The sequence below is a fragment of the Providencia sp. PROV267 genome (genome assembly GCF_028477825.1).
Lineage (GTDB): Bacteria > Pseudomonadota > Gammaproteobacteria > Enterobacterales > Enterobacteriaceae > Providencia > Providencia stuartii.
In genome coordinates, this window is the sequence record NZ_JAMPLX010000005.1 from 230687 (window position 1) to 337624 (window position 106938).

Below are 106938 nucleotides of genomic sequence, written 5' to 3' on the forward strand. Positions count from 1 at the left end.
ATTCCCATTTGAGTTGACCGATACCCAAGCGGTTGGCCAATGGCGCATAGATATTGGAACACTCTTTAGCGGCTAATACGCGCTCATCTTCTGTCGCATCTTTCACTTCGCGTAGATGCGCAATGCGTTCGGCTAGCTTGATAACAACACAGCGGAAATCTTCAACCATCGACAGTAACATACGACGAATATTATCCACTTGAACGGAGCTAGTTTCCCCCGACTGTGTCGCCTTTAATTGGCGGATGGCATCCATTTCAAGGACACCTTTTACCAGCTCATAAATTGATTGACCGAAATCATCAATTACCGCTTGTTCATCGAGCTGTTTCTCTTCAACTAACGGAAATAGCAGTGCGGCTTGTAAGCTACCGATATCCATGCTCAGCGTCGAGAGTATTTCGGTCATCTCGATCCCACGCCATAGCAGTAGGGGTGCCGTTTCTTGCCCTGCTAATTTTTCATGACAATACTGCCAGGTATGGATAAGTTTTTGTTCTGATTGTGGATTATTTAGGCCCAGCCCGCTTACCCATTTTTCTGGGGCAAACTCACCTGCTGGGGTAAGATGTGCACTTCTTACAGCAACCATATATTCTCCCTACCTGTTAACCCTCTGGGCTATTGATAAATAGCACCATTGATTCCAGATGACTGGTATGCGGAAACATATCCAACATCCGCAGTTGTACTAACTGATATCCCGCTTGAAGCAAAATTTTGCTATCCCGTGCCAAAGTGGTCGGGTTACAAGAAACATAGACAATTTTTTCGGGCATCAGTTTAACTAAATGTTCCATTACGCCAGCGGCGCCCGCTCGAGCAGGGTCTAACAATACCTTATTAAACCCTTCAGCTGCCCATGGCTGAGTATGGATTTGCGCCTCTAAGTTTTCATTATAGAAGGTCGCGTTACCAATTGAATTGCGCTGCGCGTTATTTCTCGCTTGTTTGACTAAATTTTCGACACCTTCAACACCAACCACGGCTTTGACTCGCCTCGCGATAGGCAATGTAAAATTCCCCATGCCACAAAACAAATCTAAAACTCGATCATGTGGGTGCAGATCCAACCATTCAAGTGCTTGAGCAACCATTTTCTGATTGATGTCACTATTGACTTGAATAAAGTTTAATGGGCTGAACTGTAACATTTCCCCAGCAACCTGATATTCGGGTATCACGGTAGAAGCGCTTAACGGATGTAAGCTATGTTCATCCCCTGCTAACCAAACACAGACCTCATGTTGCTGTTCAAAGCTTTTAAGCAGCTGCTGATCGGAGGGAGCCAATGGTACAAGGTGGCGCAGTAAGACAATGAGGCTATTATCTGCTCGGATCAACTCCACATGGCCGAGTTTTGGTGCAGCTTTTAGCTGATTTAAGCAGTCAGATAGTGGTTGGATCAATCGTTCAAGGTCGTGATGCAGTACAGGGCACTGCTTGATATCGACCAAGGTATTCGATTGAGTTTGGCGAAACCCCATTAACAGGTGTTTGCTTTTATTTTGATACTGTAATCCAAGACGCGCTCTACGGCGGTAACCATAAGCTTCACCAAAAATAATGGGCTTGGCTTCTTTTTGAACCCCAGTTTCTCGGGCGATTAGATGCTGTAATGCATTGGCTTTACTTTCTCTTTGTAGAGAAATATCAATGTGCTGCTGCTGGCAGCCACCACACTGATTAAAATAACGGCACTGTGGCTTAACCCGTTGTGGGCTGGTACTTAAACGTTTAACCACTTTTGCTTTCGCAAAGCGGCTTTTCTCTTCAACCAATTCAATTAGCGCTTGTTCACCGGGTAGAAGCCCTTCTACGAAAATCGCTTTACCATTAGAGCGTGCAACTCCTTGACCTGCTGCATCTAGACTATCGATTGTCACCGTTATTTGACGGCGTTGGGTGGTACGGCGGTTTGGCGAGTAAAATTGGGCCATAATTTGTCACTACGAGGTGTTAAGTTTCAGAAAATAATTTTATATTCTCTTTGGTTAAAGAGATGCTCTCTCACTGGCATAAGATACGCGACAACACACTGACTTTAAGCTCTACCTACGCGTAACTATAGCGTCTACTAGTGCATATCACCTAGTCAGCAGAATATATGCTCAGTAAAAGCGCGCCTATAATAGCAGTTTTTTTGCCAAGATGAGTTATCACTTTTTCACTTAACGTATATTTTTTTATTATTTTTGTTTGTTTGAACGGCTCTTATTCAAAATAATTGACGCCTTCATCACCTTACTGCCGAATAAACAATCAGTTTGACACCATACATTTACGATATTCTTCATAGGCATAATGATCCGTCATGCCGCTGATATAATCCTGAATCAATCGTGCCCGATAATAAAACTCAAGAATAGATTTCTCTATTTCATTTGTTGCACATATGCCTTCAATTGCTTCACTGTATGACAAACGGTGCTTATTAGAGAGTTTATGGAATAACCGTGTTTCGATAAAAAATTGTTTGTGATAGTTATTTTCAACTAGCGAAATAAAGTCTTCCCTTTCTAACATCAATAATGGGCGATAAAAATCTAACAGCCCCCCAATGATGCGATAACCTTGCAACTCCAGCTCTTCTACTTCGTGATGGCTAAAGACATGCTTAAATGCAACCGTTTTCAAAACTTTAAGTAAGCGATGCTCAGGGCTTTTATCTTCCAACAATGCGCTATTGAAGCGCCCTGCATAGATTTCGGGGAGATTCTGAATAAAACGCTGAGCACTGTAACGAGCCAATTTACTGGTAATATTCACTCGTAAATACATAAAAAACTGGTCTTGTTGAATTCGTCTTGTATGGTTATCACTGATATTATTAAAAGCGCTCATAATGGTTTCATCAAATAAGTCGCCTTTTTCGACTCCCCCCCATTCGTTCCGCAAATAGTTGATCAATTGTTCAACGGTAAAAATTCCTTTCTCAGCGGCATCATCTAAATCAGCAATACAATAAGAGATATCATCAGCCGCCTCCATAATATAAGAAAGTGGGAAGCGACAATGTTCACCCATCTCTAATTTTTTACATAGTTCATTCACGAAACCGAGTTCAGACCAATAGTAGCCCGGCTTTTTCATCAAATAATCAAATTCTTCAGGAATAGGCTCAAGATCATATGCTCCGCGCGTATATTTCAAGATAGAGCCGACTTGTGCATAAGTGAGGTTTAGCTTCAATAGGCGATGTACCATGCGTATCCCTTGCGCATTACCTTCAAAAGAGCATAAATCCTGTTTAAGTTGACGACGGAAGAGATCAAGACGTTCATCCCCAGTTAAACGCATGGCGGCGATTTTACAAGGATCCGGATAATCGGGTGTGTATTGGTATTGAGGGGCTAGCAGTTGGCGAAACCAACTCTGAATTGCGGCTTCACCAAAATGCCCAAAAGGAGGGTTACCGATGTCGTGCATCAAACAAGACATTTCGACTAGGCTTTCAAACGCATCACAACGCTCATGTAGCCCATATTTTTCCAGTAACTTTTTCTTTTTTAATTCGTGAAGAACCGTTTTGCTAATGTAACGCCCGACTTGTTGTACTTCTAAGGAATGGGTCAATCGGCTGCGCACTGCGGCATTTTGTTCTAATGGAAATACTTGTGTTTTTTGCTGCAACCGACGGATTGCCGCTGAATTGATAATTCGGCCTCTATCACTTTCAAATTGGCGATTAACAGCATCTTCATTGTGAGCAGAGACTCGAGGACTTTTCGCGCTATTATAGTTTCGTTGATAATTTAATTTTGTTAGAAAATTAATTTCGCTCACACCAACTCCTCATCCTTTATACACGAGACAAAAATAAAAGGCAGAGAAATAATACCTTTCAATGTTACACTTTAGTCATCTCTACCTTAAGTGTCTAATTAATCAACAGTGAGTATGACATAATGAAAGTCGGTATCATAGGTGCAATGGAGCAGGAAGTTGCCATCCTGCGTGAACAAATTGAAGGCTGCCAAACTCTCAGCCGTGCTGGCTGTGAAATTTACACAGGGAAAATTAATGGCGTCGACGTTGCGCTGCTAAAATCAGGTATTGGTAAAGTGGCGGCGGCAATCGGCACCACGTTGCTACTTGAACATTGCCAACCCGATATAGTAATTAATACTGGCTCAGCGGGTGGTTTAGATCCTAACTTAAATGTTGGCGATATCGTTGTTTCAACTGAGGTACGTTATCACGATGCGGACGTAACTGCTTTTGGTTATGAACCAGGCCAAATGGCGCAATGCCCTCCCGCATTTATGGCTGACCCTAAATTGATCGCGCTCGCCGAAAAATGTATTCAACAGTTGGATATGAATGCGGTTCGTGGCCTTGTGTGCAGTGGTGATGCTTTCATCAATGGCGCAGAGCCTTTGGCTCGAATTAAAAAAACCTTCCCTCAAGTCGCTGCTGTTGAGATGGAAGCCACCGCCATCGGCCAAGTTTGCCATCAATTCGCTGTACCTTTTGTTGTCGTACGCGCTATTTCCGATGTAGCAGATAAAGAATCACACACCAGTTTTGATGAGTTTTTACCTGTTGCAGCGCGCCAATCATCACTGATGATAGCAGCAATTTTAGCTGAACTCGCATAACTTTCGTTTAAAATAAAAAGCATAGTCAATAAAACGCTATGCTTTTTATTTATTCTTTTAGTTAGAGGCAATGACTGCATGAAATGGCACCCAAGCACACTTCAAACCACACTCGCCTTACTACTATTGCTATTTTTTAACACATCGGTTGTTGCAGACACGAAACACCGCGTGATCAGCCTTTCTCCAGCGAATACTGAGTTGGCTTATGCGGCTGGATTAGGCGAAAGCCTGATTGCTGTCAGTGCATACTCCGATTATCCTGCCGAAGCGAAACAATTAGAGCAGGTTTCCGATTGGCAAGGCCTTAATGTCGAACGGATTGTGGCACTAAAACCCGATCTTATTTTAGCTTGGCGAGGTGGTAACCCTCAGCGCCCACTCGACCAACTTGCTGCTTTGGGGATCCCTATTATCTATTTCGATCCACAAAGCGTTGAAGGGGTTATTTCTGCTATCGAACAACTGGCTAAATACAGCCCGCAGCCCCAAATTGCCCAGCAGTCCGTTTTATCGATGCGTGAGCAACTTAACCAGCTAAAACAACGTTACGCTCAGCAAGAGCGCCCCAAAAAACGGGTATTTATTCAACTAGGCACTCAACCCCTATTTAGTACAGGCAGTAACACTATTCAAAATGACATTGTTTCAATGTGTGGTGGGGAAAATATTTTCGCAAACAGTGCTGTGCCTTGGCCTCAAGTCAGCCGTGAACAGGTTATTGCTAGGCAGCCCGAGATGATTGTAATGACAGGAACCGAGACTCAAGAAACTGCCGTTCGCCAATTTTGGCAAACGCAACTTTCTATCCCGATTATTCGTTTAAATGAAGATTGGTTTCATCGTGCTGGCCCTCGCGTAGTGCTGGCGGCCCAGTCATTGTGTGAACAATTACACTCAGAATAGCGATGAATGAGAGGGGGAACGCCCCTCTCAACGATAAGACTTAAATGCTAAATGAAGAACCACAACCACAGGTGGATTTCGCATTTGGATTGGTCACAATAAAACGTGAACCTTCTAACCCTTCAGTATAATCAACACTTCCGCCAACCAAATATTGTAGGCTCATTGGGTCAACCACCAAGGCAACGCCTTGTTTTTCAATGGTCATGTCGCCATCATTAATTTGGTCATCAAAGGTAAAGCCATACTGAAAGCCGCTACAACCACCACCGGTAATGTAAACACGTAGACGCAGGTTTGGGTTGTCTTCTTCAGAAACTAAGTCTTTTACTTTAATTGCTGCCGCATCAGTAAACTGCAATGGCAGAGCTGCATCATCACTCATTTTTTACTCCAAGCCGGTCAACCGGTAATTCAGCGTAAGCAGATAGCTTACTCAGATCAATTTACTAATTATCCGCCAGCTTAGTCATTGATTCAAGTCCTGTGTCGTAATTCAACACATTGTGCATACCAATCAATGCATTTGGTTTAATTGGTTCCGTGCTTTAGAATAGGCCTATTAAATAATTCAAGTTGCATGTAGATGACCAACCAGAAGTGGCCTCACTCAGCGCTACCTTATGGCTTGAGCCACCCTATCTAAGTAACTTGAAGTATGATAAGTCTCGTTTCAACGGTATTTAGTCGATTTATTTGTCCCTATTCAGGAGCCTTGCATGAGCCAATCTTTAAACTTATATAATGAAGCGCAACAGCTAATCCCCGGAGGCGTCAACTCACCAGTACGAGCATTTAATGGTGTTGGTGGTACGCCTTTATTTATTGAACGTGCTGATGGCGCTTATATTTTTGACGTTGATGGTAAAGCTTATGTTGACTATGTAGGCTCTTGGGGACCAATGGTGCTTGGTCATAACCACCCCGCCGTCCGTGATGCCGTAATCAAAGCTGTCAATAAAGGCTTAAGTTTCGGTGCGCCAACTGCCGCAGAAGTGGAAATGGCAAAACTGGTTTGTGAATTAGTGCCTTCTATCGATATGATCCGTATGGTGAACTCAGGTACTGAGGCAACCATGAGTGCGATCCGCTTAGCACGTGGTTACACAGGTCGCGACAAAATTATTAAATTTGAAGGTTGCTACCACGGCCATGCTGACTGTTTATTAGTCAAAGCAGGCTCAGGGGCATTGACAATGGGAGAGCCTAACTCTCCGGGTGTACCTGAAGATTTCGTTAAACATACACTCACCTGCACTTATAACGATCTAGCATCGGTTCGTCAGGCTTTTGAAAATTATCCACAAGATATTGCGTGCGTCATTGTTGAGCCTGTTGCGGGTAACATGAACTGTGTTCCACCAACCGATGAGTTTTTACCCGGCCTACGTGCACTGTGTGATGAATTTAATGCCCTATTGATCATTGATGAAGTCATGACGGGTTTCCGTGTGGCACTCGGCGGCGCGCAAGATTACTATGGTGTACAACCTGATTTAACCTGCCTAGGTAAAATCATTGGTGGTGGTATGCCGGTTGGCGCATTTGGCGGTCGTTTCGAAGTCATGGAAAAACTTGCGCCGATTGGGCCTGTATACCAAGCAGGAACGCTATCCGGTAACCCAGTTGCAATGGCAGCAGGCCTTGCTTGTCTTAATGAGGTTGCACAGCCAGGTGTTCACGCGAGACTGACCGAGCTAACTGAAAAATTAGCCCGCGGTTTAAAACGCGTATCACAAGAGCAAGGCATTCCAATGGTGATCAACCATGTCGGCGGCATGTTTGGTATTTTCTTCACTGACGCAAAAAGTGTGACTTGCTACCAAGACGTCATGAAGTGTGATGTTGAGCGTTTTAAAACCTTCTTCCACCTTATGTTAGAGCAAGGTATTTATTTAGCGCCTTCCGCATTCGAAGCGGGTTTTATGTCTATTGCTCACAGCGATGAAGATATTGAGAAAACCATCGAAGCAGCAGAAGTTGCATTTGCAAAAATGAAAACTGCTTAACCTTTCTTTCACTCGGAGGCGATATCTTCGCCTCCTTATTTACGCCTTTACTCCCTCATTTTGTCGCGACTAGCGTTTCCTCATTAATGTTAAAGCGATTAGAGCACAACTTACAATTTCACAAGTTGAGCCCGTCAAAGCATTGGGAACAAGTGCTGAAACAATAAAAAGTGGGGAATTAAAACGGCATATCCCACTTGGATAAGTGGTGAAAATATTTATAGCGATGCAAACAGTCTGTTGTTATTTCAAGTGTTGATCGTATAAGCTCCGCCTATAAAAAATGCCCCGCGAGTTGATACTCACGGGGCATTTTCATTTTACGGTACTAATTAATTATTACCGAACATTTCCTTCACCCAATCTGGTGCGTCTTCTTGGGCCGGTTGAGCGTTGTTATTTAAATCCCAAACTGGCTCTTGCTGTGCGGATGATTGGCATAATGCGTCTGGCGCCTCAGTCCAAATCGGCAATACGCGTCCGCCACCAAAGTCTGAACAGTTAAATTGACCATCAGGCATCACTTTCATATCCACAATCCCTTCAGGCTGACGATTAATCAACACCAATGGTGTTTGATTATCCAAATAACGCTGATACACACGCAATGCACCGGTAGAGCCCGTTAACTGTGTTGGCCCATTATTATCACGACCAATCCAGACAATGGCGATTTCTTTACCATCAATACCTGCATACCAGCTATCACGCAAGTCATTGGTTGTTCCCGTTTTACCCGCTAAATTATATTTGCCATATTTCTTCAGCAGTACTCGCCCAGTACCTTGTTGCACCACTTGCTGCATACCATAGAGCGTTAAATAAGCCGCTTGTGACGGTATTGCACGCTCAGCGGATGGATAGCTTTGATAAATTTCAGTGCCATCGCCATCAATAACAGAGCGTAATGCAGAAAGTTTAGCGCGGTTACCATTACCACCAATGGTTTGGTAGATTTGCGCCACTTCAGCCGGTGTTAAGTTAACCGCACCAAGTAGCATTGCGGGAACTTTTTCCATCGCACTCGCTGGCGCACCTAGGCGCACAAAGATATTAACTATCTGATCCAGCCCAACTTCTAGCCCTAAGTTTACCGTTGGGATATTCTGTGATTTCGCTAATGCATCAACCAACATCATTCCCCCTGTAAAATTGCGGCTATAGTTTCTTGGCCTCCAGACTTGATTCCCCACCTTAACGGATAATGGTTCATCTTTTAGCCATGTATTCAGGCGGAAACGATCAGGCTCATTCAATGCCGCTAAATAAACCGGTGGCTTCGCCAATGAACCAATATTACGACGCGCATTGAGCGCACGGTTGAAACCGGAATATTGTGGCTGTGAGCCACCCACCATCGCTCTAACTTCACCGTTAATGCGGTCAACCACGACCATCGCCCCTTCAATATCATTCAGTTTGCGATCTGCTCGTAGCTGAGCCACACCTGATTCCACCGCATTTTCAGCCGCAGTTTGTGCTACGGGGTCAAGAGTCGTAAAGATTTTTGCGCCAGAAAGCTCTTTAACTTTATCGCCCAGTTTTTCATTTAATTCCTGACGAACCATCTGCATAAAAGCAGGCTGAGAGGCGACAAGCCCTTCTCTTGGTTTTACTCCTAAAGGACGCGCGCTAAGCACTTGATACATTTCATTATCGATAACATTGCGTGTTTCTAGTATTTTCAACACGATATTACGACGTTTAATCGCATTTTCTGGCTGCGTCCACGGGTTATTCTTTGTGGCACCTTGAACCATTCCAACTAATAACGCTTGTTGGTCTAGGCTTAATTCATTAATAGGGCGACCAAAATAATAGAGGCTCGCTAATGGGAAGCCACGAATTTCATCGTTCCCGTTTTGCCCTAAGAACACTTCATTGAGGTACAATTCAAGGATACGGTCTTTGCTATAGTTGTAATCTAGCAAGAGCGCCATAATGGCTTCATTCGCTTTGCGCCTGAATGTCTTCTCATTCGTTAAAAATAAGTTTTTAACTAACTGTTGCGTCAGGGTACTTCCCCCTTGCACAGATTTGCCCGCCGATAAGTTAGCGACAACCGCTCGACCAATAGAGTAAAGACTCACCCCATCATGTTCATAGAAGTTACGGTCTTCGGTCTCTATCAAAATTTTCACTAGCGATTCAGGGAAGTCTGACAACGGTAAAACTAAGCGCTGTTCATTATTCGCCGACTGCATCATGGTGATCAGTTTAGGATCTAACCGGAAGAAGCCAAATGAACGACCATTTTCCATGTTTTCAATTTTAGTTAAGATCCCTTGGTCAAACACCATGCGCGCCAATATTTTCCCTTCTTTCTGATCAGGGAAATTAAATGGACGCCGTAATATTTCAATCGTGTTGCCTTTAACGGAAAACTCACCTGAGCTAGTAATTTTCGTCACTTTACGGTATTGCATACCTTCCAGTAAGCGGATCATTTCAGCTTGGCTATAATCCATTCCCGGTTCAAGGTTAACCATCCGGCCATACACTGCCGCAGGTAAATCCCAAACCTTGCCATCAAGGCGTTCTTTGATTTGCTGGTTTAAATAAAAAGCATAGGCTCCAAGCAATACAGCAAAGACAATAAAAATTTTGACCAATAACCAAAACCAGCGCCATCGGCTTTTTGGCTTACGATTTTTGTTACCTTTGTTATTTTTGTTCTTCGCCATTAGCTCGTCCTCTTCATCATCGAGGTCTTGCTCATCAATATCATCGTCATCAAATAATTTTTCATCATAATCATAGTCATCACGACGGCGGCGTGAATGAGACTGCTTTTTTTTCGTCGACGTATTTTTACGTCTACCAATAGGTTCAAAATCTTTACCGGACATGGTCGCTCCATATCACCTACATTCTTAACGTACTATCCTTGATTCTGACTTAAAATGTCAAAGCGTTCACAGAAGAAAGCTCTTAATTACATTTCATTACCTTACGCAGCAAATAATATCACTCCATCACCACGGACATCTATTAGAGCATAAAATAGCCTTGTTACGCACTTATCTTTGTCTGCACATCATTTGCATCGCTAAATTTTATCTCAAAAACTGCCAATGACATACCAACACGGCAAAAAAACAAAATAAACCCTATAAGCAATTAATAAAATTGAATATTTTTATCCGTGATACTTTACTTTCCAACTAAAAACACGCATACACGTAACACTCAATTAACCAATTAATATTTAAAGTAATTTTTACAGTTTACTCTATTATTCCATATCAAATAAAGCGTGTAGGATCCATATCAATTTTGTCGCGCAATGAGTGGATAAAAAATGCCTGAAGCTAGCTATAACTTTTTTCTGTTACGTTATGCAGATATTTACATCGATTTACTGACAGACAGTGAAACTCATGCCATGTCTGAGACATAGCATAACAACGCAAGATAAAAACGCTCTCAGTTAGACCTTCTATCACGACCCATATCTGGATTGAGTTGCTAGCGCACTTATCCATACCAACAAAAAATTAGAAGGCTCAAATTGACTGATGATGCTTTTTCACGGCGTGTTTCGTGTATATCTCGCCTGTTTTTTCATTCGCTTCTATTTAACGCCCCTCGGTATTCATCGCTTTTTTAGTTTTATTGGTAGGTTGCGTATTAGCAGGATCATCTGGCCATAAATGTTTTGGGTAGCGACCTTTCATCTCTTTTTGTATTTCTCGATAGCTGCCCTGCCAAAAAGCCCCTAAGTCTTGGGTGATCTGTAATGGGCGCATCGCAGGTGATAACAAAGCAACCGCCACAACGACTTTGCCATGAGCAACCGTTGGGTTCGATGTCTGCCCATACATCTCCTGCATGCGGATCTCTATCATCGGGGGCTTATCTAAAGAGTAGTGAATGCTTACACGACTCCCCGAACCCGCTAAATAGTCCGTCGGTAAAGCCTCTTTTAACCATTTTTGTTGCTCCCAATCTAAACGATGCATCAGCAGCTCCCCGACATTGATTTCTTGAAGTTGCTTACGGTGAGTTATTCCATCTAAGTAAGGCGCAAGCCAAGCTTCTAAGGAAGCCAACAAAGCCTCATCAGCCACATCTGGTAAAGTGGTATCAGCAAACCAACGTTGAGCCAATTGGCAACGGATCCGAAACTGCTGTGCAAACGGGCTCCAATTTAAACTTTCTAATCCATTTTGCCTTAGCCAATGTAACAATGCCTGTTTAATTTGTTGTCTATCAGGATGGGTTAATCTTTCAGAGCGAACAACCAATTGCCCACATTGCAACCGTCGCCAAGCAATTAAAGTGCCTTTTTGTTCATCCCACTCGACGGTTTCCTGCTGATAAAACAAATCAGGACAAGCCGCCTGCAAGCTAGCGATCTCAATAGGGGTTGCTAGACTTATTTTGGCATCTGCTGAGGTTTCAGGTTGCCAAAGTGTTGGAGCGATTAGCCACTCATTTCCTAACAACGCGTCATTTTCATCTAACGATGCCCCTAATCCACTTGCTAACTGATAGCGGCTTTGATGATCTCGACTTTTCGCGATACGGTCTGGAAAACCGCTCGCTAATAAAGTAGGTAACCACTCACTTATTAGCGAGACGTTTCTGCCAACTGCTGCTGTGACCGGATAACCACATAATAAAGTGGCACGTTTGCACCAACTCTCTGTAGGCTTATCCAAATAATAATAAATATCACTGTGAGCTTGGCGTGGAGGCTCTTCTAATATTGCCACTAATAACGCCGCTAATTTAATCACTTCATTATTTTGACTTTGCAAGGCCTTGTACAACACGGCGGCAGTGCGCACTGAACTTCCGAGTTCTGCGACTCCTCTTCCAAGCGGAGTTAGCTTACCGTGTTGATCAATCGCCCCAAGTCGACTCAGCAACTCTTTCGCTGCGGCTATTGCGGGTTGTGGTGGCAGGTTTAACCATTGAAGCTGCTCCACCGCTTGGCATCCCCACTGCAACAGGGATAACCATAACGAACTTAAATCACTGTGTAATATTTCAGCTTCACTAAATTGTGCAGCTCTTTCCGCTTGCTCTTGACTGAATAAATGCCAACAAATACCGGCTTCTAACCGTCCTGCTCGCCCAGCCCGCTGCTGCATGGACGCTTGGCTAATACGCTGTTTAACCAGTTTTGTTAGTCCAGTGCGAGGATTAAATAAGCCTACTCGTTCAAAACCGCTGTCAACAACTAAGCGAATGCCTTCAATCGTTAAGCTAGTTTCTGCAATATTGGTCGCTAAAACGACTTTACGTTTGCCTTCAGGGGCAGGCTGAATGGCTTGCTGCTGCTCTTTTATTGATAGTGCCCCATACATTGGGCATAAAAGTATGTCCTCACTAACCATAGAAGCTAGCTCTGAGCGAGTTCGCTCGATTTCCCCCGCACCGGGTAGAAAAAGCAATAGCGAGCCACTTTCTTGTTGAAGTAATCGCCAAACCGCATTTGCCACCTCTTTGTGGAATAATTTATTCGCATTGATGGGGTAAAAATGCCTTTCGACAGGATAGGCACGCCCTTCGGATACGATCACGGGGGCATCAGGGAATAGAGCCACCAGCCCTTGATCATCCAATGTGGCCGACATCAACAAGATTTTTAAATCATCACGCAGTGCCTGCTGAGTATCAAGCAGTAGCGCCAAGCCTAAATCCGCTTGTAAACTGCGTTCATGAAACTCATCAAGAATGACTAAACCGACCCCTTCTAACATCGGATCATCTTGCAACATGCGAGTCAAAACCCCTTCAGTCACCACTTCGATACGTGTGTTTACACTAACTCGGCTTTCAGAGCGCATGCGCAACCCTACCGTGTTACCGATATCTTCGCCTAACTGCTCGGCTAACCGTTTAGCGACGCTACGAGCCGCAATTCGTCTCGGCTCCAACATGATAATACGTCCGTCAATCACCCCACTTTCTAATATTAGCCGAGGTAAAACGGTTGATTTACCCGCCCCTGTAGGGGCATGTAATAACACTTGCGGAGATTGCTGTAAGGCCGTAAGTAAGGAATCACTAACGTCATAAATCGGTAACACGCGGCTGATAACTCCAATGATATTTAACATTTTCAGGCAAAGATTGTAGCATTGCTGCTTATTTCCTGAATACTGATTGCGGAGACAATATGGAGTTTATTCCCCCGTTACAACCAGCCACACTGATCAAACGCTACAAGCGCTTTTTAGCGGATGTCGTTACACCTGACGGTGAAGTCATGACTATCCACTGTGCCAATACGGGGGCGATGACTGGCTGTGCAACGCCCGGAGATAAAATTTGGTATTCAACATCGAATAACTCAAAACGCAAGTACCCACACAGTTGGGAAGTGACACAAACGTCACAAAATCATCTAATTTGTATCAATACATTACGAGCTAATCAGATCATTGCCGAGGCGTTGGCGCAAAAAACCATTCCAGAATTATCCGAATATAGTGTAATAAAGCCTGAGATGAAATACGGTTCTGAAAATAGCCGGATTGATTTCTTTTTATCTGGAGATGGGCTACCCGATTGTTTTATCGAAGTAAAATCTGTCACGTTATTGGAAAATAACCATGGCTATTTTCCCGATGCTGTGACTGAACGCGGACAAAAGCATTTACGAGAGCTAACAACAATTGCTAAAGAAGGAAAAAAAGCCATACTGTTGTTTGCAGTTTTGCATACGGGGATCTACGAGGTCTCGGCAGCAGCCCATATTGATAAGCAATATGCCACACTTTTGAAAGAAGCTATCGAAAATGGTGTTGAAGTACTGTGTTATCAAGTAGATATCAATACGCAAAAAATGCTATTGGGTAAAAAAATTAAGTTTACACCTATCAAATAATGATAGTTTATTCGCTGCTCAAAGCGAAGACGCATGGGTTCTGGAGGCTTAAAAAGGAATAAACACGCGCGCCTTCACAGCATTACAAAACTCATTGCATGAACGATTGCCAAGAGGGCACTCTTCTGCTATTTATAGCGACCTTAATTTTTCCCCCCTTTGGGGTTTTGTGAAATTTGCGTGTGTAGGAGAAGCATTATGCAAGAAGGGCAAAAACGTAAGACATCGTCCTTAAGCATTCTCGCCATTGCTGGGGTTGAACCCTATCATGAAAAAGCTGGCGAAGAGTACATGAACGAAGCCCAGTTGGCGCATTTTAAGCTCATTCTCGAAGCATGGCGCAATCAACTCAGGGATGAAGTAGACCGGACAGTTACTCATATGCAAGATGAGGCAGCTAACTTTCCAGATCCTGTTGATCGGGCAGCCCAGGAAGAGGAATTCAGCCTTGAATTACGCAACCGGGACCGTGAACGTAAGTTGATTAAGAAAATCGAGAAAACACTGAAGAAAGTCGAAGAAGACGATTTTGGCTTCTGCGAATCTTGTGGTGTGGAAATCGGCATCCGTCGTTTGGAAGCCCGCCCTACCGCTGATTTGTGTATCGACTGTAAAACATTAGCAGAAATTCGCGAAAAGCAAATGGCTGGCTAATCACTGATTATGGAGTCCTTAACGGCGCACTAACCTTGCGCCGTTATAAGGAAATCTAGTAATGAGCACCTCCACTTCACCCTATATTGGTCGCTTTGCACCATCTCCATCAGGTAACCTTCACTTTGGTTCACTCGTCACCGCCCTAGGTAGCTATTTGCAAGCACGCTCGCAAAAAGGTAAATGGCTGGTGCGTATTGATGATATTGATCCCCCAAGGGAAGTTCCCGGCGCGGCTGATAATATTCTAAAAACGTTAGCGCATTACGGCTTATATTGGGATGATCAGGTACTGTACCAATCAAAACGTCATGATGCCTACCGTGCTGCATTAGATGACCTTCGCCAACAAGGCAAAAGTTACTACTGCACTTGCTCACGGCAACGTATCAAAGCGTTGCAAGGGCATTACGATGGTCATTGTCGCAACCTCCATCTTCCAGACCATCAAGCGGCTATTCGATTAAAACAAACTCACCCCGTTTATCAATTTACAGATAGGCTCAGAGGCGAAATTGTGACACCAGCCAATGTCGCTGAAGAAGATATTATTATTCATCGTAAAGATGGTTTGTTTGCTTATAATTTAGTCGCTGTTGTTGATGATCATTATCAAAATGTCACTGAAGTGATGAGAGGCGCAGACCTAATCCCTACCACCTCACAGCAAATTTCGTTATATCACCACCTTTCATTGCCTGTTCCTGATTATGCCCATTTACCGCTGATCCTAAATCATGATAATAATAAGCTATCAAAGCAAAATCATGCCACAGCACTGCCGATGACGGATCCTCGCCCAGTAATATGCCATGCACTAACATTACTGAATCAACCGCCAATCCAGCACTGGCGTGATTTGAGTACCGATGAGATTTTAAAAACCGCAACGGATAAATGGCAGCTAGCGGCGATCCCATCTCATGATATTATTGACAATGCTTATGACTGAATATGACTTTTATGCGTTTAAGCATTCTCAAAGAAAGGCCAGTAAGCTATGATTAGCCGCTTATTTTGTTTAATGAATATTCGTAATGATATCGAGGTGTACTATTTTTAACCGAGTAGCAAATTTCTGCCGTAATATTTTATCGCGAAATGACAAGGACACGCGTGACGCACAGGCAGCCGGTGAAAGGCCAGTCACTTATTCTGACACTGCGACAGCTCAGTCCGTAGAACAGAACGCTAAACAAACAAAAACCACGGTTCGTCAGTCCAAACGTGCCGGTATTCAGGCAGAGAAATCAGAGACAATGACGACTGAAACAGATGAAAATATCACTGTAATTCCTCGTTCAGAGCATACTATTTCACGTAGTGATATTAGTGATAATGCACTGAAGGTACTTTATCGCTTAAATAAAAATGGCTATGAGGCCTACCTCGTTGGCGGTGGTGTACGTGACTTACTCCTTGGTAAAAAACCCAAAGATTTTGATATTACAACTAATGCAACGCCTGAGCAGATCCGCAAACTATTTCGTAACTGCCGGCTAGTCGGTCGTCGATTCCGTCTCGCCCACATTATGTTCGGGCCAGAGGTCATTGAAGTTGCCACTTTCCGCGGTCACCATGACCAAATTGAGTCGGAAGATAAAAACCGCTCCCAGCAAGCCAAAAATGGCATGTTGCTACGGGATAATATTTTCGGCTCTATCGAAGAAGACGCAATCCGCCGTGACTTTACCGTCAATAGCCTTTACTACAACATTGATGACTTCTCTGTTCGTGACTATGTGGGCGGCTTAAACGATCTTAAAGCGGGCATTATTCGCCTTATTGGTGACCCAGAGACTCGTTATCGCGAAGATCCTGTTCGCATGCTACGTGCGGTGCGTTTCGCCTGTAAATTGGATATGCGTATTGAGCCAAATACGGCGCAACCAATCCAACGTCTGGCACCGCTATTGCGCGAAATTCCTTCAGCAAGGCTATTTGAAGAGTCACTGAAACTGCTACAAGCGGGTCAAGGTTATGCAACCTATAACATGCTAAAAGAGTACCACTTATTTGAGCAACTGTTTCCGGTTATCAGTAGTCGCTTTACCAATAACAATGATTCGCCAATGGAAAAAATCATTGATCAGGTACTCAAAAATACTGACTTTAGGCTCAAAAATGATAAACGGGTTAATCCTGCATTTTTATTTGCAGTCATGTTATGGTATCCCGTTACGGAACATGCAGAAAAGCTGTCTCAAGAAGGTGGGCTTGCCTACTATGATGCTTTCGCACTGGCGATGAATGACATACTTGATGAGCAGTGCCGTTCGATTGCGATACCTAAACGTATCACCACCACCATGCGTGATATTTGGCAATTGCAATTACGCCTTCCTCGCCGCCAAGGGCGTCGCGCGAATAAATTAATGGAGCATCCAAAGTTCCGTGCTGCATTTGATTTATTAGAATTAAGGGCCAATGTTGAACGGAGAAATGAGCTTCAAGAGCTTGCTGTCTGGTGGGATGAGTATCAGCGTTCCAATAATACTAAGCAGCGTGAGATGATAGCTGAGCTAGGTAGTGCGCCAGTGCGTAAACGCCATCGCCCACGCAAGTCATCATCAAGCGCCCATAAACCAAATAAAAATCAGGGGTCATAGAATGGAGTTGGTCTATATTGTTATTGGCAGTAACCTTGGCGAGCCATTGAAACAGGCTCAACAGGCTATTGATGCGTTAAATGCGCTCCCAAACAGCCGTATAGTCAACACCTCTTCGATCTATCGTAGTAAACCGCTGGGGCCACAAGATCAAAACGATTTTCTTAATATGGCGGTTGCACTTGAAACTGAGCTTGAGCCAGAAGCGTTGCTTGATCATACACAACGCATTGAGCTGGAGCTTGGTCGAGTTCGCAAAGCTGAGCGTTGGGGCCCTAGAACGCTCGATCTCGACATTATGCTTTTCGGCAATCATATTATTAATACCCCACGATTGACCGTACCTCATTATGGGCTAAAAGAGCGGGAATTTATGTTATATCCGCTCAATGACATTGCCCCTGATCTGATTTTTCCTGATGGCGAACCGCTATCAGAAAGGCTCACACTCGTCCCACGTAATGGCCTCACCCTTTGGGATATTACAACCTAAACAGTGAACCTCCTAAACAGGAGGGGTCGTCAGTGGGATCTTTTCCGGAGGTTATTATAATGAAACCAATTTCTCTGGCTACTCTGGGTCAGTTTAAAAAAGACAAACACAAATTTGCTACCATGACGGCTTACGATGCCAGCTTCGCTCAGCTATTTGCAGAGCAAGGTATCCAAGTCATGCTCGTCGGTGACTCCCTTGGTATGACCATACAAGGCGAATCTAGCACCCTCCCTGTTACCGTAGAGCAAATCGCTTATCACACTCGCTGTGTACGCAAAGGTGCACCAGACGCATTTATTATCGCTGATATGCCTTTTATGAGTTATGCCACCCCTGAACAAGCTTGTGCTAATGCCGCTATTCTGATGCAGGCTGGTGCAAACATGGTAAAACTTGAAGGGGGTTGCTGGCTATGCGATACCGTCAAAATGCTGTGTGAACGTTCCGTTCCCGTATGTGGGCATTTAGGGCTAACGCCACAAGCCGTCAACGTTCTTGGTGGCTATAAAGTACAAGGTCGCGATGAGGTTACCGCCAACCAACTCATGAAAGATGCCATTGCGCTAGAAAATGCGGGAATACAGCTTTTGGTTCTTGAGTGTGTTCCTACCTCACTAGCCAATAATATTACAGAAGAACTACTCCTTCCGGTTATTGGTATCGGTGCAGGCAATGGTACTGATGGGCAAATTCTCGTCATGCATGATGCATTAGGCATTACGGCCCGCCCTCCTAAGTTTGCCAAGAACTTCCTTGCACAAGCAGGCAATATTCAAGATGCAGTTAAACTGTATATTCAAGAAGTTGAAGCAGGGATCTACCCTAGTGAAGATCATTCTTTTGAATAATTTTATTACGGCTCAATAATAAGGAATTCACCTATGCTTATCGTCGAAACATCTCCCATTCTTCGCCGTGAGATCCGCCGCTGGAAGCTAGAAGGTAAACGTATCGCTCTTGTACCAACCATGGGCAACCTGCATGATGGACATTTAGCTTTAATTGATGAAGCGAAACAACAAGCTGATATTGTAATTGTCAGCATTTTCGTTAACCCTATGCAGTTTGATCGCCAATCCGATTTAGCCAATTACCCTCGAACCTTGCAAGAGGATTGTGAAAAGCTGAAACGTCGCGATATCAATCTCGTTTTTGCCCCTTCTGTGAAAGATGTTTACCCTGAAGGAATGGCGCAACAAACTTTTGTTGAAGTGCCTGAATTATCATCAATACTTGAAGGTGCGAGTCGCCCTGGGCATTTTCGCGGTGTATCAACAGTCGTTACCAAACTGTTTAATTTAGTCCAACCTGATTTAGCGTTTTTTGGTGAAAAAGATTTCCAGCAATTACAGCTAATTCGCAAAATGGTGAGTGACCTTTCTTTTGATATACAAATTGTCTCTGTGCCTACCGTCAGAGCGAAAAATGGGCTTGCATTGAGTTCAAGAAATAACAATCTATCAGCAAGTGAACTCAAAATAGCACCACAACTATATAGCATTATGCAACAGGCGGCAGAGAAGCTAATTGCAGCCCCTGACAACGTTGAAGCAATTATCCAAGAAATCGATGATTCGCTTCGCCAAGCAGGTTTTACCCCTGATGAGCTATTTATTCGTGATGCCGAAACCCTTGCTCCATTGAGCAATATAAGTCAAAAAGCGGTCATCTTAATGGCAGCTTGGTTAGGGCAAACCCGTTTGATTGATAATTTACAGGTTGACCTACCCACAGTTTCAGCTTAAAAAAAACAAGCAAACACAGCATGACGATTAAAAATGGTAGACAATAATTATGTTTAGAAAAATGTTACAAGGTAAATTACATCGGGTTAAGGTCACACAAGCCGACCTTCATTACGAAGGCTCTTGTGCTATTGATCAGGATTTTATGGATGCCGCTGGGATCCTCGAATACGAAGCCATTGATATTTACAACGTCGATAATGGAGAACGTTTTTCTACTTATGCAATTGCAGGTGAAAGAGGTTCTAAAATTATTTCAGTCAATGGTGCCGCTGCACGTCGTGCTGCTGTTGGCGATAGATTGATTATCTGCTCATACGTTGATATCAAAGATGAAGATGCTCGTCACCATAAACCCAAAGTCGCTTACTTTGACGGTGACAATATTATGAGCCGTGTTGCCAAAGCAGTTCCTGTACAAGTCGCTTAACGCTATATCCCCCAACGGCAGTTAGCTTGTTGGGGGTTACTTAGCTTCCTTTTTTAGCCAAGCAAGAAAATACAGCTTTCATTTCGTTATTTGATCTTTTTCTATAACATTAAAAATTATTATATTAATCTCAGTAATACCTCTAGAAAATATCATTTAAATCACCATAGCTAATAAAAAAGATAATTATTTAACATCCCAATTTATATTAGATTGAAAAAAACATCACATAAAGGGGATGCTATGAATGATAATAGAAACAAGAAGACGTTTGGACTGTTATATACTCTAAAGATCCAATTTCAAAATATGCCTTCGTTTTCCAGTGGCTTTATTTATGCAAATAAAAAAAATCAAATCGAAATATTGATTACTGTTGATGCTATTAGTGAAGATGGAGAGCCTTATTTTAATAATGAACGAGAAGTGCAAGATGCCACTTATCTGTGTTCATTTTTTGATGGTAAACCCTTAAATCAAAATTGGCAAATTTCGAATGAAAAAGGGCCATTTTGTAAAGCAGTTAAGTATGACACAACTCTATCAAGGCGGGAGCCACCAACCCTACGAACGATAACCCGCTCGACATTTCAAATATCCAAGTTTATTTCATCCGACATTGTTAACCCCGCCTTAGAAATCGCAGTAGGAATTAATATTCCTGGAATAGGCAATTTTGACACCTCAATGAATGGAACACCTACTTTAAATTCAGGCTCTGTCTTTAAATCACCTAGCCGAATTTCAGTAAGCAGGATATCCCCTATCGATTATACAGATAATAGAAATGTTATGGTGATTGATAAAGGTTGGAAATATATCATGACCGATGCATTATTCCGCAATGGTAGCAATCGGCACTCCAGCTCTTATCGGAATTATGCAGCCATTATTCGCTATAAAAAAATATCTATTATTACAGCCAACAAATATAACATTATCGAAAAAAGGGTCTCGCCTACATTGCCTTATAGTGCTCCTTATAAAGATTGGTTTTATGGTACGACCATGCCCCATGCAATGAATTATGCCACCGATGATCAGGCGCTCGGTGCATACTTAACGAGTTGGTTTATTGAGACTCGAGATAGAGTCGGCTATTTTCACGCAATTAACGAAGGTTGGACAGAGCTAACCCACAAGAAAAAGCCGCCACTCTATTTTACAAGCATGAGAAATGGTGAATTTAATAAAAAAAATACGTTTTCTGTGTGGCCACAATTTAGCAACGATATGCCTAAACTTGCCCGCTTTTCAAATAATAATCAAAATAGTATCACCCTTGTTTGCCATCAAATCAATTTAGTGGATCACATTCCTCTCTATCTCGGTGCTGAATGCCGTGCTCAATCAAACACATCCTTAGCAAGCCATGTTGAAATTGTTGATGAGTTTGGCAATGAAGGCATCATGACTATTGAGTATCGCCATAATATTGATGGGGAAATTACTGTTTAAATCCGTTTTGTTAAAAGTGGCACTATTGATCTTTTAGCTTAAAATATTTGGAGCCAAAATGCTTAACTCACCCCCAGCTAAAAAATTCAAACAAATCAACCATCTTAGCATTCATTTTAAAGATAATCCGACTAATATTCATTCGGTTATTTATGCAAATGGATATAATCAAGTTGAGGTTATTGTTACTGCTGAAATCTTAGATGAAAATAATGACGCTTTTTTTGAAAATGAAAAAGAATTTAGAGACTGTATCTATTTTTGTTCCTTTTCAGATCAACAACTACTCGGTGATGAATGGATAATCTCTGAACATCGGGGAGACTATTGTAAAGCCGTACAGAATGAGATTACTCACATAAAAAATGCATCTATAGAGGCCATAAAAAGCACAAAAAGGATCAGTGCCTCATATTACTTCTCACTGAAAGAGATCAATCCCGGACATGAAATTGCAGTCGGGGTGAGAATCGATGGTGAAGGTTTATTCAATACCTCACAAAATGGCACTTTAAATCATAAAGGAGAAATTATTTTTATTGCGCCTAAGCGGGTTATCATTCAAGGAATTAAAAAAATTGATTATGATAATAATGAAAACATCACTATAACAGATAACGATTGGCAGGAAATCTCAAAAAATATTTCATTTCATATCAGTAAAGGGGCGATACTGGGGAATTATGAGCATAATTACGGGGTCATAAGACGTAAAACATTTAAAATTACAACGCATAATAAATATAAATTAAAGTATAAATCTCCTGTATATAGTTTACAACATATCCCTAAAATTAAAGATTGGTACCATAATCACGTGATGCCCCATGCAATAAAGATCGTTGGAGGGCCTTATTATAGCGGAATTTATGTTAATAGCTGGTTTATAGAGCCTAATAATATAGAGATTGGCTATTCCAATATATTAAATAAAGGGCTAAATAGGATTATAAAAGATATCCGCCAATCTCTTTATTGTACTGAGGAAAAAGATGGACGATTTGTAGGCGATACAACTTATGCGATTTGGCCTCGGCTGGAAGGAAATCTCGGTCCTCTTTGGTCAAAAACCACCTTAGATAAACACGCCATCACTATCGTCTGTCATCAAATGTATCTTAGAGATAAGAAACTCTATTATTGGGGATATTATTGCCCTGCCCCCTATCATGTGGCCGACCCTCTGCAAATTTTTATTATCGATGAGTATGGTAATAGGGGGAATATTAATATTGTATTTGAAGAGGATATGTATGGTACTGTCAGCGTTTAAATAACCACTTTAAGAAAAACGAGTCTTTATTATTTTCGTGCAACCGATTTTTATCATGACATTATAGCCAATAGATAGGCGGGGTATTTTGTTCATTCATCATTGTAGGGGATGATCTGCTCATCCCCTTTTGCTATCGTTTAGTTAAATTGCAAAACAAATTGTGCCGTCGCTTCTGCTTTCCCTGCTTTGACAGAATTACCATAACGGTAATATTCCGCTTTCAGGGGGACACGCGTTTCACCTTTTTCTAAATCAGCTAATTTAACAAACTCCTGATTAACTAATACGTTATCATTATTTAATGGTGATTTTACAACAAACCCAATACCACTGGCATTATTACCTTGCCCTTCATTATCGATTTTAATCACTGCATCTTTGCCATTATAACTCGCTGTATTGTTTGCAATGAGCTTGATCTTCGCTGAAACATTCCCCGTACAGACGATATTAATATGTTCCTCAACAGATGACGGCGTTGTCGGGAACCCTACGGATGGGAATGCCGTGGTCGGTACCCGAGGTAACGTAAATGACAAATCGGTATTTTTAGCTTCACAAGATGTCGGCGCGCTTGTCACTTTTCCTTTTAGTCGATAAGTATAACCAACTTTTGTCGAGCCACCACCTGGGTCAAACCGTTTAATAAGTATCGCCCCAATCACCGAATTATCAAAGGATGTTGCCGTCGGGTTATCTTTACCGGCATAAAAAATAACCGTTGCATCTATAGGCATAAGTGCACCTTCAGGAACAGGCAACACTTGTCCTGGACGATTTGTAAAAGGCAATCCTGATTTACTTTCAATTAAGACATAGACGATATTTACGGGGCCACCAGCATGCACATGGTAAGCGGGCTTCCCATCAATTTCGCCATAATATCTCGCTATAATGCCGCTGCCTTCACCGTATGTTGCATAAGCATAGACTTGTGAGTCAGGCCCACACTGCGCGACACCACCTCGTCCACTCTCTCGCACAAATGTATAACGAGCAATCTCGTCGTTCTTTTTGATCGCACCACTTAATTTAATGTCCACCATTGCGCGCATTGCAGAGTGATTTTGACCATCCCCTCCTTCAACACAATTCTGAGCCGCAATACTGCTATTTATCCCAGAGAACATTAACACCACGCTGAACGCTGCTGCATAGCCCCAATTAATCTGTTTTCTCATTATTCTTACTCCTTTCAGCGGCATTCTGAATTCAGGATATAAAGCCCATTTGTTGGCATGGTATTTTCGATGTTGTAATCCACATCACAGGATTCATTAGCACCCTCATTTTTCCAATTAACTTTAATGCGTCCTTTAGGCTTATCTGCAACTAAATACAAGGTATTAAAGTTAGAAACGAGATGAGTCGCTTCATCTTCTGTAACAGCTTTTGCACCTACCGGTAATTCTTTATTCGTTGGATGCTGTAACTTAAATAATAACTTGTAGCCTTTTTTAGCGTCGAAATCAGCCAGTATCAAAGCGCCCTTTGTTGGGATAACATTATTAATAATGTTATTTTCAATTTCGGTATCTTGTGGGATAGTTTTTGTATCAATCGCCAGTGTATTTTTACGATATGGCGCCATCCCCGGAACAATCGCTAAACCGTAAGCGTTAGTTTCAACTGACTGCCCATTAATAATACCGACACCTTGTGTCCCTTTGGTAAGAATCAATGCGCTTGTATCTTGCATTGAAGGTGCTAATACCACACCGTATTGAGTGCCAACAAATGCACCACTAATACCGTAATTAAAGTTTTTATGGCTATCGTTATAAGCGTACCCTGCATTAACGACTGCATAAGGGGAGCGATAAGAGCTACTTAACCCCCCTGAATAGCCCATACCTTTATTACCGTAGCCTTGATAAATATCCCACGTTCCACGATATAATTCGCCATAGCTGCCACTTAAACGTGCTGTTTGTGAAGTACGATGCTGGTCATCCGTTGATATGCCATAATTCACACTCATTGTGTTATTTAACACATCGAACGGAATACTGACATTTAAACTCAAATTGTATGAACGGCTGTTATCATTTTCAAATTGTCTACCTTTTGAATAGGTGTAATAGACACTGTAATGAACCTTATCGATATTACTGTTAAAACCAACATTATAAGATTGTTGTTTATGACCACTTGAATACTCATAAACAACACTATTTAAGTTAATCGAGCTTGAGCTATCGAGTATTGGTTGAGAAAGAGATACGGTGTATTCATTTTTTAGTTTTTCATAGCTGCCACGGTATTTTTCCTCATAAGAGAATGCGTCATCTATATTCATAAAATCAGCATCAAAATGACGGAAACCCGCTAAAGCTAAGCTCGTATTCGTTGTCTCAATATGTTTTGAGTAATTGACTCTAAATGCATTACCACTCAACGTAGATTGATTATCAACATCAGTACGAGAGTGCACAACATCCGTTGTAATTGCGCCAACCTCACCTAAGTTAAACCCTGTACCGATTGCATAGGATTGGTATTTTTTAGCGTAGAGTGCACCACCAAAAACGGTCACAAAGTCTGTTAATCCATAATAGATTTCAGCTTCATTCACATAACGGCCATCACCGTTATTATTCCCATCATATTCACCACTAGAGAAACTGTATTTAATACTGCCTTTTCGCTCTAAAAAAGCAATTGATGAGAAAGGAACAATAAAGTTAACTTCATTACCATTTGCTTCTTCTACTGTGACATATAGATTGCCACCATTACTCATTGGATAGTAATCTGTAATTTCAAATGGCCCAGCAGGCACACTTTTCTTATAGATAACTTGATCATTTTGTACAATAGTCACGATAGATTCAGAATTAGCGATACCATTTACGCTTGGCGCATAACTCGTTAAGTTATAAGGTTCCATTTGCCTATCTGATGCTAATTTAACCCCTTTAAATTTAAAAGAATCAAATAATTGCGAGCTTGTATATAATTCCCCTAGTGTTAGCTCACTTTTTATTATATTAATGTTTCTTGATAAGGTGTTGCTAATATTATTCCATTTATTCTTATCGTGCCGATTGTTGGCCCATGTGGAATAATTACGATAACGCCATGAGCCTATGTTAATTTTCGTCTGAATATTACCATAATAGTTATCATCGACTTTACCGCCTTCATAGGTGTTAAAAGCTGAAAAAGAGTAATTTAAAAATACAGCAGGAATGCCATCATCCCACTGTGCTTCTTCAGCTTTTCTTATGCGCTGCTGATTAATCATTGATTGCGGAACAGTCATTGAATACACTTTAGTATTTAAATCAAGTGACTGTGTCATATACTCAATATCATTAATATTGAAGCATTCTTGATCACCTTTTAAGGTCTTATGAAAATCTATACCAAAACTTTCCCAATCCGCAAAACTAAAACAAGGTGTAAGTTGTTCTCCACCATCTGCCCGAGGCATCATCACAAAGCTAATTTCTTTATTAAGAATTAAATTATTATTAATGAAAAACCTGACATGATATTTCCCTGGTGCTATATCATTTTCCCTAAACACATCCAGATCTTCATTAGTCAATTGCGTATCTGTACCTGCAATATTTAACAAGCTAGGTGGATAATAATCAGCAGCCCGCATTTCAAATGACAATGAAGCGAATACAATAGCCATAAACAGAGGTGAATATGGATACTTTTTATGATAAAGACGATTCATAGGCCTTTACTCTACTTTATTAGATTATTATTTTATAAGATATTGACTATCTAACCCTTTACCATAATCATTGATATAGTTTAGAGAAACCTTATTGGAACTAGCCCCTAAATTAGAAACATTAATTACTGTTTCAGAGCGTGGTTCTAAATAGCTTGGTGCTTCGACTTCTCTGTTATTAATTTTTATTTTTGCAATGTTAATATAAAATGGTGTTGGGTTAACAACCTTGACTCCAGCGGTAGAGCGAGACCAAGTTAACTCATTGACAACATCTTCAAGCTTTTTATCGGATAATGCTGTAGGTCGATAAATTAGCTTTATTTTGTTTGTCATTGAATAACGTAAAACGTTTTCTAAATCCTCACTACTCGGTGCCACAAATTTTACATTTAGCCAATATAATGCTTCTTGGTCACTCGGTAATGATGCTATTTTAGTCAGTTGAATCGTGTTTTTTTGCTCAGATTTTAGCTTAATTAATGGAGGTGTTACTGCAAAATCTTGTGTTATTTTTCCATTTTTATCTTCCACCCAAGATTGAAGTAAATAATTCCTATTTTTATCTGTATTAAATGCAACAACACCTTCGCTATTCTCTTTTTCGTGATAAATAACACGCGTTGTTTCTAAACCAAAGCCAGCATAGCTGGTTGAACTAGCAAGAAAACACAATAACAGTGTAGGAACTATTTTTTTCATAAACATAGGATGTCCTCCAAGAAAAAAAGTAACGCAGATTAATAATTGATAATCTGCGTTATCAAATTATTTATAAGTAATTTTATAATTTAATGTTGCGTCTGCTTGGCCTGCTTCTACGTCATCGTCTGTACTTACATACTTAGCAATAAAAGTTCCAGTCCATTGAGCACTGTTACCATTTACTTTTATTTCTTCACTTTTACTACCATTAATTTTTAATGGCTTGGATAGGTCATCTTCATTGTAAATACGGATACCCACATTTTTTGCAACGCCAGCACTACCTTTATTGTCCAGTTCTAAAATAGTTTTATCAAAACGGTTTTCATGACCCGTTAAATTGATAGAGATAGTACCTTGATCAGGACAGTCAATTAATTTAATTTTTAATTTACCATCACCACCAGTACCACCAACCTCATCACCTTCCTCAGTAAACTCACTAGTAGCAAAACGTCCCATTTTTACATCAGCATTTGGTGAGTTAGTATCATTCAGGCTAATAGTGCATGTAGCATTATAAATAAGTCCTTTAAACTTAATCGTTCCACTTTGCTCTTCTGCTGTTGCTGAAAAAGCAAATGCTGAAGCAATAACAGCCATAAAAATATTTCGAGTTGATAATTTTTTCATTGATATACCTTTACACTCTACATAGTAATTAATAGTAATGTTAATTATTCAGCGCGTAATTAATAAAATAGTATAGATATAGGTAAATATCGCTATTCTAAAAATTAATGCGAGAACATATTAAAGACTTATATACACAAATAAGAAATAGTTAAAAATTCATGTTACCCGACTGGTGAGTAACATGTAAAAAGAGTATATAACATTAAAGTAGTATTTGATTTGTGTAAGTTTTTCAAAACGTAAATTTTAGAGGTGACAAAAAAACAACTCACACATCACAACTCATTGTTATATAGGAATATTATTTTTTGATCTGCATCAAAAAATGAATAATTAAAATTATATACCTAAAATTACTTTATTATCATACGGTTATGTATAACTGTTTTTACTTACCTATATTGAACATCTTTATCTGCTCTGTAGTACTTTTTTACATTTATTGCGGGTAAAAATATAGTTTCCTTGTTGATTATTTTAACTTTTATAATAATTTGGTTTTCTAAATAAAAAATAAGGCTAAGATAAATCTCACTCATTTATCTTGGCTTTATTCAATAATTTTTTTCTTATCTTTATTGGTAAACAATATCGATAGTCATGGAGGCATTTGCAAAACCAGGTGTTACTTTTTCATTTATTTGTTTATAGTAACCCCGCATAAAAATATGAATGTCACCCTCACTCTTTACACTATTAATAATTTCATTTCGTACATTGAGCGTTAATGCTTTCCAATTATTTTTATCCATTGAATATTCTGTTTCTATCCCAACCCCCGTTGCAACGCCATCGACCGCATCAAGCGCTAAGACACTAGATTGACCAGAATAACTGTTACCTTTAGGTATAAATATCACTGGAATATTACTTGGACATTTCAAGCTAATTGACCAATCCGCCTTTGGGCTAGTCGAACCAACGCTGCCTCCCAAACCTGTAGAGCTTAAATAAATATCCCCTAAATTAATATTTTTAGTTTGGTTAGAACTTAAATCACAAGTTGAAGCTTTTACAGCACCTGTGATGTTGACTAACACATCGTAACTGTAAGCATGGTTTATAGTTAACCCGAAATAACTCAGCAATACTATCCGCAGTATTTTTTTAGTGGTCATATTAATTAGCCTGTACGACAAAGGTAACCGAAGCGTTTGCTTTACCTTGTGTAATTTTACTATTGGTTTGAACATAACGAGCACGCACTTTTAATTCAGTATTTCCCTTATTAATAGCTTCATTCTGCATAAAGTTATATAGCGTATTAATATCTCGGTTGACCCAATTGTGGAGACTATTTTCATAGCTTTGTAATTCAATTGCAGCTCCCGTTGAATATCCATCACCTTTATCAAGCGATAAATAACGGCCATTAGATTCTGAAACACCTTGAAATTGGCCATTTAATACACTCATTTTATCTGGGCAATCAAACTCAAGTGTAAATTCAATCCATTCAGACTGGGAATTTATTGCACTGCCAAAACCTCTAGGACTATTAGTTAGCCAAGTTCCTAAATCAACACTGATATTCCGTGTTTTGATACCACAAGTCGAATGTTTAATGCTTCCTGTATAATTGACCATTACTGTTGCAGAGGCCGAATTAATCAGAATAGGGATAAGGAATACGAGAAAAAAATAACGTATTAGATTGTAACCTTGTCTCATGGTATCAATCCTTTAGTCATAAGCAAACGTTAGTGTTAATGCTGCATTCCCTGAACTCGCTTTAACCTTTTTGGCCGTTTTAACATATTCAAAACGCAATGGAACGGTATAATTCTTTTTGCCTGCTTCCGTACGAAATAGAAGCTGATGATTATCGGTAACAACGTTTTTATCACCACCAACTTTTAATGCCGGAGAGCCATTATGAAAAACCTGCACGCCATAGCCAGGTGAGTCCGAGTTATCTGTTAACTCGATGAAATCACTGCCTATTTTAGAGGCTCTTCCATATTCACCTAATGTCATATAAACACGCATCTCAGCATTACAACTCATCTCAATACTTTCTTCTGCTAAACCAAACCTATAGCCAACATCAAACCTATTTACCCTATTTAGATCATGCTCCCCTAAATCGATATTTAATCTTTTTGTATTGATATTACAAGTAGAGGCTGTCGACTTTAAATGAGTATAGCTACTATCTATAAATCCATCATAAGTATATTGGGGATCATCGTCCTTATAACAGGTAAAAAATGCCCGAGCATCGCGAGAGATCTTTGTATCACCTTTTGGCGGGATACCATCAACTCTGACTCTTGCAAAGGCAATTTCAATCCTGACCTCAGTATCAGGTTTTTCTAAACTAAAAGGGCCACTTCCATACCTATCTTTTATTGGATACCACTCAGGATCACCATCCTCTCTAATTCCCCAAGCATAACCAACGCCTTTAACATTTCCAGCATAAACAGGGAACGCTTTTCCTCCAAAATTAACTGTTAGGCCTGTTGCGTACCTAGCATCATAAAATATCATTTCGGTAAACTTCCCTTGCTCTTTCGGGTTATTAAGGTTGCTTTGACAAACTGTTCCTGAATATATTTGCCATCCCTCCCCGATAATCGTTCCCGATGCGACCTCTCCCGCAGCATCATCAAACACTAATTCTGAATCAGGAAAAATGATCCTTGCAGAAATATCTGAACTTATAGCTATATTTGGGTAACCACATAGCAATCCGAGAAAAAATGCAATTGATGATAAATTTAATACTGTATTTTTCATTTTATCTCCGTTCTTTATTCACATATTGCTTGCAGAGATGCTACTGGCATTTGCTTTTCTTGTTCATTAAGTTGGTAATTGGCCATACACTGTTCATCTGTTTGATTTCCCCATTTAATATGGATCTTTCCTTGCTCTGGCATACCACTAAAATAAATATCACCATTATCCCCAACAATACCACCACTGCTTAATCCATCTTGTTCGGAAACTAATTGTCCTATTGAACCAAAAGGAACGGCTTTCCCATTGTGCGTCACTGTCAATAAAACACGATATCCTGTATATGTCTTAAACTCCGCTAACATTGCCGCACCTCTTGTCGGAACTAGGGTCAGTGCGCTTTTTTGCAAATCAACATTTTCTGGTAATGACGTGGTATCTAATAACACTTCATTCTGTGTATAGGCGCTGAGATAAGGAACTATCGCATAACCTCGCCAATCAGTTCTTATTCCTGTTTTATTTTTAACTTTAACCCCTTTTGCTCCCGGCGCCTTCACAATAGCAAAAGAGTCATAGATTGGCTGAGATAATGTCACACCATCAGAGTGCACAACAATGGCACCATTTAAGCCATAATTGGCGCGTTGTGAAAATTGGTCATAGCTATAGCCAGCATTTGCGATGGTATACGTACTTTTATAAGATAATGAAGCATTACCTTGTGCTTTTTGATTTCGATTGCCGTATGACTGCTGTACTGAATAATTTAAGTTATGATCATCCAACAGGGATCCACTCAATCCAGCCATATAATTACTATCCCCTCTGTTATTACTACTCATAGAGAGATTTAGCATACTATTATTAATCGATAGGCCACCAAGAGGTATGCTAAAAGAGAGAACAAATTGGTGATCAGCCTTATCGTAGCCTGAAAAATCAGAATAGCTATAATTCAAGGTATATTGGTAACCTTTATAGTTATTATTGTAACCCGCATTTAATGTCCGCTCATGACCACTTTGATTCCAAAAATCTTGCTGATAAGCGGAAACATAAAGGTTGCCATAAGCCTCTAAATCCTAATTAACCGTCGCTTGATAACGATTTTTTTTGCTATAAAAACTGTCTCGAAAATAATTAGCGTTAGCTTCTGGGAAAGAATAAAAGCCCTCTGTTGAATAACGATAACCTGCAAAGGTGACTGTGGTACCTGTAGTTAACAGATTTTTAGTATATTGAACACGGTACGATTGACCTGTTTTTTGTCGGTTATCAAATTGAGTAAATTTTGTTTTTGCTTGGGTCACATCTGAAGACAAAGCACCAACATAACCTAGGTTTAATCCAATACCCGCAGCATAAGATTGGTAATCTTTGGAAAATAGACCACCGCCATACGCCGTTATTCCTTTAGGTAAACCATAAATGACCGTTGCTTGCGCAAAATTAGGCTCTTTGCCACTGTTATTATTTTTAAATTTCCCGCCAGTCACTGCGTATTTCAATTGACCTTCACGCTGCATAATGGCTAATGAAGAAAAAGGAACGATAAATGAGCGTTCACTCCCATCGGCCTCTTTTACCGTCACCGTTAAATCTCCGCTCGTTCCCGTCGAATAGAGGTCGTTTATTTCAAAGGGGCCGGGTGAAACATAAGATTGATAAATAATATAGTCATTTTGTTTTATCGTTATTTCGGCATTACTTTGCGCAATTCCTCGGATGATCGGTGCAAAACCACGTAGAGAGCTGGGGATCATCGATTCATCTGAAGCGAGTTTAGCACCACGGAATTGAAAACCATCAAAGACTTCACTCGGCGTTGAAGTATCACCAATTGTTAATTGAGATTTAAGAGGATTAATGCCTCGTTCAAGGTAGGTTTCAATATTTTGCCAACGGCTTTGATTATTTTGATAAGAATACGTTGAATAATTTTTTAAACGCCAAGGGCCAACATTTAACCCACTGCGTAAGTTAACATAGTGGGATGACGTATCTGCATGAGAAGATTTATACCAAGTGTTAGATCCCCGATAAAAATAACTTAATACCAGAGCGGGTACACCATCATCCCATAAACTAGGATCAACTGTTCCAGACGCTGTTTTATTCATCGCTATCTGAGGAATAGAAATAATCAGCTTCTGGTTAGTCAATTCAAGCCGTGTATACGCATCTGGAATATACTTTGAAATATCTTCAATTGGCTGTGTTTCAGTTAAATTGGCAAAAGTAGGAAGGGTTTTAACATTAACCCCCCAATTTTCAAGTTCCTCTTTAGTGAGTACTGGTATTAATTTTTGATCCTCTTTGCTCTTAACAAAAACCAAAGATTTAGAACCTACTCCTCGCCCATTTAAGACGATATCTACATGATATTCGCCCTCCTGCTGTCCTCCAGGCGTTGAAAATTGCTCTAAACTTTGCAGTTCGGCTATATTTTGTCCATTAACTGGCGTTAACGAGTGAGGACTAAAATAGTCACCAGCAAACGCCATTGGAAGGCAAGCAACTGACAGAGTTAAACCTGCAATGGCTTTGCTGAGCGAATGAGGAGCAATCTTGCTGAGTTCAAATATGGATACTAAATTTTCTTGTATGTACTCTTCTTTATTAAAAATTAGCATAATAGTAAAATTCCATACCTGACTTTAATTTTTTATTATTTTAATTCTTGCTCTTGACTATCTGTTATCCCACCAACATCAGTCACGGCTTTCCACATCACTTTATTAACTTGAATACCTGAAATATTCCACGAATGCTCTCCCATAGGAGGAAGCATAACAGGCTCGTCGATAGATTTATTCCCTACTTTTAATTCACTAAAAGAGACATAATAAGGTGTTGGATTTTTACCCACTAACAGGTTGCCTTTTCTTTCAAATGTCACTTTTTTATAAGCAGCCCCTGCGTCTGCGCTCGATAATGATTTAGGGCGATAAATCAGTTTGATTCGATTATTAATCGAAATAGTCAGGTTATTTTTAGCATTAGGATCAGTCGGTGGAATCGACTTTACATTCAACCAAAAAACGCTTTCCTTATCGTCAGGTAGATCTTTACCTGTATAAACAATCCTCAATGAATTGCTGGATTCAGGTTCAATTCTAAATAAGGGAGGGGTGATAACAAAAGGTAACTTAGTTTGATTATTACTATCGAAATGATCAATCCAAGATTGAATTAAATATGGTGTCTTATCATTATTACGAACTGTAATGGAAGCTTCTTTGCTGTTTGCATCATAAATAACCCGTGTTCCACCAAGTACAACACTTGCATTCGCTTGGGTTACGATTAAAAAGAAGAAAAAAAGAGTAGATATTAATGTTTTAACCATAATGCTATCCCTAAATATGGGGAACATACCTTCTGATAATCACGTGTAGAATGATATGTTCCCATTAATGCTAAAACTTTGTTAAATTAAATCGAGAATTTTTCTCACTTTAATTATTATTGTTTATTTACTTGGCATTATTGGTTATAAGAAATTGTTACTGTCACATCCGCGTTAGCCACACCCGCTTTTACAGGGCCAGTTGTCACATAACGGGCATAGTATTCCTTCTCACCGCTATTATTAGCTCCTTTAAGTTCAATTTCACCCGCTGGTGCTCCAGGGGTAATATAAGCTGTATCGCTTTCAGCATGAGTAATACCAATACCAGCACCAACTTCTGTGGATGTTTTATATAAGCTGCTATTTGTACTATCCGCAGTTCCAGTGAAAGTGATCTTTGCTTTTTTAATAACATCAGGGCATTCGTTAAGTGCAATCACAAACTTTGTTGGTTTTGTTGTTTCATCGGATTTTTGAAAATGGCTCACCAACCAAGTGCCTAACTGTACTGTTCCTTCACTTGAGTTCTCATTATTTGTTTCGATAGTACAAGTTGATTCAACAAATTGCCCTTTAAAATGGATAGTTCCCGTTTCTTTACCATCAATGACATCTGCATTTGCAACGCCAGTGAATAAAGACATAGTGATAGCTGAAGTAACTAATAAGGCTTTATTTAGTTTCATCTTGATGACTCCTAAAATATATAATTTGTTATCTAATTCTTTTATTGGTATTTCACTATGAAATTACATAGTTTAATAAGGTTATTTCTTATCTCGACCATCCTGCATAGGAGTATATGCAATTTATGTGTAAAATCCAGTTTACGCGTGAAAACCGTTAATTTACATTAAAAACAAACAAATCACTAAACAAAACGCTATAAAAAAGAAAATCACAGAACAAAAAACCAAAAATAAAACACAAGGAAGCTATTAAATCCAATTTGAGGGATGAGAGAGTATTCAATATTCTAATACATAAATGTAAGGCAATATTTCACCCTACTGTGCTGATATCTCTACTATTTTGCGTTTGCTATTTTTTTTCGATATCAGAAAACACAATAAAATCATTATGTTAAGAACATCTATTTTTCCTACCCAACGAAAAATAAAAAAAATTTAAGATTGAAATTATTTTAATACTTTTTTGTTAGTTACATTTGAACATATATCGCAAAAAGACAGTTTAGTTATATTTATCTCATAAATTATAGTGATTATTTTTTATTAATATTATTTACGCAAGAAACCAAACTAAGTATATTTTCGTAACTGTATTCCATGTTAATTTCATGATTGATAAAAATCTGAATTGAATATAGGGATCTAACTAATCGTCGATAGATATTAAGGTATAAAAAAACCCCCAATAGTTAGCTAGCTATTAGGGGTTAAATTAAATCACTTTGAGATAAGAAAATAAGTTATATCGTTAACTTCTTAGCCCTCTCCCTTGCTCAATTAAATACCATGTTAATCCATAAAAAATCACAAAGAAGATCATCAATACACCTAATGTCACGGCAATTGATACATCAGCAATACCTAAAAAGCCATACCTAAAGCCACTGATCATATACACAATCGGGTTGAGTTTTGATACCGCTTGCCAAAAGGGAGGTAATAATGAGAGTGAATAGAATACGCCACCTAAATAGGTCAATGGTGTCAATACGAAAGTAGGAACTATGCTGATATCATCGAATGTTTTGGCAAAAATTGCATTTAATAACCCTGCCAGTGAAAAAACGATTGAAGTTAATAACAATGTAATTATCACCATACTCCAAGAGTGTACTTGGAGTGGAATAAAGAACAGTGACACGATGGTGACAAGTAGCCCAACCAAAATACCGCGAGCAACACCACCACCAACAAAACCAGCAATGATGACATGTGTCGGTACTGGCGCAACGAGCAATTCTTCAATGTTCTTTTGGAACTTAGAGCCAAAGAATGAGGAGCAGACGTTAGAATAGGAGTTCGTTATCACAGCCATCATAATCAAGCCAGGAACAATAAACTGCATATAATCTACCCCACCCATATCGCCAATTCGGGAACCAATCAGGTTACCAAAAATGACAAAATAGAGAGACATTGTAATCACTGGCGGTAATAACGTTTGTACCCATATACGACCAAAACGTGTGACTTCTTTAATCCAAATAGTCTTTAATGCGACCCAATATAGAGAAATCATTGTGCTTCCTCCAAACGAGCGGCATGACTTTCTTTTTTCACTAAGTTCACAAACAGTTCTTCCAACCGGTTAGCTTTATTGCGCATACTTAAAATTTCGATGCCTTGCTCATTAAGTTGGCTAAATACCCCATTTAATCCTTGCTCTCTTTTCACATCAACTTCTAAGGTCGACGTATCAATTAAACGAGTTTCATACCCTTTAAGCTCTGGAATAGGGCTTCTTGTGCCAAGGTCAAAAATAAAGGTTTCAGATTCCAGCTGACTTAATAATTGTTTCATACTCGTATTTTCAACTAACTCGCCATGCTGAATAATACCAATATTGCGACAAAGCATTTCTGCCTCTTCAAGGTAGTGTGTGGTCAAAATAATCGTCGTTCCTTGTGCATTGAGCTTTTTCAAAAAGCTCCACATAGAACGGCGTAATTCAATATCGACCCCCGCGGTCGGCTCATCCAAAATCAGTAGTTTTGGCTGATGCATTAGCGCTCGTGCAATCATTAAGCGACGCTTCATCCCACCGGATAGGTTACGCGCGCGCTCATTGCGCTTTTCCCATAAATCCAATTGAGAAAGATAGGTTTCTGCCCGTTGATGGGCTACAGAACGAGAAACCCCGTAATAGCCCGCTTGGTTAAGTACTATCTGTAACACGGTTTCAAATGGGTTAAAATTAAACTCTTGAGGAACTAACCCTAATTGTTGTTTAGCTTGTACGACTTGCTTGTCTAAATCATAACCAAACACTTTAACAGACCCACTCGTTTTATTGACCAATGAGCTAATTATTCCTATTGTGGTCGACTTACCAGCGCCATTAGGTCCAAGTAATGCATAAAAGTCACCATCTTCTACGCTTAGATCAATTCCTCGCAAGGCTTTCACGCCACCTGGATAGGTTTTGGTGAGCTGCGATAACTCAAGTGCGTAAGTCATATGTAAAAAACACCTTTATTCTTGGATAGGTTTGGGAGCAATATAATACTATGATGCCATTTTTTTCTGATCACTGTTATGCAGAAAAGAGAAAATAGGTATATGCTAACCAATTCATGTGGTTAGCCATATCAATATTGTCTAATCAGAATGAAATGCACATCATAAGGATGTAAAGATTAATACAACTGAATATTAATTAATAAATAAATGCTGTATAAGATTTTAACGTAAAGTAACACAACTAGGCTATACGTCATGATGAGAAAAATTGAAGAGCTGTTTGCTAACAACGAAGCATGGTCAGCTTCCGTAAAAGAAAAAGATCCTGAATTTTTTAAAGAACTATCCAAAGCTCAGAAACCGAGGTTCTTATGGATAGGTTGTTCAGACAGCCGAGTACCTGCCGAAAAATTAATCAATGCTGCACCAGGCGATCTCTTCGTTCACCGTAATGTTGCAAACTTAGTTATCCATACCGACCTAAACTGTTTGTCGGTTATCCAATATGCTGTTGATGTCCTTCAGGTTGAGCATATTATCATCTGCGGCCACTATGGATGTGGTGGTATTGAGGCTGCGGTTGACAATACTGAACTTGGCTTAATCAATAACTGGTTACTGCATATTCGTGATATTTGGTACAGACACAGCTCAATGTTAGGTGAATTAAAACCTTGCGAACGCTTAAATCGCTTATGTGAATTAAATGTCGTTGAGCAAGTTTACAACCTAGGTCACTCAACCATTATGCAATCAGCGTGGAAACGTGGGCAAAAAGTGATGATCCATGGTTGGGTTTACGGTATCAACAATGGTCGTCTACATGACTTGCATATTACCGCAGATAGCCGTGAAAGATTAGAGCTTTGCTACCGTGAAGCAATTGCTAAATTGACCAATAAAAAATAATTTTTATTTATCGCGATAAACGAATAAAAGGCCGTTCCATGGAACGGCCCTTCTTTTAACTAACGCATCGAATATTATTCACTTACTCTTCAATCAGCGTGACATGACCAATATAAGGTAAATGACGATATTGTTGTGCATAATCGATACCATACCCAACAACAAATTTGTCTTCGATTGAATATCCAATCCACTCGACAGGTACTTCAACCTCACGGCGTGATGGCTTATCAAGCAGAGTACAGATTGCCACGGATTTAGGACCGCGCAATTCAAAGATCTCACGAACCTTATTTAAGGTATTCCCTGAATCAATGATATCTTCAACAATCAACACATGCTTATCGCGAATGTCTTCATCTAAGTCTTTGACTATTTTAACATCGCGACTTGAGTTCATTGCGTTACCGTAACTTGAAACGGTCATAAAATCGACTTCGTGTGGGACTTCAATCTTACGGCATAAGTCAGCCATAAAAATAAATGAACCTTTTAATAAACCTACTAAGACCAGCTCGCCATCAATATTTTTATAATGTGCGCTAATTTTTTCAGCTAGTTCACTGACTCGCTGGCTGAGCTCTTCTTCAGAGATCATCACTTCTAGTGTATGTTTCAATTTCCCACTACCTATTTGTTTTGAATACTAAAATTCACATTTCTATGATAAGACGCAAAACGCTTTTAAGCCGCGACCAACAGCAACATTAGAAATATGAGAACAAAATTTGGAAGGAGTATAACAGAACTCACCATTTGTCGTAAAAGAGGATCCGATAACTTGTTATAAATTTTATAACTCATCTTTCACAATTTCAGGCAATATGGCCTTTTTATGATGAGAAAACGAATAAAATCAATAGCAATAGATATGAATAAAAGATGTCATCCTTGACTTTTTCACTTCAGTATTAGGGCGTAATGAGGGCATAGCAACATGGCTCATTAACGACCTAATACACAAGGCTAAGTGATATCACCTCAACTCACTGTGAAGCCCATCATCATGCCAGTATCTTCGTGCTCTAAGAGATGGCAATGCGCCATATAAGGATGCGCCTTGGTGGCAGGATGTTTAAATTCCACCAGCACCTCACTGACTTGGCCTTCAACTTTAACAATATCTTTCCAACCTTGTCGATGAGGCTCCACAACCTTGCCATTCTCTTTTAGTATGCGAAAGCGCGTTCCATGAACATGGAATGGGTGAAGCATCATATCGCCACGACCGGAAATAACCCATATTTCTTGGCGATTCATAGGGGCATCAAAGGCGGCTTCCGTCATCGAAAATGCCCGACCATTAATTGTATTGGCATTATGGATATCAAGTTCACCAGAGCCGGTTCCGCAGTGGCCTCCGCCATTACGCATACCGCCCATATTACCATGCCCCATCATGCCCATACCGCCATTTTCACCATTCGACATCATATGGCCTTGCATCATGCCACCATGTCCGCCCATATGACCCATCGCTTGCTCACCATAGCGCTCACGTAACATCATCATCCCTTGCATATCCAAGCGCATATCCATCATTAAATGAAAACGACGACGCGTTAATCCAGCCAATGAAGGGAGGGCGGGCAACGTCGCGAGCTGTTCAGACAATTTCCCCGCACCAGTACCCATTGTGGTTTCAATATGTAACACAGGTAAGGGTTGATTAAATGGCGCGATTGTCATGCCCATTTGATTAACAGGCAGTGTCAGCAAGTCAAAAGAGCGGCCATCCCTCGCATCAATCAGCACTTCAAACCTTTCCCCCATCAGGATAGGTAATTCGGTCACAGCAATAGGCTCAGCGAGCAATCCGCCATCACTTGCTACAACATACATTTTACGTCCATCACTGGTTGAGATGTTCAAGCTACGTGCATTACAACCATTAAGTAGCCTTAAACGCAACCAGCCTTTTGGTGCCACATGTTTCGGAAATACCGCACCATTGGTTAACATCAAATCCCCAAACCAACCCACGGCCGCACTCATCACATCCAATTGGTAGTCGATTTGCCCATCATCTTTAAGTCGCTTATCCTGTAAAATCACAGGGATATCATCAACACCCCATTGGCTTGGTAACCCATGTTTGTCGCTTTGTTCATCTTTAATAATCACAAGGCCCGCAAGCCCCATTGCGACTTGATAACCTGTTTTGCCATGAGTATGAGGATGGAACCAGCAGGTCGCCTCTGGTTGGTCGATGGTGAAATTGACTTGGCGACTAGCGCCCGGTTTGATGATCGCTTGTGGCCCACCATCCTGCTCCCCTGAAATTTCAAGGCCATGCCAGTGAACGGTTGTCTCTTCTGGTAATTGGTTAGCAATATGAATATTTACGCTCTGACCTTTTTTCAGGCTCAAAGCTGGGCCGAGTAAGTCTCCGTTATATCCCCACGTTGTCGTTTTTTTACCGGGAACAAATTGGGAAGCACCTTGTTTGATTGCTAATTGGATATTACCTTGGGCATCAGGCTCTAGCAGTGGAGGGATTGCCAGTGTTGGGTAATTTTCGGCTGCCACAGCGATACGGCTCCAAATCGGTAGTGCACTAGCCGCATAAGTGATAGCGCTCAACTTAATGAAATCGCGACGTAACATTGATAACCTTCCTTTTATTTATCAAATTAATAAACGAATTCAAACTATCTGGCTCCGTGGGTGATTACCGTTTAGGGCCAAAATATGGTTTAATGTCCAAAAATGATAAAGCTTCCCCTTACAGGAAGGTCAAGGAAACCATGTACTTATTAAGGGTATATTACACAGTTTTAAGAAAAATATACTTGACTAACAATTCTATTGTTATGTTAACGTTACTTGACATAAAAAACAGATAGAATACTGAATGCGCAAATTTACTGTAATTTTTTACATCATAACTCTGTTAGGAATAACCCATTCTGCCAGAGCATTGACCCCCAACGAAGCTGAAGATCTTGCTGATCTCACAGCGGTCTTTATCTACTTAAAATATGATTGTGGCTACACCCAAATCCCTGATAGAGAAATTGAACGAGCTATCGTTTACTTTGCTCGCAGCAATAAGTGGGATTTAGGGGATTACGATTCACACCAAATGACTGTTTTGAACAAAGAGAGCTACAATGACCTAAAAGGGATCCCGCTCCCGCAAGAATTTAAATGCCAATCTCTTGCGCGTGATTCATTAGGCTTATTTGCTTATGTAAAATAAACATCTCCCCTTATCGAGGGGAGTCAACGCTCACTGATCAGCCAACATCGCTATTACGCTTTTTTTTCGCCCGCTTTTCTTGCCAAAACATAGCAATGGAAGGAATACTTTGGATAATCACCATCCTAATGATGTGATTTGACATAACAAATCCAGCATCCAGCTTCATTGTGATTGCAGCAAACGTCATCGCTTCCATGCTTCCCGGTGCCCAAGCCAGCAACAATACCGAAATCGGATAGCCAGTCACCCATGCAGCAAACAGTGTGATCAATAAGGTTAGGAAAATATTAATAATGACCACTTGAGCCGATGAATAGATATTTTTGATCAATGACGACAGTGGAAAAACAATAAAGTGGTTACCAATATTCATCCCGATCAAAACCATACTGAGTTCAGTGATCATCACCGGAAAATGGATTTGCACATCTAGCCAGCCTTGGATCAGCGTCGCAGCACCTAATGATGTCAGCATAAATGGAGCAGGAACATGCATCCGCTGCAATACCAAGCCTAATCCTAACCCCGTTAATACAATGAGCGTTAACCAGAAGGTTGCTTCTAACGTCAAAGATGGCAGTACAATTAACGGCTGGGGATCCCCATTGCTACCTACCACGATCCCAGCTAACAAAATTAAAATGATGAGGCGGATCGTATGAGAAATGACAATTTTTTGTGGCGGGGTATGGGTATGATCTGTTAATGCTAATATGGCCGCCATGGCTCCCGGAACAGAGCCCAGCATCGCTTCTTGTTTTGTCCACCCGACTTTGCGATGAAACCAAAAGTAACTGAATGAAAATTGGACGGCTAAACAGACCACCAACATCAAAAGGAGTAGAAATAGATTTTCCACTTGCCCCAATGAGACTTGATTAAACATCAGCCCCACAGACGTTCCTAATGATATTTGGACAAATGTGAGCGTATATTTTGGAATGGCAAATTGAATTTTGAAGCGATTAAACACAATGACAGCAATGATTGGACCAAACATTAATGCGAGAGGTACGCCAAGATAAGTGAGGGTTCCACCAATTAAGGCACAAATAGCAATGCCTAAGCCCATCTTCAATAATCTTATCATCGCAAAATCCTATCACTGCGAGAGCAGTTAGCGTGCCTATATTATCTGTAATAGTCTTAATAGTATCCTCTTAATACTTTAAATTCATTAAATTATTAGATAGTAAATAACCGTATAAATCATCATTACCTTGAGAGATAAGCAAAATTATGACAATACGTATCACAACATCCCCGTCTGAATCTGAAGTTGCTCGTATTCATCAATCATTAATTAACTATAATTTGCAATTTTTCAGTGAAGATATTCATTCCCCATTAGCCGTATTTTATGAACAAGAAGGGGAAATATTAGGCGGAATAACAGGCTCAACACTCGGAAATTGGCTACGAATTAACTACTTTTGGCTCGAAGAGTCACTGAGAAAGCAAGGCATTGGATCACAATTAATACAAGCCATGGAGAACAAAGCGAAAGAGTTGGGGGCCAAATATGCACAAGTCGATACATTCAGTTTCCAAGCAAAACCTTTTTATGAAAAACAAGGTTATCAGGTGATCTCAACACTGATTGAGTACCCGATTAAGCATGAAAGGTATTATTTTATGAAAGCGTTATAAATCTATATATCAGGAACGATAGGTACTCCCCCTACCGTTCTTTTAGTGCGATATATCAGCACCCTTGGGCATTTTTATCCGCAGTGGCTTGGTTAATAATTGCTTTTGCCATCCACTGTGCGATTTCAATGACCTCAGCATCATCTTGTTTCCAAATATCTTTGAGTACTAAAAAGATTTCAGAACCATAAATGACTGAAAATGCTTTGATCACCTTATCAATAATTTCTTGAGGGTACTCATCTTTCATGGGAGCGGTCACCATCGTTAAAATGTCTTTACGGTTCCCCCTTTCAAGACGCTTTTCTTTAGGGTCTTGCGCCAGTGATCGCCCCTGTGCCCATTGTTGCAATGAAACTTGCAATGCCGCCCTCAATGCGCCTTCATGCTCAAACATCCGAGGTAAGGCAAATGATAATAACTCATCAATACGCTCTTCAGTTTTTTGGCTACGTGGTTGCCATGTTAAAATTGGCCCCAAGCTCGCATTAACGGTGGCAGCGATCAGATCACTTTGCGTCGGAAAGTAGCGATACGCGGTAGCCCTTGACACTCCCGCTTCAGCGGCAAGCTCAGAGACTGACGGCATGCTCCCTTTTTCAAAAAGCGCTAATGCTGTATTAACGAGTAAAATGTAAGTCCGTTTTCTTGTGCCTTTATATTCATGATTAGAATGTGTTAATGACATCGTCTCCCTCCCCTTAAAAACATTTCGCTACGATAAAATAGTGAATGGTTACTCATCATGACACTTTGCCATAATGACAGCTACCGATTCTTAAAGCACCTTGTATTTTTATCGTTCGCCTTAAAAAAAATTAAAACACAAAAAATTCAAATATGCCTTATTTATCAAGCCATAAAAGAAACCAATATCTAAAAATTATTGAACAACCCCAAAATGAGACTACAGTCTCATTTTACATTCAGCCAAAATGATACTATAGTCTCATTCAGATGAGAAATTAAACATCTTCCTAACCTGTAAGGATTTTCCTATGAAACAACATCAGGGATACATCTACATAGCAACAACATTAGATACTAAAAGCGATGAATTGTTCTATGTCTGCGATTTGATCAAAGAGACGGGTTTATCTGTACGCACTGTAGATTTGACTACGCAACCAACACAATTAAAAAGAGATGCAGATGTTAGTGCACAGACGGTTGCCAGTTTCCACCCAGCAGGTGTTGAAGCCGTTTTTTGTGGTGACAGAGGAAGAGCGATTGAGGCAATGTCATTGGCTTTTAGCCTTTACCTCAATGCACAAACCGATGTAGCGGCTATTTTAGGCTTAGGTGGCTCCGGCGGTACCGCGTTAATTACCCCCGCGATGCAGGCACTTCCCGTTGGTATTCCAAAGCTCATGGTTTCCACCATGGCATCAGGAGATACTTCTGGATATGTCGGTGCAAGTGATATTTCGATGATGTACTCCGTCACCGATGTCTCGGGCCTAAATGTGATTTCTCGTAAAGTGCTAAAAAATGCCGCTAACCAAATTGCTGGTTCAATCTATTTTAACCGTGAAGATAAAGTAGACGATGTATCAAAACCAGCCATTGCATTAACGATGTTTGGGGTAACCACCCCCTGTGTTCAACAGCTCACTGAGCAACTTGAATCACAGTATGACTGCTTGGTTTTTCACGCAACAGGCAGTGGCGGTAAAGCGATGGAAAAATTAATCGATAGCCATTTACTGCACTCTGTATTGGATATCACCACCACAGAAGTGTGTGACCACCTCTTTGGCGGCGTCTTAGCTTGTGACGACGATCGATTTGGTGCGATAGCACGAACACAGACCCCTTGTGTTCTGTCTTGTGGGGCATTGGATATGGTTAATTTTGGACGCCCATCAACGGTGCCCGACCATTATCGCCATCGATTATTTTACAACCATAACGCGCAAGTAACATTGATGCGCACAACGAAAGAAGAAAACCAGCAGATGGGCCGCTGGATAGCAAACAAACTGAACCGCTGCGAAGGTGAAGTGCGTTTTATTATCCCAACGGCAGGCTTCTCAGCATTGGATATTGAAGGCGCTCAATTTTGGGATCCAGAAGCCGATCAAGCCTTCATTGATGCATTAACTGAAAATCTTATAACAACAGAAAAACGCAAACTTATTTTGAGTCCATATCACATCAACTCACTGGAGTTTTGTGAACAAGTGATTCAATTACACCAGGACATTTTGAACAACAAATAGAGGTTCATCAATGAAACATAATCGCGAAAGCTTGCTGAAAAAATTCAAAGAGATGATCGCGCGAGGCGAGCCAATTATTGGCGGTGGTGCCGGTACAGGCCTTTCTGCGAAATGTGAAGAAGCAGGCGGCATTGACTTAATTGTCATTTATAACTCTGGCCGCTACCGGATGGCGGGTCGTGGTTCACTCGCGGGCCTACTTGCTTATGGTAATGCTAATGAAATCGTTATGGATATGGCTAAAGAGGTTTTACCAGTTGTAAAACATACGCCTGTACTTGCCGGTGTTAATGGCACAGATCCATTCTGCCAATTTGATCATTTTCTTGATGAAATAAAAGCCAAAGGTTTTGCGGGTGTGCAAAACTTCCCGACCGTAGGTTTAATCGATGGTAACTTCAGAGCCAACCTCGAAGAGACTGGGATGGGCTATGGTTTAGAAGTGGATATGATCCGCCTAGCCCATGAGAAAGGCTTATTAACTACCCCTTATGTTTTCAGCCGTGAAGATGCTATTGCAATGACCGAAGCGGGTGCAGATATTATCGTGCCTCATATGGGGTTAACCACGGGGGGCAATATTGGTGCAGAGACAGCATTAACACTTAAAGATTGTGTGCCATTAATCAATGACTGGGCTAAAGCCGCAAAATCAGTACGCGATGATGTTATCGTTCTGTGCCATGGTGGCCCAATTGCGACCCCAGAAGATGCGGAATATATTTTAGCGAACTGCCCAGACTGCCACGGTTTCTATGGTGCAAGCTCCATGGAGCGCCTACCAACGGAGGTCGCTCTCACTGCAACAACCGAAAAATTTAAATCAATTAAACGTTAGTACTTTAATACTCAATGAAAGTTGTCCATGGTAATCATAAACCGCTAATAATAATGCAACTTTAATATCACGAGTATCTATGGCTTTGCCAACACCAGGGCACCTACTTCACCGTAGGTGCTTTTCTTTTTACAGCCTGCCAGAATTGATTCTCTTACTTATCCGTTTGTCTTTGTTGCGTTCAAGGAAAAACAAAGCGTTCGCTGCGCCATCATAAAAATAGCCCGATCACCTAAAATAAAACTCAGATTATCACTCTGCGCGACATGGCGATATTGCGGGGGAAATAAGCGGTAAACCAACGTTAATGGTTTATCTAAAAAGACTAAATAGGTCAAACGGAATTGGCATGAGTGTAGCAAAAACAATCATGCCATCCAGTGATTACACTAACTTAGCAATCAAGCTATCGAGATCACCTTGCAAGAAATGCACTGGTGGGATTTCAATCACGGTATATGCTCCGGCAGATTGTTTCATCGTCGCTCTTGCCGCAGAAACCATAAATTGCGATGTCAGTGCAGGGTTGTTAATTCGCATTGAGTACTCAAATAATTGATTATGCGTTGCTCCAGAAACCCCTTTATGCGTCATATGGACACCATGGCCAACATCTTTCAGCGCGTCCACACTATCAACTTGGCGAATATGGGTCTCATCGGATGAGAAATAGCTATCGGCTTTAATCGCGTTAGCAACGTCTGCAAAGTTTGCGCCCGCATCAAGCTCAATATAGACCATACGGCGGTGAACGCCAGTACCCAACGGAATCGTTACCGATAGTGCGTCTTTAACGCCATCAATAGCTTTAGCTGCAACACTGTGCCCCATACTCATTCCTGGGCCAAAGTTAGTGTAGGTGACCCCTTTTGGCGCCATTGCCAACATGAGTGTACGCATAATTGAATCAGAGCCCGGATCCCAACCCGCGGAAACAACGGCAACGCTTTTATGCTCTTTCGCAACGTTATCTAACCGTTTTTTTAGTGCCACAATATCGGAGTGCACATCGAAACTATCGACGGTATTGATCCCCTGACTTAAAACTTTCTCAGCTAAATCACCAATCGCCCGTGTGGGTGAGCATAAAAGCGCCACATCAACTTTGCCTAATTTTTCAATATCATCGACAACGGTGTACCCCGCTAATTCTGCTGGGATATTTTGTACATTACGGCGTACCACACCGACAAGTTCAAAATCATCCGCTGCCAATACCGCTTCGAGTGCATAACGGCCAATATTTCCGTACCCCACTATTGCGGCTTTAATTTTTGTCATTGTGACTCCTTTACTGTTCTGATGTTGTCTTTTTATATTGATATCATAACTATCAATCAGGAATAAATTAGCAGAATCATCATTATTAAACAAAAGATTAACTTTTCCTTAAATAAGCACCTATAGACTCTATTAACTCAACATAAATACGGGTAAAATCTGCCTGCTTTTCCTTTATCCATATGAATTTTATTTTAATTATTTTGAAGGTTCTCAATGCATCAATCCGATGTCACTGAGAGATCACTCTTTTCTCTCAGTTGGCCAATATTTATTGATATTTTTCTTCATTTGGCCACATTACTTATCAATACCTATATGGTGAGCCATGTTTCAACCGCCTACCTTGCGGCAATGGGCGTGGGGAATCAGGTATTTGATCTTTTTATTACCATATTTAACTTTATTAGTGTGGGATGTAGCGTTGTCATCGCCCAATATTTAGGGGCTGGACGCCGTGAAAAGGCCAGCCAAGCTATTCATATTTCTATCGCTTTTAACTTTCTACTCGGTTTTTCCAGTGCTCTTATCGCGCTGTTTTTTGGATATAAAATCCTCAGTATCATGAATACGCCATCCCATCTAATGGAAGATGGTTATGCTTACTTGCATATTCTTGGTATTTGTCTAATCCCCGAAGCCATCTCCATCATTCTTGCTGCTTGCTTGCGTGTGTACGGCAAAGCTCAACCCGCTATGTGGGTAACGCTCATTGCTAACGTGATCACTGTTGTTGGTAATATGATTGTGCTATATGGCTTTTTTGGTCTGCCGCAATATGGCCTTGAAGGGGTAGCATGGTCGACGGTAGTGGGCCGTATTGTCGCCGTTATCTTGCTGTTCTGTCTGTTATTCTATGGATTAAGGATCAAGTTTACGCCACAGCTGCTGGTTCGCTGGTCACGTACAATGCTAGGTAAAATACTGCATATAGGCTTGCCATCTGCGGGTGAAAATTTAGTGTGGATCCTCCATTTTATGACCGCATCTGCGTTTATCGGTTTAATGGGAGAAACCTCTCTTGCCGCGCAAACACTCTATTTCCAACTCTCACTCTTTATCATGCTGTTTGGTATCTCTATCAGTATTGGTAATGAAATTATGGTGGGACACCTTGTTGGCGCTAAGCGTTTTGAAGAGGCTTACCGTCGTGGAATAAAAAGCTTAAAAATGGGCTTTTATGTCACGATTGGCGTGGTATTTTTCTTTTGGTTATTCCGTTCCCCTATCCTTAACAATTTAACGGATGACCAAAATATTATTCATGTGTTATTACCGCTGTTTCTACTCTCTGTTTTTTTAGAGCCGGGGCGTACTATCAATATCGTCATGGTTAACGCTCTTAGGGCTTCAGGAGATGCTCGCTTCCCACTTTGCACCGCCATTATTTTTATGTGGGGAGTCGCCATTCCACTCGGTTATTTCTTAGGAATAAAAATGGAAATGGGCTTATTAGGCATTTGGATTGGCTTTTTTGCCGATGAATGGTTACGTGGTTTAACTAACGCATGGCGTTGGCGTTCTCGTCGATGGCAAAGTAAGAGACTTGATCTCGAAAGTGAGTCTTAAAACCAATATTATCCTGCCTATCGCTTAGGCAGGATTTTTTGTGATTAAGCTCAAACTTGAAATTTATTTTTTACTATTCGCATCTTTATAGAAAAAATTTCTCTCAAACAATTTTATCTTCTCTAACATAGTGAAAATTTTCTCCCAATAATTCTTTAAAATATCCTTATTAAACAGGTGTTCTTTAGGGGGAATTCATTATGCAAGTTCAAGCTCAGCCACTTCTTTGGCAGTATTTTATCCATGCAGTAAAACAAGAAGTCAAACCTGCTTTAGGTTGTACTGAGCCAATCTCTTTAGCCTTAGCAGCAGCAAAAGCCGCTGCTTGCGTTGGTGGTACGGTCACTCGTGTCACCGCATTCGTTTCCCCTAACTTAATGAAAAATGGCATGGGAGTGACCGTACCGGGAACGGGCATGGTGGGTCTCCCAATTGCAGCGGCATTAGGTGCTGTTGGAGGGGATGCCGACGCTGGGCTAGAGGTATTAAAGTCAGCCTCAACGAGTGCCATTGAACGCAGTAAAAATATGTTGGCGCAGGGCCTTATTACTGTCGATATTAAGCATCCCTGTGATGATGTGATCTATTCAGAGGCAACGGTATTTACAGATAAAGGCTCAGCAACTGTCGTTATCGCGGGTACTCATACGCATGTCGTAAAAATGATCCATAACGACACTGTTATTTTTGATAGCACCCAACAAATGCAACAAAATGAATCCCCTGTGGATTGTGCTGCCGACGTGACACTTCCCCCTGTCACGGCCAAAGCTGTTTATCAATTTGCAACACAAGCGCCATTTGAAGATATCCGCTTTATTTTAGAAGCCGCACATTTAAATGATGCCCTGTCTCAGGAAGGGCTACGCCATGTTTATGGTCTGCATATTGGTAAAACGTTGCAATCTCAGCGAGATAGAGGCTTGCTGTCGAAAGATCTCATGTCAGAAATTATGATCAGAACATCGGCAGCTTCAGATGCACGTATGGGTGGAGCCGTATTACCCGCAATGAGTAATTCCGGCTCAGGTAACCAAGGTATAGCGGCGACAATGCCTGTTGTTGTCACTGCTGACTACTTACAATCAACAGAAGAGCAGTTAGCTCGCGCCTTAATGTTGTCACACTTAATGGCAATCTATATCCATAATCAACTGCCCGCCTTATCTGCGCTGTGTGCTGCAACAACAGCCGCAATGGGAGCTGCGGCGGGGATCGCTTGGTTGCTAGAATCACGTTATGAGGTTGTCGCAATGGCAATTAGCAGTATGATTGGCGATGTCAGTGGTATGATATGCGATGGTGCATCAAACAGTTGTGCGATGAAGGTTTCAACCAGCGCTAGCGCCGCCTATAAAGCCGTGTTAATGGCTCTCGACAACAGTTGTGTAAGAGGCTCTGATGGCATCGTGTCCGACGATGTAGACCAATCCATAGCTAACTTATGCGCTTTAGCTACCGGCTCTATGAGGCACACCGATGTTCAAATTATTGAAATAATGGCTGCAAAAGCGCGCTAACATAATCAAAATTCAAGAAAAACAGGCCACTAATTATTCGTGGCCTGTTTTTTTTATGGCATCTAAAAATATTAAAAAAACAGATAAAAACAGTAGAAAATAACTAAGATAATTCTTACAATAATACTTAAATATGGGTTTGTAGATAATTTAGCTCAATAGAGGTCGAGCATAGTGCTGTTGCTCAATAAAATGTAGATGTTAACCAAATAATCGGTAATTTTTATTTAAACTTGGCATGTATGCAGTGGAGCGTTATTTAATATATTACAATCATTATTATTTCTTATTTATATAGCAAAAAACCAGAAACCTATAACTTATTGATAGTAATAATTTTTGATTTATTCATATTCATATTTTTTTATACTTTATTAATACTTTCTAACAATTCCCCGTTAAACATTTCTTTTTGTAACATGTTTATATAACAACTATTAATTGTTAATAATCTTAGTTGTTTATCTCGAATTGACACATAAAAACCAGGGTTATAAGCATATAATACTCAGTTATTGGTGCTCAAAAAGTATCAATAACCATTTATCGCATTGATTTTATTAGATTTATATTAATAGAACCATTACTCCATTTATGGGTTTTACTCGTATAATAAATAAATTCAGACTATCGGATATTTGATCTAAAAAAAAATAAGATTTATATTTGTTTTAGAAATAAGAATAAGCTCACATAAAAACATAACTTAAATAAGCAATACGTTTTAGCATATTGCTTGTTGGCTATAATTTATTAACTTTATCTACACAGAGGTTTTTAATGGAAAGTGAAGAATTGAGTATCGATAGTTTTTTTTCATCTATTTCATTAGCTATTGGTCGAACGTTGAAACGACTTAGGCAAAATCAAGGTTTAACTGGTGCCGATTTTGGTCGTTTAGTCAATCTTAGCCAACAGCAAATATCACGCTATGAGTGTGGCATTAATCATATTAATGTCAGCATGCTATTACTATTATTAGAAAAACTCGATATTACCGTTGGGGAATTTAATACTTTACTTATCGAAGAAATTAATTTAACCCCGATCAAAAATCACGTTGATTTAGATAGGATATTAAATGTTTGCAAAAATAATGGTGAGAAAACTGATCATTATGTAACTTCAAAATCTTCATTATTATTTGGCTAAATCGCATTTAATAAACTTTCAATCTCCTTTTTTCTCAGTCCCTTGCAGTCAAGGTGCCGCTGTTAGGATAGACACGTAAGTTAGCCCTGTTTGGCACCCTAGTGTATTTGCTAGTAAAAGTGGGTTAAAAAATCTTGTTATTATTGGTTATATCAGTGGAGTAAGTCGTGTTTATTTCAACAGAACCAAGGCCGAACTAATAAAATGGCCAATAAAAACAACGATACTAAATTTAGTATCATTGATGGTGAACGTTATATCGCGATAGTATCACTAAAAGTATAATAGCAAATTAACTTATCACGCTGGTTTTTCGTTTTTCTATCAACACAAGCCAATGGATCATTTAATTACTGATTCTTTATACTAATTCATAATAGAATAAAAATGAGTAAGGTCGATAATTTATAACCATTATTTTCTATTAGAGCACACTTTTACCCTTCCAAACCTAAAATTCCCCTTAAAATAAAGAATAAGTTTCCTTTTGAAATTATTAAAATTTAGTTTTGATATTTTTGTACCGTTCCTATGAGACAAGAAATTTAACCCATTTAATTTTGGTTAAGTTAATATCGGAACCAATGAAAAGCTATGATGTTAAGTTAAGATTCGTATGTTTATTATCGCCCCTTCCCTTAGCAGTCAGGAAAGGGGTTATCGATATGTTTATAGCTCTTCATTATTCGTCTGGAGTTGTGCGAATTTTTGGCGTATTTCATTTTCTGGTAAATTAATCCCAATAAACACCAAAACACTGTGACGCGGCTCATTCTCTGCCCAATCGCTATCCCAATCAGCACTATATAAGCGTTGAACCCCTTGGAATAGTAGCCTTTTCGGCTCGTTTTTGATTGATAAAATCCCTTTATAACGCAATAAATTATCCGCAAATCCTAGCAGTAGAGACTCCATAACATCAGAGACCGCCATTAACTCAACAGGGTAATCAAATTCAACAACGATAGAATTCACTTCATTGTGCTGTTTAGGGGTAAAGCGGAAAGTGGGTTGATTCACTTTCAGTTGTGAATCGAGTAAAAAACCTTGAATATTAAACAGTAAATCGAGGTCAATCTCACCATGGGTCACGGGATAGATGGGTGCCCGTGCATTGATGCGCTGTAAGCGTTCAATTAAGCTTTCATGCTCAGGCTGAACATCCGTTTTCGTTAATAAGATCCGATCAGCATAGCCAATTTGTGCCTGCGCTATCGCAAAATCATCAAGTTGCTTATTTGCATGAACCGCATCCACCAATGTAATAATGCCATCCAATAAATAACGTTCACAAAGCACTTCATGAGAAAAAAAAGTTTGAGTGATAGGACCGGGATCTGCCATTCCTGTGCACTCAATCACTAAGCGATCAAAGTCGAGTTTCCCACTATCTAACCCATCAAGTAAATCGAGCAAAGCATTTTCCAACTCATTAGAGCGGCTACAACAAATACAGCCATTACTCAATGTCGTTATTTGTGTCGCACGATCACCAATTAAGGCATTATCAATTGGCACTTCACCAAATTCATTTTCGATGACTGCGATTTTATGCCCATGATCTGCTTGAAGAATATGGCGTAGTAAGGTGGTTTTGCCCGCACCGAGAAAACCGGTCAAAATCGTGACAGAGATTGGTTTCATTGTATTCCTCATGACGTCATTAATTAACAGCAGCGAAATCCACCTTTACCGCTTCCACCATAGCGCGCATCTTGGCGCTCACGAAAAAACTCTTTATAAGTCATAATCGGTTTGTCTGGATGATTATCTTTCATGTGCTGTACATAGGTATCATAGTCAGGAATGCCTATCAACATACGTGCAGCCTGCCCTAAGTACTTACCTGTTTTGCCTAAATTTCCAAACATATGCTCTCCAATACAGATGCCCTACATCATGTTTACTCACAATGCAGGGCACCATTTTATACACTAAAGATTAGTGTGAAGATGAGGTTTTCACGCCCTCTTTAGGCACCGGTACATAAGGTGTTTCAGCATCGGTACGCTCTGGGTTTTTATACGCCTTCATCGCTGTTCTGATACCATAGAAAATAATACCGTAGACAACAACTAGGAATAGGATACTTAACCCTGCGTTTGTGTAGTTATTGATAATAATGTGATTCATGTCAGTGATTTGCTGAGCCGTTAAGTCAGCACCACCCGCCGCAATTTTCTCTTTATAAGACTTAGCTAAATAGAGGAAACCTTCGAGTTGAGGGTTATCACTAAACAGTTTCAAACCTAATGCCCAAGTTGTACAAATCAATAACCAAACCGCTGGTAACACAGTGACATAGATATATTTACTGCGTTTCATCTTAATTAAGACTACGGTGCTGAGCACCAAGGCAACTGCCGCCAGCATCTGGTTCGAAATACCAAACAGAGGCCATAGGCTCTTCACGCCGCCCAGTGGGTCAACCACGCCTTGGTACAATAAATATCCCCATAAACCAACGCATCCGGCTGTACCAATAATCCCAGCCAACAGTGAATCGGTTTTTTTCAGCACAGGTACAAAGTTACCCAATAAGTCTTGTAACATAAAACGACCTGAGCGCGTTCCTGCATCCAATGCAGTTAAGATAAACAGTGCTTCGAATAGGATACCAAAGTGATACCAGAAGCCCATATCAGCAGCAGGTATGATTTCATGGAATACATACGCGATACCTACCGCTAACGTCGGTGCTCCCCCTGCACGGTTCAATACGGAAGGCTCTCCGATATCTTTTGCCGTTTGCATAATTTGCTCAGGTGAAATCACAAAGCCCCATGAACTGACGGTTGCCGCAGCATGTGCCGTAACATCTTTCAGTTGTGCTAGGATTGCCGCACCGTCAGCACCACCAAGCTCATGCAGATTCGGCATAGTGATACCTAAAGCGGCTGGTGGAGTATTCATCGCAAAATAGAGGCCAGGTTCAATAATTGAAGCTGCAACTAGCGCCATGATCGCGACAAACGATTCCATTAACATCGCACCATAGCCGATATAGCGAGCATCTTTTTCGTTAGCCAACAACTTAGGCGTTGTCCCTGACGAAATTAAGGCATGGAAACCCGATACGGCACCACAAGCAATCGTAATAAATAAGAATGGGAACAGCGTGCCTTTCCAAACTGGGCCACTGCCATCAACGAACTGAGTGACCGCTGGCATTTTTAGCTCAGGATTTAAAATCACAATCCCAATCGCTAAACCGACAATCACACCGATTTTTAAGAAGGTAGCGAGATAGTCGCGAGGCGCCAGAATCAGCCAAACAGGTAATAATGCAGAGATAAACGCATAACCAACTAAAACATAAGTAATTGTAGTGTCTTTAAAGGTCAGTGCAGGACCCCAATATGGGTCATGAGCGATAACACCACCGAACCAAATCGACAAGATCAGTAACACAATACCAATGACCGAAACTTCCCCCACTCGTCCGGGTCGGATATAGCGCATATAGATTCCCATAAACAGCGCAATCGGTACTGTTGAACATACCGTAAACACGCCCCATGGACTTTCTGCTAGTGCCTTAACTACGATCAACGCTAATACTGCAAGGATAATGATCATGATGAGGAAACAGCCGAAAAGCGCAATGGTTCCCGGAATAGGGCCAAGCTCTTCTTTAACGATTTCCCCTAATGATGCACCATTACGGCGAGAAGAGATAAATAGCACCATAAAGTCCTGTACTGCACCAGCCAGTACCACCCCAGCCAATAACCATAAGGTGCCTGGTAAGTAACCGACTTGTGCTGCTAAGACAGGCCCTACAAGTGGCCCTGCACCTGCGATTGCAGCAAAGTGGTGACCGAATAGAACGTTTCTATTTGTAGGAACATAGTTCAAGCCATCATTATTAATGACCGCGGGTGTCGCTCGCGTTTCATCGAGCTTCATCACTTTTTTCGCGATATACAAACTGTAATAACGATAAGCAATGAGATAAACCGCCACAGAAGCCACAACAATCCACAGCGCACTGATGTGTTCTCCGCGTCTAAGTGCAACCACACCTAGACAAATCGCACCGATAATCCCAAGGATCATCCAAGGAATGTGCTTTAAAATACCATTTTTGTTCATAAAACACCCTTCTGAGGTAAAACGAACTTCTCTTATGTTTTATTGACTTATCAATAACAAATCGATTCAAAGAACCGTTCTTTATCATTACTAAGTCTCTTTTTGGCAGTCGTTATCACCGTGCAATAAGAAAAAATTTGAGCTCTGCCATGGTCTCTATGGTAGAAAATATCTATTGGCGAATGTCTAAAGTCAGTGCGAGCGGTTGCATACAAAATTAAGCGGTCAGTTTTTCACTGCGAATGGTTTTATCGAAATGGCAAAGACGAAAAAAGTGTGATTAACTTAACAATAACAGTTGATTATCAATAAGTTAATCATATTAATGGAAATGGTATAAATGAAATGGTTTGTTAAATAAAACTCGAATAGTCGTAAATCTCACGATGCAGGATGAGCGGTTATCCTATTTCCTTGCAGATCAATCCATACCCAATGGCCACCAACCCACCAGCTATGCTCACCATCCGTTTCCCGTTGGCAACCTATTCCTACATGGGCTTTCCCATTCTCAAAAGGGTAGGCGCAATCATAGTTTGCTTCAATCACGACCTTGCCTGTTTTTGCCTCAGCAAAACCAATTTTGTCACCTTGGCGGATACGATAAAGCCCATTTTTAGGCTCATCAGGCCAATTATCAAAATAATAAGGTCGATAGGCTTCATTGCCCTGTTGGTCGACCACAACTATTCCTTGATTAGGGAGATTTTTTAAACAAAAGCGATATGCAGAGTCGGCTTCAAAGCAATTTAATGTTTTTTCTGGTGCTTCTATCAATTGTGCAAATTGCTCATGTAGTGAATCAGCAAATAACATGCTCGGTAATACGCATAACAGCCCAATCAAACCTTGCTTCATTTTCGACTTCCTCACCCCAATCAGTTGTATTAATGCAATATAGCGGATGCCACTAATATTCAAACTAAGAATACAGCGAAAATCAGCAAATACTCTAATAAAAAACAATCAGTTAATTAGCTCATTTACTTATTAATAATAAGAAAACCCCAAAAAACCTTAATAAATTAGATTTTTTTATCCTTTAAAAACAATAAAATACTAAAACACCGAGAAAAAAACACACAACTTTCATTTTGATACTCTTCACATAAACAACACATTATTCACACCTTAATAAGATAAAGAGTTATTGTTAATAACATGAAAATAAATTGTTATAGCAACGCTACTTTGATCAGGGGAATAACTGTATGAATAATGAAAACTATGATTACATCATTGTAGGAGCAGGTTCGGCTGGCTGCGTGCTTGCCGCACGGCTTATTAAAGAAACCCAGTCACGCGTTCTTTTGATTGAAGCCGGAGGAAGTGATAATCATCTGTATATTCGTATGCCAGCTGGGGTAGCTAAAATTATTGCCCAAAAAAGCTGGCCCTACGAAACGGAACCTGAACCACATGCAAATAATCGCAAGATGCAGATAGCACAAGGTAAAGTTCTCGGAGGCAGCAGTTCTGTGAATGGCATGATTTATATTCGAGGCCAAAAACAGGATTACGATAATTGGGCGCAAATCTATGGCTGTGATGGCTGGAGCTACCAAGATGTCCTACCTTGGTTTAAGAAAGCCGAACAAAATGAAAGTTTATCTGATAGCTATCATGGTACCGCAGGGCTGCTTCCTGTCAGTGAAAACCGTTATCGGCACCCTCTTTCTATGGCTTTTATCCGAGCCGCACAAGAGCAAGGGCTTCCTTATGTTAATGACCTTAATGGTGAAAGCCAACAAGGAGTCAGTTTTTATCAAACAACAACGAAAAATGGCGAAAGAGCAAGCACTTCAAAAACTTATCTTAAGAGTGTCGCACAAAGCGATAAACTTACAGTAAAGCTTAATAAACAAGTTAACCGTATTATTATCCGTGATGGTGTCGCTGTTGGGGTAAGCTATCAGGATAAAAATGGTGGTGAAGCCGATGTTTTCGCCCAAAAAGAGGTGATCATTTGTGCCGGCGCGATGGGCTCCGCGAAATTACTCATGCTCTCAGGTATCGGTCCTAAAGATCACCTCTCATCATTAGGGATTGAAACGGTCGCTGACCTTCCTGTCGGTAAAAACTTCCATGATCATCTTCATATGTCCATTAATGTCACAACCAAAGATCCTATTAGCCTCTTTGGCGCTGACAAAGGTATCCATGCTATAAAACATGGCTTTCAGTGGTTAGCTTTTCGTAGTGGATTATTAGCATCAAACGTACTTGAAGGTGCTGCATTTATTGATAGCTGTGGTCAAGGTCGCCCCGACGTACAAATTCACTTTTTACCCATACTTGATAGCTGGGATGATGTTCCCGGCGAGCCACTGCCCGCGACACATGGTTTCACATTAAAAGTGGGCTATTTACAACCTAAGTCGCGCGGTGAATTACTCTTGCGTAGCAAAGATCCACAAGCGCCACTAAAAATTCATGCCAACTATTTAGCCGCACCGGAAGATATGGAAGGCTGCAAACGTGCTGTCAAATTTGGGTTAAAAGTACTTGGGTCGGAGGCACTACAAGCGGTTAGTAAAGAGACATTAATGCCGCCAGCACAGGTTCAACATGATGAGGCAGCATTAGAGGAGTTTGTACGTAACTTTTGTAAAACCGTCTACCACCCTGTCGGCAGTTGTCGTATGGGAAAAGACACAGCAACTTCCGTGACCGATTTACGCTTACGTGTGCATGGCATTAAGCAACTTCGTGTCATTGATTGCTCTGTGATGCCAGAAATCCCAAGTGGTAACACCAACGCTCCAACAATCATGATTGCCGAGCGTGGCGCGGCAATGGTGATACAGGATAACCATTAACGCCAATGATCGCCCACTCACCCTAAGTGGGCGATAATAATGCCATTACCCATTCACGGTTATGGTTGCCGCTGCCTTCTTCGCCTTATTTAACGCATGATCGATAGAATCCGCAATCGCCAAGGCAACACCTAAGCGGCGGGTTCCGGCAATTTCAGGTTTACCAAATAAGCGTAATTGAATATCCGAATCTAACGCTTGCCCTAACCCCGAAAAAACAACATCACGACTAGACAATTCAGGAAGGATCACCGCCGATGCACTTGGCCCATATTGACGGATTGCCCCGATAGGTAGCCCCAAGAAAGCACGCACATGAAGGGCAAATTCAGATAAGTTTTGTGAAATTAAGGTCACCATACCTGTATCATGAGGCCGAGGCGAAACTTCATTAAAAATGATCTCATCACCACATACAAATAGTTCCACACCAAATAAGCCATACCCACCTAATGCAGTCACAATTTTGGCAGCGGCCGCTTGTGCATTTTCCAATGCCTTTTCACTCATTTGTTGTGGTTGCCATGATTCTCGATAATCCCCTTTTTCTTGGCGGTGCCCAATAGGCGCACAAAAATGAATACCATCAACGGCATTAATGGTGAGCATCGTGATTTCAAAATCAAAATGGATCATTTTTTCAACGATCACACGCCCCTGACCAGTACGTCCACCTTCTTGCGAATAGTGCCATGCTGCTTTGAGATCCTGTTCGCCGCGCATAACACTTTGGCCTTTACCCGAAGAGCTCATTACTGGTTTGACTATACAAGGGAAGCCAATCTCTTTAGCTGCGGTCACAAAATCCGCTTCAGTCTCAACAAAACGATAATCTGAGGTCGGTAAGCCTAATTCTTCTGCCGCAAGCCGGCGGATCCCTTCACGATTCATGGTTAAATAAACCGCATTAGCAGAAGGCACCACTTTTTGCCCTTGTTGCTCCAATTCCACTAAGGTCTTGGTCGCAATCGCTTCAATTTCCGGCACGATAAAATCAGGTTTTTCTTTCTCAACAAGTTGGCGAATTGCCTCTCCATCTAGCATGTTAACGGTATAACTACGGTGAGCAACATGCATGGCGGGCGCATGGTCATAACGATCAACCGCAATAACTTCAATGCCCAAACGCTGGCACTCAATCGCCACTTCTTTCCCGAGCTCTCCTGAACCGAGCAGCATCACTTTTGTTGCAGAAGGACAAAGCGCTGTACCTAATTTATTCATGATGGATAACCTTGTATAAAAAAGCTGATTTCATGGACAAGATTATATACGCAATCGTTTGCTTAAACCATAAGAGATCGTATTTCACTTCATTTATCGCAATATTCGCTTAGCATTACTAACGCTTATCACGACCTGTTACATAAGGGACACGTTTGTGATATTCGTTGTAGCGCTTATGCAGCAAGGCAATAATACAGCACAGTAATCCTAACCAAATCAATGAGAAACTAACCCCTTTCACCCAATCAAATAGTTCATTAAATAAGAATACAGCTAATAAGAATTGGATCGTTGGTTCAATATATTGGGCAAGTCCTATTACGGTTAATGTTGTGCGTTTTATCGCCGCAGTGAAAAACAGTAATGGAATAATTGTCACCGGAGCCGCAAGCATATACAGCAGCTTGATTTGCCAATCCCCCGCCTCGACAGCACTCGTGCCATTAGCGGATAGCCACCATGTGATCCCAATGGCGACAGGCAATAGCCACATCGCCTCAACAAAAAGGGAAGTGATAACATCAAAACGAATAAATTTGCGGATCAAACCATAGACGGCAAAAGCACTTCCCATCACAAGGGCAAGTAGAGGCAATTCACCATACTGCCAGATTTGGAAACAGACACCGGAAAAAATCAGCAATACCGCCATTTTCTCGGCTAAAACTAGCCGTTCATGTAAAAATACGACCCCAAGTAAAATAGAAAACAGTGGATTAATAAAATAACCTAGGCTGGCAGCAAGTACTTGCCCATGGGTTAATGCATAAGTGAATGCCCCCCATGATATCGCCATAATAGATGAACTAAACAAACATAAAATAATTGAGCGTTTATCTGCCCATACTTGTTGCCAAAGCGTTTTATTTTTAATCAGTAAGCGAATGGCTAATAAAAAGGGGATCGACCAAATTACACGTTGGGCGAGTAGCTCTAAAGGTTCAGCGCCGGGCAACAAACGGTAAAAAAGCGGTGTGATCCCCCATAAAATATAAGAAAAGATAGCCAATGCTACCCCTGATCTCAGTAACATAATTAACCCAAAATTGATGTTTTCTTAAATAAAATTTCACTATAAATATCATACACTTTTATTTATCAATTTGAATTAATTAACATCACTATTCACATCCGTAAAGCCCTTCTCAACGTTCGCGAATATGTAATGGTGGTTGCTGGTGAATAAATGCCGTTAGCTCTTGCTGGGATGGCGCTGCACTGATTGCCCCTTTACGTGTTGTCGCTAATGCACCACAAGCTGTTGCTTGTGTAATGACTTTCATTAAATCGTCATCATTATCACTCACTCCAAATTGGGCGATGGCCGCAAGCAATCCAGCCATAAAAGCATCACCAGCCCCCGTCGTATCAACACTTTCGACACGATATGCGCTAATGCCGATTTGATGAGTATGGGTTAATACCAAGCAGCCCTTCGCTCCCTGAGTGACAACTTTCAAACGGGCAGGATAATTCTTGAGTTTCTCTATTGCCCTATCCAATGTCACCTCCTCAACAAGCCACAATAACTCATCTTCCGAGAGTTTCAGTATGTCTGCCTGATAAGCAAATTCATCGACCTTGGTATGCATTTCAATAGGATCCGACCACATTTGAGGTCGAATATTAATATCAAAACTGAGTAATCCCCCCGCTTGCTGAATTTTATCAATTGCTTCATTTAATGATGCGCGGCAAACTGGATGAACAAGCGCTAACGAACAAAAATGCAGTATATCTTTTTCAAAACGCGGTAAATTTTTGTTACTGAGAAATTGATCTGCCGAAGGTGAAACTAAAAAGGAAAACTCACGTTCACCGTTTTCATGTAAAGACACTAACACCGTACTCGTGCGATACCGCTCATCAAATTCCATCGTGCTAGTATCAACACCGATATCAAATAACGTCTTTTGCATAAAATGACCAAAAGCATCTTCGCCTACGCGCCCAATAAAACCACTTGGTATCCCTAATTTTGCAACACCAGCAGCGACATTCACAGGAGCCCCACCAGCACAGGCTTCATATTGCATACTGTGCAGAGGAATTAAATCAACGACCGCATCACCTAAAGACCAAACTTTCATATTCACCCCATTCGAAGATTGAATGACTCGACATACAATTATTACATTAACACAAATTAGTACTGGAAAACCCAGATTGTTAACGTTAACATTTAAAGCTTAGAGTATAAATAAAAGACAATATTAACGCACGTGTTATATCGCCTCATCCTATTTATGGATCAATGTGCATTACCTAATCTTTTTAACAATAAGCACTGATAAACAATCGGTACACGTAAAGGAGCTATGATGAAACAACGTATTGAACAAGCATCGATAGCGCTTGAAACAGCGAGACAATCTCTAAACAAGCAATTTTATCCTGAATATCATCTTGCCTCTTATGCGGGTTGGTTAAATGATCCAAATGGGCTTGTTTATCATAATGGTCTATACCATGCTTTTTACCAACATCATCCCTACAGTTCAGATTGGGGACCAATGCATTGGGGGCATGCTACGAGTCAAGATATGCTCCACTGGTCACATCAACCTATCGCCCTCGCACCGGGTAATGACTATGATCGCGACGGTTGTTTTTCAGGCTCTGCGGTCAGTCATCATGGAAAACTATACTTATTTTACACCGGTCATATTTGGTTATCCGATGAAGGGGATGACAGCGAGATCTATCAAGCGCAGTGCCTTGCAGTGAGTGAAGATGGCATACATTTTGAGAAAAAAGGTGTCCTTATCCCTCCACCTGAAGGTTATATGCACTTCCGTGACCCAAAAGTTTGGTATCAAGATTCCCGTTGGTGGATGGTCGTTGGTGCAAGAGACCATTTAAATCAGGGGCAAATTCTCCTCTTTAGCACAGAGGATCTACTTAATTGGCCTAGTGAATACCAAGTTTTGGCTAAAACAGAAGATAAAAATGTTTATATGTGGGAATGCCCTGATTTTTTCCCTTTAGGCGAACAGTTTGTCACATTATTTTCCCCTCAAGGCAAAAAACCATCGGGTCATCAGTATCGAAACCGTTTCCAAAATGGCTATCTTGTGGGTCATTGGTCACCGCAACAGCCTTATGAAATAACTCACCATTTTACCGAAATCGATTTTGGTCATGACTTTTATGCGCCGCAAACTTTCTTATCTAAAGATGGACGGCGTATAGCGATTGCTTGGATGGATATGTGGGAAAGCCATATGCCATCAAAACCTCACGGTTGGTCAGGCTGCTTTACCATCCCAAGAGAGCTAACCTTGAACAACCAAGGTAAAATACAGGTAACCCCAATTAAAGAACTGGCATCGTTACGGCAAGAAGCTATTGAGATCACACCTTGTGTGTTAGAAAAAAATAGTGTGATTAAAATGTATGATGATGCCAAAGCCTGTGAAATTGAATTAATTTGGGATTTACAGAATAGCCCGGCTGAAAAATTCGGTTTTTGGATTGGCAATGGTGCTCAATTCTTCATTGATGGGCAGACACAAACCTTAATGCTCACCCGCCACTATCCAGAATATGTTATTAGTGATTACCGCTGTGCGCCGTTACCACAAACCCAGTATCTCAAAATGCGTGCTTTTATTGATAAATCTAGCATTGAAGTTTTTATCAATGAGGGGGAAATGTGTTTTACCAGCCGAATTTATCCGCAAGAAGGGGAGCGAGCTTTAACTTTATTTGCCATAAACCAGAAAGCCAAATTAATAAAGGCGACATTATGGCCACTGCATAAAGCGGTCGAATAACCACTTTTTAAGGATCGCGAATAAACCGTGATCCTTTCATTAAATTGATGAGCGCTCCAGAAGGTCACAAGAAACATACTGTGTACCTTCAATTTTTCGTTGTTCAATAATATGTAATGCTGCCTCCTGCCCTAACTGATAGTGAGGCAGCACAACCGTACTCAATGGTGGATAAAACAGCTCCCCAACCGCAATCATATTGTCATACCCCAATACGGCAACATCTTTAGGTATACGCAGCCCTTTGCTCAGCAAAACCTGATACGCTAAAAAAGCGATACGATCATTACCACATACCACAACATCAAAATCAGGTTTACCACTTTCACAATGCCTATTAATAAGGTCGATCACATCCAGATAATGTTCATCACCAAGCGCTAAGTGATATTGTTTTAATGCCTCTTGTGGTAATCCAGCCGACTTCCATGAAGATTCAACCGCTTCTCTACGGGTCTGTCCTGCTAATGTTTCTTTTGGAATATACAAACACAAAGGGCGTCGATAACCTTTTTCAATCAGTTTGCACATTGCATGATACTGCCCGTGGTAATCATCAGGGATATAGGCAGGAAAATTCTGCTGTGGGTCAATACAGTTTGCCAATACAAGAGGATAAGTATGTAGCCCTTCTGGTATAGATACTTCTCTTAGCCCCATTGTTGTATAAATGATACCATCCGGCCGCTGCGACAATAATTGTCGTACAGCACGCTCATTATCATCATTTGATGTGATATTGACCACAAAACTACTCCAACCAAACTGCCTTGCGGTCTGTTCTATTGAAAGAATAATTTCAACTGAGTAAGGTGTTGTAGCCGTATCAAGCGCAAGTACACCAACCGTGGATATTTTCGACCCCTTCCCACGAATTTTTCGAGCGGAAAAATCAGGAACATAGTTAAGTGTTTGAATGGCTTGCTGCACCTGTTTTAGGGTATCAGGTTTCAGAAGCTCAGGGTTATTGATGGCTCTTGAGACTGTCATCAATGAAACATTAGCAAGTCGAGCCACATCTTTTAAAGAAGCCATTACGTGTTTTCACTCAGCCATATAATAACGAATGAAAATTCTAACATGATAAGGATAAAAATCACCTACAGGAGTGATTAAATATATTTGTGATTATTACAAATGAAACTATACTAAATCTAGTATTAGAGCTTTTTATGACTACTATTTTACGATATTATCATTCCATTACATAAAAAAATTTTATAATATATCTAAAATATATAGTGAGATAAACAAAGTATACGTGTTTCTACTTACCATATAGTAAGATATTTATTATTTTTTACTTAATGACACAAACGTTAACCATTAACCCTACTTTTATATTAAATTTACCTAGTCGCGAAATATAATATAAATTAAGGTCGTTAAAGGTCCGTAAATACATTAATAATAAATCTAAAAAATTAGCAAGAAAATATTACCATTAGCTTACGTAGCAATCTGGCTCAACGTATTTTTCAAATTTTATATGAATATCAAATCAGTGTAACAGGAGTATGGTGATGAATAACACCATTCACGTAATCATAGAAAATGATAATGTCATTAAGAATAAACTGAAACTAATGATGGAATCTTTTGGTTTCAATTTTAAGTTCTATAATGATGAAGATTTATTTACAAGTAATTATACGTACCCTCAAGAAGAAGGAGCAAAAGAGTGTGTATTAATATTCCTAAACAGTGAAAATAATCATATTGGCAGATTGAATAATATCAATGGTTCATTAGGTATCATCCCTTTTATTATCCTATCAGAAAAGCCATCTGTAGAGCTTTGCCGTGAAAGTTTCAAATCCGGCGCATTTGATTTCTTTTCATTTCCATTTAAAGATTCGGATATCGCGCATGCTGTCAGCCATGCTATGGAATTGTTTGCTAATGAGCATTCTGAGCTCAAGAAATACAATAAATTAGCAGATAAATTTGATCGTCTTTCCAATCGAGAAAAAGAGATCATGGATATGATCCTAGAAGGTAACACGAGTAAGGAAACTGCTGAAAAATTAGCACTTTCACCAAGAACGGTTGAAGTTCATCGCTCAAATATTTATACAAAACTCGGCATAAAATCGTTACCGCAATTAATACAAGAGTATGAATATATAAATACTTACTCTAGAAATTTATGACATCATTGATTATCAATGCACATTGTCGATAATATTAATTTAGCTATTTAGCTTTAATTAATTAAAAAATTTAACCATTAATATATTTTTATTTTGAATATTAAGGTTTTTACAGTTTTAATTGCTATAGGCCATTTTCATGGCTAGATTAGTTAATGTTCTGGGCTGCCACATGTAAACTTGCAGTGTGTCAGCCTCCTTCGCCGATATCGTTAATGTTACTTAAGTGAATTATTATTTTCACCGTGAAATAATTTCGCATATTAGTTTTAAGTTATTTCACTTATCTCCCTCTTTCATATAAATAACCGCCTAGGTGCACTCAACTTTTCTTTTAAATTTAAGTTACTCCCCGTTAAATCCTATTCTCTAAAAATGCTCTTAATCTAAAAAAAACGGTTCAAAACTGACATCCAAGTATCAATGATTAGTCAATAATAATGCCGTTACTTCATTTTTCTTTAATTTTTGTATCAGTAAGCTGACACCATGAAAATTTCAGGAAAAGGGAGCAAACGTTTTTAAGTCTCGATCCTTGCCACACAGCAAACATCCATGAGCATTGGCTGGTTTATTTGCGCTTCCGCTAATATTTTGCACTTTTATTGCTCAATAACAGCCGAGGCGCTCTCTTTTTGCCGTAAAATTCCCTATTATCAAACGATACGATTGAACGCCACACTTTGGTAAAGGAGAAGGATATGATTGGTCTCATTATTGTTTCTCATAGTAAATTGCTCGCTGATGGGTTGCATCAACTTGCAGCGCAAATGCAAAACAAACAAAAGTGTCACATCATCACCGCGGCAGGTGTTGATGATGAAACTCACCCTATCGGCACAGATGCGGTAAAAGTGATGGAGGCAATCGAAAGTTTATCCGATGCCGAGCATATCATTTTATTAATGGACTTAGGCAGTGCACTACTCAGTGCAGAAACGGCACTTGATCTCATCGATCCAGATTTGGCAGAAAAGGTTCATTTATGTAGCGCCCCTTTAGTGGAAGGCGCCATAGCGATTACGGCCGCCGCATCGGGTGGAGCTTCAATTGATGAAATATTAAATGAAGCTCAACAAGCTTTACAGGCAAAACAGCAACAGCTAAATGACACCGTCACTACCACTGAGAATGAAAAAGACAAACATACTCATTTTTCAGAGCAGGCATTAACAACCCAATGGGTGGTCAAAAATCCTTCGGGCCTACATATCCGCCCAGCGGCAAAATTAGCAACGTTGCTTTCTGGTTTTACAGCCACACTAGAATTACGTCATGGTGAAAAACGCGCGGATGCGAAAAGCATGAACCAAATTGCGTTATTACAAGTGCGTCAAGGTGACAAAATTACTTTGGTTGCAGAAGGAGTAGATAGCCAAAATGCCATCGATGCTTTTAATCAGCTTGCCCAACACAATTTTGGAGATAACATCGCAACAACGGACAGCAAAACCTTTGTAGGGAAAACGGTCTATGTACCAACCGTAGCAGGGTTAGCTCATCACCACACTCCAAACACTGAACCTTGCATTTCGTCTTATCAAACAAGTGAAAACGAAACCCGTAGGGCCACCAAAGCAATTGAACAGTTAAAAACGCACTTAGATTCTCTCGCTAATACACTGAGCGAACAATATGGTGAAGAGATTGCCAATATTTTTCGAGGACATCGCTTATTATTAGAAGATGATGAACTTGTAGAATCAATCACACAAAGCATCGAAAATGAACGCAATACTGCCTATGACGCGATTTCCAACATATTCAACAATATGTCAAAACAGTATCAGCAACTAGACGATGAGTATTTACAAGCTCGATTTATTGATATTGAAGACTTAAAAAATCAGTTACTTATGTCAATATCATCTGTCGCACAGCCATCATGTGCTTTCACCGAGCCTACGATTATTTTAAGCGGTAACTTAGGCCCCTCTGAACTACTTCGCTACAGAAACACAAACGTAGTGGGTGTTGCTCTGGCAAATGGTTCCCCTTATTCCCATACCTGTATTATTGCGGCAAAAATGGGGCTACCGATATTAACGGATCTTGGCGACAACATTCACCAAATAGCTGAACAAACAAAATTACAATTATCTATTGAGACTCGCTCATTAATAGTGGCGTCATAAATAGTGAAACGGTGAGCTTCAACTACCACCACTGACAATTTCTGATAGATTCAACATAGGCCGCCGTAAAAATATACGGCGGTTTGTGTAACGACTCGAAAGGCTTTTATATCTCTTGATGATAACCATCAATTACAACCATTTTTTGCTCATTGTTTTTCATGCATAATGAGGCCGCTTTGAGTTAGTTACTTATATTCCTTAATATTAATGTCGTATTGCTTTAGTTTTCGCCAAAGCGTTGTTCTCCCCATATTCAAGACTTGATGCATCTCTTGGACCTTTCCACCACAAAGCCTTGCCGCTTCGATAATTGCCGCTTTTTCGACTTCCTGAATACTCAGCTCTCGGCGCTCTGTAGGTTGATGTTTTTCAAAAACCAACTCTTGCAAACATAAGTGACGCTTTATTTTCTCACTGATTTCACGACCAACAGCGTTTGCTAAGGCAAGTAGAATAGTGCTGTCAACCGTTTGAGAAGCAAACGCAACGATGGCAATTAATGCTCTATTTTCACAATAAATAGGGGCGAGATAATAAAAGGTTCCCTGTAACTTAACAGGATGAGTAAATAAGCTAAATAACGCTTCCTGAGTTGTACAATTTGATAATACGTTGGTAATAGCCAATGGTGCTGTCAGCATCTCACTTAACCACAACGTTTTTCCATTAGGCTCAATGAGTGAAGCATCGATAGTCATATCATTGATAGGAGCCAATCCGTTTTCGATAGCAAGACTGGCAAAATGAATTAACAACTCTGAAGAAATCGCCTTTGCCACTTCTTTTGATCTGGGAGAAATTACTGGAGATGATAAATCAATAGACATAGCCATCCTTATACATCCGTAAGTCATTCTCAAATTATGTCAATTTTTCATGAAATTTTAATATCACAAATCAAATAATACATGAATAGTTTTTTATCCTTTGATCTAGGACAATAACATTGATTATATCGAAATTAGATACTAATAATGCGACTAAAAAAAGCCTGCTCGTTCAATTATTGAGCAGGCTTTTGTCTATTATCTTTTCACTTGGTGGTTATTCAGAGACAATAGAACCCCAGAGATCATACTCATCAGCATGCTCAATCAGCACATTAACAATGTCACCTGGCTTCACGTCAAATTCACCATTTAAATAAACCATACCATCAATTTCTGGGGCATCCGCCATACTACGACCAATTGCACCTTCATCATCGACTTCATCAATGATAACAGACAATTTGCGCCCAATTTTTTCTTGCAACCTTTCTGTTGAAATTTGTTGTTGCAACTGCATAAAACGATGATAGCGCTCCTCTTTAACTTCTTCAGGAACCTGATCGGCTAGCTCGTTCGCTTTCGCGCCTTCAACTGGACTATATTTAAAGCAGCCAACGCGATCAAGGCGCGCTTCTTGTAAGAAGTCGAGTAACATTTGGAAATCTTCTTCCGTTTCCCCTGGGAAGCCCACAATAAAAGTAGAGCGTAAAGTTAATTCAGGGCAAATTTCACGCCAGCGTTTAATACGCTCAAGTGTTCTTTCGACCGCACCTGGGCGTTTCATGAGTTTTAGAATTTTTGGGCTAGCATGCTGCAATGGAATATCCAAATAAGGAAGAACTTTCCCTTCCGCCATCAATGGGATTACCTCATCAACATGTGGATATGGGTAGACATAATGTAAGCGAACCCACACACCAAGTGACGCTAATTGCTCACATAAGCCAACCATACTGGTTTTAACGGGTTTACCTTCCCAAAAGCCTGTACGATGTTTGACATCAACACCATAAGCGGAAGTATCTTGTGAGATCACCAGTAGCTCTTTAACACCTGATTCAACTAAGCGTTTTGCTTCATTTAGTACATCCCCAATGGCGCGACTATCTAAGTCACCACGCATGGATGGAATAATGCAGAATGTACAACGGTGATTACAACCTTCCGATATCTTCAAATAGGCATAATGTTTTGGCGTTAATTTAACACCTTGCTCAGGAACTAAGCTCAAAAAAGGATCATGTTCTGGTTTTGGCACATAATGATGAACATGATTGAGTACTTGCTCATAACTATGAGGGCCTGTAATTTCGAGTACTTTTGGGTGTACTTCGCGGATTTGGTTTTCTTTAGCCCCAAGACACCCTGTCACAATCACTTTGCCATTTTCATTTAATGCTTCACCAATCGCTTCAAGAGACTCTTGAACGGCACTATCAATAAAGCCACAAGTATTCACAATGACCAAATCAGCATCATCATAACTTGGTACAACTTGATAGCCATCTGTGCGTAGTTCAGTCAAGATACGTTCTGAATCGACAAGATTTTTTGGGCAGCCAAGTGAAACAAAACCAATTTTTGGCACCGGATTAGTATTTTGCGACATAACTCACTTCTTTTATTGTTTTAAAAAATGGGCTGGATTTTACCTGAAGTATAGTAAAAATTGTACAAATTTTTAGCTATGAACATTGATTAGATTAAGCCATTTACCTCTTAAGGATTTTACCGCTATAAAATAGACATTATTAATACATCGTTATTTATTAGCTATCAAATTTGACTTATGTTACCCTCTTCGATTCCATTAAAAAGAGTTGATGCTAAATACTGTTCGTTAAAATATGAAGAAAAATAAGAGCAAGAATAAGAAAAGCAACAGACGTAGAAATAACCATAGCTACAACAGCAATACTTTCAGTATAGATAGCATGAGTAACGACAATAGTATCAGTAACAACAATAACCCTTATGTTATCTTCGAAACGATAATTTACCCATTACCAAATGAACTAAAACGCCCTATAGAACCCGTAATTGGCCATGGTAATCAAGCAGTTATTTATTTTTTATGGCTATTTTTTGCATTGCTATATGCATTTACTTCTCTCATTTTATGGGAAGTTATCTTGGGAAAGTTACTTTTTATTACTATTGAGGCCATACTATTAGTTTCATTTTATGCTCTACTAAAACGATTAAGTAAAACTGTTGGTTATTTTTCTGTAGATAACGACGGATTTCGTATTATTAATACCCTATATCCAAACGGGAACATTGAAATACTCTGGGAAACTATTTGCTCTGAGTATATTGTGCATATTAAAACAAGCGGTAGAAATCGGCCTGACTATCTTGTTTTTCAATATAAAAATGCCTCAAATGAGCGTAAAGAATATAAATTACCCCTCGAAAACTGGCTTAACTATTCACTTTTCTCTCCAATAGAAAAAAGGAAGTGGATGCTCAAGGCGGTCCTTAAAGGACTTGCGAGAACTCCTGATATAAAAATCAATCAAAGTGTATTTACTAAACTCGATGTAAACCCAAAAACCTTTGAATTTGCACCATCAAAGAGAAGGGTAGAAAATATAGAGGCCATTATTATCTCAATCATAATTTTAGGTCTTTCCTTTATATTATGGACATTTTTGTCCATAAACCTACCATTTTCATGGGCTTTAGGTTTGTTATTAGCTTCAGTTATCCCGATATTTATTGGATTGACTTTATTTATGAGTTGGCTTTATCCAGAAACTGTAAACAATATTAGCTATACCAATACCGATACCGATACCGATACCGATAACGTTAATAAATAATCACCTTAGCTGTCGCACTTTCCTCATTTGGTCTACCTAATGAAACGAATATAAACCACAAAGCCGAAAGCTATTCCCTATCAACTCTCGGCTTAAAAAACACTAACGATTTATTGAACGAGCAATACGTGAATAAGTATGCCGAACACCTCGGATCACAATGCCATAATTTAAAATATTCTCTGGTAATGCAATACCGTTATAGCCCGAATCGCCGATATGATGCAGATCTGTTCCTGCCATTTTACACATCAGCGCAATTTGGCGAATGGTTTGTATATCCGCCCCTTCTTGCGATGTCCCAATTGCCGTCATCGTTAATACCCCTTGTGAATGACAATAAGCCACCATTTTTTGCACAAATTCGGCTGAGATCCCCGGCACCGTTCCAGGGGCTGGTAATAAAATCACATCTGCACCGCTATCAATAAAACTACGAATATCCGTCTCGGTAATTAACTGCTCAGCAGATTCATTTAACACCCCCGCAGCATGCATTTTGCCCGTGACCAAGATAATATTTTCACCCACAGCCGCTTTAAGCTCTTTTAGGCTTAAATTAATTTCATGATTGGTGACGCCATTGCCTGGATTTCCCGTTAATACAATAATATCCACTCCCATCTCTTTTAATTTGATGGCATTTTTTACCGTAGCTAATCGCCCTTCAGATATTTTCCACTGCGCATCTTGATGAGGATTATTAAAACCTGCGGGAACAGGCTCTAGATTCACGCCGATAGCTCGGCCAGTAAGGCGTTTTAACGTGCGGATGATCTCTGTTTGAGGTGTATTATCAGGAAGCCCTTGAACAACGGGATTATCCACATCAAAAATGTTTAATAGTAAAATGTCAGCACCTTGACTCGCTGCAAGTTCAGCATTTGTCACATTCATTAAAACAGGTTGAATAGTGCCAATAGTCTCAGAAACCACTAGGCGCCCTTCACTTCCTTTAATCGCTTCTAATAATGCCTTTTTATTCATATGCAGTATTTCAGAAGCCGTACAATCAAGATAACGTTTTTGCATACTTTACACCTTTATATATTCGTGGGGTGATAATAAACAAACTCTGTTCAATTCATCGTGACATAAAATCAATAAGCTGATTATATTCGATATAACAAGATATTTTTTAAAGAATAATAACTTTCTTACTGTAATTATTTTTTTAAAACTTTTCATGTATTTGGCGTTAAATGAAATTTTCAGCTTAAACTTTAACTTGAACAGCAGTAATAATAATGATTATCATTGCGCTTCCTATAATAAAATAATGGTAAGGACAAAATGATGAAACTCGCTTATCAAGCTGCTGTTTCGGGTTTAGCTCTATTCTCTGTGGCTGCTTTTGCTCAAGAATACCCTTTAGGCCAGCCCGTCATTAAAAATGGAATGGAAATCCAAGGTGTTTATCTACAGCCTATCACAATGGATACCGAAGAAGGACAACATGCAATGTCCCACCTTCCAGCCGATAAAGCAGATATCCATTTAGAAGCAGATATTCATGCGGTTGAAGATAATCCGAATGGTTTTGCTGAAGGTGATTGGATCCCATATCTCAGCATCGAATACACAGTAACTAAACTTGGTGACAAACCCCAAACCCAAACGGGTACTTTCATGCCAATGGTCGCAAGTGATGGGCCTCACTATGGCGAAAACATCAAGTTAGATGGTAATGGTAAATACAAGGTAACCTACAAAATTTATCCACCATCCTACAACAAACAAGTTGCCTTTGGTCGTCATATCGATAAAGAAACAGGCGTTGCTCCTTGGTTCAAACCTTTCGAAGTTTCATGGGAGTTTGACTATGCGGGCGTCGGCCGTAAAGGCAGCTACTAACCTACGAATCAATACTCTAAATCATTCGGGATGCAGCTAAGTGAAATGAATGTATCACAAGGATCATACAAACCTTTATGAACTGTGCGCATCAGCATCACTAATATCGCTGTTATTTAAACTTGAATATCGCGAGTGTATAGGGTTTAAGGGCTAGCCGCTGCTTAATTGCTGCGAATAGCCCTTTTACTTTTATTAAAGGTCACTTTTGTTGAGCTAAATGAAGATGAGAACACTACTAAGCCTTACTCTGCTTCTTTTTTCAGTGCTAATACCGAATACGGTTTTCGCAGCAGAAAAATTTACCGTCGAACTCGAAATGAAAAATGGTGACTTGATCCCACGAGTCCTTGAGGTTCCTGCAAAAACTATTATTCGGATCAAAATCACCAATACAGGCACTGAACCTGCAGAGTTTGAAAGCACCCAATTACGCAAAGAAAAAGTGCTCGCTCCGGGGGCTAGCTCTGTTGTCGTCATTGCACCTCTAAAACCAGGAAGTTACACCTTTTTTGATGATTTTCACCTGTCTCACCCAAAAGGTGAGATCATAGCGAAGTAGTAGGATAATTTATGGGGCAAGTTCTGTTTGTTGTATGGCGTGAAAGCTTTGAAGCGCTACTCGTTATCGGCATTATCTATGCGTGGATCAAACACCACCCAGATGCACGAAATGGAATGCGTTTTTTATGGACTGGGGTTGCCCTCGGTCTTCTCATTTCCATTTTGTTAGCATTACTCATTTATGGCGTATTTAATATTCTTGATGATACAGGGCAATCCCTGTTTATGATCTTTATGGAATTCCTTGCGTGTATATTAATCGTCCAAATGGTCTATTGGATGAATAAGCATGGTCGTTCCTTAAAATCCGAAATTGAATCCGGTATTAGCCGAAATGCAGAGCGCCATAATTGGTGGGGAGCAGCACTCATCATCGCTATTGCTATCGCTCGAGAAGGTAGTGAGATCGTTGTTTTCCTATCTAGCTTTATCATGTCATTAAATGCAGAAAATGCTTCAGGATTTGCTTTAGAAGTCGCAGGTGGCGTATTAATTGCAGGCCTAACATTATATGCCTTCTTGCTTACTAACCGTTTTATTTCATGGAAGCTGTTCTTTAAAATCACCGGCGTGGTCTTACTCTTTCTTGCTTTATCGCTACTACTCAAAGGGGTTGAAGAGAGCACAAACTTATTAATTGAATATGATTATGCTATTCCTGAGTTTTTAATTTACCCAGCATGGGATACGACAGCACTATTAGATGATTCAAATATTGTAGGTAATTTTATCTCTTCGTTCTTCGCTTACCGCTCACAGCCAATTTGGCTAAGTGTAATTACATTTGTCATTTATTGGATAGTCGTTATCGCGCTGTTTTCTCGGAGTAAAAAACATGCGTAATGCTAAAACACTAAAGTCTATGTTTCTATGCGGTATGGTTTTAGTCATAGCAATACCCACTACTGTATCAGCAAAAGCATTAAGATCCCCTGTACAAACAGGGGATGACATAATTATCGCTAAAGGTGATATTCCCACCCCTGAGAAATATCATTCCGCCATTACAAATTATTTAAGTTATACAACGGAACAATTAGGCAAAATGGTTTCTCAACTGGAAACCTTGAACAAAAGTTTAAAAAAAGGCGACCTCAAAACCGCTGAACAAGCCTATATTCAGGCACATCAATATTACGAATCTGTTCGCCCAATTATTATATTGTTTGGTAATACTGACAGAACCATTAATGCTAGGGCTGACTACTTTCTTGATAAAGAAAAAGATTACCGTTTCACTGGTTTCCATCTTATTGAATATCAATTATTTGACCGTAAAGACAGTAAAGCGGCACTCGCTGCAACCGATGAGCTACTGCTAAAAGCCCGGGATCTTCAAAAACGCGTAGCGACTGAACGTGTTGAGATACCTAAATTAGTGCAAGCGTCAGCCGATTTTATTGAGATGATCCTTGAAACTAAATTGGCTGGCAAAGAGAATATCTATAGCCAATCTGATTTGAGCGATATAGCAGCAAACCTGCAAGGCTCACAACACGTTATTAAAGTGCTGACCCCTTTTATCGCTCCCAACGTGCTCCAACGTATCCAAAATAATTATCAAAAGGCCAATGAGATCATGAAGCCTTATCAATTGCCCTCGGGGATTTACCAGCCTTATAACCAGTTGAGCAAAAAAGACATGATGGCACTTTATTCCGTATTAACGCAGCAAGCTGAAGACCTCGCACAGCTCAGATATCAGCTCAGTGTTGATGTATATTATAAATATTGAGGTAACAAGCCATGAAGGCTAAATTACAAAACGATTCTACAACTGTCAGCTTATCTCGGCGCAATGCATTAAAAACATTAGCTGTTGGTAGTTTTATTGCAGCGGCTCCTACATTTGCGGCTAACACGCGCCAAAATGCCTGTTTGTCGTCCTATGATAAGACGATCCCTTTTGAAGGCTTACACCAAGCGGGTGTTTTAACGCCTGAACAGAAAAATGCCTCATTTATTGCATTTAATGTCACCGTTGAATCACTCGATAAACTACAGAAGCTATTCGAAATACTGACAAAAAGAATTGCGTATCTAACGCAGGTACAAACAGCACCTAAAACTCCTAATGAGCGTATGCCGCCGGCTGAATCAGGGATTTTAGGAACTCACATTCAGCCAGATGCTTTAACTGTCACGGTTTCTCTGGGTCAGAGCTTATTTGATACACGATTTGGGTTAGATAAAATCAAACCTCGCTATCTTGTTGAAATGACCAGTTTTCCAAATGATAGGCTAGAGCAAAAGTGGTGTGGCGGTGATATCACATTACAAATTTGTGCGAATAGTCAAGAAAGCGTCATTTATGCGTTACGCGATATTTTAAGGCATACATCCCCTTTTATGTTCCCACTGTGGAAAATAGATGGTTTCTTACCTTCTCGTGATATTGACAGCCAATCAACGCCAATCAATTTATTTGGGTTTAAAGATGGCACAGGCAATGCCCCTGCCAATGATAACCAATTAATGAATGAACTTATTTGGGTTACCGAAGGAGGAAAAGAGCCTAGTTGGTGTACTGGCGGCACCTATCAAGCAGTACGACTCATCCGTTTTAATCTTGAATTTTGGGATAGAACCCCGCTTGAAGACCAAGAAAATGATTTCGGTCGCCATAAAGATACAGGGGCACCTATCGGTATGAAGCAAGAACATGATGACCCTCAATTTGACAAAGATCCTCATGGGGACCGCGTATTATTCGACTCCCACATGCGCCGTGCCGAACCTCGTAACCCTGAGCGTTATACCGCAAAACTAAGGCGCCGTAGCTACAGCTACTCACTTGGTTTAACCCCTAATGGGTTACTTGATATGGGGCTTATCTTCGTTTCATACCAAAAAAATCTTAAAACAGGTTTTATTGATACTCAAAAACGGCTTAATGGTGAGCCACTTGAACGCTATATTAAACCTTTTGGGGGTGGCTACTATTTTGTATTGCCAGGTGTACAAACAGCCCAAGACTACCTAGCTCAAGGTATGTTTGAAGCCGCCAAAAAAGCTTAATCGATTTAATTTTTGCGGGATCGCGCATTGCCTTCCCGCACTTGAATATTCTACTAAACATCATCACCCCCCTCTTTTCCCTTCTAATAGGCACATTTAAAAACAATCACAAAATCAATACATTAAATAAATCAACATCACTCACACTTAATTCGCAATAAAAAATAATGTGACCCGTATCATTTAATACGATAACCGTGTTGGACTTCATAGATTGATTTATGCTCAAAATGGCATTCACTATTACGAATAATAAGGGATCTCTATGATTAACAAACTTACGTCTGCTATCGTCATATCCTCACTTATTTACTCATTACCAAGCGGAGCACAATCATTATCTGAATTACCGCTCATGCCTTGGCCACAGCAAGTTGAAGTAAAAAATGCCGATGGAAAATGGGTATTAAATAATACGCTAGATATTTATGTAGAAGGCGATGATTTAGGTGATGCAACCCGTCGTTGGCGTGAAAGAATAGAGACCCAAACAGGCTGGCAATTAACACCACACCAAGCAAACAACACTCAAGCCCCGATAAAAATTTTTATCGAGAAAAAAGTACCTGAATTGCCATCTCTACAAATGGACGAAAGTTATCAAATCACAACAGATAACCATGGCGCCACGATCAAAGCGGCAACCCGATTTGGTGCAATGCGAGCGATGGAAACATTATTACAATTGATACAAACAGATGGGGAAAATACGTTTATCCCACTGCTTACAATTAAAGACAGTCCGCGTTTTGCTTGGCGCGGTGTGATGCTTGATTCTTCACGACATTTTTTACCAATCAATGATATCTTGCGCCAAATTGATGGTATGGCAGCCGCTAAGTTAAACGTTTTTCATTGGCACCTAACCGATGACCAAGGTTGGCGTTTTGAGTCACTTAGCTACCCTAAATTACAACAGCTAGCCAGTGATGGCCAATACTATACTCAAGATCAAATGCGCCAAGTTGTCGCCTATGCCAAAGAAAGAGGAATTCGGGTGGTGCCTGAAATTGATTTCCCTGGTCATGCCTCAGCTATTGCTGTTGCCTACCCTGAGCTTATGAGCGCACCTGGCCCTTACCAAATGGAACGTCACTGGGGAGTGCATCAGCCTCTACTTAATCCAACCCAAGAAAATGTGTACCAATTTACAGATAGCTTAATTAACGAGTTGACCACTATCTTCCCAGATGAATATATCCATATTGGCGGAGATGAGGTTGACCCAACCCAATGGAAAAACAATCCAGCTATTCAGGAGTTTATGCAAAAAAACAACCTGAAAGATACCCATGCACTACAGGCTTATTTCAATCAACGGCTTGAACAAATCCTCACAAAACATAACCGTAAAATGGTCGGTTGGGATGAAATTCAACACCCTTCACTATCAAAAAATATTGTTATTCAGTCGTGGCAAGGACAAGATTCTTTAGGCGATAGCGCTCAAGAAGGATTTAAAGGTTTACTTTCAACCGGTTTCTATCTCGACCAATCTCAAAGTGCGGCATACCATTATCGAAATGAGATACTACCTCAGCCACTTACTGTAGAGACAAATGTTAAACAGGGTGAACAATCGCAAAGTTGGCAATTTGAAATCGAAAGGTTAAAAGGTAGCCCCGTCAAAGGTAGTTTTACATTAATAAAGGGGTCAAATGGATGGCGTGGATTTATTGATTTTGCAGGTAAATCACGTCGAGAAATTAATAAGATTGAGTGGTTTTCGCCTAAACAAGTCAGTTTCTCAGTGGACACTTGGATGGGAGAAACTCGTCCTGTTGTTACTTTTACTGATGATAAATTAAGCGGTTATACCATAATAGGTAATGCTCGCTATCCAACGACAGGAACCCACTTAACAGCCATTCCCGAAGGAATTGCGCCAACCACGCCCGACAATAATAAAATGACCAATATTCTCGGCGGGGAAATTGCGTTATGGGCTGAAAATATTCGCGCTCCCATCATTGATACTAAGCTATGGCCACGTGCTTTTGCCGTATCCGAGCGCCTATGGTCTGCAAAAGATGTCAATAATGAGAATGACATGTATCGTCGCCTAAACGCAACAGATGCTTGGTCAACCATTTCGGTGGGTTTACAGCAGCATGCACAAACGGCCCGTGAATTTACACGTTTAGCAAATGGCGTTGAAATTGAGCCTTTGATGATCCTCTCTGAATCTGTAGAGCCTGCACATTACTATACTCGCCATCATCTTAAGTGGAGAGAAAACCAATATCATCAATATGAACCTCTTAACCGATTTGTCGATGCTTTACCGGCCGAAAGTATGCAAGCAAGAGCCTTCCGCCAGCATATTGACGCATTAATCGCTAAACCGAATGATACAGCGGCAGCACAATGGTTAGAGCAGAGATTAAAACGTTGGCAAGATAATATTCCACAAGTCCAGCGTCTTATTAAACAGAATGCTAACTTAGTTAGGTTAACGCCTGTTACCGAAAATGTGGAACAATTGACGGTGATTGGTTTAGAACTGATTAAGCATTATACGACAGGTGAGCCGTTAGCCGAGAGCCGTAAAGCAGCTATTTTGCAGCAGTTAGAAAAAAGCTCAGGTTTGCAAGATGAAGTTGTCATTGCAATTGTCGAACCACTAGAAAAACTACTCCGCCACATCCCGACAACAGGTCAATAGTTACAGTCAATCCCCCCTTTAGTTAAACTCAAGTGTTCGACTTTTGGGGGGAATATAATCGGTATAAAGAGTTTTAATAGTTGGAAAATCAGTCACTGTTTGTTTATGCTATTCTTTTACCTTAAGTCAAACTTACTTTAATGATATCGCCACTTTTTCAGGCATGTTTTTCATTCGCTATTTTCTCGATGATAAAGCCAGATAAGCAATAACACTTATTAATTCCATATTGAATTATTGCTTTTATGCTCTGAACTAAAATTCGTTAGATTTTAATATCTTTATATAACATAGCGATACCTACCTCACGTGCTGATTAGGGAATAAGGATTAGATGAAAAAAACGATTTTTCTCCTTTTTTTGGGAATGCTTCCAGTAGTCGTTAGTGCCGCAAGTTGTGAAGTACCAGATCATGATTTATGTATAAAAATCGAACAGGGAAATGCAACTGCTCAATACAGATTAGGTACTATGTATCAATATGGAGAAGGAGTTATACAGGATTATCAGAAGGCTAGACAGTGGTATGAGAAAGCAGCAAAACAGAACAATGCAGATGCTCAATATAAGCTTGGTGTGATGTTTAGTCATGGTTGGGGTGGGGAGCAAGATGATCAGCAAGCGCGGCTATGGTACCTGAAATCGGCCCAACAAGGAAATTCTAGCGCTCAAAGCAACTTGGGGGTGATGTTCTATCTTGGAGAAGGAGTTGAGCAGGATTACCAGCAAGCGTTACGGTGGTATTTGAAATCTGCCGAACAAAATAATAGTGCAGCTCAGAATAATCTTGGCGTGTTGTACCAGTATGGAAATGGTGTTGAACAGGATTACCAGCAGGCGCTACAGTGGTACCAGAAAGGTGCAGAACAAGACAATGAATTGGCTCAATTCAATCTAGCACAAATGTATGATAAAGGATTAGGAGTTAGACAGAGCAAATCAACTGCTAAAATTTGGTATAGCAAGTCGTGCGATAACGGTAATCAAGATGGGTGTAAAAGAGTTCTAGAACTAAAAGATATCAGTGAACAATAAATAGGGAGAGCCATTGCCGACACTGTAGACCCTGTAAATAATTCTGTGTATTTGCCTTTTATTAAATGTGGCCGTTTAGGCGGTCACCGAACTCAATAATAAAACGACTCATTGCCTGTTTCCAGTTTTGAATTGGCATACTCCATTTTTTAGAGGCCGATTCAATCGCTAAATAAATCACTTTCTGTGCAGAGTCTTGGTTTCCAGTCATTTGCTAATGCACTCATTTATCTACGCCTGTTGGCCATGTAACTAGGCAATTGTCACATGTTTCTTTTATTGCTTTTAGCGGGATTGTAACTTTTCCCCAAACCTCTCGTGGCCTGACCGCTTGGGTAAATCGGATATTTTCTGGCTTAACCCCTTGGCGGATCAACGAGTCTGCTGCTGATGCCTCAGCACAAACACCAACAGTATTTTTACAAAATGTTGTATATTCACCTATTTTAACACCAAGTTGTTTCTCAACATAAATTACAGTGTTCTTGCCCAGCATTTCAGCTGAAATTTTACCATCGCTGTCTCAAAAACAGGGAAGACTTCTTCATTTGGTTTGGGCGCCCTTTCGGTTTATTTTTACTTCCTATCTACCGTATTCTTTATATGATCAGCCATTGATATCAAGCTGTCAGAGCCCTCATGTAAAAATGTCCCATTTAGGATCATGTGAACCGCATGAAATTTGAATTCAGGAAAATAAACCTGTTTTCATGTTTTAACGTTTAGCCCATACACCCCGTGCTGTTGATAATTTTCAATCTATCACCAAGTCGTATCATGATTACGTTTAAATCTTTTATCGAGTATTTTAACCCCTCTCACCATTTAGGTAGGCCTGAATAATTTCAAGTTTAAACTCTAGAGTATGTTTTAACATAGAAAAGCACCCTTCAAATTAGACTAAAGGCGTCTCACTTTTGGGGTGCAGTTCAATATTGAGGGATTAGTTTATCAGTAAATCTACTCTTCCATTACACTACTTATTTGTGCGCTCCATCGCGTCAGTTTCAACCTCTTTTTTCCATTCCTCTGATATTGGTGCAGCATTTTTCTTTGACTCAACGGCATTATTAATCGCTTTATATGCTTTGTCGTAACCAGTTTTATCTTGCACATATCCAGTTGCTTTAGAGCGACTAATACCAATACTATCGGCAGCAGTGATCGCATCAATATTGGCGCCAAGGAAGATAAAGTCCCATTTATCCTCCATTTCTGCCGATTTGATCATAGATTTAATTTTCGATTGACTATATTTGTGGCTACTATTTTCTTCACCATCAGTAATGATAACGAATAAAACGTTATTATTTTTTGTTATCTTCCGGTTTTCTTGCATTTTGCTAATGGTGTCACCAACCGCATCTAATAGTGCAGTATTACTGCCAACCTGATAATCTTCTAAAGTTAAATTTGGTACTTTATCGATAGGCTCTCTATTGTGTAAGAGGGTTGTTTTATCATTGAACAGCACTGTCGTAATAAAGACCTCCCCTTTTTTATTACGATTTTCTGTTAACACACGATTAAAGCCGCCAATCGTATCAGATTCAAAACCTGACATTGAACCACTTTTATCCAGTATAAATACAAGGTCTAAGACTTCAGGCTGTGTTTTTTCTACAACGATCGATTTGCCGTTTGCTATTGAAGAAAACATCAAAAAGATAGAAGCAAACGTAATACCAAGAAATGGCTTTAATATTGCCTTCATATTATTATTCCTATGCAGATGATCTTATTTGATGATAGCTATCATCCGTTTATCACAATCATTTCACATAAGAATTCTCTGGTTAGTTTGCAGGCAGATTCTTAAAAAGAAAAGGAGACAAAATCCCCCAATAATTGATTACCCAACGATTGGGGGGATTTTATAAATACAATCTTTTTTTGATTATTTAAAATTTATTATTATTTCTCCCAAATACCATAACCTCTCAATTCACCAACCTGATGAACAAAATTATTGTATTGCTCGTTATCTGAAACTGAATTAGATGCCGAGTTATTAGCATGAGCTTTCACTAATTCGATACTGAGCTGGTGAAATTGTTGATTTAATTTTTCATGGATAGCAGTATCATTGGTTTCTTTCAGTTGTTTTAGTAAATTCACCAATTCTTCGGCTATTGACTGAACCGATTGATCCGTAAAGTCTGCTGTTGGTAGCTCATAACTAAAGGCCATATTGATGGAGTCATGCAGTGCATCTTCCGGCATATTAGGCTGTAAATCTTCACCATATTCATTGGCAATATATTCAATTAATTCAGCCTTATCAAAACACTTTGACTTAATATTTCCGTCTAATTTTTGATCATGTGTCGTGATTGATTCAGGGAAAGGCTCTCCCAATAAATAGCTACACTTAAATAAATTAGCATCAATGACAAACGCATTTGCGCTTCTTACTGCCATATTGACATCATGGCCGTTGATAGTTACGTTATAAGTGGTCGGTTTGAAACGATCAGCTTTACCTTCAACAACATAAGCCTCTGAAAGGGTATAATAAACAAGGTTATTTGGGTTAATAATCCCCCCGTTATTGTTGTCAAAAACCATAAACGAAAATAATTCACCTTGGCTGTTTTCTAACGTATGTTTACCCGATGCAAGTTGAATAATGCCTCTTTGCCCTGGTAGCACATTATAATCGTTATTATCGACCTTAAATGAAATATTATCGTTTGTTGGATTACTATAATAAAACTCACCTTTATGGCTCATTGGATCAAAATCATCACAAGCAGATACAGCAAACATCGCAATAGCTAGCAATCCACTTTTACATATTGTTTTCATTATCTATTTTTCTCACTATTGGTGTGTGTATTATCATTTTCTAATAGAAAAATATTAGCATATTAAAAATAGAAACATATTTTAAACTAAGCTAAACCGCCTACCTTCTTCATAATATTTATAGCACTTATATTCAATATTTATCTTATTTAGAATAAGTCGCCAATATGATGAATATTGTCTGATATTTACTATGGTTAATAGCGGCAATTTGTCAATGATGCTATCTTGTCGAATTATCAACGGATGAAACGATGAAAAATAACTTAAGGGAAACAAATGATAATTCGTTTATCAAAATCACTCTGTGTTTGTGCTATAGCCTTATTCATTTCATTTACTGCCTTTAATAATTTAACCGATTACAACACAAATTTTTTATTTGTACAGCATGTCCTAACAATGGATGCAATATTCCCTAATGCAAATGTGAAGTATCGGGCTATCAATTCACCTCCCTTTCACCATCTTGTCTATATCACTATTATTAGTATTGAAATTATTGCGGCTCTCATTTGTTGGTGGGGAGCTTTCATCTTATTTAAAAATATCAACAAAAATGCTGTGGCTTTTAATCAAAGCAAAAAATGGGCAATTATCGGATTAACACTGGCATTCTTATTATGGCAAGTCGCATTTATGTCTATTGGGGGTGAATGGTTTGCAATGTGGATGTCAAAACAATGGAACGGTATACCCAATGCATTCCGTTTCTTTATTACCATTTTGTTAGTACTCATGTATGTCACGGCTCGTGACAGCGATGATGAAAAACCGCATGAGTAATTAAAAAGCAGCTTATGCTTTCAGTGTCTTAAGCAGCACTGTAAATGCGGATTCTACCATTGGTGTTAAGATTTGGCTGGTTCGCATCAAAGACACCGTGCGAGTCAATGCCGGTTGCTATAACTGCAAAACCATTAAGTCAGGGTCGCGTAAATGTACGGTATAAAGGTGAGGAAGAATAGCAATCGCCAATTTAGAACGGACTAAGCCATATAGCGTTTCAATGTAATCAACTTGATAACGAATATTGGGCTTTAAGCGGTGGCTTTCCAATGTGGCTAACACTAAACGTTGGATGTTGCCTTTAGAAAACACCGCAATATCGCGATTATTAAGCATTTTCCAAGGCAAATGGAAGCCTCCCGCTAATACATCTTCTCGATGTACGACTGCGACAAAAGGGTCATCTTGTAACGTAAACAGTTGTAACTCTCTAGGAACTGAGCTGTCTAATACACCAACCCCAAAATCAATCTCATTATTCATTAATTGAGAAACTAATGAATCATTGGTTTTATCGTAAAACTCCACATTCAGCCGAGGAAAGTGCAAATTAAGTTGTGTCGGCACATCAGGAAAAAGTAGTGAACTCACGGAAGGCACCAAGCCAATACGCAACGTGCCGTCTCCGCCTTCGTCAATTATCTGTTGAATATCACTAAAAGCACGGTGTGAAACACTCAGTATACGTTCAGCATGCGGTAAAATAGCAGCACCAAGCTCTGTTAGCGTTACAGAGGAAGCGGTTCGATTAACTAGTTTTCCTCCAATCACACTTTCAATTTGACGTAATGCACTACTCAACGCAGGTTGACTAATGGCTAGTCGGCTCGCTGTATCAGTAAAATGCCTTAAATGTGCCAAAGTCACAAAATATTGTATCTGTTTTAACGTCAATGCAGGCAGGCGCTGCCATGGTTCACTCATGTTCTCTATTCACACTCTATTTTATGATAAGGCGTTGTTATAACCCTCTAATTAACCATACAAAGCCTAACCTAGCCTTAATGCTCTTATTCACCATTATAACCCTTTCTTATGATCTGATAAGTTTTATCATCTTGGCAAACGTTTGCGTAACTCATAAAGTAGCAGCAAAGGATCATTTATTGATGGTATTTTATGAGCGAAACCAACTACAGCAGACGCAGAGCAGTGCAAGCGGCAAAAGGTGAAATCCCTTTTGACCTGCTTCTCACACAAGCCAATATTGTCGACATGGTCACTGGCGAGATCCGTGCCGCCGATATTGGTATCGTCGATTCACTCATTGCGAGTGTCCACCCAACAGGAAGCCGAAGTGATGCCAAGGAAATCCATGACCTTAACGGGTATTTTATTTCACCAGGGCTGATTGACACACATGTTCACTTAGAAAGCTCCCATCTTCCTCCCGTACGTTACGCCGAAATAGTGCTAACACAAGGAACCACCGCGGTATTTTGGGATCCCCATGAATTGGCTAATGTATTAGGCTTGGAAGGTGTCCGTTATGCGATTGAAGCAAGCCGCAATTTACCGCTGCATGTCATGGTAGCTGCCCCCTCCTCTGTTCCCTCAACACCAGGCCTTGAAATGTCAGGAGCCGACTTTGCCGGAAAAGAAATGTCAACCATGTTAAGTTGGCCAGAGGTCCATGGTGTTGCAGAAGTGATGGATATGTTCGGCGTTCTTCATGGTAGTGAACGAATGGAGGAGATTTTAAACGCGGGGCTTACGTCGGGGAAACTCATTGAAGGCCATGCTAGAGGGTTAAAAGGAGCCGATTTACAAGCCTACCTCGCTGCTGGCGTGACATCTGATCATGAGCTTACCTCAGCAGAAGATGCTTTAGAGAAATTGCGAGCAGGTTTAACACTCGAAATTCGTGGCTCTCACCCTTATCTATTGCCAGACATCGTCGCTGAGTTGCAAAAGCTACCTCATCTCTCATCACAAATCACCGTATGCACCGATGATGTTCCACCTGATATTTTAATCGAAAAAGGGGGGATCATTGCCCTACTGAATCTATTAATTGAGCATGGTATGCAAGCGACAGATGTACTCCGTTTTGCAACCTTAAATGCAGCCATTCGCTTACAACGTCACGATCTGGGGTTAATTGCCGCAGGGCGTCGCGCTGATTTGGTGATCTTTGATTCACTCAAAAAATTACAAGCACACCGCGTGTATGTTGCAGGTCAGCAAATTTCCGAAGATGGAAAACTATTTAAATCACTAGCCACAGATCAAACCGTTTTACCACCTAGAGATACCATGTGTCTGTCACCTATCACAGCCGCTGATTGCACATTACAAATTGATAATATTATTAATGGCAGTGCTCGATTACGCCATATTCGAGGAGCTCGCTTCACACAATGGGGTGAAATTGATGTGCAAATTACCGATGGCAAAGTTCAAATACCGAATGGCTTTAGCTTGATCCGCGTACAACATCGCCATGGACGCCATGATGCCAAGCCACAAATTGCACTATTAGAAGGCTGGGGTGAATTACGCGGTGCTATCGCAACCAGCTACTCACATGATTCTCACAATTTAGTTGTACTGGGTCGTGATGCAGAAGATATGGCACACGCGGCTAATTTGCTTATCGAAAGTGGCGGTGGTATGGCTTTAGTTCAAAACGGTAAAGTCCTCGCTCACGTTGCGATGCCAATTGCTGGCATGCTATCCGATCTGCCTGCAAAACAGCTTGCCGAACAGTTTCGTCAATTACGAGAGCTTAGCAGTGAAATAGCCGATTGGGAGCCGCCTTATCGTGTTTTTAAAGCTATTGAAGGCACCTGTCTTGCCTGTAATGCAGGCCCTCATTTGACTGACCTAGGGTTGACTGACGGTACAACGCGACAAATTGTTGATCCCGTGATTCAAACCAGTAAACACTCGCACAATCACAATAATTAATAATAATGATAGGAGAGCCAATTTATGGCTGACAATATGATTAATGCGCCAACATCAGGGAGTTGGCTAGAAAAACGTTTTGCATTGCGCGCTCGAGGGAGCACCGTCAGAACAGAGTTCTTAGCAGGGGTAACAGGTTTTCTTGCTGCCGCTTATTTGTTAGTTGTGATCCCCGGGCTGCTCGCCGCTGGAGGAATGGATAAAGGTGCCGCAACAACAGGCACGATCATTGTTTTTGTACTGGCGAGTCTGCTAATGGCTTTCTATGCCAACCTTCCTTTCGTCGTTGGACCAGGCATTGGCGGCTCTGTACTGGTAGGTATCACACTTGCAGGTAGCGAAGGGATTAACTGGCAAATTGGTTTGGGCATAGCTTGTTGGTCAGGCATTTTATTCTTCCTGCTCACTAAATTTGGTTTACGCGAAGTTGTCACTCGCTCGGTTCCTCAATCGATCAAACTTGGGCTAACCGCCTCTATCGGTTTATTTGTTGCCGTTCTCGGTTTTCGAAATGCAGGTTTAGTACTTGCTAACCCTAAAACCAACGCCTTGATGTTAGGTGATTTTTTATCACCGGGGGCATTAGTGGCTTTGGCTGGTTTCTTTGTCGCCATCGCCTTGCAAGCACGACGTATACCCGGAGCTATTTTATGGGCAATTTTATTTGCCACCGTTATAGGTATTCCTTTTGGGGTCACAAAATTACCCGATAGCTTTATTGGTATTCCTCATTCAGTAGGCCCTGTATTCGGAGAGGTTGACTTAATTGGCGCCTTAAACATCGCCTTCTTACCCTTTTTATTTGTATTTTTTGCCGCTGAATTTTTCTCGACGATGGGCACGACACTGGCTGTCGGTGGTGAAGCGGGGTTACTTGATAAAGAAGGCAATATGCCGAACATTAACCGCCCATTTATCGTTGACTCAATTGCAGCCGCACTCGGCCCATGGGTAGGCATTCCTGCGGCAACTGCTTTAATTGAGTCTTCAGCGGCTGCGGAAGCCGGCGGTAAAACGGGACTTACGGCTCTTGCAGCGGCCTTTATGTTCCTATTAATGCTACTGTTTACACCAATTGCTTTAATGATCCCAGCGCAAGCCACCGCGCCTGCATTAATTTTGATTGGACTAAATATGTTCAGTGGACTACGTAAAGTTGACCTTGCAAACTTTACGGATGGTTTACCTGTTTTAATGATGGTGATGATCACATTGATCGCCAATAGTTTCGGTACGGGTATTGCAGGTGGCCTACTGTTCTATATTCTGATTAAAGCTGTTGCAGGGAAATGGAGAGAGATCCCTATCAGCTTATGGGTATTAGCTGTACCACTCGTCTACTATTTTTCTACGCTGGTCAAACACTGATCATATAAGCACCCAACAACTGTTGGGTGCTTTCCCATTAATCAACCTTAATTGAAAAGCAATTACAGCCACAGTGAAAACGCACAATTTGAGGTTGTTTAGGCTGTTTACCTTGACGCTTACTGATTGAATTTTCAATTTCAACCGCACGCTTAATTTCATTGATTTCGAGCCGTGACAGACGCTTATTATTCCCTGTTGCACTTCGAATACGTTCATTCCCTAATTTTTCACCGGACATTGCAATTTCCTTTTCTCAACTCGCATTGATCGCACTCTATTAGCACCACCAATAAAACCTGTAAGTTATTTTGTCTCACTGACGACCATTTGTGAAGGGGCGCCAATCGGTACATAGTCATCAACAAACACCAATTCCCCTGTATTCGGTTCAACCTTAAAACGGGTAATATTGTCACTACGTTGGTTCATAACATATAAATATTGACCGTCTGGAGACAATGTTAATGTTCTTGGGTAATCCCCTCGTGTCCATGTTTGTGATACTTTGCTGAGTGAACCCTCTTCATTAATACTAAAATGTGCAACACTATTGTGTAAACGATTTCCAACATAGAGATGTTTACCATCTTGGCTCTCTACAATACCCGAAATAAAATTTGTGCCTTTATAATTTTCAGGTAACGTCGAAACTGTCGCCTTCTCTTTTAAAGTACCTTTTTGTTTATCAAATTGATATTCAGTTAATGTTGATGCTTCTTCATTAACCAACCAAACTCTGTCTCCTAATTTAGAAAAAACAAAATGGCGAGGGCCAGCACCTTTTGATGATGCCATAATGTATGGGGGATCATTTGCAATTAATTTTCCATTCTTTCCATCAAAGCGATATTGATAGATGCGGTCAAGACCGAGATCTGTGGTAAACACATATTCCCCTGAAGGGTCGGTTGCTATCATGTGAGCATGAGGCCCGTTATGATCACTGATTGCAAAGCTCCCCTCAACTGCCGCTTCAGGATAGGCGGCTCCAGCAGGACCATCATGTTGAATAACTTCACTTGCAGGTAATAGACCGCCATCATCTCGAATAGGAAGCACCGACACAGCACCACTATGGTAATTCGCAACCAATAAGTAGCGCCCATCTGGGGTTATCGATAAATAAACAGGGCCATCCCCTCCAGATGAAACATTATTTATCGCCTGTAACTCCCCATTATCCTTAACCTGCCATGCATGAACCGTTCCCTTTTCTGTTTCACTCCCTGCATACAGCACTTTACCATTTTTTGATAAAACCAATTGTGCAGCATTTGTAAGTGGAGCGGCTAAAACTTTACGGCTTAATTGCCCCGTTTGATTATCGATATCAAAACGATATATTCCTTCACCATTAGGGCTATAAGTTCCAACCCACGCAAATTGAGGAGCGGCAACCAAAGAAGTACTCGCAAACACAAATGACGCCGCCCAGATAGATAACTTATTTGCCATGATAAATTTTCCTAGTTAAATAACAATACACGCTCATATCTTGGTATATGACCGAATATGAGTATTAAACTTAACCACTACATTGGTAGAATAGAAAAATCATCTATGACTGTGCAGCCACATTATTTCCATTTTCTCGTGGAAATAATCTACTAACTAGCGTTATCCATTTCCACTTAGCTGGTGTTACACATTAACAACTGGCTTTGTTGATAAAATTGAATTTTAAAATCAATCTGGATAGGTAATTTAACTTTAGTATGTATTTTTATTTTTGAGATAAGCGTCGCGCTATTGAACAAAAATCATCATTATTTAATCATCAATAACAGTCTGTATTTCACCTAGATTTTATTGAATTGGCGAAAACCGATAATTAATATTATCGGTTAATCTCATTTAATTAAGCACTGCATGGGCTTCAATTTCAATCAGCCACTCTGGCAATGATAACCCCGTAACGATCACCCAAGATGATGCTGGTGGCGCCGAGGTAAACTTTTCTTTTAGTGCCTGAGATATCGCATTTTGCTCTTCATCACTATCACAACCTTGCTTAATATAAATCCGCAGCATAACAACATCATTCAGCGTTCCGTGGGCTTCTTTAAGGACATACTCGATATTTTTAATTGCTTGAATGGTTTGCTCATAAATACCACCAGCCACGGTTTGTTGATTCGCATCAACACCAACTTGCCCAGAGAGAAAAAGCTGCCGAGTACCTGTAGTTTCAATAGCTTGACTAAATCCATACTGCAATGAATTAAAAACAGATGAAGGATTAATTGATTTTTTTGACATATTATCTCATTTTAAAATAATCGTATTTTGAATAAAATACCTTTTCATATTTAAACAAAGCTTGAACAAACTAGTTTTCAGTGTTAGTAAATTGGCACAAAATATTCTATTTCAATTTCTTTTATTGGTAATTCTACATTTTCTTTATTATTAATATATTTTTCAATATCCACCCCTTCACGACGAAGTAACCCTAGAGAAGGCAAAGAATAAAGATAAAGATTTAAGCTAAAATCACGGTATTCAGCCAAAGAGCCTTTAAATGAAAACTTTGCGTACTTTCCACTAGGTAAATAAATTTCTTTAAACTGGTTGTGATCAACAATTGGATCTATTGCTTTTAAGCCAATCTGGTATTTCACTTGCACCATGTGTGATCTTTTCTCTGTTTTCTGATAATTGATCAACACATAGCATTCTTTTATTTTTAAATTTGTCGCCTTAAAAAAATCATCCCAAAAACTTCCCCTAATATTTTCATGCAATAATCCAACCTCATCTAATGAAGATAGATACTGATACTCTTTAATATGCAAAGTATACTGTTCACACTCAACAATTTGAGGAATTGCTAAATAATCAATATCGAAATTGATAGGTGGCTGCATTGCCTCCAATTCCCATAATTTATTACGCCGATAATAACTTGGTGTAACCTTAAAAATGTACTTAAATCGGCGTGTAAAAGATTGTTGAGAATCAAATTGATATTTTAATGCAATCTCAAGGATAGTTTTTTTCGTCAGCCTCAACTCAACAGCCGCTTTCGTCAAACGACGAGCACGAATATAGCTAGCCAGTGTGACCCCTGTTACTTTTTTGAACAGCCGCTGAAAATACCACTTGGTATAACCCGCTTTATTCGCCACATCATCAAGCAGTAAAGACTGATCTAAATTATGTTCAATCCATAATAGAACATCTTTGATAACCGTTGTATGAAACTGCTTATCATCATATCTTAATTGGATGTTATTAGCTTTATTTTGATAGCGAGAATGCTGTTCAATATACATAAAATAACCTAAATGTTCTTAAGATTGTCACGACAACATCATCATGATACCATAAACATACTGACGGTATGTTATTTTAGATCTATCATGGAAAATAAAAATCATCAACAAGAAAATTTTAAGAGTACCTATCAATCACTGGTTAACTCAGCACGAATATTGTTTGTTGAAAAAGGCTATCAAGCTGTTTCAATAGATGAGATCTCGGGAAAAGCGTTGGTGACCAAAGGTGCCTTTTATCATCACTTTAAAAATAAAAAACAATTACTCAGCGCCTGTTATAAGCAGCAATTAATTATGATTGATGCCTACATCACAACAAAAACTGATTTAACAAATGGTTGGTCTGCCTTAGAAAGTATATTTGAACATTATCTTGATTATATTATTGATAATAATAAAAACCTTATCCCTATCCAAGAAGTGATGCCTATCATTGGTTGGAATGAACTTGAAAAAATTAGCCTTGAATACATTACTGGTAAGGTAAACGCCATTGTCAGCAAATTGATCCAAGAGAACCAACTTAAAGCTTATGATGATGATGTGCTTAAAAACTTACTCAATGGCTGGTTTATGCATATCGCAATACATGCGAAAAACCTAAAAGAGCTTGCCGATAAAAAAGGCCAATTTATTGCTATTTACCGCGGCTTTTTATTGAGCTTGAAAGATAAATAAAATAGATAGGTTTTATTTGAAGCTAAATCTTCTTTATCGTAAAAAATGCCCTCTTGGGTTATCAAGAGGGTCATTATATTTCGCGGAATAACATCATTTGGTGACGAAATAACTAAGCACTTGTCTCCTGTTTACTCCCCTGAGCTTGAGGGGTTAACATGAAGGTCATCGATAGCAGGATAATAATACAGTAAAACGCTAAACCAATAATCCAAATCCAGCCATCCCAAATTGGTAGTGAATGATTATAAATAACAGCAAACAGTAATGGGCCAATAACACCGGTTGCATTGGTAAGGCTCACCAATAATCCCTGTAAAGCACCTTGCTGATGACTCTTTGTTTGGATAGACATCACTCCCTGTAATGCAGGTAAAGCGATCCCACCACCAGCCAATAAAATTAAAACAGGGAAAACTAACCAACCTTCAGATATAAACGCTAAAAAGGCAAATGCACTACTATCTGCAATAAATCCGAGCAGTACTGCCGTTTTTTCGCCCCATTTAGTGGCTATTCTTCCTGCCACAAAGGCTTGAAATACTGAGTGTAAAAGACCAAGACCCGCTAATGAAAAGCCAACCATCATGCTATTCCATCCAAAACGATTTTCGGTAAATAGCACCCACACCGTTGCGGGAATTTGGCCTATCAATTGCGCTGAAAAATAAATAATCAACAAAATGGGCATCGTTTTAAATAAAGTGATGTATACCGAATTCGATTGCGTCTCAACCCCTACTTCGGTATCTGCATTATCACGCGTATTTTTGGTTTCACGGAACCAAAACATAACCACAAGGAAAGTGACAATATTTAGCAACGCAGCGATAAAAAAGGGACTATGCGGTGAAATCTCTCCTGCAAAACCACCAATAATAGGCCCCGCTATTAAACCAAGCCCAAAACTTGCCCCTAACCAACCGAACCACTTCACGCGTTGAGAAGCTGAGGTGGTATCGGCAATGACCGATGCCGCGACAGCCCCAGTAGCTCCTGTGATCCCTGAAAGCAAACGGCCTAAATACAGCATCCAAAGCGCACTTGAAAAAGCCAGCAATAAGTAATCCAGCGATGCGCCTATTAATGACAACAACAGCACTGGGCGCCGACCAAATCGGTCAGACATTTTTCCAAGCCAAGGAGCAAAGATAACCTGCATTAACGCATAAAGTGCAAGCAATACGCCAAAGTGGTTAGCGATATCTTCCGAAGCAATAAATTCACGTAATAACGTTGGCAAGACTGGCATGATAAGGCCAATCCCCATGGCATCGAGTAACGTAATTACCAATGCGATCTTTGTCGAACTATTCATTTCACTTTTCTCTATCACTGATAGGGAGTGGTAAAATAACTCTATCAATGATAGAGTGTCAACAAAAATTAGGAATTAATGATGTCTAGATTAGATAAAAGTAAAGTGATTAACAGCGCATTAGAGCTGCTTAATGAGGTCGGAATCGAAGGTTTAACAACCCGTAAACTCGCCCAGAAGCTAGGTGTAGAGCAGCCTACATTGTATTGGCATGTAAAAAATAAGCGGGCTTTGCTCGATGCCTTAGCCATTGAGATGTTAGATAGGCACCATACTCACTTTTGCCCTTTAGAAGGGGAAAGCTGGCAAGATTTTTTACGTAATAACGCTAAAAGTTTTAGATGTGCTTTACTAAGTCATCGCGATGGAGCAAAAGTACATTTAGGTACACGGCCTACAGAAAAACAGTATGAAACTCTCGAAAGTCAATTAGCCTTTTTATGCCAACAAGGTTTTTCACTAGAGAATGCATTATATGCACTCAGCGCTGTGGGGCATTTTACTTTAGGTTGCGTATTGGAAGATCAAGAGCATCAAGTCGCTAAAGAAGAAAGGGAAACACCTACTACTGATAGTATGCCGCCATTATTACGACAAGCTATCGAATTATTTGATCACCAAGGTGCAGAGCCAGCCTTCTTATTCGGCCTTGAATTGATCATATGCGGATTAGAAAAACAACTTAAATGTGAAAGTGGGTCTTAAAAGCAGCATAACCTTTTTCCGTGATGGTAACTTCACGGTAACCAAGATGTCGAGTTAACCACCCTTTAGATTCATAAAGCGAAAATAATGCGGCTCCAACGTACCCACCTAAATGGAAACGGCGTTCACTCCAATCTAAACACGCACAACAGATTTTACGTGAATGTTTGGAAGGAACGTCAATTCCCATTTCATGAAAATATTGAATACCACTTAATGTGATCATTGAACCATTTTCAGTGATCCATTGCTGTTGACAAAGGGAATCATAGATCTTAACGGCAACTTCACCAGCTAAATGATCATAGCAAGTACGTGCTTTTCGTAAATGCACTGGCGTGGAAACTTTGGCATGTACGCCATGGTTTAAGGAGATCCCCATCATACTTTCCATCAATTCAGCAATATCTTTTCCTGCTAGCCGAAAATAACGATGCTTGCCTTGAGCTATTACTGTGATTAGCTGGCAATCTAATAATTTAGATAAATGACTGCTCGCCGTTGAAGCTGATATATTCGCCACAGAACTTAGCTCAGTGGCCGTCCAAGCTCGCCCATCCATCAAAGCACTGAGTATTTTAACTCGTGAAATGTCAGACATAGCCGCCCCTATCGCGGCTATTGAGGACTCAAAGGTAACCTCTTTTCGTATTAAATTAGCCATCGCAAGTTCACTTTATTGCCCAAGGGAGCGTAACAGATGCAGCCATACTATCATTGTCCGTTATTAATATCAGTTGGTTAGCATGGTCACTGTATTGCACTAAAATATTAATGTTATTCTCCGCCAATACTCGTGCTATTTCGCCAAGTTCCCCCGGTTTTTCCTGTTTTAACTTACGAATTAATGGTGTCCGGATCGCAAGTACTAACAGTCCAGCTTGCTCTAGCGCTATTTTAGCTTCCTTTCCTTGTTCAACAAGAAAATGAGCATGGCATTCATCACCAACCGTAAATATCCCTCCCCCTTCCAATCCAATACCTTTATTACCTAATGTTTTTCCTAGTAATGCTAATTGTCCTATTTGATTGTCTAAAACAACGTGAACATCAAACATTATCCTTGTCCTTTTTAAATGAATATTCGCGAGTAATATGAGCAATACTAATTTTGTAAAAATCAAATATTGACTCTCGCCCTTCTTGTTGAGCTTTCGCATGTAAAACATGATTTTTCCATTGCAGAACTGCGTATTCGTTTTCCCACCAAGATAGCGATAATATTTTTCCTTCTGTAGCTAAACTTTGAAAACGTTCAATTGAAATAAAACCAGCTACATGACTTAATAGTGGTCTTAACTCCTCAGCTAAAGTCAAATAGCGAGTTTGTTGGTCGGGTTGTATTTGCACCTCAAATATTACAGCAATCATATTTTTCTCCGTTATTAATCAATAAACAGAGTAATCCACCCGAAAATTAACACTTCGATAAGCAACGAAATATAGAAAGGTCATGCTGCTGTTTTATGTTGTATATCACACTTCTTTAAATTGCTCGGCCTGCGCTTATCATGTTCTCCTTCTCTTATAATTTTGTTTATTATTTATACTTTTTTATTTTTTGCTATCACCGAAAATAGTGCGGATCCCGCATGGTATTTAGGTTTACCCATCATTAAATACCATTGTTGTTATTTTAATCTTTTTAATATTTCATGATTAAGATCACACTAAAATTATGACCCTATTAACTAAAAGTTATGGATACCCTAATAAAACTCATTGTTAAAGATTAGTTAACCAAAGTAACTTCATTTTTCACTATTGTTAAATTGTTATAGTGAAAATTCTGGTAAACTAATAGAGGTAAAAAAATGATCCTAGATGCCAGTTATACATTATTAGTCGCATGTATCGCGCTACTCATAGGAATGTTTGTCGTAAAATTTACCCCGTTCCTACAAAAAAACCACATACCAGAAGCCGTCGTTGGTGGCTTTATTGTTGCAATTGTTCTGTTAATTATTGATAAAACATCAGGTTATTCGTTTACTTTTGATGCTTCATTGCAAAGTTTATTAATGCTCACATTCTTTTCCTCTATCGGGCTAAGTTCTGACTTTTCTCGACTGATTAAAGGAGGAAAGCCGTTAGTTCTATTAACTATTGCAGTAACGATCCTAATCGCCATTCAAAATACTGTCGGCATGAGTATGGCTGTCATGATGAATGAAAGTCCATTTATTGGCTTAATTGCAGGTTCAATTACTCTAACAGGTGGTCATGGTAATGCCGGAGCATGGGGCCCTATTCTCGCTGATAAATATGGTGTAACAGGCGCCGTTGAATTAGCGATGGCTTGTGCAACACTTGGATTAGTGTTGGGTGGTTTAGTTGGCGGCCCTGTTGCCCGTCATCTTTTGAAAAAGGTCTCTATTCCTAAAACAACCGAGCAAGAGCGCGACACTATCGTTGAAGCTTTTGAGCAACCAAGCGTCAAAAGAAAAATCAATGCAAATAACGTTATTGAAACCATTTCAATGCTGATTATCTGTATTGTTGTTGGTGGCTATATCAGTGCATTGTTTAAAGATACTTTTCTGCAACTGCCTACTTTTGTCTGGTGTTTATTTGTCGGTATTATTATCCGTAATACACTGACTCATGTATTTAAACACGAAGTGTTTGAGCCGACCGTCGATGTATTAGGTAGCGTTGCTTTATCGCTTTTCTTGGCAATGGCGTTAATGTCATTAAAATTTGGTCAATTAGCAAGCATGGCAGGGCCAGTATTAATTATCATTGCTGTACAAACTGTTGTCATGGTGCTATTTGCCTGCTTTGTCACCTTCAAAATGATGGGCAAAGATTATGATGCTGTCGTGATCAGCGCGGGTCACTGTGGCTTTGGTATGGGAGCAACACCAACAGCAATTGCGAATATGCAAACAGTCACAAAAGCATTTGGACCATCACATAAAGCTTTCCTTGTCGTTCCTATGGTCGGTGCCTTTATTGTTGATATTTCAAACAGTATCTTAATTAAAATATTTATTGAAATTGGTACATACTTTACCTAATAGCTACACACTACTCGGCGTACTTCTCCTAACAATTTATTATAGGGCAGTATGCCGAGCCGCTTTCTTACCCCGTATATTCCCCTAGTCAATCTATTTAGCTTGCACGTTTACGAATTAATTCTCGTGACAACTAAACCAAAACTTGAATTATGACGAGTATATCTGATTATTTATACTTTATTCGTTAGAATAGTCCGTAGAAATAAATAATCAGTAGGCTACATGGAATGAAATTAAGACATCTCGATATCTTTTATGCTGTAATGACTTGTGGTTCCTTAACGCGTGCGGCTGAAGTTTTACATATTTCTCAACCCGCGGCGAGTAAAGCACTCAAACATGCTGAGCAACAATTAGGGTTAGTATTATTCCAACGAATTAGAGGGAAATTATTACCAACCGATGAGGCTTTACTGCTTTTTGATGAAGCAAAAGAAGTTTATCGAAATTTAGACCGCTTAAGAATATTAGCGCAAAATTTATCCAAAAACCCTCAGGGAAAATTAGCGATTGGCTGTTTACCAAGCCTAGGTTTAAACTTAGTACCTGAAGTCACCGCTCTGTTTATTAAAAAACACCCCAATATAAAATTAACGATTGGCACCCATCATACCGTCGATATCATGCAATTATTAACCCAACAAGACCTTGATATTGGTATTGGTTTCAATTTGGCTATTGAAGGCGGAATTACGGTATTACCCATCGCTGAAATCCCCCTTGTTTATGTTGATACGCAAAAACATGAAGGTCCTGTTTCATTAGCTGATATTGACCAAGATCGTTGGATACATCCAGGTTCAGACTCATTAGCGCAATTATTACAGCAATACCATGAGTTCTCGGTTTCAAATATTAGTGTGCATACCTACCACATGGCGGCTGAATTTGTTCGAGCAGGATTAGGTTGCAGTATTACTGATATTTTCTCTGCTGAGCACACATTACCAAAATCGATGATCTATCCACTCAAAGAGGATCTGCATTTAGCTGTTTCAGTTTTCCATCGTGCGGATAGACCATTGACTAAAGCGGCTCAAAACTATGTAAATACTTTGTCACTAACCCTCGAAAAAAGAAATAAAGTAGTTAACCAAAAGTTATACTCTGGCAATGAAAACTCAATTGTTTAGTTAACTTATTCGCCGTTAAATAATAACTCCTCAGTTATTATTGGTTGCGGATAATTATGAAAAAACATGTGGTGGTTATTGGTGCAGGTGTCATTGGCCTTAGTACTGCATATGCTTTAATCAAAGCGGGTCATGCCGTCACTTTATTAGAATCAGAATCTGATGTCGGCATGCAAACAAGTTTCGCCAATGGCGGACAACTTAGCTATCGCTATGTTTCGCCGTTAGCAGATGCAGGAGTACCATTACAAGGTTTAAGTTGGATGGGGAAAGATGATTCACCATTGAATTTAAAAATACAATTCTCCCTGCAACAATGGGCTTGGTTAACTCAATTCACCTTAGCTTGTAATCGCAAAACAAATAAAATTAATGGTGCTCACCAACTACGCCTCTCTTTACTCAGCCAAGAGATCATGAATATCTGGCGTAATAATGGTGATATCGGTGACTTTGCTTGGGAAAAATCGGGTAAACTAATTATTCACCGTGACCAAAAAAGCTTTAATAAAGCTTGCGAAACCATCGACAGTCAATTTCAAAAGGTTTTAAATCCGACTGAAATTACCGCCTTAGAGCCATCATTAAAGAATATTCAATCACAGTTAGTGGGCGCAATTTATGCTCCTGATGATGAAAGTGCGGACTGTTATTTATTCTGTAAAAACTTACTCCAATATTTATCAACTCAAGCAGATTTTACACTATGCTTACAACATTCTGTTGTTTCATTTATTAAAGATGATAAGCGAATTACAGGTGTTATTACTCCACAAGGAACAATTTCTGCCGATGATGTCATTGTATGTGCCGGAAATGGAAGCAGGAAACTGCTAAAAACATTAGGTATTCATGTACCAATGCTTGGCTTAAAAGGCTATAGCCTTTCTATTCCTTATCCAGAAAAAGAACATGTGGTGCCTAAAATCAATGTAACTGATTATGGAAATAAAATTGTTTATGCAAAACTTAATCAGCAACTTCGCATCGCCGCAATGGTGGATATCGGTTATGACAAATCAGGCTTGCGTGATAACCGAATTTCTGCCTTAAAAAATATTATTAAAAACACATTCCCTGATGTAACAAATATTGAAGATGCCGAAACATGGTGTGGATTACGTCCATCAACACCAAAAGGGCCACCAATATTAGGCAAAACTGGATATAACAATCTTTGGTTAAATATTGGTCATGGTAGCTTAGGGTTTACCTTAGCCGCTGGCAGCGCTCAAATTCTCAGCCAATTAGTTTCAGGGGAAACATCTCCCATCTCTTTAACTGGATTAACGAGGTAATACCACAATATGATCAAACGTAATAATCCAAAGCCACGTTTAGCTGATAGCGTTGAATATGCAGGTTTAGTTTATTTATCAGGACAAGTTCCTAATGATTTAAATGGTGATATCACAGCTCAGACACAAGATGTACTTGCAAAAATAGATACTCTATTAGCTGCAAGTAACAGTGACAAAACACGTATTCTTTCAGCCCAAGTTTGGATCAAAAATATGGAACGTGATTTTGCTGCTTTTAATGCTGTTTGGGAATCATGGATGCCAACAGAGAATAGCCCTGCACGTGCTGCCGTTGAAGCAAATATGGCTAGAGAGCAAGTGCTTGTGGAAATCATGGTAACCGCTGCGCAACGTTAGTGCCGATTTCAATAACGATACTTTGGCCTAAAAAAGCGCTTTATATTCCATGGGCGTTTGACCTTTGCATATCACTCTCAACAGGTTAATCCCTACCTAAAAAACAACTAAGTTGCATCGTTCCCTTTAATAAAGGGTGAATGATACAACTTAGTTTAATGATTATTTTTTATATAAGCTGGCCGTTACCGAAACATCGTTTCCACTTCCTTCAGACTCAACCGAAGTAATAACAAAATATTCAGCACCTTTCTCATCCGCTTTTTGAGAGATTGCCTTTACATAATCAGCAGATACACCATCATTCATAACAACATTGACCGTGCCTGCAAATTTCAAATACAGAGATTTTGTATAATTAATTTCTGTCGCCCCAAACGCTAATGGACTTAATAATGCAAAAGATAATACAAGTATTTTTAGTTTTTTCATAATAAAGCCACCTTAACAATAATTTTTTGTTTATAAACAATAAAAAACGTTAATGACTTATATTTGTTCTGTCAATGACTACACTATCTAATTCGTTTATTCCTTTCTAGATTGAAAATATTGTTAGCTCTTAATAAACAAAAGATTACCCTACATTCTCATTTTTAAGCTTTATTATATTATTTTATTTATATAACAGCGATCACATAGAGCAGTTCCATTTAAACTCATCTACAAATGATATTTCATTATTCATTACCGACTGTCTTAAAAGCATAATGGAGAAAATGATGAAAAAAACAGTGGTACAATATTTATTAACTCGATTATACGATATAGGTGTTAGCGATATTTTTGGTGTTGCTGGGGATTATTCATTTCCAATTAATGATGCCATTTGTGAAAATAATAAAATGCGTTGGGTTGGCTGCTGTAATGAATTAAATGCAGCATATGCTGCAGATGGGTATGCGCGAATAAAAGGTATAGCTGCATTATCAACAACATTCGGTGTTGGTGAACTCAGTGCTATCAATGCTATTGCGGGATCTTACGCTGAATATTTACCTATTTTTCATTTGGTAGGTATGCCATCTAGCGGTGCACAGGAAAGTAAAAAAATTCTTCATCACTCTTTAGGAGATGGGGATTTCACTCTGTTCTATAAAATGTTTCAACCTATTAGTTGTGCGCAAGCAATTCTTACCCCTGAAAATTGTATTGAAGAAGTAGAACGGCTGATCACATACGCTTTATTTAAGCGCCAACCTGTCTATATCGGTATTCCATCCGATTATGCTGAAATGCCTATTCATACAAATAAACGGTATTCAGTATGCACTGATATTCCCCAAAGTAATAATCAAAACCTAACCAAAGTTATTAATGTAATTTTAAATAAACTATTAACTAGCCAAAAAATTAGCCTACTTCCAGGAATTTTAGCTTCTCGTTTAGGATTAACCGATGAGCTTCAAACCCTAATAAATAAATCAAACTTACCTTATGCTACCATGATTATGGATAAAGGGGTACTCAATGAAACAGCATCTAATTATATGGGCATCTATTATGGACATTTAATAAATACCCCTGTTAGTGAATATATAGAAAGCAGCGATTGTATTATTAGCATCGGTGCAATGATGACGGATATGAATACGGGCTGTTTTACTGCCGCTATCCCTTCAGAATATCATATCAATATCATGCCTGATTATGTCAAAATTGGTTCTACAGTATACTCTCAGGTGTATATGAAGGATGTACTCGCTAAATTGAAAGAGCGAATTCCCTCATTTCATCAAAACCACCCTAAAGTTCAATGCTTAGATGAATCATTGTTCACCGGCTATCAATCAATATCGGCTGAATATCTATATTCTCGATTCGAAAAGATGTTTAAAGAAAATGATATTATTTTTACTGACACAGGAACCCCATTAATGGGTTTAGTCTTTGCACAACTTCCTAAAGGGGTTCAATTCTGTAACCAAACCTTGTGGGGGTCTATTGGATGGTCTACTGCCGCCGCTTTCGGAGCGGCTTTGGCAGCACCTAAGCGTAGAGTGATCTTAATTACAGGGGAAGGGGCTCATCAGTTAACAGCACAAGAAATTTGCCAGTTTGCACGTTTTCAATTAAAACCGATTATTTTCATTATCAATAATGATGGGTATCTATTTGAGCGCTTAATATGCAAAGATCCGGAAGCTTATTACAATGATATCGCTAAATGGGATTATGAAAAATTACCCGCTGCATTAGGTTGTCATGATTGGAATTGCCAAAAGGTAACACGTTGTAATGAACTTGATATCGCCATCAATCATGCAGAGTCATCCCCTTTTGCATCCTACATTGAAGTGGTCACTGATAAATACGTTGCACCTGAGCTTGCACATAAATTACGGGGAGCATTAGATTCGTTATACTCTTCTTAATATGAAATAACTATTATGATAAGAACTGGCAGTTGGTTATTAAACAATCAAAACCTTGCCAGTTTTTGCATTAGTCATTTTCTTTTTGCCTTATTTTTGTGCAATGTTCTCCTCTTAAAAAACGCCAAGCTATAAGCATGATAAAAAGCATTAATTATCAATTAGTTATTTCATTTAATTGTTATTTCAAATCGAAATTTAAAAAATTATGATTAACATTTATCTTGGAATAACTCAAATTTTCATTTAGGTATGTAGGCTTAATATGGTATAACCGATTATTAAGAGAAATTTAATGGTTATATAATTTAAAAAAGAATAATATTCATACTTAAGCGAGATACGAATGATTACTGAGTCACGTTGTGTTTTTTCTGAAGGCAGTGTTACCCTCCCCGATGGATATAAAGAACAAACCGTCAATATCCTGATTTCCCCCACAGGGAATGCGGTTAACATTTCTCGGGATGACAAACCCGCTGATGAAACCTTTGATGACTATGTCGCTCGTCAAAAGCAGCTGTTACAACGCTCCCTGAAAGATTGGCAACTCCTTGAAGAAAAGCCCTCTGTACTGGGACTCGACGGCATTCACGGCTATCTCATCAGCTCACGCTATCGTCCCAACAAGAAACAGCAAGTGTATCAAATTCAAGCCGTTTACCCTTTCAGTGATACCCAAACCCTGATTTTCACAATGTCATCCCCCAACGCCTTTAACGATGAGCAATGGGCGTGGATGAACACTCTCCTGCTTAGCTTTCAACCAAGAGGGTAACCACCATGCCAGAAGCCGCCAGAGTCGGTGATATCATCGGTCATTCAAAATCGATGTGGGGAATGCTCATCGGTACGGTATTAGGGGCGGCTATTGCCATAGGAGGCGCAGTCATCTCTGGTGCCTTGATGGGGATTGGCATTGGAACAAGTTGTGTTGGTATCGGTTTTTTTGCTATTGGAGCTTCAGTAGCAATTGGGTATGGCACAGCTAAGCTAGCGGAATGGGCACGGGATAAATGTGTTGAAACGGGATCTAAATCCTTAAGCCCCTGCGGGGAAATCAAAACCGGCTCTCACAATGTACGAATTAACGGTAAGGCCGCCGCCATTTCCACTCGCAGTGACGTCAAGTGCGATAAGGAAAATAGTCTGCGTCAAATGGCACAAGGCTCTGACTCGGTGTATATCAATGGATTCCCTGCTTCTCGGGTCGGTGATAAAACCACCTGTGATGCCACGGTGATGGAAGGCTCCCCCAATGTCCGGATTGGTGGGGGGACACAAGCCACTGAAGATATAGAGCCTGAAATTCCGTCTTGGGTCACTACGGCCTCTGATTTAACCATGTTATTTGCGGGATTTTTAAGCTTTGGTGGAGGAGTGGCGAAAGGCCCCAGCGCGGTGGCAAAGCTGTGGAGCAAATTACCAGGCAGCGCCAAAATTAGCCGTTTCTTCTGTCGTTATGGAACGGTACTTACAGCGATGAGCATGGCAATCCCCGCAATCGGCATACTCACTCGCCCTGTGGAGGTGATTGGTGGGCAGAAAGTATTAAACGGCGAGGATGAGCTGGATTTTATCTATGAGTCTGAATTACCGCTTCACTGGCAACGCAACTATTTAAGCAGTTATTGTTATGAGGGTGTATTGGGTCGAGGCTGGAGTTTCTTTTGGGAAACCCAATTGATTAAAACCGAAGACGGCTTTGTTTGGCAAAACCTGTCGGGTGACATCCTTCCGTTTCCAGACATCCCACTAGGGTATCGTAGCTTTTGTGAGGCTGCCCAAGGCTGGATGATCCACAATGACGATGACAGTTGGACGTTTCAGGATGCAGGTGAACTGCGTTATCATTATCCCCCTTTTGATACCGAAGGTCGCAGCCGCTTAAGCCACGTCATAGATAATGTCGGTAATGAGCAACGTTTCCACTACAACGAACAGCATCAACTCATTCACATTACCGGTTGCGGTGACCTGAATATCGTTTGTGAATACCAATCCTTTCCGTTTGAAGAAAAAACAGTATCACGTCTCACAGCCGTGTATCAGGTAAACGCCAATCAAGCTCGTCGCCGTCAATGTGCTTATTTTTATAACGAACACGCCCAACTGGTACGTGTCGAACAGCACACAGACCACCCTTACCGCCAATTTGGTTGGACAGATGCTGGCATCATGGCGTGGCATACGGATAAATATGGTTTACGCAGCGAGTACCGTTGGGAACTCTCCGACGATAACCTGTGGCGTGTGATTGAAAACACAACCAGCGAAGGGGAAAGCTACCGACTGGAATACGATGATATCCATCTCACACGCACCGCTTATTGGCATGATGGCTCTACCTCATTTTGGCAACTCAATGATAACTATCAAATCATTCAGTACACTGACCGAACAAGCATCAAAACCGAACTCTTGTGGGATGAGTTTGGGCTACCTTGCGGTTGTCGCAACGCCGAAGGACATACGCAAACCAGTGAATGGGATGAGTTAGGACGATTACTCAGTTTAACCGATGGTAATGGCAACCAAACCCGCTGGCAATACCAAAATGAACGTGACCGCCTTATTGCTGTCTTTTGGCCTGATGGCTCTGAATCACGTTTAGAGTATGACCGTTTTGGACGGTTAATCAAAGAAATCTCTCCACTGGAGCAAACGACCGAATACCGCTATGACTTTAAAACTACACTGCGCCCCACCGTCCGCATCGATGCCAAACAAGGACGCAGCGAGTTTCTTTGGACAAAGCGGGGGCTAATATTGCGTCACCGCGACTGCTCGGGTAAACAACATATTTGGCGTTATGATAATGAGGGTCGTGTTGTTTCTCAAACCAATGCCTTGCAGGAAGCCACTGAGTACCAGTACGATGAGGCGGGGCGAGTCACTCGCATCGTGTTGCCCGATGAATCCACCGTGCAACTGGCTTGGAATGCCGCAGGGCTCCTGACCCATCACCAACGCAATGACAATACCCCGCGTCAGTGGCAATACAACGCCTTCGGTCGCGTCACAACGGAAATCGATAAACTCGCTCGGCATATCCATTACCATTACAATGCTGAGGGGGCATTAATTTCAATTGAAAACGCCAATGGCGGACGCTACCTACTTAACCGTGATGCCGAAGGCCGGCTCGTCGAGGAAATCCGACCGGATGATACGCTGCTGCAATATCGCTATAACAGTTTCGGACGTTTAGCCGAGGAAACTCGTTTAGGCGACCGTGTGTTCCCTTCCCCCGCTCGCACGGTGTTGTTACAGTATGACCCCGCCGGTAACCTTGCTAAACGGGAAACATTAACTGATAGCTATCAGTACCAGTGGGATAGCCTAAACCGCTTATTGGTGGCGTCGAGGCAACCGAATCAACTCGGCCTTGAAATGGGCTTGCAGGCTAACCAAGTTCACTTTACCTATGATGCCCTTGGGCGTATTACCCGTGAGCAAACGGGCGATGATATCGTCGAATTTGCTTACGATGAACTCAATAATCTGAGCTGTCTGACGTTACCTCAAGGTGACAGCCTAAACTGGCTCTATTACGGTTCAGGGCATGCCACTGCCATCAATCACCTTGTCGACGGCACCCCGCACTTAATCACCGAATTTGAACGCGATGACCTGCACCGTGAAATCAGCCGTACCCAAGGTGCTCTAACCCAATATCGACAGTACGATAAGCTGGGACGGACGATAAGTACCTTCAGCTCACGCAATAAACCGCATCCACTCAACGGCATTGCCTCATCACGAAAATGGTTCTATGACGAACAAGATAACCTTGGCGCGATGGAAGACCATTATCGGGGTTGGGTGGAATACCTGTATGACTCTGAGCAGCGACTGAAAAAAGTCTCCAGTGGCGAAAACATGGATGCCATGCTGTTCTATGACCGTGCGGATAATCTGTTAGAGCGTCCTCAATCAGAAATCGAGGCGCAAACGCCATCAATGCCTGCCCTAAGCCCACAAGGGGATAGGCTACTTCAATTTCAAGGCTGGCAATATCGCCATGATGCCTATGGTAACGTGATTTCACGCGGGCACCCTAACCAAGCCAAACAAACTTATCAGTATGATGGGGATAACCGTTTAGTTATCGCCCAAACCAGCGACATGAAAGCCCAATATCACTACGATGCACTGGGTCGTCGCATTCATAAAGTGGTTGAGTCACGGGCGCATGGCAAGCCAATGCGACAGGAAACCCATTTTGTGTGGCAAGGGTTACGGTTGCTGCAAGAGCAGGATATCAATACAGGTAAACACCAAACCTATTGCTACGAAGAACACGGCAGCTATACCCCCCTCGCCGTTATCGTGAAGCAACCCGCCGGCTACCGTT

90 protein-coding genes and 5 pseudogenes (1 of these 95 running past the window's edge) are annotated in these 106938 nt (G+C 40.2%); 46 read left to right on the top strand and 49 right to left on the bottom strand.

The genetic code is table 11. The features are described from left to right. The 3 genes from relA to dgt all read right to left on the bottom strand — a co-directional run. Positions 1-592 carry the 5' portion of a GTP diphosphokinase gene (relA, locus tag PR709_RS04230; RefSeq protein ID WP_004922493.1) on the bottom strand. It extends 1646 nt beyond the left edge of the window, so the window shows 592 of its 2238 coding nt (coding positions 1-592); it begins with the start codon at positions 590-592; its stop codon lies off the left edge, out of view. 16 nt (positions 593-608) lie between these two features. Beyond that, entirely contained in the window at positions 609-1940 is a 1332-nt protein-coding gene (gene rlmD, locus PR709_RS04235) for a 23S rRNA (uracil(1939)-C(5))-methyltransferase RlmD (RefSeq protein ID WP_004922496.1), read from the bottom strand. Between the two features lie 322 nt (positions 1941-2262). Next, positions 2263-3786 (bottom strand): dGTPase, encoded by a 1524-nt coding sequence (gene dgt, locus PR709_RS04240; protein WP_004922499.1) that lies wholly within the window; start codon positions 3784-3786, stop codon positions 2263-2265. Positions 3787-3908: 122 nt separating this feature from the next. Here dgt and mtnN point away from each other — a divergent pair, with 122 nt between their 5' ends. Then, complete coding sequence (mtnN, locus tag PR709_RS04245) at positions 3909-4601, top strand: 5'-methylthioadenosine/S-adenosylhomocysteine nucleosidase (protein ID WP_004922501.1); 693 nt, start codon at positions 3909-3911, stop codon at positions 4599-4601. 78 nt (positions 4602-4679) lie between these two features. Further along, positions 4680-5507 carry a vitamin B12 ABC transporter substrate-binding protein BtuF gene (gene btuF, locus PR709_RS04250; RefSeq protein ID WP_004922504.1) on the top strand — a complete coding sequence of 276 codons (828 nt, stop codon included), beginning with the start codon at positions 4680-4682 and terminating at the stop codon, positions 5505-5507. 40 nt (positions 5508-5547) lie between these two features. On the opposite strand, the gene erpA is transcribed toward btuF, so the two are convergent. After that, positions 5548-5892 (bottom strand): iron-sulfur cluster insertion protein ErpA, encoded by a 345-nt coding sequence (gene erpA / locus PR709_RS04255; protein WP_004922507.1) that lies wholly within the window; start codon positions 5890-5892, stop codon positions 5548-5550. 334 nt (positions 5893-6226) lie between these two features. On the opposite strand from erpA, the gene hemL reads away from it, so the two are divergent. Beyond that, positions 6227-7516 (top strand): glutamate-1-semialdehyde 2,1-aminomutase, encoded by a 1290-nt coding sequence (gene hemL, locus PR709_RS04260; RefSeq protein WP_004922511.1) that lies wholly within the window; start codon positions 6227-6229, stop codon positions 7514-7516. 79 nt (positions 7517-7595) lie between these two features. Then, positions 7596-7718 (top strand): annotated as a pseudogene (locus PR709_RS04265) (NadS family protein); the annotation flags it as partial. A gap of 130 nt (positions 7719-7848) precedes the next feature. On the opposite strand, the gene mrcB reads toward PR709_RS04265, so the two are convergent. After that, positions 7849-10365 (bottom strand): bifunctional glycosyl transferase/transpeptidase, encoded by a 2517-nt coding sequence (gene mrcB, locus PR709_RS04270; RefSeq protein ID WP_004922515.1) that lies wholly within the window; start codon positions 10363-10365, stop codon positions 7849-7851. Between the two features lie 729 nt (positions 10366-11094). Next, complete coding sequence (gene hrpB, locus PR709_RS04275) at positions 11095-13587, bottom strand: ATP-dependent helicase HrpB (protein WP_004922518.1); 2493 nt, start codon at positions 13585-13587, stop codon at positions 11095-11097. Positions 13588-13646: 59 nt separating this feature from the next. Here hrpB and sfsA point away from each other — a divergent pair, with 59 nt between their 5' ends. The 10 genes from sfsA (at position 13647) to PR709_RS04325 (ending at position 23022) form a co-directional block, all read left to right on the top strand. Beyond that, positions 13647-14357, top strand: coding sequence for a DNA/RNA nuclease SfsA (gene sfsA / locus PR709_RS04280; RefSeq protein ID WP_004922520.1), 711 nt, complete (start codon positions 13647-13649; stop codon positions 14355-14357). A gap of 198 nt (positions 14358-14555) precedes the next feature. After that, positions 14556-15011, top strand: coding sequence for an RNA polymerase-binding protein DksA (dksA, locus tag PR709_RS04285; protein WP_004922522.1), 456 nt, complete (start codon positions 14556-14558; stop codon positions 15009-15011). Between the two features lie 61 nt (positions 15012-15072). Further along, positions 15073-15963: a tRNA glutamyl-Q(34) synthetase GluQRS gene (gene gluQRS / locus PR709_RS04290; protein WP_004922525.1), complete on the top strand. Its 891-nt coding sequence runs from the start codon at positions 15073-15075 to the stop codon at positions 15961-15963. A gap of 85 nt (positions 15964-16048) precedes the next feature. After that, positions 16049-17620 (top strand): polynucleotide adenylyltransferase PcnB, encoded by a 1572-nt coding sequence (gene pcnB / locus PR709_RS04295; RefSeq protein ID WP_004922527.1) that lies wholly within the window; start codon positions 16049-16051, stop codon positions 17618-17620. Between the two features lies 1 nt (position 17621). Then, the gene (gene folK / locus PR709_RS04300) at positions 17622-18113 is read left to right on the top strand and encodes a 2-amino-4-hydroxy-6-hydroxymethyldihydropteridine diphosphokinase (RefSeq protein WP_004922531.1); all 492 of its coding nucleotides are present in this window, start codon (positions 17622-17624) and stop codon (positions 18111-18113) included. A gap of 59 nt (positions 18114-18172) precedes the next feature. Then, positions 18173-18964: a 3-methyl-2-oxobutanoate hydroxymethyltransferase gene (gene panB / locus PR709_RS04305; RefSeq protein ID WP_014656572.1), complete on the top strand. Its 792-nt coding sequence runs from the start codon at positions 18173-18175 to the stop codon at positions 18962-18964. A gap of 33 nt (positions 18965-18997) precedes the next feature. Beyond that, positions 18998-19861, top strand: a complete 864-nt coding sequence (gene panC / locus PR709_RS04310) for a pantoate--beta-alanine ligase (protein ID WP_004922538.1) — start codon at positions 18998-19000, stop codon at positions 19859-19861. A 49-nt stretch (positions 19862-19910) separates the two neighbouring features. Continuing rightward, positions 19911-20291 (top strand): aspartate 1-decarboxylase, encoded by a 381-nt coding sequence (gene panD, locus PR709_RS04315; protein ID WP_004922542.1) that lies wholly within the window; start codon positions 19911-19913, stop codon positions 20289-20291. A 243-nt stretch (positions 20292-20534) separates the two neighbouring features. After that, positions 20535-21749 (top strand): hypothetical protein, encoded by a 1215-nt coding sequence (locus PR709_RS04320; RefSeq protein WP_004922546.1) that lies wholly within the window; start codon positions 20535-20537, stop codon positions 21747-21749. A gap of 58 nt (positions 21750-21807) precedes the next feature. Further along, on the top strand, positions 21808-23022 hold the full coding sequence (locus PR709_RS04325) for a hypothetical protein (protein ID WP_004922549.1): 1215 nt from the start codon (positions 21808-21810) through the stop codon (positions 23020-23022). Positions 23023-23162: 140 nt separating this feature from the next. Here PR709_RS04325 and PR709_RS04330 read toward each other — a convergent pair whose 3' ends face one another. The 13 genes and pseudogenes from PR709_RS04330 to PR709_RS04390 form a co-directional block, all read right to left on the bottom strand. After that, on the bottom strand, positions 23163-24206 hold the full coding sequence (locus tag PR709_RS04330) for a fimbrial protein (RefSeq protein WP_014656575.1): 1044 nt from the start codon (positions 24204-24206) through the stop codon (positions 23163-23165). Between the two features lie 14 nt (positions 24207-24220). After that, complete coding sequence (locus tag PR709_RS04335) at positions 24221-26716, bottom strand: fimbria/pilus outer membrane usher protein (protein ID WP_272570746.1); 2496 nt, start codon at positions 26714-26716, stop codon at positions 24221-24223. Positions 26717-26743: 27 nt separating this feature from the next. Further along, positions 26744-27424, bottom strand: coding sequence for a fimbrial biogenesis chaperone (locus tag PR709_RS04340; protein ID WP_004922557.1), 681 nt, complete (start codon positions 27422-27424; stop codon positions 26744-26746). 60 nt (positions 27425-27484) lie between these two features. Next, positions 27485-28054 carry a fimbrial protein gene (locus PR709_RS04345; RefSeq protein ID WP_004922560.1) on the bottom strand — a complete coding sequence of 190 codons (570 nt, stop codon included), beginning with the start codon at positions 28052-28054 and terminating at the stop codon, positions 27485-27487. 578 nt (positions 28055-28632) lie between these two features. Beyond that, a complete protein-coding gene (locus PR709_RS04350) occupies positions 28633-29175 on the bottom strand; it encodes a fimbrial protein (protein WP_004922566.1) in 543 nt (180 codons plus the stop codon). A gap of 1 nt (position 29176) precedes the next feature. After that, on the bottom strand, positions 29177-29728 hold the full coding sequence (locus PR709_RS04355) for a fimbrial protein (protein WP_004922571.1): 552 nt from the start codon (positions 29726-29728) through the stop codon (positions 29177-29179). A gap of 12 nt (positions 29729-29740) precedes the next feature. Beyond that, positions 29741-30799: a fimbrial protein gene (locus tag PR709_RS04360; protein ID WP_004922574.1), complete on the bottom strand. Its 1059-nt coding sequence runs from the start codon at positions 30797-30799 to the stop codon at positions 29741-29743. A 14-nt stretch (positions 30800-30813) separates the two neighbouring features. After that, on the bottom strand, positions 30814-31107 hold the full coding sequence (locus tag PR709_RS04365; protein ID WP_231405921.1) for a FimD/PapC C-terminal domain-containing protein: 294 nt from the start codon (positions 31105-31107) through the stop codon (positions 30814-30816). Beyond that, positions 31105-33378: pseudogene (locus PR709_RS04370) on the bottom strand (fimbria/pilus outer membrane usher protein); the annotation flags it as partial. The pseudogene PR709_RS04370 and the gene PR709_RS04365, both read right to left, overlap by 3 nt. A 35-nt stretch (positions 33379-33413) precedes the next feature. Then, positions 33414-34094 (bottom strand): fimbrial biogenesis chaperone, encoded by a 681-nt coding sequence (locus PR709_RS04375; RefSeq protein ID WP_014656581.1) that lies wholly within the window; start codon positions 34092-34094, stop codon positions 33414-33416. Positions 34095-34231: 137 nt separating this feature from the next. Next, positions 34232-34783, bottom strand: coding sequence for a fimbrial protein (locus tag PR709_RS04380; protein WP_004922584.1), 552 nt, complete (start codon positions 34781-34783; stop codon positions 34232-34234). 754 nt (positions 34784-35537) lie between these two features. After that, positions 35538-36308, bottom strand: coding sequence for an ABC transporter permease (locus tag PR709_RS04385; protein WP_014656582.1), 771 nt, complete (start codon positions 36306-36308; stop codon positions 35538-35540). Beyond that, positions 36305-37246, bottom strand: a complete 942-nt coding sequence (locus PR709_RS04390) for an ABC transporter ATP-binding protein (protein ID WP_004922590.1) — start codon at positions 37244-37246, stop codon at positions 36305-36307. Before PR709_RS04390 ends, PR709_RS04385 begins: the two co-directional genes overlap by 4 nt. Positions 37247-37504: 258 nt before the next feature. Between PR709_RS04390 and can the strand changes: the two genes are divergently transcribed. Continuing rightward, positions 37505-38158: a carbonate dehydratase gene (gene can / locus PR709_RS04395; RefSeq protein WP_004922593.1), complete on the top strand. Its 654-nt coding sequence runs from the start codon at positions 37505-37507 to the stop codon at positions 38156-38158. 82 nt (positions 38159-38240) lie between these two features. Here the strand turns inward: can and hpt are convergent, their stop codons facing one another. Beyond that, entirely contained in the window at positions 38241-38777 is a 537-nt protein-coding gene (hpt, locus tag PR709_RS04400) for a hypoxanthine phosphoribosyltransferase (protein WP_014656584.1), read from the bottom strand. Positions 38778-39139: 362 nt separating this feature from the next. After that, positions 39140-40765, bottom strand: a complete 1626-nt coding sequence (gene cueO, locus PR709_RS04405; RefSeq protein ID WP_053110371.1) for a multicopper oxidase CueO — start codon at positions 40763-40765, stop codon at positions 39140-39142. Between the two features lie 247 nt (positions 40766-41012). Here cueO and PR709_RS04410 point away from each other — a divergent pair, with 247 nt between their 5' ends. Continuing rightward, the gene (locus tag PR709_RS04410; protein WP_004922605.1) at positions 41013-41360 is read left to right on the top strand and encodes a YacC family pilotin-like protein; all 348 of its coding nucleotides are present in this window, start codon (positions 41013-41015) and stop codon (positions 41358-41360) included. 37 nt (positions 41361-41397) lie between these two features. Here the strand turns inward: PR709_RS04410 and PR709_RS04415 are convergent, their stop codons facing one another. Further along, positions 41398-42453, bottom strand: a complete 1056-nt coding sequence (locus PR709_RS04415; RefSeq protein ID WP_004922609.1) for an AbrB family transcriptional regulator — start codon at positions 42451-42453, stop codon at positions 41398-41400. A gap of 149 nt (positions 42454-42602) precedes the next feature. On the opposite strand from PR709_RS04415, the gene PR709_RS04420 reads away from it, so the two are divergent. Continuing rightward, on the top strand, positions 42603-43013 hold the full coding sequence (locus PR709_RS04420) for a GNAT family N-acetyltransferase (protein WP_004922612.1): 411 nt from the start codon (positions 42603-42605) through the stop codon (positions 43011-43013). Positions 43014-43068: 55 nt separating this feature from the next. Here PR709_RS04420 and PR709_RS04425 read toward each other — a convergent pair whose 3' ends face one another. Beyond that, positions 43069-43701, bottom strand: coding sequence for a TetR/AcrR family transcriptional regulator (locus PR709_RS04425; RefSeq protein ID WP_014656587.1), 633 nt, complete (start codon positions 43699-43701; stop codon positions 43069-43071). Between the two features lie 310 nt (positions 43702-44011). On the opposite strand from PR709_RS04425, the gene PR709_RS04430 reads away from it, so the two are divergent. Then, positions 44012-45235 (top strand): Tm-1-like ATP-binding domain-containing protein, encoded by a 1224-nt coding sequence (locus tag PR709_RS04430; RefSeq protein ID WP_014656588.1) that lies wholly within the window; start codon positions 44012-44014, stop codon positions 45233-45235. 10 nt (positions 45236-45245) lie between these two features. Then, positions 45246-46073: a phosphoenolpyruvate hydrolase family protein gene (locus PR709_RS04435; RefSeq protein ID WP_004922623.1), complete on the top strand. Its 828-nt coding sequence runs from the start codon at positions 45246-45248 to the stop codon at positions 46071-46073. Positions 46074-46457: 384 nt separating this feature from the next. Here PR709_RS04435 and PR709_RS04440 read toward each other — a convergent pair whose 3' ends face one another. Continuing rightward, positions 46458-47354: a diaminopimelate dehydrogenase gene (locus tag PR709_RS04440; RefSeq protein WP_014656589.1), complete on the bottom strand. Its 897-nt coding sequence runs from the start codon at positions 47352-47354 to the stop codon at positions 46458-46460. A 216-nt stretch (positions 47355-47570) separates the two neighbouring features. Here PR709_RS04440 and PR709_RS04445 point away from each other — a divergent pair, with 216 nt between their 5' ends. The 3 genes from PR709_RS04445 to PR709_RS04455 all read left to right on the top strand — a co-directional run bounded on the left by PR709_RS04445 (position 47571) and on the right by PR709_RS04455 (position 51595). Beyond that, positions 47571-48923, top strand: coding sequence for an MATE family efflux transporter (locus PR709_RS04445; protein ID WP_004922637.1), 1353 nt, complete (start codon positions 47571-47573; stop codon positions 48921-48923). A 200-nt stretch (positions 48924-49123) separates the two neighbouring features. Beyond that, complete coding sequence (locus PR709_RS04450; protein ID WP_014656590.1) at positions 49124-50443, top strand: L-cysteine desulfidase family protein; 1320 nt, start codon at positions 49124-49126, stop codon at positions 50441-50443. 780 nt (positions 50444-51223) lie between these two features. Next, entirely contained in the window at positions 51224-51595 is a 372-nt protein-coding gene (locus tag PR709_RS04455) for a helix-turn-helix domain-containing protein (protein ID WP_004922647.1), read from the top strand. A 669-nt stretch (positions 51596-52264) separates the two neighbouring features. Here PR709_RS04455 and yjiA read toward each other — a convergent pair. The 4 genes from yjiA to PR709_RS04475 all read right to left on the bottom strand — a co-directional run bounded on the left by yjiA (position 52265) and on the right by PR709_RS04475 (position 56548). Further along, the gene (gene yjiA, locus PR709_RS04460; protein WP_014656591.1) at positions 52265-53239 is read right to left on the bottom strand and encodes a GTPase; all 975 of its coding nucleotides are present in this window, start codon (positions 53237-53239) and stop codon (positions 52265-52267) included. Positions 53240-53262: 23 nt separating this feature from the next. Continuing rightward, entirely contained in the window at positions 53263-53466 is a 204-nt protein-coding gene (locus tag PR709_RS04465) for a YbdD/YjiX family protein (protein WP_004922653.1), read from the bottom strand. A gap of 70 nt (positions 53467-53536) precedes the next feature. Further along, on the bottom strand, positions 53537-55690 hold the full coding sequence (locus tag PR709_RS04470; RefSeq protein ID WP_004922657.1) for a carbon starvation CstA family protein: 2154 nt from the start codon (positions 55688-55690) through the stop codon (positions 53537-53539). A 381-nt stretch (positions 55691-56071) separates the two neighbouring features. Further along, positions 56072-56548 carry a WG repeat-containing protein gene (locus tag PR709_RS04475; RefSeq protein ID WP_014656592.1) on the bottom strand — a complete coding sequence of 159 codons (477 nt, stop codon included), beginning with the start codon at positions 56546-56548 and terminating at the stop codon, positions 56072-56074. A gap of 353 nt (positions 56549-56901) precedes the next feature. Between PR709_RS04475 and PR709_RS04480 the strand changes: the two genes are divergently transcribed. Beyond that, on the top strand, positions 56902-58509 hold the full coding sequence (locus tag PR709_RS04480) for a GMC family oxidoreductase (RefSeq protein WP_102780741.1): 1608 nt from the start codon (positions 56902-56904) through the stop codon (positions 58507-58509). Positions 58510-58554: 45 nt separating this feature from the next. On the opposite strand, the gene purT is transcribed toward PR709_RS04480, so the two are convergent. From purT to PR709_RS04495, 3 genes are all read right to left on the bottom strand, one after another. Beyond that, entirely contained in the window at positions 58555-59733 is a 1179-nt protein-coding gene (gene purT, locus PR709_RS04485; protein ID WP_004922667.1) for a formate-dependent phosphoribosylglycinamide formyltransferase, read from the bottom strand. A gap of 118 nt (positions 59734-59851) precedes the next feature. Continuing rightward, positions 59852-60769: an EamA family transporter RarD gene (gene rarD / locus PR709_RS04490; protein WP_004922670.1), complete on the bottom strand. Its 918-nt coding sequence runs from the start codon at positions 60767-60769 to the stop codon at positions 59852-59854. Positions 60770-60881: 112 nt separating this feature from the next. Next, complete coding sequence (locus PR709_RS04495; protein ID WP_272570749.1) at positions 60882-61826, bottom strand: aminoimidazole riboside kinase; 945 nt, start codon at positions 61824-61826, stop codon at positions 60882-60884. Between the two features lie 231 nt (positions 61827-62057). Here PR709_RS04495 and PR709_RS04500 point away from each other — a divergent pair, with 231 nt between their 5' ends. Next, entirely contained in the window at positions 62058-63512 is a 1455-nt protein-coding gene (locus PR709_RS04500) for a glycoside hydrolase family 32 protein (RefSeq protein WP_272570751.1), read from the top strand. 39 nt (positions 63513-63551) lie between these two features. Here PR709_RS04500 and PR709_RS04505 read toward each other — a convergent pair whose 3' ends face one another. Further along, the gene (locus PR709_RS04505) at positions 63552-64547 is read right to left on the bottom strand and encodes a LacI family DNA-binding transcriptional regulator (RefSeq protein WP_036941349.1); all 996 of its coding nucleotides are present in this window, start codon (positions 64545-64547) and stop codon (positions 63552-63554) included. Positions 64548-65035: 488 nt separating this feature from the next. Here PR709_RS04505 and PR709_RS04510 point away from each other — a divergent pair, with 488 nt between their 5' ends. Both PR709_RS04510 and dhaM read left to right on the top strand, forming a co-directional pair. Continuing rightward, positions 65036-65665: a response regulator transcription factor gene (locus tag PR709_RS04510; protein WP_014656595.1), complete on the top strand. Its 630-nt coding sequence runs from the start codon at positions 65036-65038 to the stop codon at positions 65663-65665. Between the two features lie 701 nt (positions 65666-66366). After that, positions 66367-67800, top strand: coding sequence for a dihydroxyacetone kinase phosphoryl donor subunit DhaM (gene dhaM / locus PR709_RS04515; protein WP_272570753.1), 1434 nt, complete (start codon positions 66367-66369; stop codon positions 67798-67800). A 188-nt stretch (positions 67801-67988) separates the two neighbouring features. Here dhaM and PR709_RS04520 read toward each other — a convergent pair. Together PR709_RS04520 and rimO are read right to left on the bottom strand one after the other, a co-directional pair. After that, positions 67989-68126, bottom strand: a pseudogene (locus tag PR709_RS04520) (helix-turn-helix domain-containing protein); the annotation flags it as partial. Between the two features lie 721 nt (positions 68127-68847). After that, complete coding sequence (gene rimO, locus PR709_RS04525) at positions 68848-70182, bottom strand: 30S ribosomal protein S12 methylthiotransferase RimO (RefSeq protein ID WP_272570755.1); 1335 nt, start codon at positions 70180-70182, stop codon at positions 68848-68850. A 238-nt stretch (positions 70183-70420) separates the two neighbouring features. On the opposite strand from rimO, the gene PR709_RS04530 reads away from it, so the two are divergent. After that, complete coding sequence (locus PR709_RS04530) at positions 70421-71398, top strand: hypothetical protein (RefSeq protein ID WP_272570756.1); 978 nt, start codon at positions 70421-70423, stop codon at positions 71396-71398. A 102-nt stretch (positions 71399-71500) separates the two neighbouring features. On the opposite strand, the gene PR709_RS04535 is transcribed toward PR709_RS04530, so the two are convergent. After that, entirely contained in the window at positions 71501-72430 is a 930-nt protein-coding gene (locus PR709_RS04535) for a DUF7916 family protein (protein WP_004922707.1), read from the bottom strand. A gap of 264 nt (positions 72431-72694) precedes the next feature. On the opposite strand from PR709_RS04535, the gene PR709_RS04540 reads away from it, so the two are divergent. The 7 genes from PR709_RS04540 (at position 72695) to PR709_RS04570 (ending at position 80535) form a co-directional block, all read left to right on the top strand. Next, positions 72695-73252: an iron transporter gene (locus PR709_RS04540; protein ID WP_014656600.1), complete on the top strand. Its 558-nt coding sequence runs from the start codon at positions 72695-72697 to the stop codon at positions 73250-73252. A 226-nt stretch (positions 73253-73478) separates the two neighbouring features. Further along, entirely contained in the window at positions 73479-73814 is a 336-nt protein-coding gene (locus tag PR709_RS04545) for a cupredoxin domain-containing protein (protein WP_014656601.1), read from the top strand. An 11-nt stretch (positions 73815-73825) separates the two neighbouring features. Beyond that, the gene (locus PR709_RS04550) at positions 73826-74659 is read left to right on the top strand and encodes an FTR1 family iron permease (RefSeq protein WP_141173544.1); all 834 of its coding nucleotides are present in this window, start codon (positions 73826-73828) and stop codon (positions 74657-74659) included. Beyond that, positions 74652-75551 carry an EfeM/EfeO family lipoprotein gene (locus PR709_RS04555; protein WP_036941362.1) on the top strand — a complete coding sequence of 300 codons (900 nt, stop codon included), beginning with the start codon at positions 74652-74654 and terminating at the stop codon, positions 75549-75551. The genes PR709_RS04550 and PR709_RS04555 overlap by 8 nt, the downstream gene beginning before the upstream one ends. A gap of 11 nt (positions 75552-75562) precedes the next feature. After that, positions 75563-76834 carry an iron uptake transporter deferrochelatase/peroxidase subunit gene (gene efeB, locus PR709_RS04560; protein ID WP_272570757.1) on the top strand — a complete coding sequence of 424 codons (1272 nt, stop codon included), beginning with the start codon at positions 75563-75565 and terminating at the stop codon, positions 76832-76834. A gap of 265 nt (positions 76835-77099) precedes the next feature. After that, the gene (locus PR709_RS04565; RefSeq protein ID WP_272570759.1) at positions 77100-79499 is read left to right on the top strand and encodes a beta-N-acetylhexosaminidase; all 2400 of its coding nucleotides are present in this window, start codon (positions 77100-77102) and stop codon (positions 79497-79499) included. 334 nt (positions 79500-79833) lie between these two features. After that, positions 79834-80535: a tetratricopeptide repeat protein gene (locus tag PR709_RS04570; RefSeq protein WP_060560814.1), complete on the top strand. Its 702-nt coding sequence runs from the start codon at positions 79834-79836 to the stop codon at positions 80533-80535. A gap of 61 nt (positions 80536-80596) precedes the next feature. On the opposite strand, the pseudogene PR709_RS04575 reads toward PR709_RS04570, so the two are convergent. From PR709_RS04575 to PR709_RS04590, 4 genes and pseudogenes are all read right to left on the bottom strand, one after another. Next, positions 80597-80731 (bottom strand): annotated as a pseudogene (locus PR709_RS04575) (IS256 family transposase); the annotation flags it as partial. A gap of 27 nt (positions 80732-80758) precedes the next feature. Continuing rightward, complete coding sequence (locus tag PR709_RS04580) at positions 80759-81031, bottom strand: hypothetical protein (RefSeq protein WP_040132369.1); 273 nt, start codon at positions 81029-81031, stop codon at positions 80759-80761. A 480-nt stretch (positions 81032-81511) separates the two neighbouring features. Continuing rightward, the gene (locus tag PR709_RS04585) at positions 81512-82249 is read right to left on the bottom strand and encodes a vWA domain-containing protein (protein WP_072502478.1); all 738 of its coding nucleotides are present in this window, start codon (positions 82247-82249) and stop codon (positions 81512-81514) included. A 200-nt stretch (positions 82250-82449) separates the two neighbouring features. Further along, positions 82450-83343 carry a hypothetical protein gene (locus PR709_RS04590; protein ID WP_040132371.1) on the bottom strand — a complete coding sequence of 298 codons (894 nt, stop codon included), beginning with the start codon at positions 83341-83343 and terminating at the stop codon, positions 82450-82452. 279 nt (positions 83344-83622) lie between these two features. On the opposite strand from PR709_RS04590, the gene PR709_RS04595 reads away from it, so the two are divergent. Further along, positions 83623-84129 (top strand): DUF2165 family protein, encoded by a 507-nt coding sequence (locus PR709_RS04595; RefSeq protein ID WP_040132372.1) that lies wholly within the window; start codon positions 83623-83625, stop codon positions 84127-84129. A gap of 12 nt (positions 84130-84141) precedes the next feature. Here the strand turns inward: PR709_RS04595 and PR709_RS04600 are convergent. Next, positions 84142-85056: pseudogene (locus tag PR709_RS04600) on the bottom strand (LysR family transcriptional regulator). Between the two features lie 195 nt (positions 85057-85251). Here PR709_RS04600 and PR709_RS04605 point away from each other — a divergent pair. Together PR709_RS04605 and PR709_RS04610 are read left to right on the top strand one after the other, a co-directional pair. After that, a complete protein-coding gene (locus tag PR709_RS04605; protein ID WP_272570760.1) occupies positions 85252-87042 on the top strand; it encodes an adenine deaminase in 1791 nt (596 codons plus the stop codon). A 24-nt stretch (positions 87043-87066) separates the two neighbouring features. Continuing rightward, a complete protein-coding gene (locus PR709_RS04610; protein ID WP_036941381.1) occupies positions 87067-88410 on the top strand; it encodes an NCS2 family permease in 1344 nt (447 codons plus the stop codon). A 37-nt stretch (positions 88411-88447) separates the two neighbouring features. Here PR709_RS04610 and PR709_RS04615 read toward each other — a convergent pair whose 3' ends face one another. The 4 genes from PR709_RS04615 to PR709_RS04630 all read right to left on the bottom strand — a co-directional run bounded on the left by PR709_RS04615 (position 88448) and on the right by PR709_RS04630 (position 91688). Further along, positions 88448-88651 (bottom strand): hypothetical protein, encoded by a 204-nt coding sequence (locus PR709_RS04615; protein ID WP_014656609.1) that lies wholly within the window; start codon positions 88649-88651, stop codon positions 88448-88450. Between the two features lie 65 nt (positions 88652-88716). Beyond that, positions 88717-89868 (bottom strand): lactonase family protein, encoded by a 1152-nt coding sequence (locus PR709_RS04620; protein ID WP_040132378.1) that lies wholly within the window; start codon positions 89866-89868, stop codon positions 88717-88719. A 399-nt stretch (positions 89869-90267) separates the two neighbouring features. Further along, a complete protein-coding gene (locus PR709_RS04625) occupies positions 90268-90672 on the bottom strand; it encodes a RidA family protein (RefSeq protein WP_004922750.1) in 405 nt (134 codons plus the stop codon). Positions 90673-90755: 83 nt separating this feature from the next. Beyond that, on the bottom strand, positions 90756-91688 hold the full coding sequence (locus PR709_RS04630; RefSeq protein ID WP_004922753.1) for a helix-turn-helix domain-containing protein: 933 nt from the start codon (positions 91686-91688) through the stop codon (positions 90756-90758). An 87-nt stretch (positions 91689-91775) separates the two neighbouring features. Between PR709_RS04630 and tetC the strand changes: the two genes are divergently transcribed. After that, a complete protein-coding gene (gene tetC / locus PR709_RS04635; protein ID WP_000428546.1) occupies positions 91776-92369 on the top strand; it encodes a tetracyline resistance-associated transcriptional repressor TetC in 594 nt (197 codons plus the stop codon). A gap of 112 nt (positions 92370-92481) precedes the next feature. Here tetC and tet(B) read toward each other — a convergent pair whose 3' ends face one another. Continuing rightward, a complete protein-coding gene (gene tet(B) / locus PR709_RS04640) occupies positions 92482-93687 on the bottom strand; it encodes a tetracycline efflux MFS transporter Tet(B) (protein ID WP_053110393.1) in 1206 nt (401 codons plus the stop codon). 81 nt (positions 93688-93768) lie between these two features. Between tet(B) and tetR(B) the strand changes: the two genes are divergently transcribed. Next, entirely contained in the window at positions 93769-94392 is a 624-nt protein-coding gene (gene tetR(B) / locus PR709_RS04645) for a tetracycline resistance transcriptional repressor TetR(B) (RefSeq protein WP_195848467.1), read from the top strand. Here the strand turns inward: tetR(B) and PR709_RS04650 are convergent. From PR709_RS04650 to PR709_RS04660, 3 genes are read right to left on the bottom strand one after another with little or no spacing between them, the layout of a single operon-like run. Next, a complete protein-coding gene (locus PR709_RS04650; protein WP_053110395.1) occupies positions 94370-95056 on the bottom strand; it encodes an ArsR/SmtB family transcription factor in 687 nt (228 codons plus the stop codon). The two genes, tetR(B) and PR709_RS04650, sit on opposite strands and share 23 nt — an antisense overlap. A gap of 7 nt (positions 95057-95063) precedes the next feature. Continuing rightward, positions 95064-95450, bottom strand: coding sequence for a hypothetical protein (locus PR709_RS04655; protein WP_000460651.1), 387 nt, complete (start codon positions 95448-95450; stop codon positions 95064-95066). After that, a complete protein-coding gene (locus tag PR709_RS04660; protein ID WP_040132382.1) occupies positions 95443-95763 on the bottom strand; it encodes an antibiotic biosynthesis monooxygenase family protein in 321 nt (106 codons plus the stop codon). The genes PR709_RS04655 and PR709_RS04660 overlap by 8 nt, the downstream gene beginning before the upstream one ends. Before the next feature lie 443 nt (positions 95764-96206). Between PR709_RS04660 and gltS the strand changes: the two genes are divergently transcribed. The 4 genes from gltS to PR709_RS04680 all read left to right on the top strand — a co-directional run bounded on the left by gltS (position 96207) and on the right by PR709_RS04680 (position 100206). After that, the gene (gene gltS, locus PR709_RS04665; protein ID WP_000599533.1) at positions 96207-97412 is read left to right on the top strand and encodes a sodium/glutamate symporter; all 1206 of its coding nucleotides are present in this window, start codon (positions 96207-96209) and stop codon (positions 97410-97412) included. Between the two features lie 230 nt (positions 97413-97642). Further along, the gene (locus tag PR709_RS04670; RefSeq protein ID WP_004922785.1) at positions 97643-98548 is read left to right on the top strand and encodes a LysR family transcriptional regulator; all 906 of its coding nucleotides are present in this window, start codon (positions 97643-97645) and stop codon (positions 98546-98548) included. Positions 98549-98604: 56 nt separating this feature from the next. Further along, the gene (locus PR709_RS04675; protein WP_102780747.1) at positions 98605-99846 is read left to right on the top strand and encodes a D-amino acid dehydrogenase; all 1242 of its coding nucleotides are present in this window, start codon (positions 98605-98607) and stop codon (positions 99844-99846) included. A 9-nt stretch (positions 99847-99855) separates the two neighbouring features. Further along, positions 99856-100206, top strand: coding sequence for a RidA family protein (locus tag PR709_RS04680; protein WP_004922788.1), 351 nt, complete (start codon positions 99856-99858; stop codon positions 100204-100206). Positions 100207-100368: 162 nt separating this feature from the next. Here the strand turns inward: PR709_RS04680 and PR709_RS04685 are convergent, their stop codons facing one another. Further along, positions 100369-100638: a DUF1471 domain-containing protein gene (locus PR709_RS04685; RefSeq protein WP_004922790.1), complete on the bottom strand. Its 270-nt coding sequence runs from the start codon at positions 100636-100638 to the stop codon at positions 100369-100371. Between the two features lie 290 nt (positions 100639-100928). On the opposite strand from PR709_RS04685, the gene PR709_RS04690 reads away from it, so the two are divergent. The 3 genes from PR709_RS04690 to PR709_RS04700 all read left to right on the top strand — a co-directional run. After that, positions 100929-102581 carry an alpha-keto acid decarboxylase family protein gene (locus PR709_RS04690; protein ID WP_121875129.1) on the top strand — a complete coding sequence of 551 codons (1653 nt, stop codon included), beginning with the start codon at positions 100929-100931 and terminating at the stop codon, positions 102579-102581. Positions 102582-102927: 346 nt separating this feature from the next. Beyond that, positions 102928-103359: a DcrB-related protein gene (locus PR709_RS04695; protein ID WP_060560807.1), complete on the top strand. Its 432-nt coding sequence runs from the start codon at positions 102928-102930 to the stop codon at positions 103357-103359. A 5-nt stretch (positions 103360-103364) separates the two neighbouring features. Then, positions 103365-106938 (top strand): PAAR domain-containing protein (locus PR709_RS04700; protein ID WP_272570763.1); only part of this gene is annotated, 3574 nt, incomplete at its 3' end.

Excerpts from the sequence above, each read along its gene's own strand:
- rlmD (WP_004922496.1), bottom strand. The coding sequence starts at position 1,940 with ATGGCCCAATTTTACTCGCCAAACCGCCGTACCACCCAACGCCGTCAA.
- mtnN (WP_004922501.1), top strand. The coding sequence starts at position 3,909 with ATGAAAGTCGGTATCATAGGTGCAATGGAGCAGGAAGTTGCCATCCTG.
- btuF (WP_004922504.1), top strand. The coding sequence starts at position 4,680 with ATGAAATGGCACCCAAGCACACTTCAAACCACACTCGCCTTACTACTA.
- erpA (WP_004922507.1), bottom strand. The coding sequence starts at position 5,892 with ATGAGTGATGATGCAGCTCTGCCATTGCAGTTTACTGATGCGGCAGCA.
- hemL (WP_004922511.1), top strand. The coding sequence starts at position 6,227 with ATGAGCCAATCTTTAAACTTATATAATGAAGCGCAACAGCTAATCCCC.
- mrcB (WP_004922515.1), bottom strand. The coding sequence starts at position 10,365 with ATGTCCGGTAAAGATTTTGAACCTATTGGTAGACGTAAAAATACGTCG.
- hrpB (WP_004922518.1), bottom strand. The coding sequence starts at position 13,587 with ATGTTAAATATCATTGGAGTTATCAGCCGCGTGTTACCGATTTATGAC.
- sfsA (WP_004922520.1), top strand. The coding sequence starts at position 13,647 with ATGGAGTTTATTCCCCCGTTACAACCAGCCACACTGATCAAACGCTAC.
- dksA (WP_004922522.1), top strand. The coding sequence starts at position 14,556 with ATGCAAGAAGGGCAAAAACGTAAGACATCGTCCTTAAGCATTCTCGCC.
- gluQRS (WP_004922525.1), top strand. The coding sequence starts at position 15,073 with ATGAGCACCTCCACTTCACCCTATATTGGTCGCTTTGCACCATCTCCA.
- pcnB (WP_004922527.1), top strand. The coding sequence starts at position 16,049 with ATGATATCGAGGTGTACTATTTTTAACCGAGTAGCAAATTTCTGCCGT.
- folK (WP_004922531.1), top strand. The coding sequence starts at position 17,622 with ATGGAGTTGGTCTATATTGTTATTGGCAGTAACCTTGGCGAGCCATTG.
- panB (WP_014656572.1), top strand. The coding sequence starts at position 18,173 with ATGAAACCAATTTCTCTGGCTACTCTGGGTCAGTTTAAAAAAGACAAA.
- panC (WP_004922538.1), top strand. The coding sequence starts at position 18,998 with ATGCTTATCGTCGAAACATCTCCCATTCTTCGCCGTGAGATCCGCCGC.
- panD (WP_004922542.1), top strand. The coding sequence starts at position 19,911 with ATGTTTAGAAAAATGTTACAAGGTAAATTACATCGGGTTAAGGTCACA.
- PR709_RS04320 (WP_004922546.1), top strand. The coding sequence starts at position 20,535 with ATGAATGATAATAGAAACAAGAAGACGTTTGGACTGTTATATACTCTA.
- PR709_RS04325 (WP_004922549.1), top strand. The coding sequence starts at position 21,808 with ATGCTTAACTCACCCCCAGCTAAAAAATTCAAACAAATCAACCATCTT.
- PR709_RS04330 (WP_014656575.1), bottom strand. The coding sequence starts at position 24,206 with ATGAGAAAACAGATTAATTGGGGCTATGCAGCAGCGTTCAGCGTGGTG.
- PR709_RS04335 (WP_272570746.1), bottom strand. The coding sequence starts at position 26,716 with ATGAATCGTCTTTATCATAAAAAGTATCCATATTCACCTCTGTTTATG.
- PR709_RS04340 (WP_004922557.1), bottom strand. The coding sequence starts at position 27,424 with ATGTTTATGAAAAAAATAGTTCCTACACTGTTATTGTGTTTTCTTGCT.
- PR709_RS04345 (WP_004922560.1), bottom strand. The coding sequence starts at position 28,054 with ATGAAAAAATTATCAACTCGAAATATTTTTATGGCTGTTATTGCTTCA.
- PR709_RS04350 (WP_004922566.1), bottom strand. The coding sequence starts at position 29,175 with ATGACCACTAAAAAAATACTGCGGATAGTATTGCTGAGTTATTTCGGG.
- PR709_RS04355 (WP_004922571.1), bottom strand. The coding sequence starts at position 29,728 with ATGAGACAAGGTTACAATCTAATACGTTATTTTTTTCTCGTATTCCTT.
- PR709_RS04360 (WP_004922574.1), bottom strand. The coding sequence starts at position 30,799 with ATGAAAAATACAGTATTAAATTTATCATCAATTGCATTTTTTCTCGGA.
- PR709_RS04365 (WP_231405921.1), bottom strand. The coding sequence starts at position 31,107 with ATGTTAGCGGAGTTTAAGACATATACAGGATATCGTGTTTTATTGACA.
- PR709_RS04375 (WP_014656581.1), bottom strand. The coding sequence starts at position 34,094 with ATGGTTAAAACATTAATATCTACTCTTTTTTTCTTCTTTTTAATCGTA.
- PR709_RS04380 (WP_004922584.1), bottom strand. The coding sequence starts at position 34,783 with ATGAAACTAAATAAAGCCTTATTAGTTACTTCAGCTATCACTATGTCT.
- PR709_RS04385 (WP_014656582.1), bottom strand. The coding sequence starts at position 36,308 with ATGATTTCTCTATATTGGGTCGCATTAAAGACTATTTGGATTAAAGAA.
- PR709_RS04390 (WP_004922590.1), bottom strand. The coding sequence starts at position 37,246 with ATGACTTACGCACTTGAGTTATCGCAGCTCACCAAAACCTATCCAGGT.
- can (WP_004922593.1), top strand. The coding sequence starts at position 37,505 with ATGATGAGAAAAATTGAAGAGCTGTTTGCTAACAACGAAGCATGGTCA.
- cueO (WP_053110371.1), bottom strand. The coding sequence starts at position 40,765 with ATGTTACGTCGCGATTTCATTAAGTTGAGCGCTATCACTTATGCGGCT.
- PR709_RS04410 (WP_004922605.1), top strand. The coding sequence starts at position 41,013 with ATGCGCAAATTTACTGTAATTTTTTACATCATAACTCTGTTAGGAATA.
- PR709_RS04415 (WP_004922609.1), bottom strand. The coding sequence starts at position 42,453 with ATGATAAGATTATTGAAGATGGGCTTAGGCATTGCTATTTGTGCCTTA.
- PR709_RS04420 (WP_004922612.1), top strand. The coding sequence starts at position 42,603 with ATGACAATACGTATCACAACATCCCCGTCTGAATCTGAAGTTGCTCGT.
- PR709_RS04425 (WP_014656587.1), bottom strand. The coding sequence starts at position 43,701 with ATGTCATTAACACATTCTAATCATGAATATAAAGGCACAAGAAAACGG.
- PR709_RS04430 (WP_014656588.1), top strand. The coding sequence starts at position 44,012 with ATGAAACAACATCAGGGATACATCTACATAGCAACAACATTAGATACT.
- PR709_RS04435 (WP_004922623.1), top strand. The coding sequence starts at position 45,246 with ATGAAACATAATCGCGAAAGCTTGCTGAAAAAATTCAAAGAGATGATC.
- PR709_RS04440 (WP_014656589.1), bottom strand. The coding sequence starts at position 47,354 with ATGACAAAAATTAAAGCCGCAATAGTGGGGTACGGAAATATTGGCCGT.
- PR709_RS04445 (WP_004922637.1), top strand. The coding sequence starts at position 47,571 with ATGCATCAATCCGATGTCACTGAGAGATCACTCTTTTCTCTCAGTTGG.
- PR709_RS04450 (WP_014656590.1), top strand. The coding sequence starts at position 49,124 with ATGCAAGTTCAAGCTCAGCCACTTCTTTGGCAGTATTTTATCCATGCA.
- PR709_RS04455 (WP_004922647.1), top strand. The coding sequence starts at position 51,224 with ATGGAAAGTGAAGAATTGAGTATCGATAGTTTTTTTTCATCTATTTCA.
- yjiA (WP_014656591.1), bottom strand. The coding sequence starts at position 53,239 with ATGAAACCAATCTCTGTCACGATTTTGACCGGTTTTCTCGGTGCGGGC.
- PR709_RS04465 (WP_004922653.1), bottom strand. The coding sequence starts at position 53,466 with ATGTTTGGAAATTTAGGCAAAACAGGTAAGTACTTAGGGCAGGCTGCA.
- PR709_RS04470 (WP_004922657.1), bottom strand. The coding sequence starts at position 55,690 with ATGAACAAAAATGGTATTTTAAAGCACATTCCTTGGATGATCCTTGGG.
- PR709_RS04475 (WP_014656592.1), bottom strand. The coding sequence starts at position 56,548 with ATGAAGCAAGGTTTGATTGGGCTGTTATGCGTATTACCGAGCATGTTA.
- PR709_RS04480 (WP_102780741.1), top strand. The coding sequence starts at position 56,902 with ATGAATAATGAAAACTATGATTACATCATTGTAGGAGCAGGTTCGGCT.
- purT (WP_004922667.1), bottom strand. The coding sequence starts at position 59,733 with ATGAATAAATTAGGTACAGCGCTTTGTCCTTCTGCAACAAAAGTGATG.
- rarD (WP_004922670.1), bottom strand. The coding sequence starts at position 60,769 with ATGTTACTGAGATCAGGGGTAGCATTGGCTATCTTTTCTTATATTTTA.
- PR709_RS04495 (WP_272570749.1), bottom strand. The coding sequence starts at position 61,826 with ATGAAAGTTTGGTCTTTAGGTGATGCGGTCGTTGATTTAATTCCTCTG.
- PR709_RS04500 (WP_272570751.1), top strand. The coding sequence starts at position 62,058 with ATGAAACAACGTATTGAACAAGCATCGATAGCGCTTGAAACAGCGAGA.
- PR709_RS04505 (WP_036941349.1), bottom strand. The coding sequence starts at position 64,547 with ATGGCTTCTTTAAAAGATGTGGCTCGACTTGCTAATGTTTCATTGATG.
- PR709_RS04510 (WP_014656595.1), top strand. The coding sequence starts at position 65,036 with ATGAATAACACCATTCACGTAATCATAGAAAATGATAATGTCATTAAG.
- dhaM (WP_272570753.1), top strand. The coding sequence starts at position 66,367 with ATGATTGGTCTCATTATTGTTTCTCATAGTAAATTGCTCGCTGATGGG.
- rimO (WP_272570755.1), bottom strand. The coding sequence starts at position 70,182 with ATGTCGCAAAATACTAATCCGGTGCCAAAAATTGGTTTTGTTTCACTT.
- PR709_RS04530 (WP_272570756.1), top strand. The coding sequence starts at position 70,421 with ATGAAGAAAAATAAGAGCAAGAATAAGAAAAGCAACAGACGTAGAAAT.
- PR709_RS04535 (WP_004922707.1), bottom strand. The coding sequence starts at position 72,430 with ATGCAAAAACGTTATCTTGATTGTACGGCTTCTGAAATACTGCATATG.
- PR709_RS04540 (WP_014656600.1), top strand. The coding sequence starts at position 72,695 with ATGAAACTCGCTTATCAAGCTGCTGTTTCGGGTTTAGCTCTATTCTCT.
- PR709_RS04545 (WP_014656601.1), top strand. The coding sequence starts at position 73,479 with ATGAGAACACTACTAAGCCTTACTCTGCTTCTTTTTTCAGTGCTAATA.
- PR709_RS04550 (WP_141173544.1), top strand. The coding sequence starts at position 73,826 with ATGGGGCAAGTTCTGTTTGTTGTATGGCGTGAAAGCTTTGAAGCGCTA.
- PR709_RS04555 (WP_036941362.1), top strand. The coding sequence starts at position 74,652 with ATGCGTAATGCTAAAACACTAAAGTCTATGTTTCTATGCGGTATGGTT.
- efeB (WP_272570757.1), top strand. The coding sequence starts at position 75,563 with ATGAAGGCTAAATTACAAAACGATTCTACAACTGTCAGCTTATCTCGG.
- PR709_RS04565 (WP_272570759.1), top strand. The coding sequence starts at position 77,100 with ATGATTAACAAACTTACGTCTGCTATCGTCATATCCTCACTTATTTAC.
- PR709_RS04570 (WP_060560814.1), top strand. The coding sequence starts at position 79,834 with ATGAAAAAAACGATTTTTCTCCTTTTTTTGGGAATGCTTCCAGTAGTC.
- PR709_RS04580 (WP_040132369.1), bottom strand. The coding sequence starts at position 81,031 with ATGCTGGGCAAGAACACTGTAATTTATGTTGAGAAACAACTTGGTGTT.
- PR709_RS04585 (WP_072502478.1), bottom strand. The coding sequence starts at position 82,249 with ATGAAGGCAATATTAAAGCCATTTCTTGGTATTACGTTTGCTTCTATC.
- PR709_RS04590 (WP_040132371.1), bottom strand. The coding sequence starts at position 83,343 with ATGAAAACAATATGTAAAAGTGGATTGCTAGCTATTGCGATGTTTGCT.
- PR709_RS04595 (WP_040132372.1), top strand. The coding sequence starts at position 83,623 with ATGATAATTCGTTTATCAAAATCACTCTGTGTTTGTGCTATAGCCTTA.
- PR709_RS04605 (WP_272570760.1), top strand. The coding sequence starts at position 85,252 with ATGAGCGAAACCAACTACAGCAGACGCAGAGCAGTGCAAGCGGCAAAA.
- PR709_RS04610 (WP_036941381.1), top strand. The coding sequence starts at position 87,067 with ATGGCTGACAATATGATTAATGCGCCAACATCAGGGAGTTGGCTAGAA.
- PR709_RS04615 (WP_014656609.1), bottom strand. The coding sequence starts at position 88,651 with ATGTCCGGTGAAAAATTAGGGAATGAACGTATTCGAAGTGCAACAGGG.
- PR709_RS04620 (WP_040132378.1), bottom strand. The coding sequence starts at position 89,868 with ATGGCAAATAAGTTATCTATCTGGGCGGCGTCATTTGTGTTTGCGAGT.
- PR709_RS04625 (WP_004922750.1), bottom strand. The coding sequence starts at position 90,672 with ATGTCAAAAAAATCAATTAATCCTTCATCTGTTTTTAATTCATTGCAG.
- PR709_RS04630 (WP_004922753.1), bottom strand. The coding sequence starts at position 91,688 with ATGTATATTGAACAGCATTCTCGCTATCAAAATAAAGCTAATAACATC.
- tetC (WP_000428546.1), top strand. The coding sequence starts at position 91,776 with ATGGAAAATAAAAATCATCAACAAGAAAATTTTAAGAGTACCTATCAA.
- PR709_RS04650 (WP_053110395.1), bottom strand. The coding sequence starts at position 95,056 with ATGGCTAATTTAATACGAAAAGAGGTTACCTTTGAGTCCTCAATAGCC.
- PR709_RS04655 (WP_000460651.1), bottom strand. The coding sequence starts at position 95,450 with ATGTTTGATGTTCACGTTGTTTTAGACAATCAAATAGGACAATTAGCA.
- PR709_RS04660 (WP_040132382.1), bottom strand. The coding sequence starts at position 95,763 with ATGATTGCTGTAATATTTGAGGTGCAAATACAACCCGACCAACAAACT.
- gltS (WP_000599533.1), top strand. The coding sequence starts at position 96,207 with ATGATCCTAGATGCCAGTTATACATTATTAGTCGCATGTATCGCGCTA.
- PR709_RS04670 (WP_004922785.1), top strand. The coding sequence starts at position 97,643 with ATGAAATTAAGACATCTCGATATCTTTTATGCTGTAATGACTTGTGGT.
- PR709_RS04675 (WP_102780747.1), top strand. The coding sequence starts at position 98,605 with ATGAAAAAACATGTGGTGGTTATTGGTGCAGGTGTCATTGGCCTTAGT.
- PR709_RS04680 (WP_004922788.1), top strand. The coding sequence starts at position 99,856 with ATGATCAAACGTAATAATCCAAAGCCACGTTTAGCTGATAGCGTTGAA.
- PR709_RS04685 (WP_004922790.1), bottom strand. The coding sequence starts at position 100,638 with ATGAAAAAACTAAAAATACTTGTATTATCTTTTGCATTATTAAGTCCA.
- PR709_RS04690 (WP_121875129.1), top strand. The coding sequence starts at position 100,929 with ATGAAAAAAACAGTGGTACAATATTTATTAACTCGATTATACGATATA.
- PR709_RS04695 (WP_060560807.1), top strand. The coding sequence starts at position 102,928 with ATGATTACTGAGTCACGTTGTGTTTTTTCTGAAGGCAGTGTTACCCTC.